Here is a 99,278-nt window from a genome sequence, read left to right as displayed (position 1 = left end):
AAGATCTGCTCGGCCGCCTCCCGATCCTCCCCCGACACCCCACGCGGCACCCGGTTCATCACCGCCGCCACCGCCCGCACATGATCCGCCGAAACCTCGCCCGCCGCCAAGACCTTCGCCGTCCACGGCAACTGCGGATCCAACGCGTCGCCGCCCATATCGTGGAACGTGCCCACCCACAGCGCCTGATGCACCCGCGACCCGGCATCCGCACTCGCCAGCCGCAGCGTCTCCATCAAAAACTTCTTCAACGACTTCGACCCGAACCGAGCAGGCAACGACCGCTCACTCGACTCCACCAGCAACCGATGCCGCACAGCCGTCAACACCCGCACCGACCGCTCCACCTCCCGCATCACCCCGACGACCTCGTCATCGGACAGCGGGGTAAGCGGCAGCTCCAACAGGGCGGCCACCGCGGAATGCAGCGGCTCGGTCGCCGACTCTCCCACCCCATTCGAAGACATGTTCGAATTCTATCCCGAATCGTATCCAGCCCACAGCCCAATCCGGAACTGAAATCCACCTCTTCACACTGGACGGACGATCCAAATCAACTGTCCAACACGGCATTTCGGTACCATGGCGGATCGGAATCACCGGCACCACTGAAGCGGGGAAGCCTCTGCCCGCTGCCCGGCTTCAGTCGTGGCGACATCCTCACCGAGAACGGCACTTCAGTGCTGTCGTAGTTATGGCGTGTCGCGTAGGAGGGTGGCGGCAGCGCCGTAGGCGTCGCATTCTCCGGCAGCGACTGCGGCGGCCAGGCGGTCCAGGTCCGCGTGGGTGCGCAGCCGGGTCTGCGCCAGGGAGAGGATTTGGGCGCGAGCCCGGGCCGATCGCCGCGCCGGGGTGTCCGCGCGGTGATGTGCCTCGATGGCCTCGACCAATTCTGCGACCCGTTCGCCGCGGGAGGCGATCAGCGTGAGGATCGGGACGTCGGATTCGGCGCGCAGGTCGCGCACGGTCTGTTCGGCGCCCTCGCGGTCGGCCTTGTTCACCACCAAAAGGTCGGCCACCTCGAGCAGGCCCGCCTTCGCGGCCTGAACGGCGTCTCCCGCACCGGGATTGAGGATCACGAGCGTCGGATCCGCGACGGCCGCGATCTCTATCTCGGACTGCCCGACGCCCACCGTCTCCAGCAGCACGACGTCGTAACCGAGCGCAGCGAGCAGGCGGATCGCGGCGGGCACCGCGGCCGACAGCCCGCCCAGATGGCCGCGGGTGGCCAGCGAGCGGATCAGCACACCGGGGTCATCGATGTGCTGGGCCATCCGGATCCGGTCCCCCAGCAGCGCGCCACCGCTATAGGGCGACGACGGATCGACCGCGAGCACCGCAACCCGCAGCCCGCGCTCCCGGTAGACGCGCACGAGCGCCGCGATGGTCGTCGACTTCCCGGCACCCGGCGGCCCGGTCACCCCGACCACCCGCACGGGAGGCTGCTCCCCCAACGCTGCCCCGACCTCGTCCCGCCGCTCCCCCTCGATCAGGCTCAGCAGCCGCCCCACCGCCCGGACCGATCCCGACCGCGCCTGCTCGAGCAACCCACCGACAGACGCGGTACGACCGACCGGCCCGCCATCCCCGGACGCGGCAGCCTCGGACCCACGCGGATCCGACTGCGCACCACCGGATTCGGCTACCGGCCACATCGAACCCGACTCGCCACTCATCACCGCACCTGCCCTGCTCTAGCCGACCCGCACCCGATCCAGCACCCACTGCCGCACCCGAACCACCACACACCCAGCATCGGCCGATGTGTCCGCCCCCGCGCGCAACGAGCTACTCACGCAGCCGGGACCTCGATGACGGTGGCCGAGCCCATGCCGCCGCCCGCGCACATGGCGGCGATGCCGAAACCGCCTCCGCGGCGGCGTAGTTCGTGCACCAGGGTGACGATCATGCGAGCGCCGGTCGCCGCCACCGGGTGGCCGAGCGAGCAGCCGCTGCCGTTCACGTTGACGAGGTCCGGGTCGAGGTCGAGGGCGCGGATGGCCGCGATCGGCACCGAGGCGAAGGCCTCGTTGATCTCGATCACGCGCGCCGAGGACAGCGAGATCCCCGCCCGCCGTGCGGCTTTGGTGATCGCCTCGATCGGCGCCAGCCCGGTCTCGGCCGGATCGACGCCGACCGTCGCCCACGACCGGATGTAGGCCAGCGCGGGCAGCCCCAGCCGTTCGCTGGCGACGGCGAGGGCGGCCGCGCCGTCGTTGGCGCCGCACGCGTTGCCCGCGGTGATGGAGAAGCCCTCGATCTCCGGATGCAGCACCTTCAGCGCGCCCAGCTTCTCCAAACTCGTTTCGCGGCGCGGATGTTCGTCGGTGTCGAACAACCCGTGCGGCGTCTCGACGGGCACGATCTCCTCCTTGAACCGGCCCTCGTCGATGGCGGCGATCGCGTTGCGGTGCGAGCGCAGCGCCCAGGCGTCGAGCTCCTCGCGCGACAGGCCCGCGCGCACCGCGGCGTTCCAGCCGACGGTGATCGACATGTCCATCGCCGGCGCATCCGGCCGGTCGGGGTGACTGGGCGACACCCACGGATCGATCCACTCGTCCTCCCCCACCCTGAACCGGGCCCGCGGCGCCGTGGAGTCGGAGTTCACCCCGCCCGCGATCACGAGTTCGTCCATCCCGGCACGGATTCCGGCCGCGGCGGTCTGCACCGCGGACATCCCCGCCGCGCAGTGCCGGTTCAGCGCCATCCCGGGGACGGCCGTCAGACCGGCGGTGACGGCCGCGTGGCGGGCAACCACACCGCCGCCATAGCGCCCCTCGCCCAGGAGGACATCGTCGACGGTCGTGGCGCCCAGCCCCTCGGCGGCCGCACCGACCACGTGACGGGCGAGGTCGAAGGCATTGGTATCGCGCAGCGTCCCCTTCCGGGCGGTGCCGATGGGGGTGCGCAGCGCGGACACGATGACGGCTTCAGGCATGTGGTGGCCTCCAGTTCGGCGACGGGTTCTCGGCGCGGACACTCGGGCGCTCGTCCGGAACACCGCGAGAATGTTATTTTCTCAATAGGAGAGTCACAGTTGCAAGATTGGATACCGCATGGATATCAAGGGAAGTTCCGCAGTGGTGGTCGGCGGTACCGGCGGATTGGGCGAGGCCACGGTGCGCCGCCTGCACGCCGCGGGCGCGCAGGTCGTGGTCGCCGATGTCGCGGACGACAAGGGCAAACAGCTGGAGGCCGAGCTGGGCATCCGGTACCAGCACACCGACGCCACCGACGAGGATTCGGTGCTGGCCGCCCTCGCGGTGGCGGAATCGATGGGCCCGCTGCGGATTTCGGTCGATACGCACGGCGGGCCCGCGAAGGGCGGCCGGCTGGTCGGCAAGGACGGCTCGCCGCTGCCGCTCGACGGGTTCCGCACGACGATCGAGTTCTATCTGACCGCGGTGTTCAACGTGCTGCGGCTGTCGGCGGCCGCGATCGCGAAGTCCGAACCGCTGGACGAGGGCGCCCGCGGCGTCATCGTGAACACCGCCTCGATCGCCGCGTTCGAGGGACAGACCGGGCAGATCCCCTACGCGGCGGCCAAGGGCGGCGTGGTCGGGATGACCCTGGTCGCCGCGCGGGATCTCTCGCCGCTGGGCATCCGCGTAGTGACGATCGCTCCGGGCACGGTGAACACGCCCGCCTACGGCCAGGCCGCCGATCAGCTCGAACAGCACTGGGGCCCGCAGGTGCCCTTCCCCAAGCGCATGGGCCGGTCCCACGAGTACGCCCAGCTGGCCACGTCGATCATCGAGAACGACTACCTCAACGGCGAGGTGATCCGGCTCGACGGAGCGCTGCGCTTCCCACCGAAGTAGGCGACGCGCCGCGCGTGGCCACGTTGCCCCCGCGTGACCACGCGCGGCGTTCGCGCCGATGTCAGCCCCGGTCGGCGAGCTTGGTGATCACCGCGCGGAAATCGTCGCTCTGAAACGTCAGGTCCTCCGCGGTCGTCGCGAAGTCCAGCGTCGCCAGCACCGCTCTCTCCAGCGACAAGTTCAACAGCCGCTTGGTGCTCTCGACCGCCTGGCGCGGCAGTTCCAGCAGGCGTTTCGCGCAGGCCAGCGCCTCGGTCACCGGATCGTCGACCACGTGGTTGACCAGGCCCATCTCGCGCGCCCGGGCGGCCGGGATCTTCGCTCCGGTGAGTGCGTACTCCTTGGCCAGCAGCAGGCTGGTGTGCAACGGCCAGGTCAGCGGGCCGCCGTCGGCGGCGACGAGCCCCACCTGGACGTGCGGGTCCTTCAGATAGGCCGTCTCGGCGATATAGGCGATATCGCTCAGCGCGACCAGGCTGCAGCCGAGGCCGACGGCGGGACCGTTCACCGCCGCGATCACCGGCACCCGGCAGCGCGCCATCCCGAGCACGATGTCGCGGCCGTGGGCGATCGTCTTCGCCCGCAGCTCCGCATCCCGCCCGAGTTCCGCGAGATACGCGAAATCGCCTCCGGCGGAGAAGGCCTTCCCCGCGCCGGTGAGCACGGCGACGCGGGCCGACCGGTCCTCCGAGAGCCGCGGCCAGAGCCGGGCGAGGCCGGTGTGCAGGTTGTCGTCGACGGCATTCAGCGCGTCCGGGCGGTTGAGCGTGATGATGCGAATCGGTCCGTCGGAGCGGACCTGGATCTCGTCCGGCAGGTCGTACATGGTCAGACTCCTAGTCCGAGGATGCGGGAGGCGATGATGTTCTTCTGGATCTGCGAGGTGCCGCCCATGACGCTCTGTGCGCGGCTGTAGAAGTAGCTGCCCAGCAGTTCGGGATCGCCCGTGCCGGTAACGGCGAGCGCCGCATGCCCGACGGCCTGGTCAACCCAGGTCATGAGCAGTTTGTCCAACGATCCGTCGGGTCCGTGCACCACACCGTCGAGCTGTTCGGACAGCCTGCGGCGCACGTGCAATCGCAGCATCTCGGTCTGCACCGCGGCCCAGGCGAGGTCGTCCGGAGCCGGGCCGTCGAGCCGGGAGGCCAACTGCCGCACCAGCTTTGCGTACCGGGCCGCGTAACCCAGTGTGGCGGGCTCACGTTCGTGCCCGACGACCGTCATGGCCAGCTTCCAGCCGTCGCCGGGCGCGCCCACCAGCTGCGCCGCGGGCACCCTCGCCCCGTCGAAGCGCACCTGCCCGAATTCGCGGGTGACGCCGCTGATCATCCGCAGCGGCCGCTGCTCGACACCGGGCTGCTTCATCGCGATGACGAACGCCGAAATACCTTTGTGCCGAGGCACATCCGGATCGGTCCGGGCCAGCAGCAGACACCAGTCGGCGACATCGGAGTAGCTGGTCCAGATCTTGTGGCCGTGCACGACGTAGTCGTCGCCGTCGCGGGTCGCGGTGGTCGTCAGCGAGGCCAGATCCGAACCGGCGCCCGGTTCGCTGAACCCCTGACACCAGCGTTCGGTGCCGTTGATCATGCCCGGCAGGAACCGTTGCTGCAGTTCCCTGCCGCCGTGGCGGCCCAGGCCCTGCACCAAGTAGCCCAGGCTGGGCCTGGGCGGGGCACCGGCGCGAGCCAGCTCCTCGTCCACGATCACGTCGTAGACCGGGGGCAGTTCGTGGCCGCCGAATTCCTTCGGCCAGGACGATCCGAAGAATCCGGCCGCGTACAGCGCCTGATGCCAGTCGCCCTGTCGTGCCCAGTATTCGTCGCCGGAGGTCGGGAACCGGTCCGCGTTCTCGGCCAGCCAGTCGCGCAGACGCGCCCGGAACTCGGCCTCCTGCGGGGAATCACGAAAGTCCAAGATCGATCTCCTGCAACGCGACGGGGAACAGTTCGGCCGAGACCAGCGCCCGGCGCAGAAAGACGTGCGCCAGGCAGTCCCAGGTGTTGCCGATACCGCCGTGGACCTGAATCGACGCCTCGCAGACGGTGCGGGCCACGCGGGCGGTGTAGACCTTGGCGATGCGCGCCGCCTCCAGCGCCGCGGCGGTCGGCAGTTCGTCGACCGCCCAGGCGGCGTGCCGGAGCACGCTGATCGCGCCCTCGATCAGCGCCTGATTCTCCGCCAGCAGATGCGCCACGGCCTGATAGGACCCGATGGTGCTGCCGTACTGTTCGCGCATCTTGGCGTAGTCGACAGCGAGATCCTGTGCGCCGCGGGCAGTTCCGAGCAGATCGGCGGTGGTCACGGTGACGGCGAGGGCACGCCAGCGCCCGGCCTCGTCCGGCGACAGCTCCCCCACCGGCTCGAATTCGCCTGTCAGCGCGGCTGTTTGGCGAGTCAGATCGGCGCCGGGCACGACCCAGCCGAGGGCCGCCGCCCGGATGCGCGCGCCGTCGACGATCAGCGCGCGACTGCTGCCACGGGCATCGATGGCGCGGTCGCCGATCCCGATCGTCCAGCCGCCGCCCTCGGGCCGTACCCGCAGGCCGTCGGCCAGCACCGGGCCGAGGAATGCGATATCGACCAGTCCGCGGCCGAATTCCTCGGCCACGATCGCGACTTCGACGCCGGAGGCGCCGTCGGTGCGCAATGTGCGCCAGCCCGCGGTGTCCACCGCGCGCTCCAGCCGGGCGCGACGGACCTCGTCGTCCAGGTCGGCGACCGAGCCGGGGCCCAGGTCGTCGGCCAGTTTGGCCGCGGCATCGCGCAGTTGCCGCTGTTCGCTGCTCAGGCGGACATCCATAGCGCTCCTCGCGGGCTCGGCGAACCGGTGCTCCAGAACATATTGAGAGATCCCGTCTCGTGAGTGAGAATGTAATTCTCATCTTACTAGAATCTGTCTACCAGGAGGATGCGGTTCATGGCGAGACCCTCGTTTTTCCAGCGGGCGACCGTGACCCGGATCGTGAAGGAGAGCGTCGACGCCCGCACGTTCGTGCTCGCGCCGCACGACGGTCCGATCGCCTACCGGGCCGGGCAGTTCTGCACGTTCCGGGTGCCGGTGGACGGCACCGCGCTGTTCCGCTCCTACTCGATGTCCAGCGCGCCGGAGACCGACGACGAGCTGATGACGACCGTCAAACGCGTTCCGGGAGGCAAGGTCTCGAACTGGCTGCTGGACAACCTCGCCGAGGGCGACGAGGTGCAGATGTCCGGCGCGGCGGGCCGGTTCTGCCTGCGGGAGGCCGAGGTGCCGCTGCTCATGTTCAGCGGCGGCAGCGGCATCACCCCCATCCTCTCGCTCACCAAGTGCGCGCTCGCCACCACGGGGCGGCGGATCCGGCTGCTGTGCGCGGACCGCGACGCCGATGCCGTGATTTTCGGGGCGGTGCTGGATGAGCTGGTCCGGGACCATCCGGACCGGCTGGAGGTGGTGCGGCACCTGGATTCCGACGGGGGCTTCCTCGATGCCGCGGCCGTGCGCGCGTTCATCGGCGCCGACGGCCATGCCGACCACTATGTCTGTGGCCCAGAGGCTTTCATGGAGATGGTGGAGCTGGCGGTGCCGGGCCCGGGACTGGTGTTCAGCGAGCGGTTCGGCGCTCCGGCGGCGCCGCGGTCCGACCAGGATGGGCTGGGAGACACTCCGGAGGCGGCGCCGGGGACGGTCACCATCATTCTGAATCGCAAGAAGAAGACGGTGCCGCGTAAGGAGGGCGAGACGCTGTTGGAGAGTGCGCGGCGGGCGGGGCTCACGCCGCCGTTCTCTTGCGAGCAGGGCAACTGCGCGACCTGCATCGCCAAGGTGACCGAGGGCAGCGCTTCGCTGCGGCAGAACAATGCCCTGACCGACGACGAGCTGGCGGACGGCTACGTCCTGACCTGCCAGGCCGTGCCGGATACGGCGTCGATCAGCGTCGACTACGAGTGAGCCGCCGCCCGCACCGCCGCGGCGGCGACGGCCGCGACCACCCCGCCGTCGACCAGGAGGTCGGTGCCGGTGACGAACGACGCGTCCGGGCCGAGCAGGTAGGCCGCCGCGGCGGCGATATCGTCCGGCGTGCCCGCCCGTCCCGTCGCCGACATGTCGATCATGGCGCGCATGCCCGCCCCGGACTCCGAGGCCAGCTCCTGGCGTCCCATCGGGGTGGAGATGATGCCGGGGCTGATCGAGTTGATCCGGGCGCCCCGCGCGCCCCAGGCCCCGCTGGCCGCGCGAACCTGCAGATGATTCGCGCGTTTGGCGAGGGCGTAGGCGAACCCCGGGTCGGTCACCGCGTCCGATGCCAGGAAGGGCAGGCCCAGCAGATCGTCGACCGCGGTTGTCGCCAAGGCCGTTTCGTGCTCGGCGGACAGGACGCCGAGGTAGCCGCCCATGCTCGCGATCACGACGCCCGCCCCGCCGCGCGCGACGATGCGGCCGAACTCCTCCAGCACCAGGCCGACGCCGACGAGATCCACCCGCAGAATCGCCGCCACCGGCGCCTGCGACGGGGAGAGCCCGGCGGTGTGCACGATCTGCGTGACCGACCCGAGGGAGGCCGCCTTCGCCGCCAGCTCCGCCACCGACTCGCGGGAGCCGACGTCCACGGGCGCGGTCGTGACGAGGTGCCCCTCGTCCTCCATAGTGCCCGCGAACTCCCGCAGCGCGGCCTCGTCGAAATCCGCGAGCAGCACATGCCGGCCGCCGCCCTGCCGCCGGGCGATCGCGCGCCCCATCCCACCGGTGCCGATCACTACCAGAACGTCGCGAACCACTGCCGACTCCTTGTCGCTACGAGGACATTTCAGCCACCATGCTCACCGAGCCGCGGGGGCGGCCGGTATTCGGGGCGGTACCCCGCGATCCGGATCGGGCTGCCGACCAGCCGATGGTCCCCCGCGCTGACGACAGCGTCCGGGCTGGTGTCCAGGGCCTCCGGAAGTTCGCGGACCGCCGCCGCCGGAATGCCGAGCGGGCGCAGCCGGGCCTCCCAGCCGGACGCGGTATCGGCGGCCAGCGCCGTGGTGACCGCCGCCAGGACCTCCTCGCGGCGCGCGACCCGGTCGGCCATCCGCTCGAATCCGGTGACACCGGCCTCGGCGGCGAAACTCTTCCAGAAACCGTCGTGGGTGATGAACAAGGCCAGGTGGCCGTGCGAGGTCGGAAAGATCTGCGCGGGAACGTAATACGAATGCGCGCCGAACGGCCTGCGCCGCGGTCGCTTGCCGTCGTTGAGGTAGGCGGCGGCGTGGTAGTTGAGTTGGGAGAGCATGACCTCGTAGAGCGAGACATCGATCTGCCCGCCGCGACCGGAGACGATCTGCGCCAGCAGGCCCAGCGCCGCGGTCAGTCCGGTCGAATTGTCCGCGGAGGAATAGCCCGGCAAGGTCGGCGGCCCGGTGGGATCGCCGGTGAGAGCGGCGATCCCAGCCGCCGCCTGGATCACGTAGTCGAAGGCCGGATCGTCGCCACCGTGCAGGCCGTAGCCGGTGATCGCCACGCACACGATCTTCTCGTTGAACTCCCGCAGCGCGTCGTAGGTGAGCCCGAGCCGCCGGATCGCGGACGGCTTCAGATTCACCAGCAGCGCATGGGACCGCGCGACCAGTTCACCGAGCCGTGCCCGGCCCGAATCCGTCCCCAGATCGATTCGGACACTGCGCTTTCCGCGATTGAGGCTGGCGAAATAGCTGTCACTCACCTGCCGGGAGATGTCCCCACCCGCAGGCTCCAGCTTGGTGACCTCGGCGCCGAGGTCGGCCAACATCATCGTCGCGTATGGCCCGGCCAGCATCGTGCCGACCTCGAGAATTCGAATCCCGGCCAGCGGCCCAGCCCTGTTCGCTGTCACCGCGACGCCCTGCCGTTAGCGGTTCGCGGCCAAAAGCATGCCGGGAAATCAAGTGGGGCTGCCGCGGCAAGAACCGCTGGGGTGGTGGGGGTAGGCATGGTGGTCAACGTAATTCGGTGGCCAGGCGGGCGATGGTGTCGCGGGTTCGGCGTTTGGAGGCGATCAGCTCGTCGCGGGTGTCGCCGATGGGGAGCAGGCGTACCGAGAGGTCGGTGGCGCCTGCTTCGGTGTAGCGGCGCAGGCCCGCGGCGATGGTCTCCTCGTCGCCCGCGAGGCAGAGGTCGCCGATGTCGCGGGAGTCGCCCTGCTCCAGCAGGCGCTGGTAGTTGGGGGATACCTCGGCCTCGCCGAGGATGCGGTTGGCCCGGGCCTTGGCCTCGTCGATTTCGCTTCGGGCACACAGACATACGGGCAGCCCGGCGACAATGCGCGGGGCGGGGCGACCGGCGTCGGCGGCCGCCTTGGTGATCTTCGGCGCGATATGCTCGGCGATGGCGCGCTCGTCGGCCATCCACAGCACGGTGCCGTCGGTCCGCTCCCCCGCGATCCGCAGCATGACCGGGCCGAGGGCGGCGACCAGCACCGGCACCGGCGCGACCGGGCCGAGCTCGAGCGGATTGTGCACCGTGAAGGTCTCGTTCTCCACGTCGACCGGCCCCGGGCCGCGCAGAGCCGTATTCAGCACATCGAGATAGTCGCGGGTGTAGGCGGCGGGACGGTCGTAGGGCAGGCCGAGCATGTCGCGGACGATCCAGTGGTGCGACGGCCCGACGCCCAGCGCCAGCCGCCCCCCGGCCGCCGCCTGCGCCGACAGCGCCTGGCGCGCCAGCGCGACGGGATGCTGCGCCTGCAACGGCACGACCGCGGTGCCCAGTTCGATGCGCGAGGTGCGCAACCCCATCGCCGCGATCGTGATCAACGCGTCGAAGTCGTTGGGCACCTGCGGAATCCACGCCATATCCAGTCCGGCCGATTCGGCCCACTCGATATCGCGCAGCATCCGCTCCAGCTTGCGCGCGGAGTCACCCTTCTCCGGCCCGATCATCACTCCGATGCGCACTGTCTCTCCCAACCGCGTGAATTCGAGACCCGGCACCGACAGCACTGTCCGCTGTCGTCGAGCGCGTGTTTCATACAGCCCTGGCCCCGGTCAGCTTGCGGATCTCCGCGACGAGCGTGTCCAGCGGCGTGCTCGTCGGAAAGACCGCGGCCGCACCGGCTTCCAGCAGGCGCGGCACGTCGGCCTGCGGGATGGTGCCGCCCACGACCACCGCGATATCGTCCGCGTCGGCGGCGCGCAGGGCGTCCACCACCCTCGTGGTGAGGGCGATATGCGCACCCGAGAGGATGCTCAGGCCCACCACCGCCACGTCCTCTTGCAGCGCGATCGACACGATGTCCTCCACGCGCTGCCGAATTCCGGTGTACACCACCTCGAATCCGGCATCGCGCAGCGTGCGGGCCACGATCTTGGCACCGCGATCGTGACCGTCGAGGCCGGGCTTGGCGACCAGCACGCGCGCGGGCGGCGGGGTGCTCATCAGAACACCACCGGTTGCCGGAATTCGCCCCACACGGATTTCAGCGTCGCGGTGATCTCGCCGACGGTGCAGTAGGCGTTGGCGCAATCGATCAGGCGGTGCATCAGATTCTCGTCTCCCTCCGCGGCGAACGACAGCGCGGTGAGGGTGTCACGCACCGCCGCGGAGTCGCGTTCGGCCTTCACCCGGGCCAGCCGCTTCAATTGCCGTTCGCGGCCGTCGGCATCCAGTTCGTAGGTGCCGATATCGGGTGCGGGCTCATCGGACACGAACCGGTTCACCCCCACCACCGGACGCTCGCCGGACTCCACCGCCTGGTGCACCCGATACGCCTCGTCGGCGATCAGTCCCTGCAGGTATCCGTCCTCGATGCACCGCACCATGCCGCCCTGCCGCTCCAGATCGTCCATGATCTCGACGATCCGGGCCTCGGTCGCGTCGGTGAGCGCCTCCACGAAATAGGAGCCGCCGAGCGGATCGGCCACCCGGGTCACCCCGGTCTCGTAGGCGAGGATCTGCTGCGTGCGCAGCGCCAGCGTCGCCGACTCCTCGCTCGGCAGTGCGAACGGCTCGTCCCACGCGGCGGTGAACATCGACTGCACGCCGCCGAGCACCGCGGCCAGCGACTCGTAGGCCACCCGCACCAGATTGTTCTGCGCCTGCGGCGCGTACAGCGACGCGCCGCCCGCCACACACCCGAACCGGAACATCGACGCCTTGTCGGTCGTCGCGCCGTACCGCTCGCGCACGATGGTGGCCCAGCGTCGCCGTCCCGCACGGTATTTCGCGACCTCCTCGAAGAAATCGCCGTGGGTGTAGAAGAAGAACGAGATCTGCGGCGCGAACTGGTCGACGGTCATGCGGCCGCGCGCGATCACGGTGTCGCAGTAGGTGACTCCGTCGGCGAGCGTGAACGCCATCTCCTGCACGGCATTCGCGCCGGCGTCGCGAAAATGCGCGCCCGCCACCGAGATCGCGTTGAACCGGGGCACCTCGGCGGCGCAGAATTCGATGGTGTCGGCGATCAGCCGCAGCGACGGTTCCGGCGGCCAGATCCAGGTGCCGCGCGAGGCGTACTCCTTGAGGATGTCGTTCTGGATTGTGCCGGTGAGCTTTTCGCGCGACACGCCCTTCTTCTCCGCCGCCGCGACGTAGAACGCCAGCAGGATGGCCGCGGTGCCGTTGATGGTGAAGCTGGTACTGATCCTGTCCAGCGGGATGCCGTCGAACAGCACCTCGGCGTCTGCGAGCGTGTCCACGGCGACGCCGACCCGGCCGACCTCCTCACCGACCTCGGGATCGTCTGAGTCGTAACCACATTGGGTGGGCAGGTCCAGCGCCACCGACAGTCCGGTACCGCCCTGCTCCAGCAGGTAGCGGTAGCGCTGATTGGACTCCTCGGCGGTGCCGAAGCCGGAGTACTGCCGGAACGTCCACAGCCGCCCCCGGTAGCCGGTCGAGTAGTTGCCGCGGGTGAACGGATAGGCACCCGGCGGGGGCGGATCACCACGCCGGTCGTCCGGCCCGTAGACCGGCTCCAGCGGGATTCCGGAGGAGGTGTGCACCTGATTGCTCATCATCGAATATGCTACTTCCGAAAATGGAGAATGCCAATACCGCTAATGGTGAACGCCTGCTCACACGCATGTTCCGGCCCGAGGAGTGTCATGTCCGACCAGCATCGACCGTTGACCGACCGCACGATGGTGATATCCGGCGCGAGCCGTGGCATCGGATTGGCGATCGCCGTCGCCGCGGCACGGCAGGGCGCCAACGTGGTCCTGCTCGCCAAGACCGCCGACCCGCATCCGCGGCTGCCGGGCACGGTGCACACCGCGGCGGCCGAGGTCGAGGCGGCGGGCGGCCGGGCGGCCGCGGTCGTCGGTGACGTCCGCGAGGAGGCGGATGTGCGGCGCGTGGTGGACACCGCGGTGGAGCGGTTCGGCGGTGTCGACCTGTGCGTGAACAATGCCGGCGCGATCGTCACCGAACCGACCGAGCAGCTGTCGGCCAAGAAGTTCGACCTGATGCAGGACATCAACATTCGCGGCACGTTCCTGCTGACCCGGGCGTGCCTGCCGCACCTGCGCGAGGCGGCCGACCCGCACGTGCTGACGATCTCGCCGCCGGTGAACATGAACCCGCGGTGGCTCGGCGCCCATCCCGCCTACACCCTCTCCAAGTACGGCATGACCCTGCTGTCCCAGGGCTGGTCGATCGAATTCGCCGATGCCGGAATAGCTTTCAACTGCCTGTGGCCGCAGACCTTCATCGCCACCTCGGCGGTGGCCCACCTGCCCGACGGCGAGCGGCAGCTCGCGGCGGCCCGCAGCCCCCAGATCATGGCCGACGCCGCGCTGGCCATCCTGACACAGCCCGCCAGGCGGGTCACCGGCAACTGTTTCCTCGACGCCGACGCCCTGTCGCACTACGCGGGGATCGATGATCTGTCGCCCTACGGCGGCGGCGAAAACCCAACGCCGGACCTGTTTCTCGACTGAGGACGCGGATGCGGCGTTTCCGGTCAGGCCGACGCCTCGGTCACGGGGAATTCGGGATGGATGGGGCGAGTCGTGGTGGAGAGCGACCGGGCCGAGCCGCCGCGTCGGACAGCGACGATTTCCGCGGCGATCGACACCGCCGTCTCCTCCGGCGTCTGCCCGCCCAGTTCGAGGCCGATCGGCGAATGCAGGCGCAGCAGCTCGGCATCGGTGAGACCGGCCGCGCGCAGCCGGAGGCGGCGTTCGCTGTCGGCGCGGCGCGAACCCATCGCACCCACGTAGGCCACGGGCAGGCGCAGAGCCTCGGTGAGGACCGGGATGTCGAACTTCGGGTCGTGCGTCAGCACGCAGATCACCGTGCGCGCATCGACCTCCGCGTGCCGCAGGTACCGGTGCGGCCACTGCCGGACCACCTCGTCGGCCTCCGGCATCCGCGCGTGGTCGGCGAAGGCGGGACGGGCCTCGCAGACGGTCACCCGGTAGCCCAGCAGGTTGCCGACGCGACACAGCGCGGTGGTGAAATCCGTTGCACCGCAGATGATCATGCGCGGCGCGGGAGCGAAGGATTCGACGAAGACCGACCGCTCTTCCTCCGCGCAGCCGACCACGCGCACTCCGCTGGCGCCGGCGTCGAGCATCGCCGCCGCCCGCCGGAGCACGGCGGTGTCGAACGCGGCGCCGACCACGCCGCCGGGACCCAGCGCGGCCATTCTCCCGGACTCCAGATCGCGTACGATCGCAACGGGACCCGACCCGAGCGCCGTCTCGACAACGGGATAGTCCTCCGCCGCGATCCGCTGCACGAAGACCTCGAGCTCACCACCGCAGGTCAGGCCCACGGCGAAGGCGTCGGCATCGCTGAAACCGAACCTCCGGCGGACCGGCTCCCCCGAGGCCAGCACCTCCCGGCACAGCTCGTACACCGCCCCCTCGACGCATCCGCCGGACAGGCTGCCCCGGACGTTGCCGGACTCGTCGACCGCCATCGCGGCCCCCGGCAGGCGCGGCGCACTCCCGGTCACGGACACGACGGTAGCGAGCGCATAGGCGGTATTCGCGGCGTGCCAGCGCCGCAGCTCCGCACCGAGTTCACGCACGGTGACCTCCGCAATCATCGACCGCGGGCCGGGCGGACCCGCTTCGCCGCCCGCCCCGGGACGGATTACACCCGGTGGAGGGCCCGTAGTCCTTCGAGGTAGTCGAAAGATCGTGCGACTCCCCACCACCCTTGGCGAGAATGTTATTCTCTTTCTATTCTAGCGTCATACTCATATTTGATATACATCATCATCTAGGTAGGCACAGCTCATGAGTTCGACCGCGACCGCCCCCGCCACCACCGTCGTCGGCACGCGGGTACCGCGACTCGAGGACGCCCGCCTGGTCACCGGCGCGGGCACCTTCGTCGACGACGTCACGCGCCCCGGTATGGCGCACGCCTGTTTCGTCCGCAGCCCGCTCGCCCGGGCCCGGATCGGCGACATCGACGTGTCCGCCGCGCTCGAAATGGACGGCGTGCTGGCCGTTTACACCGCCGCCGACCTGAATCCCGGCGCGCACGAGATCTCCTACGACCTGGACATGGCCGGTATGCCCCCGGTGCCGCGGCCGCCGCTGGCCGAGGAGGAGGTCCGGTTCGTCGGCGATCCCGTGGTCCTGGTCGTCGCCGCCGACCGCTATATCGCCGAGGACGCCGCCGAACAGGTCGTCATCGACTACGAGCCGCTGGATCCGGTGGTCGACTACACCACGGCACACGCGTCGCCGAACCTGGTACACGCCGGATTCGCGGGCAACTCCGCGGGCGAGATGGGCGGCCGCCCCGCCTCGGATCTGCAGCCGATCTTCGACTCGGCCGCACATGTGGTGCGCCAGAGCATCTTTCAGCAGGCCTACCTGCCGGTGCCGATGGAGACCCGCGGCCTCGTCGCGGAGTGGTCGGCGCCGACGGCGGAGATGACGGTCTGGAGTTCCACCCAGTCACCGCACGAGATCCGCGCGTTCTGCGCCCGGCTGGTCGGCGTCGACGAGCACCAGGTGCGTGTCATCGCCCGCGATACCGGCGGCGGCTTCGGGCTCAAGCAGCTGCCGCTGCGCGAGGAGACCTGCGTCCTGCTGGCCGCGCGCGCACTCGGATCCGCCGTGAAGTGGATCGAGGACCGCCAGGAGAACCTGATGGCGTCCGGCATGTCCCGGCACGAGCACGCCGAGGTCGGCATGGCGTTCGATGCCGACGGCACGATCCTGGCCGCGTCCATCGCGCACGTGCAGAACGTCGGGGCCTATCCGACGCCCTCGCCGATCGTCGGCGGCATTCCCGTCGGGATCCTGTTCCCGGGGCCCTACCGGATCACCGAGGCCTCCTTCAGCGCGAAGTTCGTGTACTCCAACACCGTCGGGCGGGTGGCCTATCGCGGGCCGTGGCAGTTCGAGTCGGTCGCCCGCGAGGTGCTGCTGGACCAGGCGGCGCGGCGGATCGGCATCGACCCGATCGACCTGCGGCGCCGGAACATGTTGCGCCGCGACGAGTTTCCGCATCCGAACCCGAACGGCATGACCTACGACAATGTCTCGCCGCTGGAGACGCTGGAGCAGGCGGTCGAGATGCTGGGCTACAACGCTTTTCGCGAGGACCAGCGCGTCGCGCGGGCCCAGGGACGCTATCTCGGCGTCGGCACCTGCACCTATCTGGAGCCGACCACCGGCGCCAGCCCGTTCCTCGCCACCGAGGGCGCCACCATCCGGATCGAGCCGTCGGGCAAGGTCAATGTCTACGTCGCCGGTGGCTCGGCGGGCAACAGCCTCGAGACCACCGTCGTGCAGCTGGCCGCCGACGCGCTCGGCGCGACCATGTCCGACGTGCGAACCATCCAGGGCGACACCGCGATCACACCGTTCGGCGGCGGCACCGGCGGCAGCCGGTCCGGCTCGATGACCGCGGGGGCGATCGAGCAGACCGCCTCGGTGCTGCGGGAGAAGATCCGTGCGATCGCGGCGCATCGGCTGAACACCGGTCCCGAGGAGATCGAGTTCTCCGGCAGCAGGGTCACCGTGCGCGGAACCCCCGATTCCGTTCTCACCCTGGCGGAGATCGCCGATATCGCCTACTTCCAGGCCGACTCCCTGCCGCCCGGGATGCAGCCGGGCCTCGAGGCGTCCGGGCGATACAAGACCCCCCAGATTGCCATCTGGGCCAACGCAACTCACGCATGCACCTGCGAGGTCGATATCGAGACCGGGCGAGTGACGCTGCTGCGCTACATCGTGAGCGAGGACTGCGGCCCGATGATCAACCCCAGCGTGGTGGAGGGACAGATCTACGGCGGGACCGTGCAGGGCATCGGCGGCGCGCTCTACGAGCATCTGCCCTACGACGAGGACGGCAATCCCGTGGCGACGACGTTCCTGGACTATCTGCTGCCGACGGCCTCGGAGGTGCCGACGATCGAGGTCGGGCACGTGGTGACGCCGAGCCCGGGTCCCGGGGATTTCAAGGGTGTCGGCGAGGGCGGCGCGATCGGGGCGACCCCGGCGGTGCTCAACGCGGTCGCCGACGCCCTCTCGCCGTTCGGCGTGGAGATCTCCGACCTGCCGCTGTCGCCCTCCCGCATCGTGGACATGATCGAACGGGCGCGGGTGTCCCGCGGAACAGGAGCCGGCGAATGAAACCCGCGGCCTTCGAATATCACGCCCCCGAATCCCCCGGCGAGGCAGTCGCATTGCTGGCCGAGTACGGCGACGAGGCCAAGCTCATCGCGGGCGGACAGAGCCTGGTGCCCATGCTCGCGCTGCGGCTCGCGGCCTTCGACCATCTCGTCGACGTGCGCCGCCTGAACGATTTGCGCGGCATCGAAACTCGGCCCGAGTCGGTGCGGATCGGCGCCGGGACGACGCACGCCGCCGTCGGCGGGTCCGATGAGATCCGCAGGGCCGTACCGCTGCTGTCGCGGGTGACCCCGCTCATCGGGCACTTCCAGATCCGCAACCGCGGCACGATCGGCGGCGCCATCGCGCACGCCGACGCCGCGGGCGAATATCCGGTGGTGGCGCTGACTCTCGACGCCGAGATCGAGGCGCTGTCCGCGCGCGGGCGGCGCACGATTCCCGCCGCGGACTTCTTCACCGGCCTCTGGACCACCGACCTGGCCGACGACGAGATGATCACCGCGATCGAATTTCCCGTGTGGCACGGGCGTTGCGGCTTCGCCGTCGAGGAATTCGCCCGCCGCAGCGGCGATTTCGCCATGGCGGGCGCGACCGTCGCGGTCCGGCTGGACGCGGATTCGCGCGTCGAGCGCTGTGCCGTCGGTCTTTTCGGATTGGCGCCCACCCCGGTGCGGGCGCGGGAGACCGAGGCCGAGATGACCGGACGCCCGGTCGACGCGGTGGCGGCCGAGCAGGTCGGGCGGAGCGCGACCGCCGGACTGGACTCGATCACATCCGATGTCCACGGGCCCGCCGAATACCGGCGCCGGGTCGGGGCGGCAATGGTGGCGCGCGCGTGGCGGCGCGCCGTACAGGAGGCGAGCGATGACTGACGTCGACATCGAGGTGCGCATCAACGGTGCGCCGCGCCGGGACCGGGTGCCGCCGCGGCTCACCCTGGCCGACTATCTCCGCGAACGGTGCGGGCTCACCGGCACCCACCTCGGCTGCGAACACGGGGTCTGCGGCGCGTGCACGGTCGAACTCGACGGCGCCGCCGTCCGCGCCTGCCTGATGTTCGCGGTGCAGGCCGACGGCTGCGAACTGACCACCGTCGAGGGCGTGGCCGGGGCCGACGGTGCGCTGTCGCCCGTCCAGGCGGCCTTCCGCGACGAGCACGGGCTGCAGTGCGGCTTCTGCACGCCCGGATTCATCGTGTCCGTCACGGCGTTCCTGCGCGAGAATCCCGATCCCACGGAGGACGAGATCCGTACGGCCGTCTCCGGAAATCTGTGCCGCTGCACCGGTTACCAGGGCATCGTCCGGGCGGTGCGAACCGCCGCCGAGTCGATCCGCGACGCCGCATCGGCCGACCCCCCGCAGTCCACCACGCAGCAGCGTGAGCACGCGAAGGACGTTTCATGAAACTCGACAACACGTTCACCATCCCCGTCCCGGCCGCGCAGGCCTGGCCGGTGCTGCTCGACCTGGAGCGCATCGCGCCGTGCGTGCCCGGCGCCACCATCACCGCGCGCGAGGGCGACGACTTCCACGGCAAGATCAAGGTCAAGCTCGGGCCGGTGGGGCTGAGCTACAGCGGCATCATCAAGGTCGTCTCGCAGGACGAGCGGGCCGGGATCGCGGTGCTCGAGGGCCGCGGCCGCGAGACCCGCGGAAACGGCACCGCGAAGGCCACCATCACCTGCAAACTCGTCGAATCCGACGGCGCCACCGACGTTTTCGTCGATACCGACCTGTCCATCACCGGGAAGCCCGCGCAGTTCGGGCGGGGCGCGCTGGCCGATGTCGCGGGCACGCTGATCGGCCGGTTCGCCGACAACCTCGCCGACGAGATCGCCGCTGTCACATCGCAATCGGCGACCGGCACAACCCCGGCCGGGAGGGTCTCCGCGTTTCCGAGTGCGGACATCACCGGCTCGCCTGCCCCTGTCGCCGCCACAGTCTCGACAGCGCGGCGGCCCGGCAAGCCCGCCGAGCCGATCGACCTGCTCGCGGCCGCCGGGACGAACAGTGCCGCGCGCTACGCCGGACCGGCCGTACTAGCGCTCGTCGCACTACTTTTCGCGCTGTTCCGACGCAGGCGGTCCGGCCGACCGCCGCGGTGAGGGCCGCCGGAGAAGACGCCATGCCGTTCAGTAACGGGGTTACCTCGGGCCGCGACATCCGGGGACCGGGCTCGGCCGCGCCGCGGCGCATCCGGCACATCCGCATCGAGACCGGCGCCTTCGCCCTGGATTACCAGGCCTGCGCCGAGCAGATCGCCGACATCGTCGCCGAACTCGGCGCGAACGCGGGCATCGTCGTCACCGTCGACGACGATGTCCGCCCGGACCTGCCACCGCTCCCCTGCGCCGCCCTCTGGGACTGACGGTGCGGCTCAGCCCACGGGGCTCAGGTCGGCCCCGATGGACGGGAATCCGGTCAGGCCGCTGCGGAATATCTCCGTCGCTCCCACGGGGGTGGTGGGGACCGCGGCGGCGGTGAGGGCCTGGGCCTTGAACGCCTGGGCGGCGACGCTCAGCCGGTGCAGCACCGGGTCGATCCGGTGCTCCGGCGGAGCCGTCCAGCCCTCGCCCCAGAGCACCACCTCGATTCCGCCGTCTCCCAAGGCTTTTCGCAGCCCCCGCTGGGCGCGCGGATCGAGTTCGCAGACCTCGCAGGCGACCGCCAGGGCATGCGGGCGCCGCCCCTGGCCGCCCGCCGCGAGCACGGTCTCCAGGTCCAGCACCTCCGCGCCCAGGATGCGCAGGGGGCGGGAGTCCGACAGGTCCGTGAGCAGGACAGTGACGTCCCAGCCGGCGACGGCGCGGTCGAACAGCCAGCCCCCGGCGTGCTCGACGACGTCGACGATGCTGGTCGCGACGACGTCCAGGCGGTATCTCATCGTTCCGCGTCCGGACGCAGGTCGCGCGCCAGCGACCGGGTGTACTCGTCGAACACCTCGGTCAGCGGGATCGAGTGATCGAGCAGCCATGACAGCTCCATTCCATTGATGAAAGCGACGATTTCGATGGCCCGGAGGTCGGGATCGACGTCGGGCCGATACCGTCCGATCTCCTGGTTGCGGCGGATGATGTCGGCGACGATGCCGACTGCGACCTTCCATCGGTCGAGCAGCCGGTCGTGCAGCGGAGCCTCGGGCAGCAGGTTCTCCACGAGCATGACCACGAACGTGCCCACCAGCTCGGGTGATTGTTCGATGCGGGCCGCCACCTTGCGGATCTCCGTGATCAGGTCCCCGTTCAGGTCGGATCCCGCGGCATCGGCCGCGTCCCGGGCGTCCAGCACCGCGTGCAGCAGTTGGTCCTTGGACTGGAAGTGGTGGAGCAGCCCGGCCGGGCTCACGCCCGCCTCCCGGGCGATCTGCGCCAAAGTGGTACTGCGCCAGCCGTTCCGGGTGAGCATCCGCTGAGCGACGCCCAGTATCCGCTGGCGGCGGTCTTCGCCCTTGGCGAGCAGGGAGGCGTAGGGACGAGGTGTGGTCACGAGAACCCCTCTTCGGCAAAACCTAGTGAACACACAGTAGGTTGGTTGCCTCGCTGTGACAAGGGTCTCACGGCACCGAATATCGGCCGTCATCGATTTTCTCGGTAATCGCATTCTCGCTGATGTATCACGCGCGACAGCGATGCCGTCCACATTTGACGTATACGGCACTCTCCCTCCGTGATAACGTCATTACCAAGACGCACAGCTCCAAGTGGAGGGTCAAGATGTCGGTTCCGACCAGCAGCGCTTCGTTGTACCCACCCGGCGGTTTCGGGCCGCCCAAGGACCGGCGCGGTCATGCGGGAGGATCCGTGGGCCTGCCCGCGGGCACCGAGGTGTTCTCCGCCGACAACCACATCTCGCTGGCCGAGGACATCTTCTTCGAGCGGTTCCCGGAGAGCATGAAGGATCGCGCCCCGCGCATCTGGTACGAGGACGGCGCCTACCAGATCGGCCGGAAGGGAAAGTCGTTCCTGCCCGGCGATTTCAGTAGCGTGCTGATGCAGTACGACCCGCTCGACGGCTCCGGCAGCAGCAATGTCGAGGCGCGCGCCGCGGATCTGCGCGCCGACGGCATCGCCAAGGAGCTCGCATTCCCGAATGCCTTGCTGGCGTTGCTGTTCTATCCGGACAAGGAGGTCCGGGAGCTGGCGTTCCGGGTGTACAACGAGTACATCGCGGATCTGCAGGAGCGCTCCGGTGGCACCTTCTACGGGGTCGGCCTGATCAACTGGTGGGATCCGGCCGGTACCCGCCGCACGCTCGAAGAGTTGAAGTCGCTGGGGCTCAGGACATTTCTGCTGCCCCTGTCGGCGGGCAAGGACGACGACGGCAAGGTCATCGACTACGGCAGCACCGCGATGATCCCGGTGTGGGACGCGATCGAGGAGTCCGGGGTGCCGGTCTCCCACCACATCGGCGAATCGCCGCTGTCGGCGCCGTGCGAGGTCAACAGCGTCGTGGTCGGCATGATGCACAATGTCGCGCCGTTCCGGGAGTTGTTCTCCAAGTACGTGTTCAGCGGCATCATCGACCGGCATCCGGGCCTGAGCATCGGCTGGTTCGAGGGCGGCATCAACTGGGTGCCGTCGGCGATCCAGGACGCCGAGCACATGCACGCGTCGTACAAGCACATGTACAACCGCCCGATCGACCACGACGTGCGGTACTACTGGGACAACCACATGCGCGCCTCGTTCATGGTGGATCCGCTGGGGCTGGCGCTCATAGACCACATCGGCCGCGACCGGGTGATGTGGTCGTCGGACTACCCGCACAACGAAAGCACCTGGGGCTACTCGGAGAAGTCCCTCGCGGGTGTGGTGCAGGCGGTCGGCCCCGAGGACGCCGCCAAGATCGTCAGCGGCAATATCACCGACTTCCTGGATCTGCGGCCATGACCTCCACCACCGGCGCCCCGGGCCTCGTGATTCCCGAGGTCCCCGATCGGGCGCGGCTCCGGCGCGAGACCGGGGCGCGGCTGCGCTCGGTCATGGCACAGCAGGGCGTCGACGCGCTCGTGCTGCTGAACAACAGCAATGTCGTGTATGCCACCGGCACCAACTGGCCGCTCGGCGACGCGGGCCTGTCGCATGTCGAGCGCCCGGTCGCGGTCGTGGTCGCGGGTGATCCGTGGCCACATCTGTTCCTGCCGTTCCGGGAGGGCATCTCCGAGGAATCCGACCTGCCCGCCGACCACCTGCACGGGCCGGTCTATCTCGAATTCGACGAGGGCGTAGCGGAATTCGCGCGGCTGCTCGGCGACCTGATCCCCTCGGGCTCCACGGTGGCGGTCGACGAATGCACCGGTGCCATGCGCCGGGCGCAGGCCGGGCTGTTCCCCGGCGGGCCGCCGTCCGACGCCGCGCTCGTGGTCGCCCCGGCCAAGCTGATCAAGACGCCCGACGAGATCGCCTGCATCCGCACCGCCGCTCGCATCACCGACCAGGCGATGGTCGAGGTGCAGGCGGCGCTGGCGCCCGGACGGCGGCAGATCGACCTGTCCGCGCGCTTCATCCGCCGGGCCTTCGAACTGGGCGCCACGGCCACCATGCTGGAGGCGATCTGGCAGGTCATGCCGGACACCAGGGCCGAGGGCGTGTGGACCACCCACGGCGATCTGGCGCTGCCGCTGCTGACCACCGAGCGCGAGCTGCGGGCCGGGGATGTGCTGTGGACCGATGTCAGCATCACCTACGGCGGGTACTGCTCCGATTTCGGCCGCACCTGGATCGTCGGCGAGCAGCCGAATGCGCGGCAGCACAAGCAGTTCGAGCGCTGGCACGAGATCCTCACCGCGGTCCTGGACGTCGCCCGCGCCGGGGCCACCGCGGCGGATCTGGCCCGTGCCGCGACGGCCGCCAACGACGGCGTCAAACCCTGGCTGCCGCATTTCTACCTGGGACACGGCATCGGGGTCAGCGCGGCCGAGACGCCCATGATCGGCACCGATCTCGGTCCCGAGTTCGACGAGAACTTCGTGTTCGAGCCGAACATGGTGCTGGTGCTGGAGCCGGTCGTCTGGGAGGACGGCACCGGCGGCTATCGAAGCGAGGAGATCATCGTGATCACCGAGGAGGGCTCGATCGCCCTCACCGACTACCCCTATGCGCCCTATGGCCACTGAGGTGATGCCCGACGATCGCGCCCTGCGGCATGGGCGGCGCGATCGCGCACTGGCACAGATGCAAGCCCATGACCTGGACATCCTCGTCCTCGGCCGCCAGGCCAATGCCCGCTATCTCGCGGGCGCGCCCCAGCTGTGGGTGGCGGGGACCCGGCCGTTCGGACCGGTGGCGACGGTGGTGCGCGAGACCGGCGCGGTGCACCTGCTCAGCACCTGGGACGAGGGGATACCCGAGGACATCCCGCACGATCACCTCTACGGCCTGGCGTGGAATCCGATGACCACCATCGCCGTCCTGCGCGATATCGCGGGCGCCGCCACCGCGAAAAGGGTTGGCACGGACGCACTGTCACCGAATTTCGCGAAGTTGCTGCCGCTGGCATTCCCGAACGCCGAACTCGTCGACGGCGAGGTGGCCATGCGCACGGCGCGGCGTGTGAAGACCGCGGAAGAGATCGCGGTGCTGCGCAATACGTTGCGGGTGGCCGAGGACGGGCTTGCGACGACGGTGGCGGAGCTGGCGCCCGGCCGCAGCGAGCAGGTGCTGATCGGCGTGCTGCTGGAGGCGATGACCGCGGGCGGTGTCAGTACTCCGGCATCGCAGGATTCGGTCTGGGTCACGTCCGAGGAGCATCCGTGGCGCCGGGCCGGGTCCGACCGGCTCGTGCGGGCCGGTGATCTGGTGGCGGTGTCCGCCGGTGTGCTCGGCGACGGGTATATCGGCGAGGTGGGGCGGACCTATCCGGTCGGTGCCGCGAGCGATGATGCCGCGAAACTGTACCGGCGTCGGGATACCTTGTGGGCCAGGCTGATCGACGCGTGCCGCCCGGGAGCGGCGGCCACCGAACTGCTCACCGCCTACGAGATCGCGGGCGAATCGCTGCCGCCGATGCCGGTCGCGCGGGGCCTGGGGATGGGTTTCGACCCGCCGGTCGTCTCGCCGCAGCTGCGAGCCACCGCCGACGCCGAGCGGCTGGAGCCGGGGATGGTGCTGTCGGTCACCGGCTACGTGTGGGAGTCCGGCGTGGGCGCCGTGTTCACCCGCGACGCGGTCCTGATCACCGACGACGGCCGCGAGGTGCTGACCGACGCACCGCATTGGGCGCACTGAGCGGCGACCCCTCGGCAAAGGAGCTTCCCATGTCCCGTTCCACACGACCGGCCGCGGGCACCGCGAGATCGGCAGCGGACCCCGAACAGTCGCAGCCTGCGGCGCACGAAATCATCCGCTACGCAAAGGATCCCGCGACTCGCATCGCGACCATCACCTTCGACCGGCCGGATCAGCTCAACGCGCCCACCATCGCGGCGCGGCTGCGCTACGCCGACCTGCTGCACCGCGCGAGCGTGGATGACGAGGTCAAGGTGCTGGTCGTCCGAGGAGCGGGCGACGATTTGGGCAGCGGCGCGGACCTTCCCGAGTTCATGGAGGTCCAGAAGTCGCCCTCGCAGGGACCGCGGCTGGCCGAATACAAGATCGGGCCGGACGAGGTGCGCTATCCGCCGAAGGAGTCCTTCCGGCACGGCGCCACCATCAGCCAGTGGTACGCCAACGCGCAGGCGGGGTGCCGCAGCCTGCAGGAGTTCAAGAAGATCAGCATCGTGGAGGTGAAGGGCTACTGCTACGGCTGGCACTTCTACCAGGCCGCCGACGCCGACCTGGTGATCTCCTCCGACGACGCTCTGTTCGGGCACCCGTCGTTCCGGTATTACGGCTGGGGGCCGCGCATGTGGACGTGGGCGCAGACGATGGGACTGCGCCGCTTTCAGGAGATGGTCTTCACCGGCCGGGCGTTCAGCGCGCAGGAGATGTACGAGTGCAATTTCCTGAACAAGGTCGTCTCGCGCGACGAGCTGGAGGCCGAGACCGAGAAGTACGCGCTGGCCTGCGCGCGCAACCGGCCGACGGATACGGTCTTCATGCAGAAGATCTTCTTCGAGGTGATGAAGCAGCACCAGGGCGAGTACATGGGCAGCCTGCTGAGCGGCTTCTTCGAGTCCATGGGCGGCCACATCCACGCCGACGACGACGAACTCATGCTGGACGACGCCTTCGACGGCGGGCTGAACAATTCGGTCAAGGACAACGACGCGCAGTTCCCCCCGGAGTTCCGGCTGAGCAAGTCGGGGCGGAAGAAGCAGGAGTAGCGAGCAACGAAAGCCGGTGGGACACATGGCATCGAGTAACTCCACACACGGCGGGCACCCCGTCGATCCGCCGCTGAGCGGGTGCACCGTCGCCGACCTGTCCACCGGGATCGCGGGCGCCTACTGCACCAAGCTACTCGGTGACGGCGGCGCCGAGGTGGTCAAACTCGAACCGCCCGAGGGTGATTCGCTGCGCCGGTGGTCGGCGTCGGGCGCCGAGATCGAAAACGACCGCGACGGTGCACTGTTCACGTTCCTGGCCGACGGGAAGGCGAGTGTGGCCGCCGATCCGGACGTCGACGCCGATCTGGAACTCGCCGACGCGATGCTGGCGTCGGCCGACATCGTGGTCTGGTCACCGGGTTCCCGGCTCACCGAGCATCCCCGGCTCGCACCCGCCGCGATCCGCCGCAGGCACCGGCACGCCGTGGTCGTCACGATCACACCGTTCGGCCTCCACGGTCCCTGGAAGGACCTTCCCGCAACGGAATTCACGCTGCAGGCGTGGTCCGGGGGCATAGTCGGCCTCGGGCGCGGCGCACCCGACCGGGCGCCGGTGCATGTCGGGGGCCGGATCGGTGAGTGGTTCGCGGGGGCCTACGCGTCGGCGGCGGCCATGGCCTCGCTGCTGCGCACGCGCGGCACCGGTGCGGGCGAGCTGGTCGACCTGTCGATGCTGGAGACCCAGATCCTGGGCCTCACCTACTTCCCGGTGTCGTTCTTCGACGCCCTCGGCCGCCCGTTCCGCACCGAGCGGCGGCTCACCGTGCCGGGCGTGGCGGCCGCCGCCGACGGCCTGGTGGCACTGGGCTGCGGCACGGCCCAGCAGTGGTTCGATCTGTGCGCGATGGTGGGGCATCCGGAATGGATCGACGAGGACACCGAGCTGTCGATCACCGAGCGCGCCAACCTCCATGCCTCCGAGATATTCGCGTGGCTGGCCGGACAGCCGTCCGAGGTGATCCGCGATCTCGCGACGGCATTCCGCATCCCCAACGGACCGATTGTCCACGGCGCCAACGCTACCGAGATGGATCAGCACGTGGCGCGCAAGGCCTTCACGGTCAATCCGCGCGAGGGGTTCCTGCAGCCCGGGCCGCCGTACCGCACCACGCCCGGCCTGCTGCGCGAGCCACGGCCCGCGCCGCGGCTCGGCGAGCACACCGAGCTGTATCGCGCCGCCCCGCCGAAGCGCCGGGATCCGCTGCCGAAGGTTGCCCCGGATCCGTTGCCGTTCCGGGAACTTCGCGTACTGGACCTGACCACCTATTGGGCCGGGCCGTCGTGCACCCACTTCCTCGCCATGCTCGGCGCCGAGGTCATCCATGTGGAGTCCGCCGGGCGGCCGGACGGCACCCGCCTGATCGCGGGTGTGCCCGTGTCGGAGGAGCAGTGGTGGGAGAAGTCGCCGATCTTCTCCGGGCTCAACACCAACAAGAAGGGCCTGACCCTCGACTTCCGGTCGGAGCGCGGACGAGATCTGTTGCGGCGGTTGGCCGCCACGTGCGATGTCGTCGTCGAGAACTACACGCCGCGGGTGCTGGAACAGATCGGCCTGGACTATTCGGTCGTGCGGTCACAGCGTCCGGACACGATCATGGTCCGGATGCCGGGATTCGGGTTGGACGGGCCCTGGCGCGACAATCCGGCGTTCGCCTACATCATCGAGGACACCTCGGGCCTGACGTGGCTCACCGGCCACCGGGATCGAAATCCCGTGGAGCCCTACTCGATCGGGGATCCCAACGCGGGAGCGCACGCACTCAACGGCCTGCTGCTGGCGCTGGAACACCGCCGCCGGACCGGCCGCGGCGCACTGGTCGAAGCCGCGATGGTCGACGCCGCGCTCAATGTGGCCGCCGAGCAGGTCATCGAGTACTCCGCCTACGGCGCGCTGCTGGAGCGCGACGGCAATCGCGGACCGGATGCCGCCCCGCAGAACCTGTATCGCGCCGCGGGCACGGACGAATTCGGCAGGCAGGACTGCTGGGTGGCGATTGCGGTCGCCACCGACGCGCAGTGGCGCAAGCTGCGCGCGGCGCTGGGCGACCCGTTCTGGGCCCTGACCCCCGACCTCTGCTCCGCCGCCGGCCGCCGCCGCCACCACGATCTGATCGATGAGCGGCTCGCGGAATGGTGCGGCGAACGGGACAGCGACGAGATCGTCCGAATCCTCTGGGACGCAGGCGTCCCCGTCGCCAAGGTGATGCAGCCGCACCGCCAGGGCGATCTCCCGCAACTGCGGTTCCGCCGCTTCTTCGAACCGGTGGACCACCCCGCAGCCGACACCGCCCGCCACAGCACGGTCCCCGCCCGCTTCTCCATGGGGCCCTTGCGTTTCCACCGCTCCCCCGCCCCGCTACTCGGCCAGCACAACACCGAGATCCTCACCGCTCTCGGACTCTCCGAATCCGACGTCCGGCAGTTCGAGGCCGACGGAATCATCGGCGGCACCCCCGCCGTCGTCCGCACGCCGGTGAAGTCCGAGTAGCCACCGACACGCGCGGACTCCGATCACGCGCACAGACCGACGAAAGGCTCGGTGCGAACACCGGATGGACCCGAATACCTTGCGGCAGCTCAACGCGATCGAGTCTCTCGAGGCGAGGTACTGCCGCGGCCTCGACACCAAGGAATGGCCCGCGCTGGACTCGGTACTGGCCGACGACATCGAAGTCGACCAGACGGCGCTGGGCGGTGACCGCATCGCAGGCGCCGCGAATTACGTTGCTGCGCTCCAGAATAACTACGGCAGGGCCGTGACCGTTCATCACGCACACATGCCCGAGATCGAGCTCACCTCCCCCACCACCGCCACCGGAACCTGGGCGATGCAGGTGCTCGTGGTCCGACCGGACGGCCACCGTGTGCTGGGATTCGGGCACGACTACGACACCTACGGCATCCGGAACGGCCGATGGGTGCTCACGGCCACGAAATCGACTCGGCTGCACCTGGATCGGTCATGACGCCGCCGAGGCATGCACGCCGCAGCTTCCTGATCGGTACCGGAGCTGTCACCCTCTCCGCGGCAATCGCTTTCGTGCCTTCACCGGCGGCCCGCTCGAACCCCGGTGACAAACAGGCACCCGACGACCTCGAGCCCGCTGCCGCCGTCGCGGCAGTCCACGCGATCAAACAACTCAAGGCGCGGTACTTCCGGGCGATCGACGGCAAGGACTGGGCGATGCTCAGGCAACAGCTCACCACCGATGTCGAGGTCGATACGTCCGCGTCGTTCGGGCCGATCACGACCGGCGCGGACGAATTCATCGACTTTCTTCGGCTGACGATCGGACCCGCCAGAACCGTCCACCACGGGCACATGCCCGAGATCGAGATCAGCTCACCGACCGCCGCGACGGGGGTTTGGGCGTTACAGGACCTGCTGATCTTCCCCGGCGACATCAGAGTCATCGGTTTCGGGCACTACCACGAGAGGTACGCCCTCGTCGGGGACCGATGGCTCATCAGCAGCAGCAAACTGACCCGCATCTACCTCGACCCCCTCGGAGAACGACAACTCTTCGGCGTGTGATCCACGGTGTCGAGCGTTGCCGGCCGCCGGGCTCAGGAAGTGAAGGCGGGCAGGGATTCCCAGCCTCGGACCGTGGAAGTGGGTGAGAGTTTGGCGTTGGTGAGGTCTACCTCCCACTCGGGGAATCGCGCCAGGATCTCCTCGAGGGCGATGCGGCCCTCCAGGCGGGCTAAGGCGGAGCCGAGGCAGTAGTGAGTGCCGACGCTGAAGGTCAGGTGCTGGCGGGTGTCGCGATGGATGTCGAACACGTCGCCGTCCGGGGGGAAGTGGCGGTGGTCGCGGTTGGCGGCGCCGACGAGCAGCATCATCACGCTGCCCTGCGGGACCGTGCGGCCGTGCCATTCGACGTCGCGGGTGACGTAGCGCGCGACATGCGGTGCGGGAGGCTCGAATCGGAGCAGTTCCTCCACGGCGTTCGGGATCAGCCGCGGGTTCTCCGCCAGTTCGCGGCGCTGGTCGGGATGTTCGGCGAGAACCTTTCCGGCCCAGCCGATCAGCCGCGTGGTGGTCTCGTTGCCCGCGCCGGACACGACATTCACGTACGTCAGCAGCTCGTCGCGGGTCAGCCGCCGCACGGTGCCGGTCTCGTCCTCGAATTCGACGTTGAGCAGCTCGGTCATGATGTCGTCGGACGGGTGCTCGGCCCGCCAGTCGATATAGGCGGCGAAGATGTCGCCGCTGACCATACCCTCGGAGGCGGCCTTCATCGGTTTGCCCTCCTCCGTGCGCATCTGCTCGTTGGCGAAGTCCCGGATGGCCTCCTGGTCCTCCTCGGGAATGCCCAGAAGCATGCCGATCGTCCGCATCGGCATCTGCGCGCCGATATCGGCGATGAAGTCCAGGCGTCCGGTGCCCACGTGCGGGTCCAGGCTGCGCACGCAGAACTCGCGGATCTTGTCCTCCAGCTCGCGGATCTTGCGCGGAGTGAACATGCGCGACAACAGCTTCCGGTGAATATCGTGGACCGGCGGGTCCTCGAAGATCAGCACGCCGGGCGGCATCGGGAAGTCGGCCTTGATCAGCTCGAGGATCGCGCCGCGGGCGGAGCTGTAGGTGCCGTGGTCGAGCAGCGCCGCGTTGACGTCGTCGAAGCGGCTGAGCGCGAAGAAATCGTGCTGCTCGTTGTAGTAGATCGGCAGCTGATCGCGCAGCCGCTTGAACATGGGGTAGGGGTCGGCATTGAGCCCGACATCGTACGGATCGTAATAGACGTCGCTGGTGGCACTGGTGGTCACAGAGATACCTCTCTCGAGTTTTGTCGTCATGCTGGGAGCCGCCTCTACCACGTGACAGGCAGTTCGTAGACGCCGAACGCGAGCCGGTCATGCTTGAACTCCACATCCTCGAACGGCACCGCCAGGCGCAGTGTGGGAATGCGGCGCACCAGGGTGTGGAAGACGATCTGCAGCTCGGCCCGGGCCAGCTGCTGGCCGACGCACTGATGCGGGCCGAATCCGAATCCGACGTGCTGGCCCGCGGGTCGGCGGAGATCCAGTTCGTCGGGCCGCTCCCACTGCCGCTCGTCCCAGTTGGCCGGGGCCAGGTCGAAGATCAGGCCGTCGCCCGCGCGGATCGTTTCCTCGCCGATCTCTATGTCCGCCACGGCAATCCGGCGCTGACCGTTCTGGATTATGCTGAGGTACCGCAGCAGTTCCTCGACCGCGTTGGCGACGATCTTCGGGTCATCGGTATCGCGCAGCAGTGTGAACTGCTCCGGATTCTCCAGCAGCGCAAGGGATCCGAGTGAGATCATGTTCGCACTCGTCTCGTGCCCCGCGATGAGCACGCCGGTGCCCAGCTGCGCGGCCTCGCGCATGTCGATCTCACCCGCCCGGACCCGTTCGGCGATATCGGACACCACGTCCTCGGCGGGCTCGTCGAGCTTCTTCTTCACCAGGTCGACCAGGTAGCGCGCCAACGTCGAGCGGCCTTCGGCGGCCTGTTCCTTGGTCGCGAAGCGGTCTACGTTGAGGGAGGCATGCTTCTGGAAGAACTCATGGTCCTCGTAGGGCACGCCCAGCATCTCGCTGATCATCAGCGTCGGCACCGGAAGGGCCAGTCCGGCAACGAGATCCGCGGGTTTCGGGCCCGCCAGCATGCGGTCGATATGCTCGTCGGTGATCTGCTGGATCACCGGCCGCAGCGCCTCGGTCCGCTTGAACGTGAACGGCTTGGTCAGCATGCGCCGGTACCGGCTGTGCTCCTCGCCGTCGGTGGTGAACAGCGATTTGGGCCTGCTGTCGACGATGGCCGCCATGCCCTCGTTCCAGTGCGGGAAGCCGGGCCGGTGGTCGTCCACGCTCACCCGCGGATCCGACATCAGCGTCTTGAACTCGGCGTACCCGGTGACGAGCCAGGGCGTGCTGCCGTCCCAGATCCGCACGCGGTGCAGCGGCCTGTCGCGGCCGAGCCGGATCGCCTCCGGCGGCGGGGCGAACGGACAGCCGTCGGAGCGGACCATCGGATAGTCGGGAACTCCCGCGGTCGCGGCGGTGGCATCGGTCAGTGTTTCGGACACGGTCACTCCTGATGGTCGGCTGCGGGGCGAACCGCAGGGTGTCGGTTCATTCCGCGACGTGAATGGCCATGGCGGGACACATGGTCGCCGCCTGGCGGACGTCGTCGGCGAGTTCGGCCGGCGGATTCTCCTCGAGCAGTTCGACGACACCGTCCTCGTCGCGCTGGTCGAACACGGCGGCCGCATGCATGACGCAATGACCGGCCGCGATGCATTTGTCCTGCTCGACGGTCACCTTCATCGGGAACCTCCTTCCTACGGTGCGTGCACCGGGGTCGTGTGTGCGTCCACCAGGTGCTGACGCTGCATCCGTGCCTGTTTGGGCATGTTCCAGCCGAGCACCGCGGTGACGGAACCTGCTCGCTCGTAACGGATTACGAATCGGTCGGTGGCCGGGTCGCCGTCCACGACGACAGCCTCGGCATCGGGCGTGATCGTCCCGTGCACCTGGATCTTGGTCGTGTACTGATCCGTCCAGAAGTACGGAATCGGCCGGTAGGGCCGCGCGGCGCCGAGAATATTGGCCGCCACCACGCCCGCCTGTTCCGCCGCGTGGGTGCGATTCTCGAGCCTGGTGGTCGCGTTCGTTCCGGGATCGCGCCAGCGCGCCACGTCACCGACGGCGTAGATGCCTTCTGCGGCACGGCATTCCGCATCGCAGACCACTCCGCGGTCCAGCGTCAGCCCACTGCCTGCGAGCCAGTCCGTCACGGGGACAGCGCCGATCGCCACGACGACGAGATCGGCGGGCAGCGTCTCACCGGACGCCAGGCAGACGCCGGTTACCGTGCCGACACGGTCGCTGAGGCCGGTGATCTCACCGCCATGATCGGGCAGGCCGGTCACCTCGTGACCACGACCGGGGAGGTTTGCTTCTTCGCCGCGATGGGGGGCGCCGGTCGGCTCGCCCTCCCGATCAGCGAGGCCGCTGACGCCAACGCCCAGGCGCAGCCGCACGCCGTTGGCGGTGTGCAAGTCGGCCAGGCGTTCGGCGGCGAGGTCGCCGAGTTGCGTCGCCATCGGCGCGTGCAGCAGACCGGTCATCGTGACCTCGTGCCCGGATTGCCGTGTGGTCGCGGCGATCTCGGCACCGAGCACGCCCTCGCCGACCACGACGACCGTCCAGCTCTTCGCGAGGTCGTCGCGCAATGCCAGGGCGTCGTCGAGGGTGCGCAGCACGTGCACGCCGCGCAGCCCCGGGGGTGCGGGCAGCCTGCGCGGGGTCGCCCCGGTGGCGATCACGACGGTATCGGCGCGGACCGGCCCGACCGCCGTGTGCACGGTGCGAGTCGCCACGTCCAGCCCGAGCGCGGGTTGCCCGAGCAGCAATTCGAGGTTCAGGTCCGCCAGCATGCGCGGCGGCCGCAGCAGCGTCCGTTCCGGCCGCCAGGCGCCGGACAGGATCTGTTTGGACAGCGGCGGCCGGTCGTACGGCAGATACGGCTCCGCACCGAGCAGCGTGATCTTTCCGTCGAAACCGTTGCGGCGCAGAGCTTCCGCGGTCGTCAGGCCCGACACCGAAGCGCCGACGATGAGCACGTCCGTCCGCCGGGTCATCGCACACCCGCCTCGGTCTTTTCCACCTTCCCGCGGGGCCTCAGCGGCTTGCCCGCGACCGTGCCGCCGTCGACCGGCAGGACCGTGCCGGTCACATACGCCGACAGGTCACTGCCGAAATACAGCACCGCCTCCGCCACGTCCTCCGGCGTGCCCTCGCGCGGCAGCGGCCGGTCCTCCTTCATCGACGCCCGGACCGACCGGGTGAAGCGCTCGATGCGCTCGGCCGACATCGTGGTGGCCGACGCCGCGAGGAACGGGGTGGGGACGTTGCCGGGGGCTATGCAGTTGACGCGAATGCCGTACTGCGCCAATTCGATCGCCGCAGACTTGGTGAAGTGGATCACCGCGGCCTTGGAGGCCCGGTAGGTCTGCACTCCCCCGCCCGCCTGGACGCCGCCGATCGAGGACAGGTTGACGATCGATCCGCCGCCGTGGTCCGCCATGTGCCGCGCGGCGAACTTGGTGCCCGCCATCACCCCGAGCAGGTTCACGCCGAGCACCCGGTGGAAATCAGCGAGGTCGTCGACCAGCAGGCTGGGATGCATCGTGCCCGGGATGCCCGCGTTGTTGCACATGACGTGCAGTCCGCCGAAGTGCTGTATCGCACGGTCGACGAGCCGCTCGAGCTGGTCGGGTTCCGCGACGTCGGTCTGCTGGAAGACCGCCGCGCCGCCGTAGCCGTCCACGGACGCCGCGCCGCGCTCGGAATCGAGGTCGCCGACGACCACCTGGGCGCCCGCGGCGACGAATCGCGCGACCGTTGCGCTGCCGATTCCGGAGGCACCACCGGTGACCACGGCGACCCTACCGGCCAATTCGTCAGCCATGCTTGTCCTTCCTCGCAGGAGCGGGGCGCCGCGTGGTTACGCCGCGCCGCCGGAACGCCTGACCGCTCATGCCGTGTCCTTTCGATTCGAGACGTCGTCGAGGAAGCCGAGCAGCAGGTCGTTCACGATGTCCGGCCGCTCGATCTGCGGGCAGTGCCCGGCCAGCGGCACGACCGCGTGCTCTGCTTCGGCGATTCGGCAGGCGATCTGCGCGGCCCATCCGGCGGGCAGCAGCTTGTCGCAGGCCCCCTCCACGACCAGGGTGGGGACCGAAATGCGTTTGTACGCACGGTCACTCGACGGTGCCGGCGGTGACGTGGCGCCCGGACGACGGAATCGCGCCGCCGCCAACGCCTCCCATGCGCCGGGCGCAATGCTCGCCTCGTACCGTCTGCGCACATAGGCTTCATCGGCCGGATACGCGGCGGCATGGAACAGGGCCGTCACGATGCGTCGCATCCCCTCGAAAGTCGCGTCGTAGTCGTAGAGCGCCCGCATGTGCTCGTTGTGCTGGATCTCCCCGCCGCCGCAGATCGCCACCAGGCTGCGTATCGGCAGCCGCGGCTGCTCGGAGGTGGCGTCGGCGAGCAGGTTGATCGCGCCCATCGAATTGCCTGCGAAATGCGCGGATTCGACGCCGAGCAGGTCGAGAAACCGTGCGATGTGCCGGATCCGCAGGCCGCGGCCGTCGGTGAAGTCGATCATCTTCGCCGATTCCCCGAACCCCAGCATGTCCGGGGCGAGCACGCGGTAGTGCCGCGCCAGCGCGTCTATGGTGTGCTCCCAGCCCAATTCGGCCCCGACGCCGAATTCGCCGCCGTGCAGCAGTACCACAGGCTCACCGGTCCCAGCCTCGAGATAGCTGGTCGCCGCCCCGTCCACGACCAGGGTCCGGCGCTGGGCGATCACGAGGCGCTCCCCAGCCGGGCGGCGCTGCCTCTTCCCGCCGCGCTGACTTCCGCCGCACCGGCTCCTTCTCGGCCAGGGCTCAGCGAGACTCGCTCCACTATGCGGACCTGCTCGGGGACGAACTGCTCCTCGCCGCCGTCGGACAGCAGCCGGATTTCGCGCAGGCCGAGTTGTTGCACGATGTCGTAGGCGGACAGCAGATCGCCGTGTTGCACGGGATGTCTTGTGGCAGCGGTGGTTTGCCATCCGACCGGGAGGGCGGGCGTCAGCATGCGCACGCCGCTGTCGCGGGATCGGATGTAGACCAGTACACCGCTGCCCGCCTGCACGATCCGGTTCAGCGCGCACCGCAGCTGCGACCGGCAGGCACAGCGCGCGGAGCCGAGTGCGTCGCCGAACAGGCATTCGGTCTGCACCCGCACCAGCGGCGCGGCGCTCGCGGCCGGGTCCCCGTGCACCAACGCGATATGGTCGCGGCCGAGCCCGTCGGTGAATCCGACGGCCCGGAACTCCCCCATCGGCAAGGGAATTCGCGCCGATCCGCACTGCCGTACCCGGCACAGGTCGCGCCTGCGATGAGCCACGAGATCATCGACCGACAGCACCGGCATCCCGTGGCGGCGGCCGAGTTCGAACAGTTCGGGCAGCCGGGCCAGTTCGCCGTCGGCGCCGCAAACCTCGCACAGCACACCGGCGGGCCACAACCCCGCCTGTTCGGCGAGGTCGACGGCGGCCTCGGGCGTTGCGGGCACCGACAGCACGCCCCCGGCCGCGCACCCGAGCGGGAAGATCTGTCCCGGGCGGGTGAAGTCATGCGGCTGACTACCGGGATCCGCCAGCGCGCGAACGGTTTTCGCCCGATGCGAGGCCCGGACGCCGGGGCCCTCGTCGCCCGCGAGCCCGACCGACACCCGGAACAGCTCGCGACCCGGCCCGGTGGCGGTCGGATCGGCGGGCGGAATCTCGAGGCGATCGAGCGACGCGGAGCGCATGGCTACCCGAATCGGCCCACACCCGAGGGTCGCCATCGCGTTGATCGTGTCGGCCGTAGCGCATTCGGCCGCCGCCATCAGATCGCCGCGGTACCCGGCGCCGCTGTCCGCGACGACCAGGACGATCCCCCCGTCACGCAGGGCGGCCGACGCCGCGGCGACAGGATTCGAGGGCAGCGCTCCCCTCACGGTCGCGCTCCAGTGGCCGGGGCGAAGGTGAGCACCTGGGTCGCGAGCACGTCGAGTTGCGCGGCGACGGTGTCATCTGTCAACCGGCCGTTCGCATCCCACACCGTCTCGGCGGAATTGATGGCCACGCCCAGCGGGGTCGGCCAGGCGCGCAGGGCGTGGCCGATGGATCGCAATTGGCCCAGGGTGCCGACGGCCGCCTGCCAGCCGTAGGCGCAGGTGATGCAGCCCCAGGGCTTGTTGTCCAGGTAGACCGTCGGGTCGCCGCGCAGGTCCTCGATGTAGTCCAGGGCGTTCTTCACCAGGCCAGAGATGCCGCCGTGGTAGCCGGGCGAGCCGATGATCACGGCGTCCGCGCGCCGCAGCGCCTCGATCAGCGCGAGCGCGCGCGGGGTGCGGTCCGGATCGTGCGGGTTGTACATGGGCAGCGTGATGTCCGCGCCGCAGAACAGCGTGGTGCGCCCGCCCCGGCGCTCGACCGCCGCCAGGCAGTGCCGCAGGGCGCGCTCGGTCGACGAGCCCGCGCGCAGCGTGCCGCCGATACCGACGACGAAAGGCTGTCCGCCGCTTGCCGTTTCGGCGTCGGACACACTGGTGGTGCTTGCGGTCATGGCCGGAACCTCCTGCATTGCTTACTTGATCGCGATCGGGTTGAGCGGGGAGCCGACCGCACCGATCACGCGCAGCGGCGGCGCGATCAGCTGGAAGTCGTAGACCCCGTCGGCGGCGCAGTCGGCGGCCAGCGCGGTGAAATCCCAGTACTCACCGAGCATCAGGCCCATATCCCGCAGGCAGAGCATGTGCATCGGCAGGAAGGTGCCGTCCACCCCGGACACCACGTCCTCGACCATGAGGTTGTCCGCCGCCACCGCCGCGACCTCGCGCTCGTGTAACCACTTGGCGCACAGCCAGTCCAGGCCCGAGTACGGTTCCGCGCCGTTGCCGGTCTCCTGGAACCGCGCCCACCAGCCGGTGCGGACGAGCACGATATCGCCGCGGCCCACCTCGACCCCCTGGACCCGCGCGACCTCGTCCAATTCGTCCGGGGTGACAGGGTTGCCGGGCTCCAGGAAGACGTCGGCGCCGCGATGACGGACGAGGTCCAGCAGCACGCCGCGGGTGGTGATGCCCTTGCCGTCGACCTTGTCGATACCGCAGTGGAAGGCGCCGGCGCTGGTGACCGAGCTCGCCGGGAAGCCGTTGTAGAGCCGGTCGTCGTAGTACACGTGGGACAGGGCGTCCCACTGCGTGGCCGCCTGCAGCGGCATGATGATCAGGTCGTCGTTGAACCGGAACGGATTGCCCGCACCCGCGAAGAAGCCGCCGAACTCCTGTCCGAACCCGTTGCCGCCCCACCTCAGCCCGTACTCGGCCATCGTCCGCGCGTCGCCGCCGTCGACGGTCATCACGTGCACCGGGTTCTGCCGGAACTTGAACGCGCCCTGTGGACCGGAGGAGTCGAAGTCGACGCCGAGCGGGAACACCCGTCCGTGCCGCACCAGCCGCGCCGCCTGGGCGACCTTGTCCGGGGTGATGAAGTTGAGCGTGCCGAGTTCGTCGGCGGCGCCCCAGCGGCCCCAGTTGCGCACCTGCTCGGCCACGCGCCGGAATTCGGTCAGACCGGCCACTATGCCTCTCCTTCAACGATTCTCGCGGCCACGTTGCCGCCGTCCACCCACAGCACCTGCCCGGTCACGTAGCTCGCTGCCCCGCTGTTGAGGAACACCAGGACGGCCGCCTGCTCGGCCGGATCGCTGACGCGGCCCAGCGGTTTGGGAATGGTGTCGAGATACTGCGGCCCGTACGCGGAGCGCAGCTGGTCCAGGATCGGTGTCTCGGTGACGCCCGGGCCCGTGCAGTTGATGCGGATACCGCGTGCTCCCAGCGGAACCGCCTGTCGCATCGTGTAATAGATGATCGCTTCCTTCGACAGGCGGTAGCCACCATCGGCCACGGCGTCGGGATTACCTCCGCACCAGGCGATTCCGTCCGCCATATCGACGGCGTCGAGCAGGCCGAGAGCCTGATCGCGATGGTCGAGGTACCCGGCCGCCGCGAGCGAGGAGACGCTCACAATCGCCGAACCCGGGCTCATCCCGGGCACGAGTGCCTCCGTGAACCGGCGCAGGCCCAGGAAGTTGATCGTGACCACCCGGACCGGATCGCCGATGCCCGAGGAGACCCCGGCGACATTGAACAGGGCATCGACCGTGCCGACGGCCTCGACGGCACGGTCGATGGCGGCAACCTCCGACATGTCCACCCGGTGGAACTCGTCGAGTTCGACTGTGGGCGTAGCGATATCGAGTCCCACGACCTCGCCGCCGAGTCCGCGGACCTGCTCCGCGACACACGCGCCGATACCGGACGCGCACCCGGTCACGGCGACCCGGCGGCCGTCGTACCGCCACATCTCCTCGATACCTCCCACGTCGGGCACCCCGGCCGCGGCTACTGCTCGTCCTTGGCGCGCTGCGCCGCCTGCACCCGGCCCTCGTTGATCTCGGCCATCGCCTCGGGGATCTCGCTCGCGGTGAACTTGCCGCCACGGCCGGTCGGCAGGCCGCCGAACGCATAGTCTTCGTCGAATACGGGGCTCGCCAACGGTTTCCGCCGCGCCTCGGCCTTCTCGAGGATCGGCTCGAGCCGCTTGGCCTTGGCCGCGACCGCCTTCTCGTCCCGCTCGATGAACTCCGGCAGCACATGCTTGCCCATGAGTTCGATGGATTCCATCGTGCCCTCGTGACTGCGCGGATTGAGCAGCAGGATGATCTCGTCCACGCCGCTCTCCTCGTAGCCGCGCAGGAATTCCCGCACGGTGTCGGGCGATCCGATGGCGCCGCGGCCCGGACCGTAGGCGAGCGTCTCGTCCTCCTTCACCGCGTCCAGGTACCGCTCCCACACCCCGGTGCGGCCGGGGGTGTGCTGGCCGGTCATGTAGTAGTGCATGATGCCGAAGGAGAAGAACCCGCCGCCGACATCGAGGCGCCGCAGGGCCTGTTCGTCGGTGGGCGCGACCATCATCGACAGGTCGCCGCCGATGGCCAGGATGTTCGGATTCATCTGCGGGATAGTGGGTTCCGCCTTGTCCTCGAATTCCTGGTAGTAACCGCGAACACGCTCGGCGAGCGGTCCGGGACCGGTGTAGGCGAAGCTCAGCGCGCCGATTCCCTTCTGCGCGGCCATCTGCACCGACGAGGGTCGGGTACAGGCCACCCAGACCGGCGGGTGCGGCAGCTGCTGCGGTTTGGGAATCACGTTGCGCGCGGGCATTTCGATGTGATTGCCCTTGAATCCGGTGAACGGCTCCTCGATCATGCAGCGGATGGCGACGTCCAGGGCCTCCTCCCACTGGCCGCGCTTGTCCGCCGGGTCGATGTTGAAGCCGCCGAGCTCGCCCACCGACGACGACTCGCCCGTGCCGAATTCCACACGGCCGCCGGAGATCCGGTCCAGGGTGGCGATGCGCTCGGCGACGCGGGCGGGATGGTTGATGGCGGGCGGCAGATGCATGACGCCGAAGCCGAGCCGAATGTCCCTGGTGCGCTGGCTCGCCGCGGCGAGGAACATCTCCGGCGCCGTGGAGTGGCAGTACTCCTCCAGGAAATGGTGTTCGGTGAGCCAGACGGTGGAGAATCCGGCCTTGTCGGCGGCCTCCACCTCGTCCAAGCCGTCGGAGAACATTTCCCGCTCGTCGTCGTGGGTCCACGGCCGCGGCAGCGCGAATTCGTAGAACAGTGAGATCTTCATCGACTTCCTCCATTGGAACGTGTGGTCGAAATGTGCTGGGCCGCCAGATATCCGAATGTCATCGCGGGCCCGATGGTCGCGCCCGCCCCGGCGTAGCTGCGGCCCATGACCGCCGCGGACGTATTGCCCGTCGCGTACAGGCCGGGGATCGGTGCGCCGTCCTCGCGCAGCACCCGGGCGTGCTCGTCGGTGCGCAGCCCGCCCGAGGTGCCCAGGTCGCCCGGGACCATCCGGAACGCGTAGTACGGCGGACCTCCGAGCGGCGCCAGGTTGGGGTTGGGCAGCGTCGGGTCGCCGTAGTAGTTGTCATAGACGCTGTCGCCGCGCAGGAAGTCGTCGTCGTGCCCTCTGCGGGCGAGTTCGTCGAAGCGTTCCGCGGTGGCGCGCAACCGATCCGGCGGCACGCCGATCTTCGTGGCCAGGTCCTCCCACGAGTCCGCGGCCACGACGACACCGGACTCCAGCCACGCCGCCGGGATCTTCCACCCGGTCGGCACGGGCGCGAACGGGATACGAGGCAGCGGAAGGTGCCCGGCCACCACGTATTTGCGCCACGACCGGGCGTCGGTGATCAGCCAGCTCGGGATGTGCGTGACCCCCGACTTCTGGCCCTCGATCATCGCGTGACCGAAGTCCATATAGGGCGCGGCCTCGTTGATGTACCGCTCCCCTGCGCCGTTGACGATGAACTGCGACGGCATCATGCGCTCGTTGAGCATGAACTGCATGCGGCCGTCGGGCCATTGGATGGCGGGAAACCACCACGCCTCGTCCAGCAGGTCCGCGGCGGCGCCGATCTGCTGCCCGGCGCGGATGCCGTCGCCGGTGGCGACCGGATTGCCGAAGCTCCAGTCCTGGTCGATGACCGGCTGATACTCCTTGCGCCAGGCCATATCGTGGTCGAAGCCGCCGGTCGCCAGGATCACGCCGTGCTCGGCGCGGAGGCGTAAAGTCTTGCCGTCGCGCTCGACCACCGCGCCCACCACCGTGCCGTCCGACCCGGTGATCAGCGAGGTCATGGGAGCATCCAGCCAGAGCGGAATGCCGTGCTCCCGCAGCGCCAATCGCAACCGGGCCACCAGCGACTGCCCGATGGCGGCGATGCGGTCGCCGAATACCCGGGCCCGGAACATCCGCCAGATCAGTTTCACCATGACGGCCTTGCCGCGCCAGGACTGGCGAACCTGGTAGAACAGGCGAAGATCCTTGGGCCCCAGCCAGATTCCCTTGGGCGCCAGCGCCAGCGGGCGCAGCAACAGGTCCTCGTCCGGGCCGAGTTCGCGCAGATCGATCGGCGGCACGTTGATGGTGCTGCCCTGCGGGGAGCCTCCGGGAAGCTCCGGATAGTAATCGGCATAGCCGGGCTTCCACACGAATTCCAGCCAGGAGCTGCTGCGCTCCAGGAACGCCATCATCTCCGGGGCCTTGTCGACGTACGCCCGCAGCCGCGCGTCCGTGACCAGACCCTCGGTGATCCTGCGCAGGTACTCGACGACCTCGTCCGGATCGAGCGAGAAGCCGTCGCGGCGCTGGGCCGGTGCGTTCGGCACCCAGATGCCGCCGCCCGACAGCGCGGTGGATCCGCCGTAGTGCGAGGCTTTTTCGACGACGAGGGTGGACAGGCCCGCGGCATCGGCGGCGAGTGCGGCGGTGAGTCCGCCGCCGCCCGAGCCGATGACGAGGACATCGACGGTCTCGTCGAAGGTTTCGGGAGCCGGTGTCACGGTTACCTCCTGCCGGCCGGGTCGATATCGGCGACCGCCGTGCGCACAGCGAATCCGGCGATGAGCGCGGGCGCGGGCCGGTAGTAGCGCACGGTGGTCCGGTACGAACCCTGGGTGGCGAGCGCCGCGAATGCCGCCACCCAGGTGCGGATCTCGTGCGCGGAATTGCCCGCCGTCTCGGTGATCCACTGATTCGCCCAGGCGTCCAATTCGCCGAGCCGTCCCTCGTCCACGATGTCGAGGAAGCGGCGATCCCAGTCCGGATCTAGCGGCCGCAATTCGCCCTTCCCGGAGGCGAATTCGCGTGCGGCGGCGATCACCTGCTCCTGCCTGGCGAGCCGCTGCTCGGCGCTCATCGCCCCGCCGTGCACGATCCGCTCGCGCACCCGGCCGGTCGCGGTGGCGAGCGCCGGGACGGGCGGATCGTGCGACAGCCCGCCGGATCCCACCACCAGCACCCGCTTGCCGAGCGTGCAGAGATGGGCGCCCACGGCGGCGCCGAGCGCTCGCGCCCGGCGCAGCGGCCCGAGCGGGACCGCCACCGAGTTGACGAAGATCGGCACCACCGGCCGCGCCGTGGCCGCGCCGAGCAGCCGCTGGATCGGCTGCACGGTGCCGTGGTCGACCGCCATGCTCATCGACAGGGATACGTCGACGCCCGCGCCCAGCACCGACTCGGCCAGGTCGCGCGCCAGATCGGCCGGAACGTCGAGGGCACCGCTATGGGTGCCGTAGTCGCCCACCCCCGTCGCCGCCGCGCCGATACAGAACGGCGGCATGAGGTTGTAGAAGAACCCGTTGTAGTGATCGGGCGAAAACGTCACCACCAGTTCGGGGTCGAAGTCGCGCACGAAACCGGCCGCCGCGTCGAGCGCGGCCTCGATATCGTCGCGCAGCTCCGGATCCGGCCCGGGGAGATCAAGCAGAGGGCTGTGCGAGACGCAGCACAGAGCCAGCGGCATCGGAACCTCCTCCCGGTTTCAGGGCGAGGGCGGCGAGCAGGTCCGCGCTCAGCTCGGGGGCCAGCTGCGCGATGGTCGCCCCCGCGACACACCGGTCCGGGCGCAGGAATACGACCGAATCGCGCTGGGCGTCGAACCAGCGTTTGAGCGCGCCGGTGCGGTCCCCGATCACCACGACGTCGGGATCGTCGTGCCCGGTCCACCGCAGCTGCGTGCGCGGGCGTAGCTCGAAGAACCTCGCCCCCAACGCTTTCCACTGCCCGAACGCCGTCTCCCCCAGTACGCGGCGGGGCTCGTTGTTCCAGCACAGCACGGCGAATCGAGGGCCGAGCACATCGTCGAGCAGGATGTCCGCGTGCTCGCGGGTGTCGACCCGCGGCTGCACGAACAGCGTGCCGACCGACGAGTTCGGCGAGCGGGACCAGCGGTGCACCACCGCACCGCGCTCGTAGCGGGGCATCGGCTTGAATCGCATGCCGAGCACGTAGCGCCGCACCGGCGGCACCGCGGCCGCCGCCCGGACCAGCGCGTTCCGGAGCGCCGCGACCGTGCGATCGGTCGGCGAGATCACCCGGCCGACCATCGTCGACAGGTCGATCATGGCCTGGGCGTGCTTGCGCCGCTCCGTGTCGTAGCTGTCGAGCAGCGCGTCCCCGGCGTGACCCTGCACCACCGCGGCCAGCTTCCAGCCGAGGTTCGCCGCGTCCCGGATGCCGCTGTTGTACCCCTGCCCCTGCCACACCGGCATCAGATGCGCGGCATCCCCGGCCAGCAGCAGGCGGCCGCGCCGGAACGCGCCCGCGATCCGCGAGTGGTGGGTGTAGACCCGCCGCCGGATGACCTCGAGCCGGTCGGGATGCGGGACGAACGGGGCCACCATGCGCGCCACGAACTCCGGATCCTCGGCGAGCTCGTCGGGCTCGTGGTCGTGGATCATGAATTCGAAGCGCCGGATGCCGTGCGCGATCGACACCGAGACATTCGGCCGGGCCGGATCGGCGCCGACCTCGATATTGGGGTGCCCCAACGGATCCGAGGCGAGATCGACCACCAGCCAGCGGGTCGGCGAGGTGGTCCCGTCGAACGACACCCCCATCTGCCGCCGGGTCGCGCTCCGCCCGCCGTCGCAGCCGACCACGTATCGCGCTGTCGCCGTGGATGTTCCGGTCGCGGAGGTCAACTCCACCGATACCCGGTCCCCGGACTCGGCGCAGGAGGTCATGGCCGCGTCCCAGACCACCTCGACGCTCGGGAACCGGTCCAGCCCGGCGAGGAGTTCGGCATCGACGAGCGGCTGCACGAAGCCGTTGCGCTTCGGCCAGCCGAATTGTGCGTCGGTGGGCGCGATCTCGGCGAGCAGCCGCCGCTCGGCGTCGACGAATCGCATGATCTGGTTCGGCGTGGTGTGCGGCAGGATCCGGTCGGCCAGGCCGATGGCCTGGAAGGTCCGCAGGGCCTCGTCGTCGAGGCCGACCCCGCGCGGGTAGTCGATCAGCGTCGGCCGCTCCTCGACCACCCGGGTGCGCACGCCGTACATGCCGAGCGCGTTCGCCAGCGTCAGCCCCACCGGGCCCGCGCCGACGACGAGCACGTCGACATCGGTCACGGGATGTGGTGCGGCGGAGGGGCTCTGCGTCGACATGTCAGCCACCCAGCAGGAAGTCGAGGTGCAGGGCGTCGAACGTCTTCGGGTCCTCGTACTGGGGCCAGTGCCCGCAGCCGGACAGCACCTCGAAGCGCGCGCCCGGAATCATCGAGGCGATGCGGCGGCCCTCCACGACGTCGGCGGTCGGGTCGTCGCTGGTCCACAGCACCAGCGTCGGCGCGGTGATGCTGCCGTACTCGGTGGGCCCCAGCAGGTTTCGCTGCCGGATCTGCGGATCCTGCAGGGCCATGATGTCGCGCATGGCGTCGACGAAGCCGCGCTGGCGGTAGATCGCCTGCCGGCTCGCCACGATATCGTCGTAGCCCTTCGACTTGTCGGCCATCAGCCATTTGATGCGGGCCTGCACCGTTTCCCAGGTGGGGTCGGTGACCGCCGCCATGGACAGCGTGACGATGCGCCGCATCACCTCCGGATCGGCCTGCGACCCGCCGGCGGTGTTGAGCACCAGGCGATCGACGCGGTCCGGGTGGTCGATCGCCATCCGCGCGGCCACCCAGCCGCCCAGCGATTCACCGCTGATGCTCGCCTTCCGCACACCGACCGCGTCGAGGAATCCGGCGAGATGGGCGACGTAGTGCTCGATCTCGAGCGGATGCCCCGGCCTGGCGGTGTAGCCGTGACCGAGCATGTCGATCACCCACGTGGAGAAGTGCTCGGCGTGCGTCGCCAGATTGCGGACATACGCCTCGGCGTGCCCGCCGGACCCGTGCAGCAGGACCAGCGCCGGCGCGTTCGTATCGCCCGCGTGCAGGTAGCGGGTGCGCACGCCGCCGACGTCCAGATAGCCCTGGGTGAAGGCAACGCCCTGGAGATCGCTCCAGATGCTCTCGTACTCCGACAACTCGTAACCTCCACTGCTGCCTAGGAATCCGCACCGGATATGCGCGGGTATCGCTCACCTCGGCCCGTTCGGTCGCCGACCGTGCCGACCAGATCTCGCGGAGCACGTCCTTGATGTCGGCGACCGGCCCGAGCATCCACCGATTCGCCGGTCGCGGCGGTGTGCCCGGCGCGGAAGCCCCACACCATGGCCGGGCCGATGGTGCCGCCCGCGCCGCCGTAGGCCCGGCCGGTGACACCGGCCATCGCATTGCCCGCGGCGAACAGGCCGGGGATCACGTCGCCGTCCACGTGCAGCACGCGACCGTCGCGGTCGGTGCGCGGGCCGCCCTTGGTGCCCATGGCGCCGACCGTCACCGGCACCGCGTAGTAGGGAGCGGTATCGATCGGGCCGAGGGTGCGGCCCGCCGGGGTGGTCGCGTGCTCGTCGCCCCACCAGCCGTCGTAGGCGCTCGAGCCGCGACCGAAGTCGGGGTCGGCGCCCGAGGCTACGTAGCCGTTCCACGCGCTCACCGTTGCGGCGATACCGGCCGGGTCGATACCTGTCTTGGCACCGAGTTCCGCGAGATCCGCTGATTCACAGAACCATTCGGGCACGGGCTCGCCCGGGGCCGTGCCGAGGAATCCGTACCGCCGCAGGTGCTCGGCATCGAAGACGATCCAGCCGGGATCGTTGACGTAACCGCCCTTGGGGTCGAGATAGTGGAAGGCGCCCGCCATCGAGTTGTACTCCGACGCCTCGTTGACGAACCGCCGCCCGGCCCGGTTGACCATGATGCTGCGCGGGCGGGTCCGCTCCAATCGCACGCTGCGGCTGCGGGGTTCGCCCTCGATGGTGTCGCCCGGGATGCGCACCACCGGCACCCACCACGCCTCGCTCATGGTGCCGAGATCCGCCCCGCGCGCCATCGCCATGCGCAGGCCGTCCCCGGTGTTGTTCGGCGGCGAGACCGGGCCGCGCATCGGGCCGCGCAGGTAGGCGCGGACCAGGACCGGATCCCATTCGAAGCCGCCGGTCGCGAGCACGACGCCGCTGCGGGCTCGGGCTGTGAATTCGCTTGTACCAGAAACGATCCGGACACCGGTGACCAAACGATCCTCGGCGAGCAGCTCGACCGCCCGCGACCCGGTGTACAGGGTGACACCGGCCGCGAGGACACCGGCGAGCAGGCCCCCGATCAGCGCGGTCCCGGCGACACAGAGATCGGCCGAATCGTCCGCCGTACCCGCGTGCAGCCGGGCGCGCGTCTCGGCGTCGAAGCCGACGTTGCTCCAATCCGCGGGGAAGGAGGTGATCCGGTCGCGCCATGCGCCGAGGCGGGCGAGGTCGAAGGCGACGGGGCTCAGCGAACGGCCGCCGGCCGGGCGGCCGCCGGGCAGCTCCGGCTTGTAATCCGGGAATCCGTCCGCGATCTCGAATCGCGTAGCACTGTGCGCCTCGACGAAGTCCACCATCGCCGCGCCGGTGCGCACGAACGTCTCGACCAGTTCGTCGTCCATCGAATCCAGGGATTGGGCGTGCAGATAACCGAGCGCGTCGGCGACCGTCAGCGGCCCGTCCGGAGACCTGTCGTGCGCCGGAATCCACGCGATACCACCGGATACCGCGCTGGTGCCGCCGACGGTGGCGGCCTTCTCGAATACGGCCACGGAGGCGCCGCGCACGGCCGCGGTGAGCGCGGCAGTCAGGCCCGCGGCACCACTGCCGAGGACGACGACGTCGACGGTGACTTCGCCGTCCCGCGAGTCGGCGTGCGGTACGCGAGCATTCATGAGACCTCCATTCGCGAATGACAAGAATCATATTCTTGTCAGATGGATGTGGCAATCCGCTCACGGATCAGATGTTTGCGGACCTTGCCGCTGGCGGTGCGCGGATAGTCCTCGACCTGGAACAATCGCTCCGGCCACTTCTGCCGCGCGACACCGGCGGCCGCGAAGCGCTCCCGCACCGTGTCCAGCAAGGGCAGGCGGTGTCCGGGCCGCAGACGCAGGACCGCACCGACGGCCTCGCCCAGCCGCGCGTCGGGCACCGCCACCACGACGGCCTCGGCCACCTCGGGCATGCCCGCGAGGACCTCCTCGACCTCGAGCGCGCTGACGTTCTCCCCGCCGCGAATGATGATGTCGGACTTGCGATCCGTGACCGTGAGGCAGCCCGCGGGGTCCAGGACGCCGATATCGCCGGTGTGATACCAGCCGTCGGCGTCGAAGGCCCGCGCGGTCAGCGCCTCGTCGGTGTAGCCGAGGCACAGATCCGGTCCGCGGCTGAGGATTTCGCCGTCGGCGGCCAGCCGGATCTCCACACCCGGCAGCGGCCTGCCGTCGGTCGACAGGCGCTCGAATTCCGGTGCGGTGTACCGCGACGCGGTGATCGAGGGGTGTTCGGTGCTCCCGTACGCCCGGAACGGGATCAGGCCCAGGCCCGCGAGCCTCCGGGTGACCGCGACGGACACCGCGGAACCGCCGAGCCCGACGTAGCGGAAGTGTTCGAGGTGCGCGGGGGTGAAGTCCGGGTGATCGAGCAGGCTGGTCACGAAGTACGGCGGACCACCGCCGATCGACAGCCCGTCGCTCTCGATCAGCGCCAGCGCGCGGCCCGGATCCCAGACGTCCAGCAGGTGCACCGGTTTGCCGCGCAGCACCGGTAGCAGGAACGCGCCGATCATGCCGATGAAATGGCCGACCGGGGTGGCGGTGAGATGCGTCCCCCGGTCGAGTGCGTTCTGCTCGGCGAGCTGGCGGGCCTCGCAGCCCAGCGTCTGATGGCTGTGCACGACGCCCTTCGGCACGCTGGTCGTTCCCGAGGTGAACGCGATCAGCGCGGGGGCCGCCGGATCCGCGGGCACCACCGCATCCAGGGGATCGTCCGCCAGCAGGTCGCCGAAGTTCACGCCGACCAGGCCGACGATCGGAACCTGCCGGCACACACCGGGATCGAAGGCCATCGCGCCGAAACGCTCGGCGGTGACGAAGACCGCGGGCCGCACGGTCTCGAGGATGTGCGCGACCTCCTTGCGGCCGTAGAAGTGCACGATCGGCACCACCACCGCACCGAGCAGCGACGCCGCCCAGAAGGTCGCGGCGGCCTCCATCCAGTTCGGCAGCTGGAAGGCGACGGCACTGCCGGGGCCCACGCCGCGCGCCCGCAGCCCCGCCGCCAGCCGGCGGGCCGTCCGCTCCACCTCGGCGAAGGTGCCCGACCACGGCCGGACCCTGGAATGGACGCGGAATTCGGCGCCCGGGGCCGCGGCGAGCCCGCGGGTCAGCAGGTCGCCGAGCGTTTCTCGGCGCCACCAGCCCGCACTCTCGTAGCGGGCGCGCAATTGTTCGGGGACGGTTCGCATCGGGGCTCTCCCTCGCTTCGGAAGCTGGGCGCTCTCCGCGTCCGCACCACCCGCCGTCGGCGGGCCGAACTCACCACCGGATGCACCCATAGCTGACACTGACGAAAATAGCGTTCTCACTCAAAGAGAGTCACAGATTCACCGAGGGCCTTCGGAGTCTCCGGTGGTCCAGTGGATTTATAGGAATCGAATCGGCGACGGGCACCCGGGCGGTCACGTGCCGAAAACCTTGCGGCACAGGATCTGCAAGAGTAACGTTCTCATCTACTGCAAGGAAAATTCTTGCAAGTGAACGGCCCGGTGACCCCTGTCGTGCGTACCCGCCGCCGCACCCTCGGGCGCGGCGGCGATCCACCGGGGGCACCGCCGTCGCGACCGGAGAGAACGAAAGGCTCAGCTGTGGGACGTGTCGAGGGCAAGGTCGCGTTCATCACCGGCGCCGCGCGTGGGCAGGGCCGCAGTCATGCGGTCCGCCTCGCCGAGGAGGGCGCCGACATCATCGCGATCGATCTGTGCGAGGACATCGCCACCATCGGATACCCGCTGGCGCGGCCCGAGGACCTCGAGGAAACCGCCAACCTGGTCGCCAAGACCGGGCGTCGCGCGGTGACCGCCAAGGCCGACGTGCGCAGCGCCGAACAGCTGCGGACGGCACTGGAGGACGGCATCCGCGAACTGGGGCGGCTCGATATCGTCGTCGCCCAGGCCGGGGTCGCCGGAATGAAGGGCCAGCCGCAGATGCAGGCGTGGGTCGATGTCATCAACACCAATCTGATCGGCACCATCAACGCCATCCAGGTGTCGCTGGAACATCTCTCCGAGGGCGCCTCGATCATCGCCACCGGCTCCACCGCCTCGCTGATCGATATCTCCAAGATCGACAACCCGGGCCAGGACCCGGGCGGCATGGCGTACGTGCACTCCAAGCGCGCGCTGACGGCCTATGTCTACGAGCTGGCCCGCCAGCTGTCGCCGCGGGGCATCCGCGCGAATGTCGTGCACCCCACCAACTGCAACACCCCGATGCTGCAGAGCGAGCCGATGTACCGCTCGTTCCGCCCCGACCTCGAACATCCGACCCGCGCGGACGCCGAGCCGGTCTTCGGTGTGCAGCAGGCGATGCGCATCCCGTACGTCGAGCCCGAGGACATCAGCAACGCCGTGGTCTACCTGGCCTCCGAGGAGTCCCGGTACGTCACCGGAATGCAGATGCGCGTCGACGGTGGTGGCTATCTGAAGTCGTACGACTACCACATCTGACCTGCGGGGAGCGGAGGGAAAGATATCGTGACCATCGACGAGACACTCGCCGACCCGGACCGCAAGCGGAACCGGTACCACTTCGACCGGCACACCCCCGAATACCGGCACCGGTTCGTGGAGATCACCCAGGACATGCAGGCCAGGTGCCCGGTCGCCTGGAGCGAGACCTACGACGGGCACTGGGTGGCCGCCGGGAGCGCCGCGGTCTTCGAACTCGCCCGCTGCCCGCACGTCTCCAACGACCACGATCTCAACGGGGAACGCAAGGGGTACAAGGGAATTTCGATCCCCACCGCGCAGCGTGTGCAGGCGGTGCGGGGCGGCATTCTGGAGATGGACGATCCCGAGCACCGGACCTACCGGCAGGCCCTCAACCCGTACCTGTCCCCCGCCGCGGTCAAGCGCTGGGAGCCGGTCGTCGACGAGATCGTGCGGGCCGCCCTCGACGAGAAGATCGAGAGCGGGCACATCGACTTCGTCGACGACCTCGCCAATGTGGTCCCGGCCGTGCTGACCCTCGCCATGCTCGGAATCCCGTTGCGGCAGTGGTCGATGTACAGCGAGCCGGTCCATGCGGCGGTGTACACCCCCGAGGATTCACCGGATATGCCGCGGGTCGCGGAGATGCACCGGGCCATGGGCCTGGATCTGCTGAACAACCTCATCGACGTCAAGGCGAATCCGCGCCCCGGATTGGTGAACGGCCTGCTCGAGCTGCGGATAGACGGCGAGCCCGCGCCGGATCTCGAGATCCTCGGCATGCTGGGCCTGATCATCGGCGGCGGCTTCGACACCACCACCGCGCTCACCGCGCATGCGCTGGAATGGCTGTCGGAGCATCCGGATCAGCGCCGCATGCTCAGCGACGAACGCGAGCACCTGCTCGATTCGGCGACCGAGGAGTTCCTGCGCTACTTCACCCCCGCCCCGGGCGACGGCCGCACCATCTCCGCCGACTTCGAGGCCGAGAACACGCGGTTCAAAGAGGGTGAGCGCCTGTGGTTGTCGTGGGCGATGGCGAACCGGGATCCGAAGGTCTTCCCCGATCCGAACGAGGTCGTCCTCGACCGGAAGGGCAACCGGCACTTCAGCTTCGGTCTCGGAATTCACCGCTGCATCGGATCGAACGTGGCGCGCACCGTGTTCAAGTCGATGCTCACCGCCGTCCTGGACCGGATGCCCGACTACCGCTGCGATCCCGAGGGGACCGTGCACTACGAGACCATCGGCGTCATCCAGGGCATGCGGAAACTGCCCGCGACCTTCACGCCGGGGCCGCGGCTGGGTCCCGGCCTCGAGGAGACCTTGGAGAAGTTGCAGAAGATCTGCGACACACAGGAACTCGCCGCACCCGTGACGGAGCGGCCCGATCGGGCGCGCATCGAATGAGGCAGCAGCCCTGCGGCAGTGCCGTTCCCGTCGTCGACGCCAGCGTGCACATCTTCTTCGGCTCGAACCGCGATATGCGCGGTTTCCTGCGCGAGCCGTTCGCCAGCCGCGGCATCCCGGACGTCGAAATGGATTGGTACGGCGCGCCGGGCGGGGAGTACGCGGAGGGCACGCGGGGGCCGAGTAAGCGGGGGCCGGGCAGGGGCTATCCGGGCTCGGATCCCGAATTCGTGGGCGAGCAGCTGTTTTCCGAGCGCGGCGTGGACGTGGCGGTGCTGCATCCGATGACCCGCGGCATCCTGCCGGACCGGCATCTGACCACCGCCGTGCTCGCCGCCCACAACGAGATGATGGTCTCGCGGTGGCTGGAGTCGAACCGGTTCGCGTCCCGGTACCGGGGCACGATCCGCGTCAACCCGGAGGACGTTCCCGGCGCGCTGCGCGAAATCGACAGGTGGGCAGGGCATCCCGGCGTGGTGCAGGTCGGCGTCCCGCTGCAGTCGCGCGAACTGTACGGCAAACCGCAGTTCTGGCCGGTGTGGGAGGCGGCGGCCGCGGCCGGGCTGCCGGTGGCCGCGCATATCGAGACCGGGGAGAGCATCGGGTTACCGCCCACGCCGTCCGGACACCCCCGGACCTACGAGCAGTACCTCGGCTTCATGTCGCTGAACTACGTGTATCACCTGATGAACATGATCGCCGAGGGCGTCTTCGAGCGGATACCGGAGCTGAAGTTCGTCTGGGCCGACGGGGCGGCGGATATGCTCACCCCCTTCATCTGGCGCATGGACACCTTCGGCCGGCCGCATCTGGAGCAGACGCCGTGGGCGCCGCGCATGCCCAGCGACTACCTGCCCGGTCACGTCTACTTCGTGCAGGGCGGCCTCGACGGGCCCGGCGACACCGAATTCGCCTCCGAGTGGCTGGAATTCACCGGCAAGGAGGACATGGTGATGTTCGGTTCCAGCTATCCGCACCGGCACTGCGGCGACGTCGCCGCGCTGCCGTCCGCGCTCACCGCCGAGCAGCGGGAAAAAGTGTTGTGGCGCAATGCGTCCCGGCTCTACGGGATCGATGTCCCCCGCGCCGCCGCCGCGCCGAGTCCATCCGGTCCGGACTAGGGAGACGACCATGACGCTGGCTCACGGGCAGCACCGCGCACCCGCACCCGAACAGGTCGCCGTCCGCGTGGTCGACTCGGACGTGCACCCGGTGCCGCGCCGCGGGGAACTCGTGGAGTACATCCCCGAACCGTTCCGGACCGATTTCTTCCTGAGCCATCGGGTCGGTGACACGATCATCTACGACGCCCCCGACTACGCGCACACCTACGCGATGCGGGCCGACGCCTTCCCCGAGGGCGGCGAATTTCCCGGCAGCGACCCGGAACTCGCGTTCCGGCAGCTCATCGTCGAGGCCGGATCGGATATCGCGATCCTGGAACCGACGGTCAAGGCGACGCGGCTGCCGGAGGCCACCCAGGCGATGGCGACGGGCGTCAACCACTGGCTGGCCAACCACTGGCTGGACCCGACGCACAACTGGCATCAGCGGTGGCGCGGGTCGATCTGCGCCGCGATCGATGATCCGCGGGGTGCGGTGCGGGAGATCGAGCACTGGGCCGGGCATCCGTACATGGCGCAGATCCTTATCAAGGCCGAGCCACGCCCGTCGTGGGGTGATCCGAGGTACGACCCGATCTGGGCGGCGGCCACCAAGCACGACCTCGTGGTGAGCTGCCATCTCGGCCGCGGCGCGTACGAGACGATGCCCATGCCGCCGGTCGGATTCCCCAGCTACAACCACGATTTCATGGTCACCTACTCGCTGCTGGCAGCGAATCAGATCATGAGCCTCATCTTCGACGGGGTGTTCGACCGCTTCCCCGCATTGCGCATCGTGTTCGTGGAGCACGCCTTCACCTGGATCCTGCCGCTCATGTGGCGGATGGACGCGATCTACGCGGCGCGCGGGTCCTTCACCGGGATCCGGCGCAAGCCTTCGGAATACGTGAAGGAGCACATCAAGTTCACCACCCAGCCGCTGGACTATCCGGACGACAAGACCGAACTGACCCGCGCCTTCGAGTGGATGTCGGCCGACCGGATCCTGCTGTACTCCTCGGACTACCCGCACTGGACCTTCGACGATCCGCGCTGGCTCGTGAAGCACCTGCCGGTGTCGGCCCGCGACAATGTCATGTACCGCAACGGTATTGCGACCTATCACCTTCCGGAGTCGGTGCCCGCCGTCGACGGGCAGCGGCGGGTGCTGTGATGACCGATCCGCAGCAGCCGCTCGCCCAGGGACGTGAGCACGTCGTGGCGACGGTCGACGAGATCCCGCCCGGCTCGTCCAAGGTGGTGCCGATCGGGCGGCACGGTGTGGGCGTCTACAACGTCCGCGGCACCTTCTACGCCATCGCGAACTACTGTCCGCACGAGGGCGGGCCGCTGTGTTCGGGGCGGGCCCGGGGCCGCACCGTCGTGGACGAATCCGTTCCCGGCGATCAGGTCATGGTGCGGGACCAGGAGTTCATCTACTGCCCGTGGCACCAGTGGGGTTTCGAGCTGGCGACCGGGACGACCGCGGTGAAGCCGGAGTGGAGTATTCGCACGTATCCGGTACGGGTCGTGGGCGACTCGGTGGTCGTGCTGGCCTGACGGTACGGGGCACGCACGGGCCGAGCGGAGGACCCGCAGCACGGGTTGTGTGCCGGGACAGGGCTGAGAGATCAGCATGCGGCACGGAAAGCGCACCGGGAGAGAGCGAGTCGAGGATCAGGAGGTCGGATGCCCACGGTGGTGGTGAACGGCGGCAAGGTCGTTTATGAAATCCTCGGCAACTCAGGCGATCTCGTGGTGCTGACGCCGGGCGGGCGGTTCGGGATGGACGTGGCCGGGCTGCGCCCGCTGGCCGAGGCGCTCGTCGCGGGCGGATACTCGGTACTGCTGTGGGATCGGCCCAACTGCGGCGCTTCCGATGTGCAGTTCCACGGGCAGTCCGAATCACATATGCGCGCAGAGACCCTCGATGGCCTCCTGGCCGCGCTGGATCTCGGACCGTGCGTGCTCGCCGGGGGCTCCGGCGGGGCGCGGGATTCGATGCTGACCGCCATGCTCTACCCCGAGCGGGTCACCGGGTTGGCGCTGTGGAACATCGTCGGCGGGGTGTACGGGCTGTTCAATCTCGGTGCGTACTACGTACTTCCGAGCCTGCAGGCCGTGCGCGGCGGCGGGATCGAGGCGCTGCTGCGAATGCGGGAGTGGCGCGAGCGCGTCGAGCAGAATCCGGACAACAAGCAGCGCCTGCTGGAGCTGGACCGGGACGAGTTCATCAAGCTGTCGCTGCGGTGGCTCAACGCCTACGTCCCCAAGCCCGGGCAGACCATCGCCGGGGTCGACGACGAGATGTTCGACCGAATTCGCGTGCCCACCCTCATCATTCGCGGCGGCGCGCACGATCTGGACCATCCCAAGCGCACGTCGCTCGAGGTGAGCTGCCTGATCGAGGGTTGCACGCTGATCGATCCGCCGTGGCCCGAGGACGCTTGGGAGCGCGCGGTCGAGGACCGCGGATCGGGAAAGGTGCGGCACTACAACCTCTTCGACACCTGGGTCCAGGCGGCTCCGGCGATCCTGTCTTTTCTGGACAGTTGATGGACGGTCATCCGCTACCAGGTCACGAGGCCCGTCCGCGCCGGTCACCGCGTCCGGATCCGGACCTCGCTGTTCAGCGACGCCTCCAGCGCGGTGTGAATGCGGCTCTCCCCCACCCGCGCCACGTCGGCCCGGGGCAGCGTCACGTACACGACGTCGACGCCGTCCTCCCCCGGCTCCCGCACGACGTCCCCGCTCATCCCGAATCCGGCGAGCACGCCGTGGGCGTCGTCGTCGGTTCCCCGGCTGACGAACGTCACCACCCCCGCAACCGGCTCGGTACCGAATGCCTTGGCGCACAACCGAACCGCCTCGCCGATGGCGGCATCGACATCCGCGGTGGTGACCAGCACCTGAATCTCCCGCCGGTGCGGCGCCTTCCCCGTCACATCATTGTCGAGCACCTCGGCCCCGAGCGTTCCGGCCGCCCCCCGCAGCACTCCCACACCGTGTGCGACCTGCTCGGTACTGAGCTCCCCCGCCGGGTCGACATCGATCCGCACCACAGCAGTTCTCATACCCGCCACCCTAACGCCGTCACGGCAGCCCCGGCCATCACCACGGCTCCCGGCGAAAAGCATGCCGGGAAAACGAGCGGCGACGCTTGCCAGGTACGAGCGGCGATATCGGTGTGCGTTTCTCATTCCCGGCACGGTCTTGGCCGGGAACCCCCTCCGGCTCTTCCCGATGACCGAGTTCCTATCCGAAGAGGTTTTCATGCCAGAGACTTTCGCGTCTGTCGGTGAGCTCACCGTGGCCGCGCTGCCGGGGTATGTACCGCGGCTGCTGCGGTCGGTCGACACGGAGGACTACGCCGAATACCGCGCCGACGGCGGGTACCGAACGCTGACTTCCCCGGACGCCTTGCTGGACGCGGTGCGGCGCAGCGGATTACGCGGGCGCGGTGGTGCGGCGTTTCCGCTCGCGGTCAAGCTGCGCACGGTCCACGATGCCCACCTGCGCGGCGACGCGACGGTCGTCGTGGCGAACGGGGAAGAGGGAGAACCGGCTTCGGTCAAGGACAAGTGGCTGATGCGTAAGCGGCCGCATCTGGTGCTCGACGGGTTGCGGTTGGCCGCCGCCGTGGCCGGGGCCCGTCGCGCGTACGTGTATGTGTCCGACGAGGAGTCCGCACGGCGCATCGACGCCGCGCTCACCGAGCTCGACGGGGCCGGCATCGCCGAGGTCGCCATCGAACTCGTCACTGTCGCACCGGGTTACGTCGCCGGCGAGGAGACGGCCGCGATTCGGGCGATCGACGGCGGCCCGGCGAAACCGTCGGACAAGCCACCGCGTCCGTTCGAGCGGGGCGTCGGCGGGGCACCGACGGCGGTGAGCAACGTCGAGACGCTCGCGCATCTGCCGTTCGTCCACCGGTACGGCGGCGCGGAGTTCCGCGCCCTCGGCACGGCCGACTCCCCCGGCACCTTCCTGGCCACGGTCACCGGTGCGGGCCGAACCCCGGCGCTGTACGAGCTGCCGCACGGGATACCGTTCACCGATCTGCTGGCCCTGCACGGGGTTTCGCCGGAGGTGGTGTCCGGCGCGCTCATGGGCGGCTACTTCGCCGGGCCGGCGGGCCGCGAAATACTCGGTGCCACTTTGGATCACACATCACTCGCCGCCCTCGGCAGCGGGCTCGGATGCGGTGCGATCGCACTGCTCACCTGCGAATGCCCGGTAGCTGTCGCCGCGGCGGTGCTGAGTTACTTCGACCGCGAGAACGCCGGGCAGTGCGGCTCCTGTTTCAACGGCACCGCCGCCATGGCCGCGGCCGCCTCGGCGCTGCGTGACGGCCGGGCCACCACGGCGGATGTCGACCGGCTGCGGCGCTGGTCGGTGGTCCTGCGCGGGCGCGGGGCCTGCGGCACCCTCGACGGCGCGGCCAATGTCGCGACATCGCTGGTCACGCGATTCGAGGCCGAGGTCCGCGCGCATCTCGCGGGCCGGTGCGCGACCTGCGCGGACGGTATCTACCTGGCCGACCGCCCCTTCGACGCCCAGGCGGTGACGATCCCGTGAGAATCCGACTGGACCGAACGCTCTGCGACGGCTTCGGCATCTGCGCCCGCCACGCACCCGCCCACTTCTCCCTCGACGACTGGGGCTACGCCACCCTCGAGGGCGACGGCACCATCCCCCCGCAAGACCGCGACCCCGCGCTCCGCGCCCTCCTGGACTGCCCGGCACACGCCATCACGCAGGACCCCGACGATGACGAGCCGGGTCAATGACCGTCCCCGGCAGCCTGCCCGGCACATCTCGATGAGCCCGCCCACCGAGTCCCGGTGACTCGGAAACCGGCGGACCCTGCCGGTCGGGTCAGTCGCTGGCCGGGAGGGGCTTGGCTTCCTTCAGTGCCAGCGGGGTGGCGCCGATGCTGAGGGTGCCGGTGCCCGCCTTGGTCACCAGGATCTCCGCGCCCGAGTCGTCGACGTATCGCTTGCCCAGCTGGTTCCCCTCGGCGAGGCTCGCGTCCAGTGCCGCGCCCGGGGCGGGGTGTTCCCCGAGCGGAATCATCGCCACACCGCCGGCGCACAGCCCGTCCAGGCTGTCCGTTGCCTTCACCACGATCACCTCGGTGTCACACACCTGGCTGCGTAGCCGAGTCCCGTTGTTGACCATCGTCATTCCTTCCCTGACGCACGACTACATGTTCGAGGCCGCGTCGATCGCGGGCCCGTACTCTTCGACGAGGTTGCGCCGCAACACCTTTCCGGTCGGCGTCACCGGCAGCGCGTCCCGGAACACGACCCGGTCCGGTGTGCGGGAGCCACGCAGTTCGGCGCGGACGTAGTCCCGCAACTCCGCGGAATCGGGTTCCGCGCCGTCCTCCGGCACCACCACCGCCACGATGATCTGCCCCCACTGCGCGTCCTCCACGCCGATCACCGCGACCTCGCGCACGGCCGGATGCTCCACCAGCACGTCCTCGATCTCGGCCGGTGCGATGTTCTCACCGCCGCGGATGATGGTGTCGTCGGAGCGGCCGCCGAGGAACAGGTAGCCGTCGGCGTCGAGCATCGCCACGTCCCTGGTCGGGAACCAGCCCTCGGCGTCGAGCACCGAGCCGATCCCGGTGTAGCGCCCGGAAACCTGCGGGCCGCGGACATACAGTTCGCCCGTCGCGCCCGCGGGCAGCACGCGTCCGCCCTCGTCCCGGATCTGAACCTCGATCCCGGGCACGGGCCGCCCGACCGAGCCGAGCCGCCGCGCCGCCGCGGGGTCGGTCGCCGCCCGCGCCGCACGGTGATCGTCGGGACCCAGTACCGCGATGGTGGAACTGGTCTCGGTCAGCCCGTAGGCGTTGACGAAACCGACCTCGGGCAGCAGGTCGATCGCCCTGCGCAGCAACGGAAGTGCGACCTTCGAGCCGCCGTAGGCCAGATTGCGCAGCGTGGGCAGCGTCGCGCCGGAACGCTCCAGTTCCGTCACGATCCGGTCGAGCATGGTCGGGACCACCGTCGCCGTCGTCACGGATTCGCTGCCGATCAGGGCGACCCAGCGGGCGGCGTCGAAGACCGGCAGGTAGACCATGCGCCGCCCGGCGTACAGATTCGACAGCGCCGCGCCGACACCGGCCACATGGTAGGGCGGCACGCAGATGAGCGCGGCGTCGGCGGGTGCGGCGGAGTCGAATTCGACCGTCCCGGTGATGTAGCTCAACAGGTTCTGATGCGACAGCTCGACCGCCTTCGGCGCCGAGGTGGTCCCCGAGGTGAACAGCACGACCGCGGGCTGGTCCGGATCCGGATCCACCGACGCCGGATCGGCCGACGCCGCCGCGGCGAGGAACTCCGACGAGGACATAGCCCGACCGTCGAATCCCGTTACGACGCCGAGATATTCGTCGTCACACACCAAGAGCGGGTCGTCGAGCCTGGCGACCAGGTCGCGCAGGGCGTCGGCGCTGAGCCGGTAGTTCAGCGGCGTCACGGGAACACCGGCACCGGCCGAGGCGAAGATCAGCAGCGGCAGCAGGTGCCCGCCGGTGCCGATGTAGGCCACACTGCGCGCGCCGGAGGCCGCGATCACCCCCGCGCCGCCCCGCGCGATCGCATGCAACTCGCTTGTGCTCCAACGAATCTCGTCGCAGACGACCGCCGTGCGATCGGGGTCGCCGGACAGCGCCATATCGAGCAGGAGCGAGACGGTCATCGCCGCGCTCCGCACGCCCGCGCGATTCGGTCATTCCGCTCGCTCATCGGCACCCTCTCCGCGACAGCCGACCGGCCCGTCGCCTCGCACGGACCCACTCCCGCAGTGCGCGGAGCTACCCGGCATATTTGTGATATCACCATTCTCCAGTAGCGAGAATATCATATTCATACCGGCGATCATCCGGCCAGGACCAGGTCCGCGCCACCCCACGGCCCGGTGAGCAGCAGCTCCCCACAGCGGAACGTCTCCACCTCGCCGATATCGCCCGCCGGTGCGCCCGCCGCTCGCAGCGCGGCGCCCTTGAATGCCCGCGCCGCGACGCTGAGCCGATGCCGGGCCGTGCCGAGCCTGCCGTCGAGCTCCCCGGGCAGTTCCCCGCCCCACAGCACGACCTCGATGAGATCGTGGTCCAGGCACTCCAGCACGCCGCGGCGCACCCGCGGATCGGAGACGAACAACTCCGGCGCCACCGCCACCACGTGCGGCCAGGTGTCGTGCACCGGTGTGGCCAGCGACGCCTCCAGGTCCAGCACCGTGGCGCCGAGGATCCGCAGCGGGCGCACCTCGGTGGCGTCGGCGAGCAGCACGGTCACCTCCCAGCCCGCCATCGTGCGATCACACAGCCAGCCACCCACTCGCCGCACCGCATCGACCGCGTTCGGTGCGACGATCGCGAGCCGGTACCGCAGCAGATGCTCGCGCGCGTGCGCCCGCCAGCCGGAGGTCGAGTGCACGGCGTGGAATTCCATCGCCGCGGGCGCACCCTGCCGTGGCCCCGTATTCACGCGCTCACCCCCGCGGCAGGCCGAGCACCCGCTCGGCGATGATGGTGCGCTGAATCTCCGAGGTTCCGCCCGCGATGGTGCCGGCGAAGCTGCGGACATAGCGCTCGAACCAGCCGGACGAGTAGTGGTCCAGATTCCACGGGCTCGGGTCGGAGCTCTTCGACGGATGTGTGAAGCCTTCCGCCCCAACGGAATCCAGCGCCGACTCCGATGCCGACTGGATCGCCTCCGACCCCAGCACCTTGAGGATGGACAGCGCCGGGACATCCTGTTCGCCGCGCGCCTCCCGCGACAGCGCCGCCGAACCCAGCAGCCGCAGCGCCTCGGTGTCCATCACGAGGCGGGCGTAGGCATCGCTGTCGATCGTGTCGCGCGGCCGGAAGTCGCGCAGCAGGTCGTCCAGGCGATCGGCGTAGCTCAGCCACAGCATCGTGCGCTCGTGGCCGAGCGACCCGTTGGCCACCGACCAGCCCTTGTTCAGCTCGCCGATCAGGTTCTCGGCCGGAACCCGGACTCCCTCGAAATAGACCTCGTTGAAGTCCAGGTCGTCCGGGGAGCACACGGAGGCGAACGGCCGCCGGGTCACGCCGGGCAGATCGGTCGGGATCAGCAGGACGCTGATGCCGCGATGCTTCGGCGCGTCCGGATCGGTGCGGACGAAGGTCAGCAGGACGTCGGCGTGGTGGGCGCCGGACGTCCAGACCTTCTGGCCGTCGACTACGAATTCGTCGCCGTCGCGCACCGCCCGGGTGCGCAGCGAGGCCAGGTCCGAGCCCGCGCCCGGTTCGCTCATGCCGAGCGACGCCGTGATCTCGGCGCGCAGGATCGGCACCGCCCACCGCCGCTGCTGCTCCGCGGTGCCGAACGACAGCAGCGAGGCGGCGACGATCCCGACGCCCTGCGGATTGAAGCTGTGGTAGATCCGCCGCTTGGACAGCTCCTCCAGATGCACGTACTGCTGCAGCACCGAGGCGTTGCGGCCGCCGAACTCCGGCGGGTTGGCGGGCAGCAGCCAGCCGTTGTCGAACAGCAGGCGCTGCCAGCGCCGGGCCCATTGCGGCACATCGGAACTCGACCGTGAGCGCTCGGCCGTCTCGGCGGCGGCGGGCAGGTGTTGGTCGAGGAAGGCGACGAACTCGGCGCGGAAGGCCTCGACGCCGGGATCAAAGCTGAGCTGCACGGTACTCCTCCGCGATCAGCGCCCGGTGCCGGGCCGCGCCGCCGAGCAGGAGCTCACCGGCCTTGGCCCGTTTGAGCGCGAACTGTAGGTCGTTCTCCCAGGTGAAACCCATGGCGCCGAACAGTTGCAGGCCGTGGCGGAACACCAGCGATTGGCACTCGCCCGCCGACGCCTTGGCCATCGATGCCGCCCGCCGCCGTCTCGGGTCGTCGGCCGCCAGGCACAGCGCCGCGAAATAGCCCAGGGCGCGGGCTCTTTCGATCGCGATGTGCATATCGGCCGCCTTGTGCTTGACCGCCTGGAACGATCCGATCGGGGCGTCGAACTGGCGGCGGGTGCGCACATGGTCGAGGGCCAGGTCCAGGATGCGCTGACAGGCACCGACGGTGGTGAGCGCGATGCCGGTGAGCGCGTGCTGGCGGGCGCGCTCCGGGTCGGTCTCGCGCCGGTCCCCGGTGCCGACCCGCACCCCGGCGAAGGTGACCTCGGCGAGGTGCAGCGCCGGATCGAACACCGCACTGCGCGTTGCCGCGACCGCCGCCGCGGGAACCACGAACACCCCGGCGTCGGTGACCACGGCCAGACGCTGCGCCCGGTCACCGTCGAGGACGTGCCGCGCGGTGCCGTCCAGCCGCCAGCCGTCTCCGTCCACGGTGGCCGTGACGCCGGAATACACTGCGGCGCCGGGTAGTTCGAGCCGACCCCGCTCCCCTGCCAGCGGGGCGAACTGTGACATGGTCGCCAGGAACGGGGTGGGGTCGGTGGCGCGCCCCAGGCCCTCGAGCACGATCGCCAGCTCGACGGCCAGCGCCGGATCGGACAGTTCCGTCCAGCCGACGTCGGCGTAGGTCTGCCACAGCGCGCCGGGTTCGGCGTCCTTGTCCACGACATCCCTGATCAGCGACGGCGGACAGGCGCGCGCGGTCACCTCGCGCACCGTATCGCGCAACATTCGCTGGTCGGCGTCGAACTCGAAGAGCATCGCGGCCTCCCTTCCTTCGCGCCTCGCGGGAGGCGGTATGAGAATGTAATTCTCTCACAGGGAGAGTATATTTTCGACCGATCAGCCCCGGACCGCGTCGGTATCGCCGACCCGATCGGTCGCGCGGGCGAGCGCGGCATTGACCTCGCGTACGAAGCCGACCAGAGCCGCCAGCGTCTCGTCGTCCTGCGGGAGGCTGTCACCGAGGGCGGCGAGCTCGCCGAACAGCGGCGCCAGCACTACCTCCGCGCGGACCGCGACCAGTTCGACCCGCACCCGCCGCCGATCGGCCGAATCCCGGCTCCGGCGCACGTAACCCGCGCGCTCCAGGCGGTCGACCACGGTCGTGACGGCGCCGCCGCGCGCGATCCCGAGCTGGTCGGCCAGTTGCCCGGGCGTCAGCGGTCCGCGCATGCGTAACAGGTTCAGGCAGGTCAGATCGGTGACGGTAATGCCGAGGCGGCCGGCGACCGCGGAGTGGAACACCACCGTGCGAGTGGCCTGCACGCGCAGCTCCTCCCGCAGTGCGGCCACGTGATCGGCGCGCGTACTTCCCGACGGCATCGGCGGCCTCCTTCCCTCCGGGCATTGCCACCTATCGAGTAGGAGAATATCATTCTCGTAGCGAACAAAGGAGCGTTCCATGCACGCGCGGACGCCGTGGCCGGTGGCGCCCCGGTCAGTGCCGGCGCAAGCGGCCGCGGCAACACAAGACCCGTTGCGGTGGTCCCCCTGATCCGCTGTCGGCCGCCTCGTGCAAACCCGGCGGTCCGGCAGCAGGGGGACATCGCGACAGGGCGCGCACGGGATCCGGGCACCCGCAACCCGGATCCCGTGCCGGCGCCGTCGTCCGGAACAGAAAGTAGCCGCATGAGCGATATCACCGGCCTGGATCTCGGCTCCGACGGGCGGCCCGGCACACCGCTGATCGTCCTCGAGCCGCGGCCGCACGAGCTGTCCACGACGGACGCCGTCCGGCTGGCGGGGGCCATGGATCGTGCCGTCCCGCTGGTGGTTACGGTGCTGCGGGAGCCACCGCCACCGCACGTGCGGCCGGTTCTCAGCGCCGCCACCGTGACACTCACCGAACATGCGGTGCCGGATCGGTGGCAGCAGATCGTCCGGGTACCCGATGTCGACGCGGCGGTCGATGCGCTGCGGCGCGCCGTCGCACACGCTCCCCGGGCCGCGGTGGCCTGCGGTCAGTTACTGCGCGAGACCTCCCGGCTGCCGACCACGCCCGCGCTGGCCGCCGAGGCCGCCGTCTATTCGATGCTGCTGGGGGGCAACGAGTTCGCGGCCTGGCTCGCCGAGCGCGGCCCGGCCCGGGCGATCCCGGAGCCTGATCGCGATCCGGTGTTGTTGCGACGCAGCGGGAATCGGCTGTCGATCACATTGGACCAGCCGGGCCGCCGGAATGCGCTCGGTGCGCGGATGCGCGAGGAGTTACTGGCGGCGCTGCGGCTGGCGGAGGCGGATCCGGACATCGAGTCGATCGAGCTGACCGGCAGCGGTCCGGCGTTCTGCAGCGGTGGTGATCTGGACGAATTCGGCACGGCCACAGACCTGGTGGCCGCCTACCTGGTGCGACTGGATCGCGCGCCGTGGGCGCTCATGGACCGCCTCGCAGGACGGCTCACCACCCGTGTTCACGGCCCCTGCATCGGGGCGGGCGCCGAGATCGCCGCCTTCGCGGGCACAGTGGTCGCCGCCCCCGGCACCAGTTTCCGATTCCCGGAACTGCGCATGGGGCTGGTCCCCGGCGCGGGCGGCACCGTCGCCGTGCCCCGGCGCATCGGCCGGTGGCGCGCCGCCTGGCTGATGCTCACGGGCGATCCGCTCGACGCCCACCAGGCCCTGAAGTGGGGCCTGGTCGACCGTCTCAGCCGAACGCCGGGCAGCTACTCGGCGGCCGAGGTCGCTGCTTCCTCCGCAGGTTCACCGAGGGGCTGACTCTGTGCCAACCGGGAGCCTTCGGGCCATAAGTATCGAGCCTCGCAATCCGAGTGGACGGCGATTGCACGTCGGGAGCTGTCGATGCGAGGGGGCGGAGGCAGATAATCTGCGCCGTGATCAGGTCCTCCTGAAACGATTGCGACACAGTATATTTCGGACGACTGCCCAGTGTGAAGATACTGATATCAGATGTTGCTGGACCTGCCCGGCGGGCGCTGCATGCGATAGGATTCGCACATGAGTTCGATGGGGGCGGTACTCGGGGAGCGGGCTGCAGGACCGCTGCATGCGGCTATAGCCGACCTGCTCGAACTCCCCTTGACGCCCCTGTCGGATGACGAGGTCGTCGAGATGATGCGGGATGTGGAGCGCTGCGCGCGCATGCTGGCAACGGCGCGGCACCGGCTGCTGATCGAGGCCGGGGAGCGCTCGCTGCCCGCCCGGTTCGGGACGAAATCGCTGAAGAAGTTCCTGATGGAGACGCTACGACTGGCGGGCGCCGATGCCGGTGCCCGGGTCCACCAGGCAGCGCAGGTCGGCACCTTCCGCGACATGACCGGCGAACAGACCGAGCCGCTCCTCCCGCATACCGCGAAAGCACTCGGCGCTGGGGATATCTCACCCGACCATGCCCGGGGCATCGCGATCGTCATGAACCGCGTCCCGCACGGTGTCACCGCTGACGACCGAGCGGCCGCCGAACAGATCCTGGCCGAATTCGCGCGCTCCGGATCACCCGACGACATCGGCAAGATCGGGGATCGGATTCTGGCGCACCTGGATCCGGACGGCCGCTTGACCACCGATACAGACCGCGCTCGCGTACGCGGACTGACGGTGGGACGCCAGCGTCCGGACGGGATGAGTCCGGTGCGCGGTGAGATCGACCCGGTGCTGCGAGCGCTACTGGACCCGTTGCTGGCCAAGTACGCCCGGCCCGGCGTGTGTAACCCCGACGACCCGGACAGCCCGTCGGTGGATCTCGATCACGCCGATCCCCGGGTGCTGGCCGAGGCCGGCCGGCGGGATCTACGGTCGGCTGCCCAGCGCAACCACGACGCAGTGAAGACGCTGCTGTCCGCCGGGGTTATCACCAGCGAACTGGGCACTCACCGCGGACTACCGGTCACGACGATTCTGACGATGAAAGTGGAGGACGTCGAACAGAATTCCGGTGTCGCGACCACGGCGACCGGCGGAACCGTCCCGCTCGGCGACGCCCTGAAGCTCGCGGAGCGGTCGCAGCCGTTTCTCGCGGTGTTCGACCATGCGGGGCTGCCGCTGCACCTGGGCCGGATGAAACGCCTCGCGACCCGCGCGCAACGACTGGCGCTGATCGCTGCCCTGCGCGGATGTTCGCGACCGGGCTGTGATGCTCCCGCTAGCCTGTGCGCGGCGCACCATGTGCTGGACTACCACAAGGGCGGGCGCAGCGACCTCGGCAATCTCACCCTGGCGTGCGATGCGTGCCACGCGCTCATCCACGACGGCCCGGACGGATGGAAAACCGTTGTCGAGGGGCCGGATTCACCGCATGCGGGGCGCACGGCCTGGATCGCACCGGCGCATATCGATCCGGCGCGAGTACCGCGCCTGAACCACCGCCATCACACCGACCAGCTACTTGCGGAGGTCGTGGCTCGTATCCACCTCCGTAACGAGCAGGTGCGCGAATATCATCCGCGGCGCCGACGAGAATGGGTGCGCAGCGAAGCACACCACACCGATGCCCGCCGTGGGCGGTCGCGCCCGAGGCGGAGCCATGCCCGGCATCCGTCTGCGGCGCCCGGAGCGCCGCCGCCCGAAAGACCGGAGACCGTGTGCCGTTCAAAGCGTGAGACAGAGCAGCCGAACGGAGTCGGCGGTGATCCGTTCGCCGACAGACCCGCGGACGACCTCGCAGAACGATCGGAATCCGTCGAATGAGTGGGCGAGGCGGGAACGACTGTGCCGCAGGCATTACGCGGGGATGGCTGCGATCGCTTGGAACTCTCTGTGCCCCAATGGAATCAGAGAACCGTTGCGCCGCGCTAGGGTGGGCCGCGTCCGGTGCCATGGAAATCACCGGGTTCGCGGACGGCCCGCCCGTCTTGTCGCCCGCGCCCGCGTTCGGTCTGTTGACCGAGGTCGCACGGGAGTTCGGTGCCGTGACCGAGCGGATCGGTGCACGCGTCGATCCGGATGCTGCCGAGGTGTTGTCCCGCCGCACGGACGGCGACCAGCACACAGCCGGCGAGCGGCGAGGGCGTCGGGGCCAGCGGTCCGTGGGTGGGAGCAGTCGGCTGCTGCGGAGCGTGGACGGCTGGTGTGCTGTGACGCTGAGCCGGGTCGAGGATAGGGAGGCCGTGCCCGCCATCACCGGTGATGCGGGCGGCGGCGATCCGTGGGCGCTGCTCGAGGCGGCGACTGCACGGTGGCCGGCGGCGGAGCTGGCCGATCGCGCCCAGCTGCTGGGGGTTCCGGCCGCCGCGCTGCCGACCAGCCCGCGCCGTGGGATGCCCTGGCGCAGTGAACGAATCGCCGACCCGGTGGCGGGACGCGGCCTCGGTGACTGCGTGGTGGTGGATCTGTCGTCGCTGTGGGCGGGGCCGCTGTGCGCGCAGTTGCTGGGGCGGGCCGGGGCCCGAATAGTCAAGGTGGAGAGCGTTCATCGGCCCGATGCGGCGCGCGCCGTACCGGATTTCTTCGACTATCTGCACGCCGGACACGAATTCGTATCGGTCGACTTCCGCACCGACGAGGGCCGCCGCGAGCTGGGGGCAATGATCGACGCGGCCGACATCGTCCTCGAGGCATCCCGGCCGAGGGCACTGAACCAGCTCGGTCTGGGACTCGACGATCGCCCGCACCGGCCCGGGCAGGTGTGGTTGAGCATCACCGGTTACGGCCGAAGGCACCCCATGCGCGTCGCGTTCGGGGACGACGCCGCCGTGGCGGGCGGACTGGTCGGCTATCACCGGGGCGAACCGGTCTTCTGCGCCGACGCCATCGCCGATCCGCTGTCCGGAATGTGCGCGGCCCTGGCCGCCGCCGCGGCAATCGAAGCGGGCGGCGGCCTGCTGCTGGACCTGTCGATGCGTGATACGGCGGCCGCCTTCGCGACCGCACCCGCCCTCTCACACGGACCGCACCGAGTCTTCCGCCACGACCCCGACACCTGGTTCGTCACCTGCGACCACCTCGGCCGCACGCAACAGGTATTCCCCCAGCCGGTTCCGTTGCGACCGGCCTCGTCCAGGCGCGGCCCCCGATGACCGCCCGACCTTCCCGGTTCGCATCCGGCCCACCACCTTCCCGGCACACACCCGGCTCACCACCTTCCCGGCACGCACCCGGCCCACCACCTTCCCGGCACGCACCCGGCCCACCACTTTCCCGGCACGCACCCGGCCCACCACTTTCCCGGCACGCATCCCGGCCCATCATTTTCCCGGCACGCTTTTGGCCGGGATCCACGTCAGCGCTGGGCGGTGACCGGCGTTGCTGATACGGAACGCGGAGGTCTTCGGGAGGGCGGACACCGACGTGCGGTGGGTAGGTGAGCGCATTGCCGAGTGTGGGCGCGGCCTGCGCGCCAAGGTGGGTGAGGACGAGATCGATGCGGGCGGTGGGTGGTTGATCCCCGGGTTGCACGATCATCACACGCATCTGCGTGCCACGGCGGCGCTCGCGGAATCGATCCGGCTCGATGCTCCCCCGGTCCGGACAGGGGAGCAGCTGACCGAGCGGCTGCGGCAAGCCGACCGGGACTTGCCCGCAGGAGCGTGGATTCGTGGAGTCGGCTACCACGACGGCATGACTGGGATGCTCGATGACAACACTGCCGGGGTACTCGACCGGCGGACGCTGGACCGAATACTGCGCGATCGTCCGGTACGGATCCAGCATCGCTCCGGGGCGCTGTGGATTCTCAATTCCCGGGCGTGCGAAATGCTGGATGTGGACCGCTGCCCCCTCCCCGGAGTCGAACGGGATGCGGACGGGCGCGCCACCGGGCGGCTGTGGCGGATGGATTCCTGGCTGGCCGAGCACGTGGGCGGTACGGCACCCGATCCGGCACAGGTGAGCGCCGCGGCGGCCGCGCTGGGTATCACCGGATTCACCGATGCGACACCGGGATTGAGCCAATCGGACATCGATCGGTACGCCGACTGGCTCGCCGACGGGCTCATTCTGCAGCGGGTGCACTGCATGGCCCCGCCGGGGCGCACCGATCCGCGCACGCCTCGATTCACGCTGGGCCCCACCAAGTTCCTGCTCGACGACACTGCGCTGCCGCCACTCGACGAATTCATCGCGGCCGTACAGAGCACCCACGCGGCGGGCAGATCGGTTGCGGTGCATTGCGTTACCCGGGTCCAGCTGATCCTGACCATGGCCGCCCTCGACGCCGCGGGAGTGCGGCGCGGCGACCGCATCGAGCACGGTGCGATCATCCCGGCCGACTCGATACCGTGGCTGCGCGAGCACGGGGTGCCGGTGATCACGCAGCCGCACTTCCCGGTGGAGCGCGCCGATCAGTACGCGCGCGAGGTCCCCGCCGATGAGCAGCCCGACCTGTGGCGGCTACGGTCGCTGCTCGCCGGAGGCGTCGGTGTGGCCGCGGGAACCGACGCCCCGTTCGGCGACGCCGATCCCTGGGGAGTGGTCCGGGCGGCGGTGCACCGGACCACCGATTCGCCTGGGCCCGAATCCGTTTCGCTCACCACTGCCGTCGCGCTGTTCAGCGGCGAGCCGCAACTCCCGGCACACCGCCGCGCTATCGAGCCCGGCGCACCCGCCGACCTCACCTTGCTGCACCCACCCCCGAACGAGGTCCTCACCACTCCCCCGGCAGATCTGATAGCCGCCACCTTCGTGGATGGGAATGCCACATACCTCGCCTGATTCGCCGGCAACGTCGCGAGGTAGCCACCCTTGTCATGCTGACGGGCGCTCGCCGGGACACATCGCCGCATTGCCGAGACAGGCCCAGTGGCTTCCGGCCGGAAGCGCGCCGGAAATCGGTGCAGGAGTGAGGGAGTCAGTGCATGCCAGGCGGCTCTGTCATCGTTCGCACTACCGACTCGCCGAACTCGGCAAGTGTGGTGGGCGGGGCGAAATCGGCGAACCAGACGTAGAAACGCTCCACGCCGAGGCGGGCCAGGCCGGTGAAATGCCCGATCAGTTCCTCCGCATCCCCGCAGCGCAGACCGTCGCCGAGATAGCCGAAGCGGCGCAGGCTGCGCTCACGCACCTCCACCGCCGACCTGCCGGATCCGACGAAACCGACCATCTGCTGGACAGAGACGCGAGCCCCGCCGGTGGACGGCGACAACTCCGGGAGACGGGCGACCTCCGTGGCCGGGAGATTCCACCAGGTCGCGTGCTCGCGGACGAGCTCCAGCGTCGTCGGGCCGACACCACCGATGACCAGCGGTATCGGTGTACTCGGTTGCGGCACGAGAGCATCGGCGTCGTCCGGATTCCAGTATCGGGCGAGCGCTCGCAGTGTCTGCCCGAGCCGGTCCTGCCGCGCGGCCGCGCGCTCCTCGGTCACACCGAACCTGACCAGCTCCCGAGGGACCGAGCCCGACCCGAGGCCCAGTTCGAACCGGCCGCCGGACGCCTCCTGCAGTGTCACAGCCTGTTTCGCGAGCACCGCGGGATGCCGGAAGGCGTCGCACAGCACCAGGTGGCCGATTCGCAGGCGGTTCGTCCGGGCCGCGACCCAGCTCGCGACGGTCATCGCCTCCCAGAGGGGCTGGCGTTCCGCGCCGGGCGCCTGCAGGTGATCGATGAACGCGATGCCGTCGAAGCCGACCGCCTCCGCCGCCTGCGCGCGCTCGACGATATCGGCCACCGGCATCCGCACCTGGGGCAGAAACAGAAAGAACTCGACCATTCGCGCCTCGTCTCAGTATCGAACCACTTGCGTCGGCCGCACCGTTCCGATGCCGCGAATCTCGGTGTCCGGCAGCGGAATCAGGCGGAACCCGGAATACGAGGCCAGCGCCTCCGCCACCGCGGGCGCCGCCAGCACCGTGCCGGGCTCGGCCAGCGCGGTCAGGCGACTGGCCAGATTGACGGTGTTTCCGAAGATGTCGCCCAGGTACCGGATCACCGGTCCCCACGCCACGCCGACCCGCAGCCCGGGAATATCCGGGTCCCCGCCGAACTGGGCGATCAGCCGGGTGGCGATATCCGCCACGGCGGCGGGATCATCGGCGGTGAACAGCACCTCGTCGCCCAGCATCTTGACCACGCCGCCGCCGGATTCGAAAATCACCTGCGTCGACCGGAATTCGAAGCGGCCGACGATGCGAGTCAGCTCACCCTCCGAGCGCCGGCGGCTCAGTTCCGTGAAATCGACGATATCGGCGAATCCGACGGCCACCGGGCCGGGCTCGGCACTCTCCTCGAAACCGCGTATGGCCCCGGCCAATTGGCGCACCCAGATCTGGCCCAGGACCCGCTGCACCTCCGGCATCCGCTGCCTCATCTGATGCACCACGTCGATACCCCCGGCCCGCGCCCGCGCCTGCTGGCTGGCCAGGATCTCCACCTGCAGATGCGCCAGATGCGCGATCGCCCGCGTGAGGACGCGGGTCAGGCGCAGGGTATCCGCCTCGGTCATCACGCCTTCGGACACATAGCCGCTGATCGTGCGGAGCAACTGCACGTCCGACGCGCCGAACGCCACCGCATCCTCGACGGTCGGCGGGTAGCCGAGTGCCCGCCAGTACTGCCGGGCCTGCAGCAGTGAGATGCCCACGGCGGCCGCCGCTTCCCGCGCCGTATAGCGCAGCGGCTCACCGAATCCGGGCAGCAGGGGCGGCCCGTCGACCCTGTCGCGGGGCGCGGACATGACCGCGGCTTCAGCGTGAGTCGGCGCCGAGTGCGCGTTGAAAGCCGGGGGGTAAGACCACGTCGCCGCGCCCGAGGTCGTGAATCGAGCTGTGCCCCAACGCCGTCAGCGTCGAATCGATGCTGCCGCGCAGGATGTCGAGCACGTTCTCGACCCCGGCCTGCCCTTCGGCCGCCAGCCCCCACAGGTACGCGCGGCCGATCATCACCGCGCGGGCGCCCAGGGCCACCGCCTTCACGACATCGCTGCCGCGCCGGATGCCCCCGTCGAGCAGCACCTCGATCTGGCCGCCGACCGCGTCGGCGATGGCGGGCAGGGCGCGGATGGTGGCGGGGGTGCCGTCGAGGTTGTTGCCGCCGTGATTGGACACCGAGATCGCGTCGACGCCCGCATCCACGGCGCGCCGCGCCTCGTCCACCCGTATCACGCCCTTCACCAGCAGCGGTCCGTCCCACTGGTCCCGCAGCCAGCGCACATCGTCCCAGGTGGGTTTCGGCGAGTTCATCCACTGCCCATATGCGCCGAAGAAGGTCGGAATGTCGCCGTCCTCCGCCATATTCGGCACGGTGAGGTCCGGCAGGCCGCGCGAACGCAGGTAGGCCAGCAGCCAGCGCGGCTTGCGCACGGTCTGCGGGGCGAACCGCAGGGCCTCACGCGGGGTCAACCGCTCCGGAATGTGGGGGCTCCCCCAGTCCCGGCCGTAGGAGAACGACCAGTCCAAAGTGAGGATCAGGCCCGCGACCCCGGCCGCCCGGGCCCGTTCCAGGCGGCGCAGCACGTCGTCGCGGCCGCCGATCCAGTAGATCTGGAAGAACGTCTTGTCGTTCGCCGCCACCACCTGCTCCACCGGCTTGCTCGCGAACGAGCTCAGGCCCATCGCCGTGCCGCGGGCCGCGGCGGCGCGGGCCACGGCCACCTCGCCGTCGGGGTGCACCGCCTGCACGCCGGTGGGCGATATCAGCACCGGCAGCGAAATATGCTGTCCCAGCACGGTTGTCGCGAGGTCACGCTTCTCCGACATCCCGGCCGTGCGCGGAGCCAGCGCGATCTCGTCGAAGGCGTCGACGTTGTCGCGCAAGGTCACACCCTTCTCCGATCCGGCCAGCAGTGCGCTGTACACCGACGACGGCAGGCGTTTGCGGGCGCGCCGCTGCGCCTCGGCAACGGTCTCGAACCAGCTCGCGGCCATGGAAACTCCTTGTCAGTCTTTCGGGGATACCTCGCGCCCGGAACGTCGGGCCAGGGTCAGTCGCGGACGCAGCGGGACGACGGTGCGATGCCGGAGGCACCCGACCCACACCCCGCACCCGTAGGCGATGTCGTCGGCGATCTCGCGCATCGGATTGTGCACCCGCCCATCGGTGGCGGAGACAACGGCCGGACCGAGCAGCAATGCACCGATCGCGAGCCTGCGGCCGGTTCGCGGCCCGCGGCCGGTGACGGCGAGCGCGAGCAGCAGCGGGCCACAATATTTCGTGCTGTAGCGGCCGATCGCCAACCCCGTATGCCAGAGGCTCGCGACCGCGTATCGCACTGCCTGCCGCGGCGGTGCACCCAGCCGACGCAGTGTCGCACCGTTGCTCAGCAGGGATGCCGTGAATGCGGCGGCCGCCGGTAGCGGCCGCCCGCCGAGCAGGGCCACCACCGTGGCCGCGGACCAGAACGGAACCGCCAGCGGCGGCAGCGAATCCGGATGCCGTTCGGCCAGCGGCGCGGCCGACGTCCCGTAGCGGAACCGTCGGGCAAGCACCCGGCCCACCGACGACGGTTCCTCGTGCGCGACCACCGCGCCGGGGTCGTAGCGCACCCGCCAGCCCGCCTCGTGCAGCCGCCACACCAGGTCGACATCCTCACCGAACCGCAGTCCGGGATCGAATACCGCGGTATGCCGGGCGATGTCGACCAGTGCCCCGCGCCGGGCCAGCAGTGCCGCGGTGGGAACGAATGCCACCGGCGTGTTCGGGACCACCCGCGCCGCGCGGTCACCGAGATCCAGCCCGCACGGGCCGGGGCCCAGGGCGGTGATGCGCGGGGCGACGGCGGCGACCAGCGGATCGTCGAAATGCCCTGCGAGCCGGGCGATCCAGTCGCCGCCGGGCACACAGTCGCTGTCGACGAAGGCGACGAGTTCGGTCCGCACCCGGCGCAGCGCGGTATTGCGGGCCGCGGCGGGCCCGCGGTTGCGGTCGTGCCGCAGCAGGGTCGCCCCGTGGTGTGCGGCCACGGCGGCGACGCTCGCGGGATCGGCCGAGCCGTCGTCCACGACGATCACCGGATAGCGGTCGCCGAGCGCGGTCAGGCACCGCGCCAGCGGCACGGGTCGATCCCGGACCGGCACGACCACGGTGAGATCGGCCGACCGCCTCGGACGGGGTCGGGGATGCGCGAAGCCCGAGTCGGTCAGTCGCCGCGCCAATACCGCCGCGGCGCCGCCCCGGACGGGAGCGATCCGAAGTTGTTGCCAGGCAGCGTATCCGGCCGGGGTCAGCCGTAGCAGGCGGGCGGGCGAACCACCCCACCACAGGTGCGGTTCGATCATGCGGACGCCCGGATCCAGGGTCACCCGCACGCCCTCGGGGAGCGGCGCACTCGGGCCCGGTGGGTCGCCGCTCCCGGTCCGTTTCCCGTCCGTCACAGCGCCAGCCCGCCGTCCACCGGGATGACCGCACCGGTCATCGCGCTGTTGTCGGCTCCGGCCAAAAAGGCCAGCACCGCGGCGATCTCGGCAGGCTGCAGCAGGCGGCCCACCGGCTGCTGACCGCCGAAGCGCGCGGCGTCCGGGAGGCCGTAGATCCGAGCCGTCTCGTCCAGGATCGCGGTGTCGGTGGAGCCGGGGCTGACCGCGTTCGCGGTGACGCCGGTGCCGCCGAGCTCCGCGCCCAGGGCCCGAATCAGCCCCGCCACACCGGCTTTCGCGGCGCAGTAGGCCGCCAGCATCGGCAGGCCCTTCGTCGCGGCGGCCGAGGCGATGGCCAGGAAGCGGCCGGACCGCGGCTCGGGACGCTCCAAGAGCGCGGGAACGGCCGCGCGGGCCAGGTTGACCACCCCGCCGAGGCAGACGTCCATCACCGCCCGCTCCTGCTCGATCGGCATGTCCCACAGCGGAACCCCGCCCGCGATCACGCCCGCGGCGCCGATGGCGGCATCCAGGCCGCCCCAGGTGTCCACCGCCTCGGCCACCGCCGCCCGCAGCGCCCCGGGATCGCGGACGTCGGCCACGAACGGCCGCACCGCGCCCACCCGGTTGACCCGCCCGCCCGCCTCGGTGGCGACCGCGAGCAGCTCCTGTTTCGTGCCCATCGGATACGGCAGCACCGCATCGTCGTCGGCCACATCGACGGCCAGTACCGACCACCCACGGTCGGCCAGCGCCAGCACGGTCGCGGCGCCGATACCCCGCGCCGCACCGGTAACCACCGCAACCCGCCGATGCCCGCTGCCGCTCACCACGTTTCGAGGTCGCGCCACAGCACACCTCCTCCCCCCGATCCCGAATCCCACCGCAGCCCAACCGAATTTCCGGCGTGCTCTCGGCCGGGATCCGCCTCCGGCAGCTGGAGATTCCGGCCGAAAGCATGCCGGAATGACGGATGTGGGGACCGGCAGAGCGACAGATGGGAGGCCCCGCTGCGCGACGGACGAGAGGCACCGCAGCGCCACAGATGTGAAGCACGTTGCGATGGTGGGCGGGCGGCGGGCAGCTTGGCGCGGGACAGTGGCTTGTTTGCCGGGTGCATCAGGCGGCCTCCGTCGTGTGCCATTGGTCGACCTGGCGTGCCAAGGCTTTTGAAAGGACTTCGATGAGGGTGCCGCCTTCGGTGGCCGTCGCGCCCGCCGGGTCGCCGAGGATGCCGGTCGGGCTGACGGCGCGGACACCGCAGGTACGGAGCTGCGGCAGCAGTTCCCGTAGTGGGCGGGTGTTTCCGGCGACCGCGCGGTAGGAGCGGACGGCCAGCGGGCGGATGGCCAGCATCAGAGCGGTCTCGGTGCGGCCCGCGTGGGGGTCGCCGTTCCAGGACGGGGCGAAGGCGCGTACGTCGCGTGACTCCGCGCGCAGGCGGTCGACCGCCCTCGTCACCGGATCGGCATTGCCGCCGTGGGTCGAGACGAACAGCAGCCGCCCGAAGGTTTCGCAGGCGCTGCGGCCCAGCTCGGTGAGCAGTAGTTCGGTGGCGGCCCGGCCGATCGACAGGGTGCCCGCGAAACCCGCGTGCTCGCCGCTGGATCCGTAGGCCACCGGCGGCGCGACCAGCACGTCGGGCCGCGACTGCGCCAGCCGCTCGCACAGCGTGACCGCGATATCCGTGTCGGTGGACAGCGGCAGATGCGGCCCGTGCTGTTCGGTGGCGCCGACCGGGACCGCGAGCAGCGCACCCGCCGCCGCCCGGTCACGAATATCCGGCCATGCCAGATCGGCCAGCCGGTACGGCGGCCTCACGGCGCACCCCGCTGCCCCGGACCGGCGAAGCCCGCCAGCGGACTCTCGTCACAGGCCCGCTGCGGCATGCCCGGCATGCCGATCGTGACGCGGCGGACGCGGTGTGAATGGTCCTCCGATGGCTTGGGCACCGCGGTTCGGTCGACCGTTGCCAGTGCCGAATCGCCGTAGCCGCGCACGCATTCCGGGTCCGGGCCGTCCAACGGCAGGCCGGTGAAGAACTTTGCCGCCATGCAGCCGCCGCGGCAGGCATCATAGGCAGCGCAGGCGGTGCAGGCGCCGCCGGTCTGCGGGTGGCGCAGCTCGGTGAACAGTTCCGAATCCCGCCATACGGTCTCGAATCCCCCTGCGGTGCGGACGTTTCCGGCGCGGAACCGATCGTGGATCGCGAACGGGCACGCGTAGACGTCGCCCACCGGATCGATCAGGCACACCACCCGACCGGCGCCGCACAGGTTCAGGCCGGGCAGCGATTCGCCGTACCCGGACAGGTGGAAGAACGAGTCCCCGGTGAGCACCGATTCGCCGTGGTCGCGCAGCCAGTCGTACAGGTCCCGCTGCTGTTGCGCGGTCGGATGCAGCTCGTCCCAGGTATCGGCGCCGCGGCCGGACGGGCGCAGCCGGGTCAGCCGCAGCTGGGCGCCGAACAGGTCCGCGATCGCCCGGAAGGCGTCCAGCTGGCCCGCGTTCTGGCGGGTCACCACGACCGACAGCTTGAAGTCGTACACGCCGGCCGACGCCAGCCGCTCCATGGCGGTGACGGCGGTCCGGTACGACCCCGCGCCGCGCACCGCGTCGTTCACGGCCTCGGTGGCGCCGTCGAGCGATATCTGCACGTCCACATAGCCGCTGGCCGCGATCCGGCGCGCGGCGTCGGGGGTGATTCGAATTCCGTTGGTGGAGAACTTGACTCCGACGTGGTGGCCGGTGGCGTAGTCGACCAGCTCCCAGAAGTCCGGGCGCACGGTCGGCTCGCCGCCGCCGATATTGACGTAGAAGACCTGCATCCGCTCGAATTCGTCGATCAGGCCCAGACATTCGGCGGTCGTCAGCTCCCGCGGGTCGCGGCGGCCCGAGCTGGACAGGCAGTGCACGCACGACAGGTTGCAGGCGTAGGTCAGTTCCCAGGTCAGGCAGATCGGTGCGTCCAGGCCGTACTGGAACTGCTCGACCAGTGGCAGCGGTGCGCTCATTACGGGGTCCTTTCCCGGATCATGTCGGAGGCCGCCAGGGCGGCCAGGGCCGTCCGGTAGGCGGGCAACTGGGTCTCCGGCACGCCCGCCGCGAGGCAGGCCCGCCGCGCCGACCCGGCATCGGACAGACCGGTCACGACGTGAAACAGCGTGCGGCTCTTGAGAAACGACAGCCGCCGGGTGCCGAAGTGGTACAGCAGCGCCCCGAACCGCTCGGGCCGCACCGAGACCTGCTCCGCCAGCGCCCAGCGGCCGTCGAGATCGAACGGCCGCGGATCAGTAGACACCGCACATGCCATCGATCGACACCTCTTCGACCAGCGTCTCGTCCGCGATCAGCGCGTCCACGAACTCGATGTCGTTGTCCATCATGAGAACTCCCGGGAGCCGAGCTTCCGTCACGGTGTGACGAAATGGAAATATCGTTCTCCTAGTACGGTAATGTCACTTCGTGCCAGAAACAAGAGCGGGCCGTCCCCGGGGCACCAGCCGCCGCGAACTCGAGCTCATCGCCCTGGAGCTGTTCACCGCCCAGGGCTTCGAGGAGACGACCGTGGAGCAGATCGCCGCCACCGCCGGGGTCAGCGCGCGCACCTTCTTCCGATACTTCGAGTCGAAGGCCGCGGTGCTGTGGTACCGGTTCGACGGCGAGGTCCGCGCGATCCGCACACTGCTCGACGAGACCCCGTCGGGGCTGGGCACCATGCCCGGCATCCGCCGGGCGGTGCTGGCGGCCAACGACTACCGCGCGGCCGACATCCCGGAACTGCGCATGCGAATGAGCCTGCTCAGCACCGTTCCCGACCTGATCGCCAGCGCCGCGGTGCACTACGACGCGTGGGAGCGGGCAATCAGCGAATTCGCCGCGCGCCGCACCGGCGCCGCCCCGGATTCGCTGTATCCGCTCGCCGTCGGGCGGGCGACGCTGGCCGTGTGCCGCGCCGCCTACGACAGCTGGGTGCAGTGCGCCGACGCCGACCTGACGACATATCTCGACGCCGCGCTGCGGGCGTTCGCGGCCGGTTTCCCCGACAGCGCATCCGGGCCCGAAATCTGAGTGTATCGTCTACCCCAATGGCGAGAGTATGATTCTCACAAGTGGAGATTATTGATCTCGCACACGCTCGGGGTCGACCCGTCCGAACTAGCACGAGCAGCGAGGAGTCCCGTGAACATCGACGACATGATCCTGGTAAGCATCGACGACCACGTGGTCGAGCCGATCCACATGTTCGACGGCCACGTGCCGAAGAAGTGGGCGGACCTCGCGCCCAAGGTCGTCGTCGACGACAAGGGCATCGACCGGTGGGTGTACCGGGACCGGCCCACCGGCGTCACCGGTCTCAACGCCGTCGTCTCCTGGCCGCCGGAGGAGTGGGGCTACGACCCCGCGGGCTACGCGGAGATGCGTCCCGGGGTGTACGACGTGCACGAGCGCATCCGCGATATGAACGCCAACGGCATCCTGGCCTCGATGTGCTTCCCCACCTTCGCCGGATTCAGCGCCGGGCACCTGGCGTACTTCAAGGACGAGATCACCGTCGCGATGATTCAGGCGTACAACGACTGGCACATCGAGGACTGGGCGGGCGCCTATCCGGGCCGGTTCATTCCGCTGTCGATCCTGCCGCTGTGGGATCCGAAGCTGGCGATTGCCGAGATCGCGCGGGTGGCGGCGAAGGGCTGCCATTCGGTGTCGATGCCGGAGCTGCCGCATCTCGACGGGCTGCCCAGCTATCACGACATGGAGTACTGGGGGCCGGTGTTCGCCGCGCTGTCCGAACACGGCACGGTGATGAATCTGCATATCGGACAGGGCTTCCGAGTGCTGAACCTGGCGCCGAACTCGCCGATCGACAATCTGATGGTGCTGGCCCCGAGCGTTTCGCTGATCGCGGCCCAGGATCTGCTGTGGGGACCGGCATTTCGCACCTACCCGAAGCTCAAGGTCGCGTTCTCCGAGGGCGGCGTCGGCTGGATCCCGTTCTTCCTGGACCGCTCCGACCGGCACTACACCAACCAGAAGTGGCTGCGCCGCGACTTCGGCGGCAAGCTGCCCAGCGAGGTGTTCCGGGAGCACACGGTCTCCTGCTACGTCACCGACAAGACCTCGCTGAAGATGCGCCACGACATCGGTATCGAGAACATCGCCTGGGAGTGCGACTACCCGCACTCCGATTCGATCTGGCCGAACGCGCCGGAATTCGTCCTCGAGGAACTCGAGGCCGCCGGGGCCGACGACTCCGACATCGACAAGATCACCTGGCAGAACGCCTGCCGCTTCCTGGATTGGGATCCGTTCGCGCACATCCCGAAGGAGCAGGCGACGGTCGGCGCGCTGCGCGAGCAGGCCAAGGATGTCGACACCTCGACGACGTCGCGCAAGCAGTACGCCGAGGCCTACGCCGCGAGGGCGAGCTGACGGTGGCGGCGGGGCCAGAGGCCGCGGGCCCGCCTCGCATGACCGGCCCGGACACCCCTGACGCAGCCTCCCCGATGCCGTGGACCCAGCGGGAACTGCAGCGCCTGCTGGATGTCCGGCCGGACGGCGCGGGGCGCTACATCGCCCCCGCCCACGGCCCGACGGAGCGAAACGTGGTCGAGGCCGGGCAGTTGCTCGGGGCCGCCGTGGCGGCCGCCGCGAAAGAGGTGCCCGGACAGCGGGTCACCTCGGCGTCGATGATCTTCTCGCGCGTCGCCGAACACGAGGCGCCGCTGGAGATCGCGACCGAGACGCTGCGGTCGGGGCGTACCTTCACGACCGCGCAGATCCGAATCGGCCAGCACGGCGAGATGTGCTGCGCCGGAATGGTTCTGCTCGATGCCGGAGCGGCCGACCTGGTCCGCGCGGCGGAGCCGATACCGCACGTCACTCCCCCGGAACGGCTGCGGCCCATGGCGATTCCCGGCACCGAGGTGGACGGACGCGACATCCGGGTGGTCGACGACGCCTACGACCCCGACCCGCAGCGCACCGGACCGCCCGAACTGTACGTGTGGACCCGGTTCCGGGATGCTCCCGAGCACGACCACCTGCACGCGGCGCTGCTCACCCAGTCGATCACGCACTGGACGGTCGCCGCCGCGCTGCGCCCGCACCCGGGCTTCGGCGAGGCCATGGCGCACCGGTCGATCTCGACCGGAATCACCATGGCCACCATCACCTTTCACGACGACGCCGACGTGACGGACTGGTTGCTGTACGCCACCCGGGCCACCTACACCGGCCGCGGCCACGCCCAGGGCGAGGGCCGCGTGCACACCCGCGACGGCAGATTGGCCGCCTCCTACACCGTGCACGCGATGCTGCGCGGATTCCGAACACCCGGCGCCGCGGCCTCGGCCACCGCGCTCTGACTCCGAGGAGACGAGACCATGCCGCCATCAGGCTACGCCGACCGGCCGGACTACCGGGTCGACGTGCACCGCGTCCGCAACCTGATCCGGGTCACCTACGGCGGCCACGTCGTCGCGGAAACGACCGCCGCGCTGCTCGTCACCGAACAGGATCACGGAATCGCCTTCTATCTGCCGGAACCCGATGTCCGAGTGGGCCTTCTGGTTCGCGACGAGACAACCACGCGGTGCCCGTTCAAGGGCACAGCGCACTACTGGCGCGCATCCGACAACCCCGCCCCGATCGCCTGGGCATACGCCGAACCGTACCCGGAGGTGGCGCTCCTGCGCGGCCACATCGCCTTCTACCAGGACCGGGTGCGGCTGGAGGTCGGGGTGGCGGTCCCGGCGGTCAGCGCGCCGTACCCGCGGGACCGCGGACGGGGTGCTGCCGTGTCGGGCCGCGTCCGCCGGGGCCTCCACCCGACGAACTGATTCAGACCGCCGGGAGGAGCACACCGATGCAGATTCTTGCCGAGGCCGAAGACCTGCCCGCGGCGGCGCATGTCCGCACCCAGTTGGTCTGCCTCTGGACGGCGCCGGTGGTCGCGGTGATTCTGCTGATCGCGTTCGTGGCATTTCCGGGATTCCGGCCGCCGCTGTCGCCCGAACTCACCGGCGGCCAGGTCGCGGAGTTCTACCGGGACAACACCGCGTGGATCCGGTTCAGCATGGTCACCTACAACCTGTGCGGGATCATGCTGGTGCCGTTCTTCATGGTGATCGTCGTGCAGATGAAGCGGATGGCGACGCAGAGCCACGTCTTCGCCTACTGCTATCTGACGGCCGCGGTCAGCGGGGCGACGATCTTCGCGCTGTCGGACATCTTCTTCCTGGTGGCGGCGTTCCGGCCGGACCGAGATCCGGCATTGATCATGGTGCTCAACGATCTGGCCTGGATAGTGTTCGTCGCGCCGGTCGGAATGGTCGTCGCCCAGAATCTCCTGCTGGCGCTGGCCGTCTATTTCGACAGCGGGCCCGCGCCCGTGTTCCCGCGCTGGGTCGGGCATTATTCGCTGGCGACCGCGCTGGCGATGGTGCCCGCGGCCGGGGCGGCGGTCGTCAAGTCCGGGCCACTGGCCTGGGACGGCGTGCTCTCGTTCTGGTTGCGCACCATAGCTTTCGGGCTGTTCCTCGTCGTCATGTTCTTCGTCCTGCGCAAGGCACTGCACCGCCAAGCGGTCGAGGAGGGGGTGGGCCGGTGAGCGCCCTCGCCTCCACAACGGTCGGTCGTGAGACACAGAACGAGCGCCCCGGGAAACGGGACGTCTGGGTCATCTATTGGATCTTCCCCGCGTTCTACGCCGCGTTCGGCGTGGTCTTCTGCCTGCTGGCCAGGGTGACGCCGCCGCCACGCCCGGACGTGACCGCCGATCAGATGGCGGACTTCTTTCACGGCCATGCCACCACGATTCAGCTCGGATTCTGCGTCCTGCTGGTGATCGTCGGCGGGGCGGCAGTGACCAACGGGATCATCGTCTACCACATGAAACGCATGTCGGTCGGGTCCGTCCTCGCCTACGGATATCTCGGGGGGATGGCCGTCGGCGCCCTGCCGGGGTGCCTGCTCGTCGCCGCCTGCTTCCTGACCGCAACCTTCCGCGCCGATCGCGATCCGCAGATCCTGGCCATGCTCTACGACCTGGGCATGCTGTCCTACAACGGCTCGCTGGGCTGCTTCAGCGCGGCCTACTTCGCGCTCGCGGTCGCCATCCTCTACGACAAGAATCAGATATTTCCCAAATGGTTTGCCTACGTGAATATCTGGCAGATCGTCACCGAGGTGATCGCCACGCAGATGTTCGTATCGACGGCGGGGCCGTTCGCCTGGAACGGCTCGATCGCCTTCTGGCTGGCGGTGGTCGTATTCGCTGTGTGGCTGGGTTGTCTGATCGTGCTTCTGAAGATCGCCACCGCGCTCGAACCCGCTGATGCTCCCCCCTTGGACTGACTCCCGGAGGTCTTCAATGACGAACTCCGAACCATCGACGGCGCCGCCACCCCGAATGCCGGCCGACGGCCACATGTGGGTGATGGTGTTCGGTGACCTGGTCATCTTCGGCGGTTACTTCGTCATCTTCATGATCTACCGCGCCATGACGCCGGACGACTTTCTGCTGTCGCAGCAGCGCCTCGACTTGACCGCCGGTGTCGCCAATACCGTTGTGCTGCTGACCAGTTCCTGGTTCATCGCCCGCAGCGTCGCCGCCGCGCGCACCGGGGAGCACCCGCGCGCGATCCGCCTGACCTGTGCCGCCGGTCTCTGCGGTGCGCTGTTCATCCTGGTCAAGGCCTACGAATGGGCGACGCGTATCGCGCACGGCGACACCAACTCCACCCTGTTCTTCAGCTTCTACTACGTGCTCACCGGCGTGCACCTGCTGCACGTCGCGCTGGGCCTGCTGATCATGGGAATCGTCGTCCGCGAACTCCGCAACCCGCGCCGCCGCCGCATGGTCCTGGTCGAATCCGGCGCCGTCTTCTGGCACATGGTCGACCTGCTCTGGATCGTGATCTTCGCCCTGTTCTACCTGATGAGGTGAGCCGATGACCGTCACCGCGACGAAACGAGCCGGGACCGCCGCGCGCGCCGTCACCTACGTCTGGATCGGGCTGTGCGCCATCACCGTAGGCTCCTGGTGGCTGGGCCCCGGCCACTCCGGCGGCAGCACCGCGGCCAGCATCCCCATCACCGTCGCCGTGGTGGCCCTCGGATACCTCAAGTGCCGCTTGATAATCCGTCACTTCATGGAGGTCCGGACCGGCCCCGCCCGGCTGCGCCACGCCACCGACGCCTGGCTGGCCGCACTCTGGCTCGCCGTCCTGGCCCTCTACCTCGTCGGCGTTCTCGCCGAGACGGGTCATTGAGACCGCGCCTGATCTGCGTGATCTGGTGGCGGCGGAGGTCTCGTGGCGATCAATGTCCGGGTCGAGAGGTGCGACGCTGACGGCGTCCCTGGACATGACCTACGGCAATTCGACCTCGGAGGCCAGCCAGCGACCGTCGACGCGGTCCATGGTCATCAGGATGCGGTTGCGGTCTATGCGAGGCTCGGGGTTGGTGACGTTGGTGATCTCGGCGTCCACGAAAAGCATGACCACGGCCTGGTTTTCGGACGCCGACCGGACGCCGGCGGCCACGACGCGGCCCTTGCTGACCGACTTCGCCTGCAGCAGCATCGGTTTGAGCTGGCCGGAGGATTGGCTGTACATGTCCTTGAATCGGCCCGTCGCGCCGTTCAGGACCGTCGCGAAATCGGCGTCGATACGGGAGGCGTCGATGCTGGTGAGCGCGACGGCGTAGTCCTGGGCGGCGGCGAGTGCCGCGCGACCCGCCTCGTTGCGATCGTTGCGGTCCTCCAGCTTCCAGCCGAAGACCACGGCGAGTACTACTGCCACCGCCAGCAGCATGGTCAGCACCGCCGTCAACGGCCGCGGCAGCCACCGGCGCCACGATCGGCCGTGCCGCACGGCGATATCACTCCCGGCCGGCGTCAGATCGCCGACACTCGCCCCGCCGGTTTCCGCATCGCCCCCGGCACCGGTCCGCACGGCCGCTTCGCCGGAGTCGCCCACCGTTTCATCGGCGGCCTCCCCCCGGGTATCGGGCGGCACCGAGCCGCCTTCCTGATCCGGTGTCACCACCGACGTCTTCTTCATTGCCGTCTCCAATCACTCTCGCGCGCAGTCGATTCCCGCGCGCTAGCCGCCCGGCACGAACGGGCCGCCGTAGCCGGGGGGAATCGTGTACGCCCCGGGCGGCGTCGGGTCCGCGCGCTGCAGCGGGTCCGCACCGGGCGGGGCGGTGGCGGTGTTGTCGCCGGGCGGGCGCGGTGCGTTGGCCGCGCCACGCGGCAGGATCGACGGATCCGGGTTCGTGCAGCGCGCGTGCAGGAACGGCTCCGGGTAGTCGGGAACAGACCCCGGATCGCGGGGCAGGTCGTAGTCGCACGCGTACCGCGGGTACGGGCTCACGATCGCCCACACCGCCCCGTCGTGGAAGGCCGAATGGATGGCGTCGAGCGTCGAACCGGTGCGCTGCTGCGGCCAGAAGAATTCGCGCAGCGCCGGGATGTGCAGGTAGGCCATCTGCGCCGTGGTGGTCAGATTGCCCAGTAGCTGCACCATGGTCGGCGAGTTGTCGGCGATGATCGCGTCGGCCGCGGCCAACGCATCCGGCGCATTGTCGACCAGTGCCCCGTAACCGCCCGTCATCGAGCCGACACCGGCCGCCGTCCGCGCCAGATTCCCGGCGGTCTCCCGCAGTCCCGGCGCCACGTCGCCCAGCGTGGTGAGCACCGCCTTGCTGTTGTGCAGCAGCGAAACCGTCTGCGGCAGCACCGAATCCAGTGTCGACAGCAGGAACATCCCACCGTCGACGAGGGCGGCCAGCCTCTGCGGACCGTCGGACCCCGCGCCGATCTCGCGCACGATGGCCTCGATCTGGGCCGGGTCGATCTGCGTCAGGGTGCCACTCATACTGCCGAGCGCCTGGGCCATGGTGACCGGCGTCGAGGTGCGGTCGGGAGTGACGACGGCGCCGTTGGCCAGATACGGGCCGCCGCCGCCGGCGGGGAGGAAGTCCAGGAACTGCTCCCCCACCGCGGACAGCGACGAGACCCGCACGTCCCCGTTCCGCGGGATCCGCACGCCGGAGTCGATGGCGGCGACGGCGACCACCTTGTCGCCGTCCACCTCGACCGACCGCACGCGGCCCACCCGCACGCCGCGCAGCGTCACGTCCTGGTCGGGCAGCAGGCCGCCGGACTGCGCGAGTTCGACGCGCACCCGATACTGCGATTGGAGGGGGTTGACCTGCAACGATCCCAGCAGCAGGTACCCGATCCCGAGGACCAGCACGAGCAGCAGGCCCAGGCACGAGGTCAGCACGCGATGGCGCGACAGCAGCCGCGCCGAGAAGACCAGCGCCCGCGCGGGCGGTTCCAGGATCACGTTTCCCACGGCTGACTTCATCGGCCCGGCTCGACTCTGTCCTTCAGACGGTTGAGGGTGTACGACAGCGATCCGACGAAGTTCACCCAGTCGGTGGCGTCCGGTGGCCTGGCGCCGGAGTCGACGGGGGTGTTCGGATCGGGCACCGTGCCGAAAGCGAGCTTGGCGATATCGACGTTCACGTGCGCGGACGACGCGTTCGTCACCTTCATGATCAGGGGAATCAGCGCCAGTAGCCCGTTGAGATTCGCCGACGGGGTGTTCGACGCGGTGTTCAGGCCCTCGGCCACCTTGTTCACCGACTCGATCAGGCTGCGGTCGTTGGTGCCCTGAATCGACGGAAACTTCGCCAGCTGCCCGGTGATCCGGTGCACCTGCCCGACGAGATCCACGATGTTCCGGGTGTTGTCGCCGATCGCCTGCAGTGCGGGCCCGGCCGCGGCGATCGCATCGGTCACGTCCGATCGCTGTCCGGCCAGGGTCGTACTCAGATCGCCTGTGCTCACGAGGATTTCGCGGATGCGGTCGGACCGGGCCGCGAGATTGTGCACGAGGTCGCGGGTCTCGCGGATCATGGTGGCGAGCCGGTCGCCGCGGCCCCCGACCGCCTCGCCGAGGCTGTTCGCCAGGCTCGTCATGTTCTCGATGGCGCCGCCGTTGACCAGCAGGGCGGCCCGGGTGAGCACCTCCTCGATGGTCGCCGCCGCGGCGGTCGACTGCAGCGGAATGCTCGCGCCGTCACCGAGATTCGGGGCGGCGGGGTCGGGGCGAGCAGGTGGCGTCAGCGCGACGAAGACGTCGCCCATCGGTGTCGCGGAGCGCAGTTCGGCGGTGGTGCCCGCGAGCAGCGGCACGCCGGACTGAATGCGCATGGTCACCACGGCCGTGTAGTCCCGGGCCCGCATCGATTCGACCTGGCCGATATCGGCGCCGTTGAGCCGGACCTTCGCCTTGGTCGGAAGGTTGAGCGCGTTGGCGAAAGTGGCTGTGAGCGAATAGCCCTCGACGCCCGGCGCGGGCAACGGCAGCCGGTCCAGGCTCACCGAGCATCCGGTGGCCGATACCGCCACCGCCGCAACGGTTCCGAGGAGAAGATGCCGTGATCCGAATCTCGTTCTCATACTTCGTCATCCCTGCTATTTCGGCGGTGCGCCCGCGATCACGGCGAGCATCTGGCCGATTCCGAAATCCGGGCCCATATCGCGCGCGGTCCCGGTCGCGCAGCCGAGTTCCCGCAGGCCCAGCAGATTGCACACCGACTTCAGCATCTGCCCGTCCAGCAGGAACTTGTCCAGGCTGACGGTGCCGCGCAGTGCGCGGGTGTTCGGATCGATGGCGTTGTAGGCGTTGTCGGTCACGAGCGGGAAGACGTCGAGGAATTCGGCGAGATTGTCGTCGTAGTCCGCCATCGACTTCGTCATGGTATTCGCATTGCCCGACAGGTGCTGCAGGGTGCCCCGGTTGCGTTCCAGCAGCTCGGTCATCTGCGTGACGATCTGGTTGAGCTTCGCGCCGGTGTCACCGCCGCCCAGGTTCTGGTCGGCCAGGATGTCGCTGAGCGTGTGGACGCCGGAACCGAAGTCGCGCAACGCCTGATCGTTGCGGGCCGCGGCGGCGGTGAGGGCATCGAGATTCCCGACGATCTTCGTCACGGCGGCGCGGGTGGCCTCCCCGTTGTCCGGGCCGAGTTGCAGCGCCCGCGACAGTTCGGTCATCGCCTCGCGCAGGGTGTTGCCGTTACCGGCGGCGATCTGCGATCCCACATCGAGCAGTCCGGCGACCGGCCCCTGTCCGTTGCCGGTGGCGCCCAACGAGTTCGAGAGCTGGTCGGCCATCGCGAGCAGGCTGTCGAACTCCACCGGGGTCCGGGTGCGGTCCAGGCCCAGGACGGCGTGATCGGGCAGCACCGGGCCGCCGCGGTAGACCGGGGTGAATTCGATGTGCCGATCGGTCAGCACCGAATCCGAGACCGTGACCGCCTGGGCGTCGGCCGGAATCGCGACCCACTTGTCGACGTCCATGGTCACGTCCACGTGCGAGCCCCGCGGCCGGATCTCGGTGACCTTGCCGATCCGCATGCCCAGCACCGACACCGGATTGCCGGCGTAGAGGCCGTTGGCGTTCCGGAACTGCGCGGTCACGGTGTGGGTGGTATCGGTGAGGCCGCCGAGCGGGCCGCCGGAACATCCGGCCACGACCGCGCCCAGCAGCGCGAGGGCCACCAGCTTCACCCCGCGGATCACGCCACTCATTTGCAGTCCTGAAAGTACGTGGGCCGGTTCACCTGCTGCGCGTATCCGCTCAGCGCGCACATGAAGGAGTCGATGAACGCGCCGTCGGGCCCGTTGCCGACCAGCTCCTGGCCGGTGCCGGTGGCGTTCGCGAACAGCCGCCACGGCACCGGCAGGATCTGCAGGATGTTGCGCAGCAGATCGTCGTGACCGGCGATCATCCCCGTCATCTGCGCCAGATTGTCGAGCAGCTGCTGTATTTCGGGCTGGTCGTCCACCGCGATCGGCTGCAGCTGCTGCACCAGGCCGGTCGCGGCGTCGAGCAGTCCCACCACGGCCTGCTGCCGGGAGATGAGCTCCTGCAGCACATTCCGGCCCTGGACAACCATCCCCGCCAACTCGTCCTGCTGTTCGCGCAGCAGCGTGGTCACCTGATCGGTGCTGGTCAGCAGCTGACCGAGCTGCGCGCGGCGGTCGCCGATCACCGCCGCGAGCGTCTTCATATCGCGCAGCGTCTCGGGCACCAGCGCCGGGGCGCCGCGCAGCTGATCGGTCAGCGCGGTCATCGTCTGCGCGACCCGGTCGGCGTCGATGCTGCTGAAGGTCGTCGTCGCGTTCTGCAGCGCGGTCTCGAGGTCGTAGGGCACCTCGGTGCGCGCGAGGGCGATCGAATTGTCGTGCAGGCGGCCCGAACCCGCGGGACGGAGTTCGACGTAGCGCGAACCCAGCAGCGTCGTCAGTTTGATCGCCGCCCCGGTGTCCGCACCCAGCGGCAGGTCGCGCTGCAGCTTCATGGTCACCACGACGTGGTCCCCGGCCAGCTTGGTTCCGGTAACGGTGCCGACCTGGATGCCCGCGAGGGTGACGCCGTCGCCCGCACCCAGCCCGGCGGCCTGCGCGAAGTCCGCCCGGTAGGTCTCGTCGCCGACGTGCAGCGAGTTGACGAACACCGTCACCGCCACGACCACCGCCAGCACGGTGACCGCGACAAGGCCGATCCGTAGTTTGCTCATCTCCTCGAGGGGCCGCCTACGGTCGTGCGGTCGAATTCGCCCGGGTAGCTTCACCATTGCCGCCTCACCTGCAGATCCCCGAGTTCTCGGAATGGCCGCTGGGCGTTGTCATCCCGAGGATCGCCGCCATCAACGGGTCGATCCCCGGGATCATGCTCACCGTGACGTCACACACGTAGGCGTCGAGGTAGGCGCCGTTACCGGTGATGCGGGCCAGGCCCTTCAACATGTACGGCAGGTTGAAACCCACGGTCCCGAACTTGTCCTTGTTGTCGATGAAGTGCTGGGCGAAACCCGGTTCGCGATCGACGAACTGGTTCAGCGCCGGGCTCGCGCCGCGCACCACCTCCGCGGCCCGGCCCAGCGTTCCGGAGATCGCGTCGATCTGCCCGAACAGCTGATCGCGCTGCTGCGCCAGGCCGTCGAAGATCCGGCGGGTCTGCTGCAGCACCGTTCTCAGGTTGCCGCTCTGCCGCATCAGGTCCCCGACCACGCCGCTGAGATTGTCGATGACCTGCCCCAGGATCTGATCCGGACCCGCGAAAGCCTGTGCCAGCGAGGCGGTTTCGGCGATCAGGGTGGTGATCGCGCCGTCGTCGCCCTGCAGCGCCCGGACCACCGCCGTGCTGATGTTGTCGACCTGCTGCGGGTCGAGCACGCTGAACAGCGGCTCGAATCCGTTGAGCAGCTTGGAGATATCGAACGAGGGCTCGGTGTGCTCCAGCGGGATCCGGCCGCCCGGCCGCAGCGCCTGCGGATCGCCGAAGTCGCGCAGCGACAGTCCGAGATAGCGCTGCCCGATGAGATTCTGATAGGTGACCGATGCCGCCGTATTCCCGTACAGCGGCTGTCCGCGCTGGACCTCGAAGGTCACCCTCGCGCGGACGCCGTCGAGGTCGACGGATTCCACCCGGCCCACCCGAACCCCGGCCATGCGCACGTCGTCGCCCGCATGCAGTCCGGACACATCGGTGAATATCGCGGAGTAGCTGTCGGTTTCGCCGCTCACGCTGCGCGACAGCGTGACATACATCGTCCAGGTCAGCCCGATCGAGACCACCAGGAAAAGGATCAGCCCGGCCAGCGGCTTGCGGTAGCTCATCGCGGTACCCCCGGCAGTGCGGGCAGTCCCGGAGGCGGCACGACGGCCGGCGGCGGCGGTGGATCGCCCAGTGCCGGAGACACTTTCGCGTCGTTACCGCGCAGCAGCGGCCCGAACAGGATGTCGGCCGCGGCATTGGGCTGCCCGCCGAGGATCGCGGCGATCCGCGCCTGCTCCTGCGGGCTGCCGGTGGCGCCGACGTTCCCGCCGATCAGCATAGGAGCGTCCACCGGCGCCGCAGTGGGACCGATGATGGTGGTGTCGCCGGGCGGCCCGGTGCGGCAGCTGGGCGCCTCCAGGTCGCCGTAGCGCGGGCAGTCGGCGCGCGTGTACTGCCGGTGCGGCGTGAGTTCCAGGATGATCTTCGCCGTCATGTTCTGGTCCCCCTCGTCCCAGAGCTTGATGAAGGTGTAGGCCATCTGGGTCTGCGAGGTGGCCATCTGCGTGAAGTTCGGGCTCCCGTCGGCGATGGTGCCGAGCACCGGGCCGAGTTTGCCGGTGACGTCGGTGATGGTCCCGGTGCGATTCTCGAGCCCGGTCGCCACGGTTGCGGAGGTGGTCAGCCCGCCGGTCAGCAGCGTGGCCAGCTGATCGCGGCGCTCCGCCACCGCGCGCATCGGCGCGACCGCGTTGTGCACGGCGCCGAGCAGATCCGGTGCCGAGGTGCGCAGCCCGGCGAGGGCCTGCGACAGCGCGTCGAGCGTCGAACCCGTCCCGTCCGGAGCCATCGAGGCGTTCAGCGCCTGGGAGATCCGGGTCAGTTCGGCGCCCGCCCGGACCGCCTGCTCCCCGTGCCCGGCCGTGGCCCGCTCGACGACGGCCAGGATGCCCAGCGCCGGTTCGGAGCCGGAACGCCCCGCGGCGGCGGCGATCCGGCTCAGTGCCGTGAGTGAGGTCTGCAGCCGGACCGTCTCCTGGCTGTGGTCCTCGGCGATGCGCCCGCCCGCGGCCAGGGGTGCCCCGCGGCCGTTGTAGACCAGCTGGATCGACGGCACGGCGAAGACATTGCTCGGGACGACGCGGGCGGTCACGGTGGCCGGAATGCCCTGCAGGTAACCGGGTTTCAGGTCGATGTGTACGTGGTTGGGCCCGCCGTCGGTGGACGGGGTGACGCTGTCGACCTGGCCGACCAGCACGCCCTGATACTTCACATCCGATTTCGCGGGCAGGCCGTCACCCACATTCACCAGTTCCGCCGTGACGCGCACGGTTTCGCGGAACGCACCCTGGGATCTGGCCAGCATCAGCCCGCCGACGACGCTTGCGACCGCCAGGAACACTATCCCCCGCAGCAGCAGGTTCCAGTTGGGCAACACCTTGCCGTCCGATTCGAACGCAATCGACATCTGTTGTCACCCACTGATTCTCGCGCCGGAATCGAAGCCCCACAGGGTCATCGTCATGAGCAGGTTCACGAAGATCATCACGGTGATGCTGGCGCGCATCGCGCGCCCGGCCGCCACGCCGACGCCCTGGGGGCCGCCGGAGGCGTAGAAACCGAAGTAGCACTGGATCGTCGTGGTGAGGATGACGAAGACGACCGCCTTCGACAGGGAATAGAGGATGTCCGTGCCGCTGAGCACGAGCCGGAAGTAGTGCTCGTACGTGCCCGGCGACTGCCCGCCCGACAGGCCGACGACGATCTCGACCGCCAGGTAGCTGAACGCCAGGCAGGCCAGATACAGCGGCACCATCGCCACGATCGAGGCCAGCATCCGCGTGGTGACCAGGTACGGGATCGGGCGGATGGCGATCGCGTCGAGCGCGTCGATCTCCTCGGCGATGCGCATGGAACCGAGCTGCGCGGTGAACCGGCAGCCCGCCTGCGCGGCGAAGGCGATCGACGCCATGATCGGGGCCAGTTCGCGGGTGGCGGCCGTGGAGGCGATCATGCCGGTGGCGGGCGCCATGCCGAGCAGTTTCAGCGCGCTGAAGCCCTCGATTCCGACGATGGCGCCGGCCGCCGCGCCGAGCACCAGGATGACCTGCCCGGTGCCGCCGCCGACGACGATGGAGCCGTTTCCCCACGTGACGTTCGACAGCATCTTCAGGAATTCGGCGCGATAGTGCCGCAGCACCACGGGGATGCCGCCCAGCACGCGAAGGAAGAAGGTGGCCATATACCCCAGGCGCGCAATGGGATTCGACACCGCGGCCGCGGCGACCGCGACCGGCCGGATCCCCGGTGGGTAGTAGCGCGAGGCCATCACAGCGTCGTCCTCGGGAACAGGATCGTGTACAGCTCGGTGAAACCCGCGTTCACCAGCATCAGCATGATGATCGAGGCGACCACGGCCGCGTTGACGGAGTTGGCGACGCCGCCCGGGCCGCCCTTGGCGTTCAGCCCCTTCTCGCACGAGACGACGGTGACGATCACGCCGAACACCACGGCCTTCACCATCGCCAGGTACAGGTCGCCCACCCTGGCGAACGACGAGAACGTGGCCAGATAGCTGCCCGGCGTGCCGTCCTGGATGTAGACGTTGAACAGATATCCGGCGAGGAAGCCGACGAAGGAGCTCAGGCCCGTCAGCCCGATGGCGACGACGACCCCGGCCGCCAGCCGCGGCACCACGAGCGCACGCAGCGCCGAGACGCCCATCACCTCCATGGCGTCGATCTCCTCGCGGATCTTGCGCGCGCCGAGATCCGAGCAGATGGCCGAGCCCACGGCGGCCGCCAGCAGGATGGCCGTGACCAGCGGTGCGGCCTGCCGGATCACCGCCAGGCCGCCGGCGGCGCCGGCCAGCGACGTCGCCCCGACCTGACCGGCCAGCAGCCCGAACTGGATCGACATGGTCGCGCTGATCGGCAGCGCCACCGCGATGGTCGGGATGTAGGCGGTCTTGGCCATGAACACGGCCTGCTGGACGAACTCGCGGAACGGGAACCGGCCCCGGGCGATGTCGACGAACAGGTACTGGATGGCACGAACACCCAGAACGAATTGCCCCCCAACGGTTTCCAGCGACGCACCGGGGTGGCGGCGCAGATACCCGCCCGCCCAGTTCTTGATCTCACGGGCCGCGGAGCGACCAGCCTCCCCCGCCACAGGCTCCGCAGCGTCGATCATCGCTACCTCCGTGATGCCGATGGACGCGGGTGATGCGACCACCCCGCCTCCTCGTCGAGTCGGAAAGTTTCATTCTCGCTATCGGAGAATGATACATTCGCCACGGGAGGACGTTAGCAAAATTCCGGCCCCGGCAACACCCTCGGCAGCGGATCGATCGGGCGGGCCCGCGACCCCGCTGAAGCCTCGGGATGACCCCTTACCCTGCACTAGATCGAACTGAAAGTATCGTTCTCCAGATTGCAATTACGATTCTTGACTCCGGCACGCACTCATGGAAATCTAGTGGTTAGAAATTGAGAATGTGATTCTCTCGAGAGGAGGGCGGATGCGCGTCCCCCCGCTTCCGGCCGATCAGTGGGACGACCGGACCCGTGCGGCACTGCGGTCGCTGCTCCCCCGCGAACGCCGGCACCCGGACGGCGCCGGACCTGCGATGTCGGCGCTCGTCCGGCATCCGGATCTCACCGAGGCGTTCCTGAGTTTCGGTGTCTACCTGCTGTTCCGATCCAGCCTGCCGCCGCGGGTGCGGGAGCTGGCGGTGCTGCGGGTGGCGCACCTCAGCGGCTGCGCCTACGAGTGGGCGAGTCACGTCGAGATCGCGCCGCGGGCCGGACTGACCGACGACGATATCGACGGCGTGCGGCGCGGCACCCTCGCCGACCCCTTCGAGCAGACGGTGCTCGACGCGGTACGCGAACTGCGCGAGCACTCGCAGCTGTCGGACCCGGTGTGGGCCGCGCTCGGCGAGCGGCTCGACGAGCAGCAGCGCATGGATCTGATCTTCACCATCGGCGGCTACGGCCTGATGGCCATGGCCTTCAACACCTTCGGCGTGCAGCCGAAGACGGGCATGCACGAGGCCGCGCCCGCGAACGACACCCACACCGACCGAGAGCAGGTGGTCTGAATGCCCAAGGGCTACATCATCCTTACCGAAGCCATCACCGACCCCGAGGGCATGAAGGCCTATGCGAAGGCCGCCGGTCCGGCGATCCGCGGCGTACGCGTGGTCGCCGTGGACTCGCACCCGGAGGTCCTGGAGGGTGACTGGCACGGCGATCAGACCGTCATCCTCGAGTTCGACTCGGTCGAGGCCGCCCGCGACTGGTACAACTCCGACGCCTACGAGACGGCCAAACTGCTGCGACACAGGGCGGCCGACACGAATGCCGCGATCGTTTCCGGTCTGGGCTGACCAGGTGTCGCCGATCATGCACTCCCCCAATGGATGTGAACCATGCTGACCCTTCGAGCGGCGGGGCTGCTGGACGTCGACGCGGGTGAGATCGTCCGGCCCGGCGTCCTGCGCATCGACGGCGACCGGATCGCGGGTGTCGGCGGCGCGGCCCGCGCGGCCGGCGACGAGGTCATCGATCTCGGCGACGCGATCCTGCTGCCCGGCCTGATGGATATGGAGGTCAACCTCCTGATGGGCGGCCGCGGCGAAACCGGCCTGCCCTCCAGCGTGAAGGACGATCCGGCATTGCGCGTGCTGCGCGCGGTCGGCAATGCCCGCCGCACGCTGCGCGCCGGATTCACCACTGTCCGCAATCTCGGCCTGTTCGTCAAGACCGGCGGCTATCTCCTGGATGTCGCGCTGGGCAAGGCGATCGACCAGGGCTGGATCGAGGGCCCGCGCATCGTCCCCGCGGGGCATGCCATCACGCCGACCGGCGGTCACCTGGACCCGACCATGTTCTCCGCCTTCGCCCCCGACGTGCTGAAGCTGACCCTCGAGGAGGGCATCGCCAACGGCGTCGACGAGGTGCGCAAGGCGGTGCGCTACCAGATCAAGCACGGCGCCCAGCTGATCAAGATCTGCGTCTCCGGAGGAGTCATGTCGCTCACCGGAGCCCCTGGGGCGCAACACTATTCCGACGAGGAGCTGCGCGCGATCGTCGACGAGGCGCACCGGCGCGGGCTGAAGGTCGCCGCGCACACGCACGGTGCCGACGCGGTGAAACACGCCGTGGCCGCGGGCATCGACTGCATCGAGCACGGCTTCCTCATCGACGACGAGACCATCGAGCTGATGGTCGCGGCGAACACCTGGCTGGTGCCGACCACCCGGCTGGCCGACGCCATGGACATGTCCAAGGCCGACGAGGCGCTGAAAGCCAAAGCGGCGGAGATGTTCCCGAAGGCGCGCGCCTCGGTCCGGGCGGCGTACGAGGCGGGGGTGCGGATCGCCGTGGGCACCGATGCCCCGGCAATTCCACACGGCCGCAACGCCGATGAGCTGGTGGCGCTGGTCGAACGCGGACTCGAACCGGCCGACGTACTGCGGGCGGCGACGATCAACGCGGCCGACCTCATCGACGCTCCCGATCGCGGCCGCCTGGCCGAGGGACTGCTCGCCGACGTGATCGCGGTGCCCGGAGATCCCCTGCGGGACATCGCCGTCACGCAGGACGTGCGATTCGTGATGAAAGGCGGCAAAGTCGTGAAAGGCGGAACAGCCCATGTCGGCCAGCGATGACCTGCTCGAGCTCCAGCAGCTACTCGCCCGGTACGCGGTGACCATCACCAAGGGCGATATCGACGGCGTGGTCGCGGTGTTCACCCCCGACGGCACCTACAGCGCCTTCGGCGACACCTACACCCTGGACCTGTTCCCGGACCTGGTCGCCGCCGCGCCCAAGGGCCTGTTCCTCACCGGCACACCGGTTCTCGACGTCGACGGCGACAGCGCCACCGGCACCCAGCCGCTGTGCTTCATCGACCACGCCACCCACGACATGCGGATCGGCTACTACACCGACACCTATGCCCGCACCGCGGACGGCTGGCGCATCGCGACCCGGCGGATGACCTTCATCCGCCGCAACGGCGACCACGACTCCGGCATCCCGCACGCCTTCGAGCGCACCCGCGGCTGAAAAGCGTTGCCGCGGGACAAGGCTCGAGCGCTGCCGCGGGCCAAGGGCTCGAGCGCTGCCGCGGGACAGGGGCTCGAGCGCTGCCGCGGGACATAGGCTCGGCAGGAACTCAGCGATTCACAGAAATACGGAGGACACCCGATGGCGAAGGCACTGGCGCCGGAGGTCTCGACCTGGCCCGCGGCGAACCCGCAGTTGATCGGCAGCCGCTGCGGCGCCTGCGCCGCGACCACCTGGCCCCGCCAGACCCGCTGCCCGCGATGCAGCGAGGCCGACATGTCCGACCTGTTGCTGCCGCGGCGCGGCACGCTGGTGGCCTGGACGACACAGGGATTCGTCCCGAAACTGCCCTACGCGGGCAAGGAGAACGCCGACAGTTTCGAGGCGTTCGGGATCGGGCTGATCCAGCTCGGCGACGAGGTGCGCGTCGAGACCCGTCTCACCACCGCGGACCCGCAGGTCCTGCGCTTCGGTATGGATGTCGAGCTGACATTCGTCCCGCTGTACCTGGACGACGCGGGGGACGAAGTCCTCACGTGCGCGTTCGCGCCGCTTGAAAATATTCTGCCGTAGGAGATTTCCGATGCACGACGTTGCCATAATCGGCGTGGGCCTGCACCCGTTCGGCCGGTTCCCGAAGACCGCCATCGAGATGGGCGCCGAGGCGATCCAGCTCGCGCTGTCCGACGCGGGTGTCCGATGGCAGGACATCCAGTTCGGCTTCGGCGGCAGCTACGAGGTGAGCAATCCGGACGCCGTCACCCGGCTGGTCGGCCTGACCGGGATCCCGTTCACCAATGTGTTCAATGCCTGTGCGACGGCGGCGAGTTCGATCGAGCAGACCGCCGAGGCGATCCGGTCGGGCCGCTACGACATCGGCATCGCCGTCGGCATGGACAAGCACCCGCGCGGGGCGTTCACCGACGATCCGGCCAAGCTCGGCCTGCCCGCCTGGTATGCGGAGAACGGCCAGTTCGTGACCACGAAATTCTTCGGGATCAAGGCGAATCGCTATATCCACCAGCACCATATCTCGCAGCGCACGCTCGCCAAGGTGGCCGCCAAGAACTTCCGCAACGGCGCGCTCAACCCGAATGCGTTCCGCCGCAAGCCGATCTCGGAGGACGACATCCTCGCCTCCACGGTGCTCAACTACCCGCTGACGCAGTACATGTTCTGCGCGCCCGACGAGGGCGCCGCGGCCGTGATCATGTGCCGCGGGGAGCTCGCCGCCCGGTACACCACCAAGCCGGTCTACCTGCGCTCCACCGCGATTCGCACGCGCCGCTACGGCGCCTACGAGGTGCACAGCACCTGGGCCGCGGTCGACGAGGACGCCTCGCCGACGGTGTACGCCTCGCGCGCCGCCTACGAGGCGGCCGGGATCGGGCCCGAGGACGTCGGCGTGGCCCAGCTCCAGGACACCGATGCGGGCTCGGAGGTGATCCATATGGCGGAGAACGGATTCTGCGCCGACGGCGAGCAGGAAAAGCTGCTCGCGGAGGGCGCGACCGAGATCGGCGGCCGGATTCCGGTCAACACCGACGGCGGGCTGATCGCCAACGGCGAGCCCATCGGAGCCTCCGGCATCCGGCAGGTGTACGAGCTCGTGCGGCAGTTGCGCGGCCAGGCGGGCGACCGGCAGGTTCCCGGGAAACCCACGGTGGGCTACGCCCAGGTGTACGGGGCGCCCGGCACCGCCGCCGCGTCCGTGCTGAGTATCTGAGCGATGCTGAGTGTCTGAGCGATGCCGAGTACCTGAGCATCACCGAACCCACCTCCTGAAGAGGCCCGCAGGAAATGTAATTCTCAGGATTTAATAATACAGCTCTCTCGAATATTGGTGGACACGCGACCTGGACACCGGGTATCACGTCATTCTCCGGTACAGTGCATTCATGTTCTCTTCACGCGACCGGGGACCGTGGCGCCCGTGACCAGCCCGAGCGAAGAGCCGGCCTGGAAGCAGCGGGCCGTCGAGCGTTCGCTGCGCACCGCGAAGCGGCGCGCCGAGCAGCGGGTACAGAAATTCCTCGACGCCGCGCAGGCCATCATCACCGAGAAGGGCACCACCGACTTCACGGTGCAGGAGGTGGTGGACCGCTCGCGACAGTCGTTGCGCAGCTTCTACCTGCAGTTCGACGGTAAGCACGAGCTGCTGCTGGCACTGTTCGAGGATGCCCTCAGCCGCACCGCCGAACAACTGCGCGCCGCGGCCGACAGCAAGAAGAAGCCGCTGGACAAGCTGCAGGTCACCGTCGAGCTGCTGTTCGAGCTCTGCCGGCCCGATCCGGCCGCGCAGCGTCCGCTGTTCACCGACTTCGCCCCGCAGCTGCTGGTATCGCATCCGGCCCAGGTGAAGGTCGCGCACACGCCGCTGATCGCGCTGTTCACCGAGCTCATGGAGCAGGCGGCGGCGGCCGGTCAGCTGCGCTCCGGCGTCGATCCGCACCGGGCGGCCGCGATGGTGATGCAGACCGTCATGTTCACCGCCCAGTCCACCGGCAGCACCGACGAGCAGACCCAGAACCCGCTTACCGCCGGTGAAGTCTGGGACTTCTGTGCGCGCGGATTCACCGGTAAGTGAGAATCTTATTCTCTAGGTGAGAGAGTTCGATTAAACTCCGATTATGGATCGGAGTGGGCCGCACCGGCCCTATCGGGTGGTGCAGTGGGCGACCGGGAATATCGGCGCCCGCGCACTGCGCGGCATCATCGAACACCCGGATATGACGCTCGCCGGGCTCTACGTCCACTCGCCCGCCAAGGCCGGGCGCGACGCCGGTGAGCTGTGCGGGACGGCGGCGACCGGAGTCCTCGCCACCTGCGCGGTCGACGAGATCGCCGAGCTGGGCGCGGACTGCGTGCTCTATATGCCGCGGGCCTTCGACCCCGACACCGTCACCCGGCTGCTGGCGTCGGGGGCGAACGTGGTGACCACCTGCGGCCACTTCCACCATCCGCCGAGCATGGATTCGGCCCTGCGCCGACGGATCGAGACCGCCTGCGCGCGGGGCGGCACCTCGATCCACAGCACCGGCAGCAGTCCCGGTTTCATCACCGAGGCCCTCCCGCTGGCGCTGTCGTCGATCCAGCGCCGCCTCGACCGGCTCGCGATCGACGAGTACGCGGACCTCTCGCACCGCGATTCCCCGGGAATCCTGTTCGATGTCATGGGGTTCGGGCGACCGCCCGCGGAATTCGATCAGCGCCGGGCCGATCACGTCGGCGCGAGCTTCGGGCCGTCGCTGCGCCAGCTCGCCGACGCGCTCGGGCTCGGCATCGATGCGGTGACAGCGAGCGGCGAGGTCGCCACCGCACGGGACACCACCGTCATCGCCGCCGGCACGATCGAATCCGGAACGGTTGCCGCGCAACGCATCACGGTATCGGCGCGATCCGACGGCCGAGCGGTGCTGAGCTTCCGCGCCACCTGGTACTGCACCACCGGCCTGTCCGCGGACTGGGAGCTGCGCGAAACCGGCTGGCATGTCGCGGTCGACGGCGACGCACCGCTGGACATCGACATCCGATTCTCGATCCCCCTGTCCCGCATGGCCGAATCCTCACCCGCGTACACCGCCAACCGCGCCGTGAACGCCGTGCCGGTGGTCTGTGCCGCCACACCCGGCATCCGCACCACGGTGGAGCTGCCGCCCGTCGTCCCCGTCCTGAGCTGAGATCTGTTCCGGCGCAGCGGCGGGACTCACCGCGCGTGGCTCTCCGCGAGCACCCGGCGCAGCACCTTCCCGGACGGCAGGCGCGGGATCTCCGGGACGAACACCACCCGGCGCGGCCGCTTGTAGCTCGCCAGCCGCTCGCCGACCAGGGCGATGAGTTCCGCGCCGGCCACGGGACCGTCCGCCACCACCGCGGCGACCAGCGCCTCGCCGTCGTCCGGATCGGCGATTCCGAAGACCGCGCAGTCCACCACGTCCGGATGCCCGTGCAGGACGGCCTCGATCTCGGCGGGCGCCACCTGAAATCCCCGCACCTTCACCATTTCCTTGACCCGGTCGGTGAGGCGGATCCACCCGTCGGCATCGATGCGGCCGACGTCGCCGGTCCGGTACCAGCCGTCATCGAACGCGGAGGCGGTCGCCTCGTCCGGAAGGTACCCGGCCATCAGGGAATCCGAGCGGGCCTGCAACTCGCCGACCTCTCCGGGCCCGACCGGTTTCCCGGTCCGCAGCGACACCACCCGCAGGGTCACGCCCGGCGCCGCGCGGCCGACGCTGTCCAGCCGGGCGCCTTCGATCGGATTGGCGGCGATGACCGGAAGTTCGGTGGCGCCGTAGGCGGGCAGCCACGCGACTCCGGTTCGGCG

General features: G+C 69.4%; 99 protein-coding genes and 1 pseudogene. 43 read left to right on the top strand and 57 right to left on the bottom strand.

All coding sequences use genetic code 11. The features are described 5' to 3' along the window. The 3 genes from NM1_RS13915 to NM1_RS13905 form a co-directional block, all read right to left on the bottom strand. Positions 1-467: DUF222 domain-containing protein (locus NM1_RS13915; RefSeq protein WP_157123909.1), on the bottom strand; the 467-nt coding region annotated here is incomplete at its 3' end. Between the two features lie 225 nt (positions 468-692). Beyond that, a complete protein-coding gene (meaB, locus tag NM1_RS13910; protein WP_246011602.1) occupies positions 693-1,676 on the bottom strand; it encodes a methylmalonyl Co-A mutase-associated GTPase MeaB in 984 nt (327 codons plus the stop codon). Positions 1,677-1,792: 116 nt separating this feature from the next. Next, positions 1,793-2,938 carry a thiolase family protein gene (locus NM1_RS13905; protein ID WP_068019345.1) on the bottom strand — a complete coding sequence of 382 codons (1,146 nt, stop codon included), beginning with the start codon at positions 2,936-2,938 and terminating at the stop codon, positions 1,793-1,795. Positions 2,939-3,056: 118 nt separating this feature from the next. On the opposite strand from NM1_RS13905, the gene NM1_RS13900 reads away from it, so the two are divergent. After that, a complete protein-coding gene (locus NM1_RS13900; protein WP_068019342.1) occupies positions 3,057-3,821 on the top strand; it encodes an SDR family NAD(P)-dependent oxidoreductase in 765 nt (254 codons plus the stop codon). A 61-nt stretch (positions 3,822-3,882) separates the two neighbouring features. On the opposite strand, the gene NM1_RS13895 is transcribed toward NM1_RS13900, so the two are convergent. Genes NM1_RS13895 through NM1_RS13885 form a run of 3 tightly spaced genes read right to left on the bottom strand, consistent with a single transcriptional unit; the run spans position 3,883 to position 6,624 of the window. Beyond that, positions 3,883-4,647 carry an enoyl-CoA hydratase/isomerase family protein gene (locus NM1_RS13895; RefSeq protein ID WP_068019338.1) on the bottom strand — a complete coding sequence of 255 codons (765 nt, stop codon included), beginning with the start codon at positions 4,645-4,647 and terminating at the stop codon, positions 3,883-3,885. Between the two features lie 2 nt (positions 4,648-4,649). After that, positions 4,650-5,738 (bottom strand): acyl-CoA dehydrogenase family protein, encoded by a 1,089-nt coding sequence (locus NM1_RS13890; RefSeq protein WP_068019336.1) that lies wholly within the window; start codon positions 5,736-5,738, stop codon positions 4,650-4,652. After that, positions 5,725-6,624 carry an acyl-CoA dehydrogenase family protein gene (locus tag NM1_RS13885; protein WP_068019332.1) on the bottom strand — a complete coding sequence of 300 codons (900 nt, stop codon included), beginning with the start codon at positions 6,622-6,624 and terminating at the stop codon, positions 5,725-5,727. Before NM1_RS13885 ends, NM1_RS13890 begins: the two co-directional genes overlap by 14 nt. A 117-nt stretch (positions 6,625-6,741) precedes the next feature. On the opposite strand from NM1_RS13885, the gene NM1_RS13880 reads away from it, so the two are divergent. Further along, the gene (locus tag NM1_RS13880) at positions 6,742-7,752 is read left to right on the top strand and encodes a ferredoxin--NADP reductase (RefSeq protein WP_068019329.1); all 1,011 of its coding nucleotides are present in this window, start codon (positions 6,742-6,744) and stop codon (positions 7,750-7,752) included. Here the strand turns inward: NM1_RS13880 and NM1_RS13875 are convergent. The 5 genes from NM1_RS13875 to NM1_RS13855 all read right to left on the bottom strand — a co-directional run bounded on the left by NM1_RS13875 (position 7,743) and on the right by NM1_RS13855 (position 12,773). Next, positions 7,743-8,579, bottom strand: coding sequence for an SDR family oxidoreductase (locus NM1_RS13875; protein WP_068019326.1), 837 nt, complete (start codon positions 8,577-8,579; stop codon positions 7,743-7,745). The genes NM1_RS13880 and NM1_RS13875 overlap by 10 nt on opposite strands. A 29-nt stretch (positions 8,580-8,608) precedes the next feature. Continuing rightward, the gene (locus NM1_RS13870) at positions 8,609-9,655 is read right to left on the bottom strand and encodes a CaiB/BaiF CoA transferase family protein (RefSeq protein ID WP_068019323.1); all 1,047 of its coding nucleotides are present in this window, start codon (positions 9,653-9,655) and stop codon (positions 8,609-8,611) included. Between the two features lie 103 nt (positions 9,656-9,758). Further along, complete coding sequence (locus NM1_RS13865; protein WP_068019393.1) at positions 9,759-10,715, bottom strand: LLM class F420-dependent oxidoreductase; 957 nt, start codon at positions 10,713-10,715, stop codon at positions 9,759-9,761. Between the two features lie 70 nt (positions 10,716-10,785). After that, complete coding sequence (locus NM1_RS13860; RefSeq protein WP_068019320.1) at positions 10,786-11,196, bottom strand: cobalamin-dependent protein; 411 nt, start codon at positions 11,194-11,196, stop codon at positions 10,786-10,788. Continuing rightward, entirely contained in the window at positions 11,196-12,773 is a 1,578-nt protein-coding gene (locus NM1_RS13855) for a methylmalonyl-CoA mutase family protein (protein WP_068019317.1), read from the bottom strand. The genes NM1_RS13860 and NM1_RS13855 overlap by 1 nt, the downstream gene beginning before the upstream one ends. Positions 12,774-12,863: 90 nt before the next feature. Here NM1_RS13855 and NM1_RS13850 point away from each other — a divergent pair, with 90 nt between their 5' ends. Then, entirely contained in the window at positions 12,864-13,697 is an 834-nt protein-coding gene (locus tag NM1_RS13850; protein WP_068019314.1) for an SDR family oxidoreductase, read from the top strand. A 23-nt stretch (positions 13,698-13,720) separates the two neighbouring features. Here the strand turns inward: NM1_RS13850 and NM1_RS13845 are convergent, their stop codons facing one another. Next, entirely contained in the window at positions 13,721-14,794 is a 1,074-nt protein-coding gene (locus tag NM1_RS13845) for an XdhC family protein (RefSeq protein ID WP_068019390.1), read from the bottom strand. 211 nt (positions 14,795-15,005) lie between these two features. On the opposite strand from NM1_RS13845, the gene NM1_RS13840 reads away from it, so the two are divergent. The 5 genes from NM1_RS13840 to NM1_RS13820 are packed head-to-tail and all read left to right on the top strand — an operon-like array spanning position 15,006 to position 19,731. After that, positions 15,006-17,363: a xanthine dehydrogenase family protein molybdopterin-binding subunit gene (locus NM1_RS13840; protein WP_068019311.1), complete on the top strand. Its 2,358-nt coding sequence runs from the start codon at positions 15,006-15,008 to the stop codon at positions 17,361-17,363. Beyond that, complete coding sequence (locus NM1_RS13835; protein ID WP_068019308.1) at positions 17,360-18,235, top strand: FAD binding domain-containing protein; 876 nt, start codon at positions 17,360-17,362, stop codon at positions 18,233-18,235. Before NM1_RS13840 ends, NM1_RS13835 begins: the two co-directional genes overlap by 4 nt. Beyond that, positions 18,228-18,767 carry a (2Fe-2S)-binding protein gene (locus NM1_RS13830; protein WP_084519594.1) on the top strand — a complete coding sequence of 180 codons (540 nt, stop codon included), beginning with the start codon at positions 18,228-18,230 and terminating at the stop codon, positions 18,765-18,767. The genes NM1_RS13835 and NM1_RS13830 overlap by 8 nt, the downstream gene beginning before the upstream one ends. Further along, positions 18,764-19,468: an SRPBCC family protein gene (locus NM1_RS13825; protein WP_068019304.1), complete on the top strand. Its 705-nt coding sequence runs from the start codon at positions 18,764-18,766 to the stop codon at positions 19,466-19,468. Before NM1_RS13830 ends, NM1_RS13825 begins: the two co-directional genes overlap by 4 nt. Positions 19,469-19,488: 20 nt before the next feature. Next, positions 19,489-19,731, top strand: coding sequence for a hypothetical protein (locus NM1_RS13820; RefSeq protein WP_068019302.1), 243 nt, complete (start codon positions 19,489-19,491; stop codon positions 19,729-19,731). Positions 19,732-19,740: 9 nt separating this feature from the next. On the opposite strand, the gene NM1_RS13815 is transcribed toward NM1_RS13820, so the two are convergent. Both NM1_RS13815 and NM1_RS13810 read right to left on the bottom strand, forming a co-directional pair. Further along, positions 19,741-20,247 carry a hypothetical protein gene (locus tag NM1_RS13815; RefSeq protein ID WP_068019299.1) on the bottom strand — a complete coding sequence of 169 codons (507 nt, stop codon included), beginning with the start codon at positions 20,245-20,247 and terminating at the stop codon, positions 19,741-19,743. After that, positions 20,244-20,849, bottom strand: coding sequence for a TetR/AcrR family transcriptional regulator (locus NM1_RS13810; protein ID WP_068019296.1), 606 nt, complete (start codon positions 20,847-20,849; stop codon positions 20,244-20,246). The genes NM1_RS13815 and NM1_RS13810 overlap by 4 nt, the downstream gene beginning before the upstream one ends. Positions 20,850-21,076: 227 nt before the next feature. On the opposite strand from NM1_RS13810, the gene NM1_RS13805 reads away from it, so the two are divergent. The 7 genes from NM1_RS13805 (at position 21,077) to NM1_RS13775 (ending at position 29,164) form a co-directional block, all read left to right on the top strand. Then, a complete protein-coding gene (locus tag NM1_RS13805; RefSeq protein WP_068019293.1) occupies positions 21,077-22,252 on the top strand; it encodes an amidohydrolase family protein in 1,176 nt (391 codons plus the stop codon). Further along, positions 22,249-23,478 (top strand): M24 family metallopeptidase, encoded by a 1,230-nt coding sequence (locus tag NM1_RS13800; protein ID WP_068019290.1) that lies wholly within the window; start codon positions 22,249-22,251, stop codon positions 23,476-23,478. The genes NM1_RS13805 and NM1_RS13800 overlap by 4 nt, the downstream gene beginning before the upstream one ends. Continuing rightward, positions 23,468-24,589, top strand: coding sequence for a M24 family metallopeptidase (locus tag NM1_RS13795; protein ID WP_068019287.1), 1,122 nt, complete (start codon positions 23,468-23,470; stop codon positions 24,587-24,589). The genes NM1_RS13800 and NM1_RS13795 overlap by 11 nt, the downstream gene beginning before the upstream one ends. A gap of 29 nt (positions 24,590-24,618) precedes the next feature. Next, positions 24,619-25,626, top strand: coding sequence for an enoyl-CoA hydratase/isomerase family protein (locus tag NM1_RS13790; protein ID WP_068019284.1), 1,008 nt, complete (start codon positions 24,619-24,621; stop codon positions 25,624-25,626). A gap of 25 nt (positions 25,627-25,651) precedes the next feature. Continuing rightward, positions 25,652-28,117, top strand: coding sequence for a CaiB/BaiF CoA-transferase family protein (locus NM1_RS13785; RefSeq protein WP_068019281.1), 2,466 nt, complete (start codon positions 25,652-25,654; stop codon positions 28,115-28,117). 64 nt (positions 28,118-28,181) lie between these two features. Continuing rightward, positions 28,182-28,595, top strand: coding sequence for a nuclear transport factor 2 family protein (locus NM1_RS13780; RefSeq protein ID WP_068019278.1), 414 nt, complete (start codon positions 28,182-28,184; stop codon positions 28,593-28,595). Between the two features lie 74 nt (positions 28,596-28,669). Next, on the top strand, positions 28,670-29,164 hold the full coding sequence (locus NM1_RS13775; protein WP_211339509.1) for a nuclear transport factor 2 family protein: 495 nt from the start codon (positions 28,670-28,672) through the stop codon (positions 29,162-29,164). 32 nt (positions 29,165-29,196) lie between these two features. Here NM1_RS13775 and NM1_RS13770 read toward each other — a convergent pair whose 3' ends face one another. The 17 genes and pseudogenes from NM1_RS13770 to NM1_RS13690 all read right to left on the bottom strand — a co-directional run bounded on the left by NM1_RS13770 (position 29,197) and on the right by NM1_RS13690 (position 48,448). Then, on the bottom strand, positions 29,197-30,399 hold the full coding sequence (locus NM1_RS13770; protein WP_068019276.1) for a cytochrome P450: 1,203 nt from the start codon (positions 30,397-30,399) through the stop codon (positions 29,197-29,199). Between the two features lie 44 nt (positions 30,400-30,443). Next, a complete protein-coding gene (locus NM1_RS13765; protein ID WP_068019381.1) occupies positions 30,444-31,682 on the bottom strand; it encodes a cytochrome P450 in 1,239 nt (412 codons plus the stop codon). A gap of 46 nt (positions 31,683-31,728) precedes the next feature. Continuing rightward, positions 31,729-31,923 carry a ferredoxin gene (locus tag NM1_RS13760; protein ID WP_068019273.1) on the bottom strand — a complete coding sequence of 65 codons (195 nt, stop codon included), beginning with the start codon at positions 31,921-31,923 and terminating at the stop codon, positions 31,729-31,731. A 14-nt stretch (positions 31,924-31,937) separates the two neighbouring features. Then, positions 31,938-33,239: an NAD(P)/FAD-dependent oxidoreductase gene (locus tag NM1_RS13755; protein ID WP_068019270.1), complete on the bottom strand. Its 1,302-nt coding sequence runs from the start codon at positions 33,237-33,239 to the stop codon at positions 31,938-31,940. Next, complete coding sequence (locus tag NM1_RS13750; RefSeq protein WP_068019267.1) at positions 33,236-34,069, bottom strand: SDR family NAD(P)-dependent oxidoreductase; 834 nt, start codon at positions 34,067-34,069, stop codon at positions 33,236-33,238. The genes NM1_RS13755 and NM1_RS13750 overlap by 4 nt, the downstream gene beginning before the upstream one ends. Positions 34,070-34,135: 66 nt before the next feature. After that, positions 34,136-34,978, bottom strand: a complete 843-nt coding sequence (locus NM1_RS13745; RefSeq protein WP_068019264.1) for an alpha/beta fold hydrolase — start codon at positions 34,976-34,978, stop codon at positions 34,136-34,138. Further along, complete coding sequence (locus NM1_RS13740; protein ID WP_068019262.1) at positions 34,975-36,159, bottom strand: 3,4-dihydroxy-2-butanone-4-phosphate synthase; 1,185 nt, start codon at positions 36,157-36,159, stop codon at positions 34,975-34,977. The genes NM1_RS13745 and NM1_RS13740 overlap by 4 nt, the downstream gene beginning before the upstream one ends. Then, entirely contained in the window at positions 36,156-36,770 is a 615-nt protein-coding gene (locus NM1_RS13735; RefSeq protein WP_068019378.1) for an NADPH-dependent FMN reductase, read from the bottom strand. The genes NM1_RS13740 and NM1_RS13735 overlap by 4 nt, the downstream gene beginning before the upstream one ends. Before the next feature lie 21 nt (positions 36,771-36,791). Continuing rightward, positions 36,792-37,787 (bottom strand): cyclase family protein, encoded by a 996-nt coding sequence (locus NM1_RS13730; RefSeq protein WP_068019259.1) that lies wholly within the window; start codon positions 37,785-37,787, stop codon positions 36,792-36,794. Next, positions 37,787-38,590 carry a coniferyl-alcohol dehydrogenase gene (locus NM1_RS13725; protein ID WP_114699779.1) on the bottom strand — a complete coding sequence of 268 codons (804 nt, stop codon included), beginning with the start codon at positions 38,588-38,590 and terminating at the stop codon, positions 37,787-37,789. Before NM1_RS13725 ends, NM1_RS13730 begins: the two co-directional genes overlap by 1 nt. Before the next feature lie 20 nt (positions 38,591-38,610). Then, complete coding sequence (locus NM1_RS13720) at positions 38,611-39,909, bottom strand: LLM class flavin-dependent oxidoreductase (RefSeq protein WP_068019254.1); 1,299 nt, start codon at positions 39,907-39,909, stop codon at positions 38,611-38,613. Then, the gene (locus NM1_RS13715; RefSeq protein ID WP_068019251.1) at positions 39,906-41,633 is read right to left on the bottom strand and encodes an FAD-binding protein; all 1,728 of its coding nucleotides are present in this window, start codon (positions 41,631-41,633) and stop codon (positions 39,906-39,908) included. Before NM1_RS13715 ends, NM1_RS13720 begins: the two co-directional genes overlap by 4 nt. A 2-nt stretch (positions 41,634-41,635) precedes the next feature. Then, positions 41,636-42,595: a 3-carboxyethylcatechol 2,3-dioxygenase gene (locus NM1_RS13710; RefSeq protein WP_068019248.1), complete on the bottom strand. Its 960-nt coding sequence runs from the start codon at positions 42,593-42,595 to the stop codon at positions 41,636-41,638. After that, positions 42,552-44,237: a bifunctional 3-(3-hydroxy-phenyl)propionate/3-hydroxycinnamic acid hydroxylase gene (locus NM1_RS13705; protein ID WP_068019246.1), complete on the bottom strand. Its 1,686-nt coding sequence runs from the start codon at positions 44,235-44,237 to the stop codon at positions 42,552-42,554. The genes NM1_RS13710 and NM1_RS13705 overlap by 44 nt, the downstream gene beginning before the upstream one ends. A 1-nt stretch (position 44,238) precedes the next feature. After that, on the bottom strand, positions 44,239-45,102 hold the full coding sequence (locus NM1_RS13700; RefSeq protein ID WP_068019244.1) for an alpha/beta fold hydrolase: 864 nt from the start codon (positions 45,100-45,102) through the stop codon (positions 44,239-44,241). A 134-nt stretch (positions 45,103-45,236) separates the two neighbouring features. Then, positions 45,237-46,874, bottom strand: a pseudogene (locus NM1_RS13695) (FAD-dependent oxidoreductase); the annotation flags it as partial. 38 nt (positions 46,875-46,912) lie between these two features. Beyond that, positions 46,913-48,448 (bottom strand): AMP-binding protein, encoded by a 1,536-nt coding sequence (locus NM1_RS13690; RefSeq protein ID WP_068019241.1) that lies wholly within the window; start codon positions 48,446-48,448, stop codon positions 46,913-46,915. A 399-nt stretch (positions 48,449-48,847) separates the two neighbouring features. Here NM1_RS13690 and NM1_RS13685 point away from each other — a divergent pair, with 399 nt between their 5' ends. The 6 genes from NM1_RS13685 (at position 48,848) to NM1_RS13660 (ending at position 54,759) form a co-directional block, all read left to right on the top strand. Further along, positions 48,848-49,708, top strand: a complete 861-nt coding sequence (locus NM1_RS13685) for a mycofactocin-coupled SDR family oxidoreductase (RefSeq protein WP_068019238.1) — start codon at positions 48,848-48,850, stop codon at positions 49,706-49,708. Between the two features lie 27 nt (positions 49,709-49,735). Continuing rightward, entirely contained in the window at positions 49,736-51,100 is a 1,365-nt protein-coding gene (locus NM1_RS13680; protein ID WP_068019235.1) for a cytochrome P450, read from the top strand. Continuing rightward, positions 51,097-52,221: an amidohydrolase family protein gene (locus NM1_RS13675; RefSeq protein ID WP_068019232.1), complete on the top strand. Its 1,125-nt coding sequence runs from the start codon at positions 51,097-51,099 to the stop codon at positions 52,219-52,221. Before NM1_RS13680 ends, NM1_RS13675 begins: the two co-directional genes overlap by 4 nt. A 10-nt stretch (positions 52,222-52,231) precedes the next feature. Continuing rightward, positions 52,232-53,377 (top strand): amidohydrolase family protein, encoded by a 1,146-nt coding sequence (locus NM1_RS13670; RefSeq protein WP_068019229.1) that lies wholly within the window; start codon positions 52,232-52,234, stop codon positions 53,375-53,377. Then, positions 53,377-53,763: a Rieske (2Fe-2S) protein gene (locus NM1_RS13665; RefSeq protein ID WP_068019226.1), complete on the top strand. Its 387-nt coding sequence runs from the start codon at positions 53,377-53,379 to the stop codon at positions 53,761-53,763. The genes NM1_RS13670 and NM1_RS13665 overlap by 1 nt, the downstream gene beginning before the upstream one ends. 129 nt (positions 53,764-53,892) lie before the next feature. Next, positions 53,893-54,759: an alpha/beta fold hydrolase gene (locus NM1_RS13660; RefSeq protein WP_068019223.1), complete on the top strand. Its 867-nt coding sequence runs from the start codon at positions 53,893-53,895 to the stop codon at positions 54,757-54,759. Positions 54,760-54,803: 44 nt separating this feature from the next. On the opposite strand, the gene NM1_RS13655 is transcribed toward NM1_RS13660, so the two are convergent. Next, on the bottom strand, positions 54,804-55,277 hold the full coding sequence (locus tag NM1_RS13655) for a hypothetical protein (RefSeq protein ID WP_068019219.1): 474 nt from the start codon (positions 55,275-55,277) through the stop codon (positions 54,804-54,806). 199 nt (positions 55,278-55,476) lie between these two features. Here NM1_RS13655 and NM1_RS13650 point away from each other — a divergent pair, with 199 nt between their 5' ends. After that, complete coding sequence (locus tag NM1_RS13650) at positions 55,477-56,781, top strand: NADH-ubiquinone oxidoreductase-F iron-sulfur binding region domain-containing protein (protein ID WP_068019376.1); 1,305 nt, start codon at positions 55,477-55,479, stop codon at positions 56,779-56,781. Then, the gene (locus tag NM1_RS13645) at positions 56,778-56,993 is read left to right on the top strand and encodes a ferredoxin (RefSeq protein ID WP_068019216.1); all 216 of its coding nucleotides are present in this window, start codon (positions 56,778-56,780) and stop codon (positions 56,991-56,993) included. Before NM1_RS13650 ends, NM1_RS13645 begins: the two co-directional genes overlap by 4 nt. An 88-nt stretch (positions 56,994-57,081) precedes the next feature. Here NM1_RS13645 and NM1_RS13640 read toward each other — a convergent pair whose 3' ends face one another. The 6 genes from NM1_RS13640 to NM1_RS13615 form a co-directional block, all read right to left on the bottom strand. Then, on the bottom strand, positions 57,082-57,384 hold the full coding sequence (locus NM1_RS13640; protein WP_068019374.1) for a hypothetical protein: 303 nt from the start codon (positions 57,382-57,384) through the stop codon (positions 57,082-57,084). A gap of 24 nt (positions 57,385-57,408) precedes the next feature. Continuing rightward, positions 57,409-58,917 carry a class I adenylate-forming enzyme family protein gene (locus NM1_RS13635; RefSeq protein ID WP_068019213.1) on the bottom strand — a complete coding sequence of 503 codons (1,509 nt, stop codon included), beginning with the start codon at positions 58,915-58,917 and terminating at the stop codon, positions 57,409-57,411. Between the two features lie 179 nt (positions 58,918-59,096). Then, entirely contained in the window at positions 59,097-59,609 is a 513-nt protein-coding gene (locus NM1_RS13630; protein ID WP_068019371.1) for a hypothetical protein, read from the bottom strand. Between the two features lie 100 nt (positions 59,610-59,709). Beyond that, on the bottom strand, positions 59,710-60,885 hold the full coding sequence (locus NM1_RS13625) for an acyl-CoA dehydrogenase family protein (RefSeq protein WP_068019210.1): 1,176 nt from the start codon (positions 60,883-60,885) through the stop codon (positions 59,710-59,712). Continuing rightward, positions 60,869-61,867: an acyl-CoA dehydrogenase family protein gene (locus tag NM1_RS13620; RefSeq protein ID WP_068019206.1), complete on the bottom strand. Its 999-nt coding sequence runs from the start codon at positions 61,865-61,867 to the stop codon at positions 60,869-60,871. The genes NM1_RS13625 and NM1_RS13620 overlap by 17 nt, the downstream gene beginning before the upstream one ends. Positions 61,868-61,948: 81 nt before the next feature. Beyond that, a complete protein-coding gene (locus tag NM1_RS13615; RefSeq protein WP_068019202.1) occupies positions 61,949-62,431 on the bottom strand; it encodes a MarR family transcriptional regulator in 483 nt (160 codons plus the stop codon). Between the two features lie 306 nt (positions 62,432-62,737). Between NM1_RS13615 and NM1_RS13610 the strand changes: the two genes are divergently transcribed. The 4 genes from NM1_RS13610 to NM1_RS13595 all read left to right on the top strand — a co-directional run bounded on the left by NM1_RS13610 (position 62,738) and on the right by NM1_RS13595 (position 68,710). Next, positions 62,738-63,820: an enoyl-CoA hydratase/isomerase family protein gene (locus NM1_RS13610; RefSeq protein WP_068019199.1), complete on the top strand. Its 1,083-nt coding sequence runs from the start codon at positions 62,738-62,740 to the stop codon at positions 63,818-63,820. A 240-nt stretch (positions 63,821-64,060) separates the two neighbouring features. After that, positions 64,061-65,749, top strand: coding sequence for an HNH endonuclease signature motif containing protein (locus NM1_RS13605; RefSeq protein ID WP_084519584.1), 1,689 nt, complete (start codon positions 64,061-64,063; stop codon positions 65,747-65,749). A 128-nt stretch (positions 65,750-65,877) separates the two neighbouring features. Then, positions 65,878-67,077: a CoA transferase gene (locus tag NM1_RS13600; protein WP_068019193.1), complete on the top strand. Its 1,200-nt coding sequence runs from the start codon at positions 65,878-65,880 to the stop codon at positions 67,075-67,077. Between the two features lie 226 nt (positions 67,078-67,303). Then, complete coding sequence (locus NM1_RS13595; protein ID WP_068019190.1) at positions 67,304-68,710, top strand: amidohydrolase family protein; 1,407 nt, start codon at positions 67,304-67,306, stop codon at positions 68,708-68,710. Between the two features lie 136 nt (positions 68,711-68,846). On the opposite strand, the gene NM1_RS13590 is transcribed toward NM1_RS13595, so the two are convergent. From NM1_RS13590 to mftA, 9 genes are all read right to left on the bottom strand, one after another. Then, positions 68,847-69,707, bottom strand: coding sequence for an LLM class flavin-dependent oxidoreductase (locus NM1_RS13590; RefSeq protein ID WP_068019186.1), 861 nt, complete (start codon positions 69,705-69,707; stop codon positions 68,847-68,849). Positions 69,708-69,719: 12 nt separating this feature from the next. Then, entirely contained in the window at positions 69,720-70,670 is a 951-nt protein-coding gene (locus tag NM1_RS13585; protein ID WP_068019182.1) for an adenylate/guanylate cyclase domain-containing protein, read from the bottom strand. 10 nt (positions 70,671-70,680) lie between these two features. After that, the gene (gene mftD / locus NM1_RS13580) at positions 70,681-71,859 is read right to left on the bottom strand and encodes a pre-mycofactocin synthase MftD (protein ID WP_068019178.1); all 1,179 of its coding nucleotides are present in this window, start codon (positions 71,857-71,859) and stop codon (positions 70,681-70,683) included. A gap of 12 nt (positions 71,860-71,871) precedes the next feature. Then, positions 71,872-73,305, bottom strand: coding sequence for a mycofactocin biosynthesis glycosyltransferase MftF (gene mftF, locus NM1_RS13575; protein WP_068019175.1), 1,434 nt, complete (start codon positions 73,303-73,305; stop codon positions 71,872-71,874). Then, positions 73,302-74,138: a mycofactocin-coupled SDR family oxidoreductase gene (locus tag NM1_RS13570; protein WP_246011601.1), complete on the bottom strand. Its 837-nt coding sequence runs from the start codon at positions 74,136-74,138 to the stop codon at positions 73,302-73,304. Before NM1_RS13570 ends, mftF begins: the two co-directional genes overlap by 4 nt. A 268-nt stretch (positions 74,139-74,406) precedes the next feature. Continuing rightward, positions 74,407-75,108 carry a mycofactocin biosynthesis peptidyl-dipeptidase MftE gene (gene mftE / locus NM1_RS13565; RefSeq protein ID WP_068019173.1) on the bottom strand — a complete coding sequence of 234 codons (702 nt, stop codon included), beginning with the start codon at positions 75,106-75,108 and terminating at the stop codon, positions 74,407-74,409. Further along, entirely contained in the window at positions 75,105-76,301 is a 1,197-nt protein-coding gene (gene mftC / locus NM1_RS13560; RefSeq protein WP_068019171.1) for a mycofactocin radical SAM maturase, read from the bottom strand. Before mftC ends, mftE begins: the two co-directional genes overlap by 4 nt. After that, positions 76,301-76,588 carry a mycofactocin biosynthesis chaperone MftB gene (gene mftB, locus NM1_RS13555; protein ID WP_068019169.1) on the bottom strand — a complete coding sequence of 96 codons (288 nt, stop codon included), beginning with the start codon at positions 76,586-76,588 and terminating at the stop codon, positions 76,301-76,303. The genes mftC and mftB overlap by 1 nt, the downstream gene beginning before the upstream one ends. After that, a complete protein-coding gene (mftA, locus tag NM1_RS13550; protein ID WP_114699776.1) occupies positions 76,578-76,670 on the bottom strand; it encodes a mycofactocin precursor MftA in 93 nt (30 codons plus the stop codon). Before mftA ends, mftB begins: the two co-directional genes overlap by 11 nt. A gap of 82 nt (positions 76,671-76,752) precedes the next feature. On the opposite strand from mftA, the gene mftR reads away from it, so the two are divergent. The 8 genes from mftR (at position 76,753) to NM1_RS13510 (ending at position 82,565) form a co-directional block, all read left to right on the top strand. After that, on the top strand, positions 76,753-77,358 hold the full coding sequence (mftR, locus tag NM1_RS13545) for a mycofactocin system transcriptional regulator MftR (RefSeq protein ID WP_068019163.1): 606 nt from the start codon (positions 76,753-76,755) through the stop codon (positions 77,356-77,358). Between the two features lie 111 nt (positions 77,359-77,469). Continuing rightward, positions 77,470-78,723, top strand: a complete 1,254-nt coding sequence (locus NM1_RS13540) for an amidohydrolase family protein (RefSeq protein ID WP_084519582.1) — start codon at positions 77,470-77,472, stop codon at positions 78,721-78,723. 74 nt (positions 78,724-78,797) lie between these two features. Continuing rightward, positions 78,798-79,658 carry an acyl-CoA thioesterase gene (locus NM1_RS13535; RefSeq protein ID WP_068019160.1) on the top strand — a complete coding sequence of 287 codons (861 nt, stop codon included), beginning with the start codon at positions 78,798-78,800 and terminating at the stop codon, positions 79,656-79,658. A gap of 18 nt (positions 79,659-79,676) precedes the next feature. Beyond that, on the top strand, positions 79,677-80,132 hold the full coding sequence (locus NM1_RS13530) for a DUF427 domain-containing protein (RefSeq protein WP_068019157.1): 456 nt from the start codon (positions 79,677-79,679) through the stop codon (positions 80,130-80,132). Between the two features lie 26 nt (positions 80,133-80,158). Next, positions 80,159-80,902 (top strand): hypothetical protein, encoded by a 744-nt coding sequence (locus NM1_RS13525; protein WP_068019154.1) that lies wholly within the window; start codon positions 80,159-80,161, stop codon positions 80,900-80,902. Then, on the top strand, positions 80,899-81,648 hold the full coding sequence (locus NM1_RS13520) for a hypothetical protein (protein WP_068019151.1): 750 nt from the start codon (positions 80,899-80,901) through the stop codon (positions 81,646-81,648). The genes NM1_RS13525 and NM1_RS13520 overlap by 4 nt, the downstream gene beginning before the upstream one ends. Positions 81,649-81,664: 16 nt before the next feature. Further along, positions 81,665-82,240, top strand: coding sequence for a cytochrome c oxidase subunit 3 (locus tag NM1_RS13515; protein ID WP_068019147.1), 576 nt, complete (start codon positions 81,665-81,667; stop codon positions 82,238-82,240). A 4-nt stretch (positions 82,241-82,244) separates the two neighbouring features. Continuing rightward, complete coding sequence (locus NM1_RS13510) at positions 82,245-82,565, top strand: cytochrome C oxidase subunit IV family protein (RefSeq protein WP_068019143.1); 321 nt, start codon at positions 82,245-82,247, stop codon at positions 82,563-82,565. Between the two features lie 99 nt (positions 82,566-82,664). Here the strand turns inward: NM1_RS13510 and NM1_RS13505 are convergent, their stop codons facing one another. The 9 genes from NM1_RS13505 to NM1_RS13465 form a co-directional block, all read right to left on the bottom strand. Further along, a complete protein-coding gene (locus NM1_RS13505; protein WP_068019139.1) occupies positions 82,665-83,357 on the bottom strand; it encodes an Rv1363c family protein in 693 nt (230 codons plus the stop codon). Between the two features lie 42 nt (positions 83,358-83,399). Then, positions 83,400-84,671 (bottom strand): MlaD family protein, encoded by a 1,272-nt coding sequence (locus NM1_RS13500; protein WP_068019137.1) that lies wholly within the window; start codon positions 84,669-84,671, stop codon positions 83,400-83,402. Further along, positions 84,668-85,771 carry an MlaD family protein gene (locus NM1_RS13495; RefSeq protein WP_068019133.1) on the bottom strand — a complete coding sequence of 368 codons (1,104 nt, stop codon included), beginning with the start codon at positions 85,769-85,771 and terminating at the stop codon, positions 84,668-84,670. The genes NM1_RS13500 and NM1_RS13495 overlap by 4 nt, the downstream gene beginning before the upstream one ends. 15 nt (positions 85,772-85,786) lie before the next feature. Next, positions 85,787-86,902 carry an MCE family protein gene (locus NM1_RS13490; protein ID WP_174556870.1) on the bottom strand — a complete coding sequence of 372 codons (1,116 nt, stop codon included), beginning with the start codon at positions 86,900-86,902 and terminating at the stop codon, positions 85,787-85,789. Next, positions 86,899-87,894, bottom strand: coding sequence for an MCE family protein (locus NM1_RS13485; RefSeq protein WP_169814256.1), 996 nt, complete (start codon positions 87,892-87,894; stop codon positions 86,899-86,901). Before NM1_RS13485 ends, NM1_RS13490 begins: the two co-directional genes overlap by 4 nt. Before the next feature lie 64 nt (positions 87,895-87,958). Next, positions 87,959-88,996, bottom strand: a complete 1,038-nt coding sequence (locus tag NM1_RS13480; RefSeq protein WP_068019129.1) for an MCE family protein — start codon at positions 88,994-88,996, stop codon at positions 87,959-87,961. Then, on the bottom strand, positions 88,993-90,342 hold the full coding sequence (locus tag NM1_RS13475) for an MlaD family protein (protein ID WP_068019126.1): 1,350 nt from the start codon (positions 90,340-90,342) through the stop codon (positions 88,993-88,995). Before NM1_RS13475 ends, NM1_RS13480 begins: the two co-directional genes overlap by 4 nt. 6 nt (positions 90,343-90,348) lie before the next feature. After that, positions 90,349-91,203, bottom strand: coding sequence for an ABC transporter permease (locus NM1_RS13470; RefSeq protein WP_068019351.1), 855 nt, complete (start codon positions 91,201-91,203; stop codon positions 90,349-90,351). Further along, complete coding sequence (locus NM1_RS13465) at positions 91,203-92,069, bottom strand: MlaE family ABC transporter permease (protein ID WP_068019360.1); 867 nt, start codon at positions 92,067-92,069, stop codon at positions 91,203-91,205. Before NM1_RS13465 ends, NM1_RS13470 begins: the two co-directional genes overlap by 1 nt. 328 nt (positions 92,070-92,397) lie before the next feature. Between NM1_RS13465 and NM1_RS13460 the strand changes: the two genes are divergently transcribed. From NM1_RS13460 to NM1_RS13425, 8 genes are all read left to right on the top strand, one after another. Continuing rightward, a complete protein-coding gene (locus tag NM1_RS13460) occupies positions 92,398-92,979 on the top strand; it encodes a carboxymuconolactone decarboxylase family protein (RefSeq protein WP_068019123.1) in 582 nt (193 codons plus the stop codon). Beyond that, complete coding sequence (locus NM1_RS13455) at positions 92,980-93,267, top strand: DUF1330 domain-containing protein (protein ID WP_068019121.1); 288 nt, start codon at positions 92,980-92,982, stop codon at positions 93,265-93,267. Positions 93,268-93,309: 42 nt separating this feature from the next. Further along, a complete protein-coding gene (locus tag NM1_RS13450; RefSeq protein WP_068019118.1) occupies positions 93,310-94,551 on the top strand; it encodes a metal-dependent hydrolase family protein in 1,242 nt (413 codons plus the stop codon). Then, entirely contained in the window at positions 94,535-94,951 is a 417-nt protein-coding gene (locus tag NM1_RS13445; RefSeq protein WP_068019115.1) for a nuclear transport factor 2 family protein, read from the top strand. The genes NM1_RS13450 and NM1_RS13445 overlap by 17 nt, the downstream gene beginning before the upstream one ends. Positions 94,952-95,092: 141 nt before the next feature. Beyond that, positions 95,093-95,524, top strand: coding sequence for a Zn-ribbon domain-containing OB-fold protein (locus tag NM1_RS13440; protein ID WP_068019113.1), 432 nt, complete (start codon positions 95,093-95,095; stop codon positions 95,522-95,524). Between the two features lie 10 nt (positions 95,525-95,534). Beyond that, on the top strand, positions 95,535-96,677 hold the full coding sequence (locus NM1_RS13435) for a thiolase family protein (RefSeq protein WP_068019110.1): 1,143 nt from the start codon (positions 95,535-95,537) through the stop codon (positions 96,675-96,677). 207 nt (positions 96,678-96,884) lie between these two features. After that, positions 96,885-97,538 carry a TetR/AcrR family transcriptional regulator gene (locus NM1_RS13430; RefSeq protein WP_068019107.1) on the top strand — a complete coding sequence of 218 codons (654 nt, stop codon included), beginning with the start codon at positions 96,885-96,887 and terminating at the stop codon, positions 97,536-97,538. Between the two features lie 43 nt (positions 97,539-97,581). Next, complete coding sequence (locus NM1_RS13425) at positions 97,582-98,631, top strand: NAD(P)H-dependent amine dehydrogenase family protein (protein ID WP_068019106.1); 1,050 nt, start codon at positions 97,582-97,584, stop codon at positions 98,629-98,631. Between the two features lie 26 nt (positions 98,632-98,657). Here the strand turns inward: NM1_RS13425 and NM1_RS13420 are convergent. Beyond that, a partial coding sequence (locus tag NM1_RS13420; protein WP_157123908.1) for a class I adenylate-forming enzyme family protein occupies positions 98,658-99,278 on the bottom strand: 621 nt, incomplete at its 5' end.

The sequence above is a fragment of the Nocardia mexicana NBRC 108244 genome (assembly GCF_001613165.1).
GTDB lineage: Bacteria > Actinomycetota > Actinomycetes > Mycobacteriales > Mycobacteriaceae > Nocardia > Nocardia mexicana.
Note: the sequence above shows the minus strand (reverse complement) of the source record. Positions and strands in the feature narration are given on the sequence as shown.

Bases quoted from the DNA above. Each gene is read 5' to 3' on its own strand.
- meaB (WP_246011602.1), bottom strand. From the start codon at position 1,676: ATGAGTGGCGAGTCGGGTTCGATGTGGCCGGTAGCCGAATCCGGTGGT.
- NM1_RS13905 (WP_068019345.1), bottom strand. From the start codon at position 2,938: ATGCCTGAAGCCGTCATCGTGTCCGCGCTGCGCACCCCCATCGGCACC.
- NM1_RS13900 (WP_068019342.1), top strand. From the start codon at position 3,057: ATGGATATCAAGGGAAGTTCCGCAGTGGTGGTCGGCGGTACCGGCGGA.
- NM1_RS13895 (WP_068019338.1), bottom strand. From the start codon at position 4,647: ATGTACGACCTGCCGGACGAGATCCAGGTCCGCTCCGACGGACCGATT.
- NM1_RS13885 (WP_068019332.1), bottom strand. From the start codon at position 6,624: ATGGATGTCCGCCTGAGCAGCGAACAGCGGCAACTGCGCGATGCCGCG.
- NM1_RS13880 (WP_068019329.1), top strand. From the start codon at position 6,742: ATGGCGAGACCCTCGTTTTTCCAGCGGGCGACCGTGACCCGGATCGTG.
- NM1_RS13860 (WP_068019320.1), bottom strand. From the start codon at position 11,196: ATGAGCACCCCGCCGCCCGCGCGCGTGCTGGTCGCCAAGCCCGGCCTC.
- NM1_RS13855 (WP_068019317.1), bottom strand. From the start codon at position 12,773: ATGAGCAATCAGGTGCACACCTCCTCCGGAATCCCGCTGGAGCCGGTC.
- NM1_RS13850 (WP_068019314.1), top strand. From the start codon at position 12,864: ATGTCCGACCAGCATCGACCGTTGACCGACCGCACGATGGTGATATCC.
- NM1_RS13840 (WP_068019311.1), top strand. From the start codon at position 15,006: ATGAGTTCGACCGCGACCGCCCCCGCCACCACCGTCGTCGGCACGCGG.
- NM1_RS13835 (WP_068019308.1), top strand. From the start codon at position 17,360: ATGAAACCCGCGGCCTTCGAATATCACGCCCCCGAATCCCCCGGCGAG.
- NM1_RS13830 (WP_084519594.1), top strand. From the start codon at position 18,228: ATGACTGACGTCGACATCGAGGTGCGCATCAACGGTGCGCCGCGCCGG.
- NM1_RS13825 (WP_068019304.1), top strand. From the start codon at position 18,764: ATGAAACTCGACAACACGTTCACCATCCCCGTCCCGGCCGCGCAGGCC.
- NM1_RS13820 (WP_068019302.1), top strand. From the start codon at position 19,489: ATGCCGTTCAGTAACGGGGTTACCTCGGGCCGCGACATCCGGGGACCG.
- NM1_RS13815 (WP_068019299.1), bottom strand. From the start codon at position 20,247: ATGAGATACCGCCTGGACGTCGTCGCGACCAGCATCGTCGACGTCGTC.
- NM1_RS13805 (WP_068019293.1), top strand. From the start codon at position 21,077: ATGTCGGTTCCGACCAGCAGCGCTTCGTTGTACCCACCCGGCGGTTTC.
- NM1_RS13800 (WP_068019290.1), top strand. From the start codon at position 22,249: ATGACCTCCACCACCGGCGCCCCGGGCCTCGTGATTCCCGAGGTCCCC.
- NM1_RS13795 (WP_068019287.1), top strand. From the start codon at position 23,468: ATGGCCACTGAGGTGATGCCCGACGATCGCGCCCTGCGGCATGGGCGG.
- NM1_RS13790 (WP_068019284.1), top strand. From the start codon at position 24,619: ATGTCCCGTTCCACACGACCGGCCGCGGGCACCGCGAGATCGGCAGCG.
- NM1_RS13785 (WP_068019281.1), top strand. From the start codon at position 25,652: ATGGCATCGAGTAACTCCACACACGGCGGGCACCCCGTCGATCCGCCG.
- NM1_RS13780 (WP_068019278.1), top strand. From the start codon at position 28,182: ATGGACCCGAATACCTTGCGGCAGCTCAACGCGATCGAGTCTCTCGAG.
- NM1_RS13760 (WP_068019273.1), bottom strand. From the start codon at position 31,923: ATGAAGGTGACCGTCGAGCAGGACAAATGCATCGCGGCCGGTCATTGC.
- NM1_RS13755 (WP_068019270.1), bottom strand. From the start codon at position 33,239: ATGACCCGGCGGACGGACGTGCTCATCGTCGGCGCTTCGGTGTCGGGC.
- NM1_RS13750 (WP_068019267.1), bottom strand. From the start codon at position 34,069: ATGGCTGACGAATTGGCCGGTAGGGTCGCCGTGGTCACCGGTGGTGCC.
- NM1_RS13735 (WP_068019378.1), bottom strand. From the start codon at position 36,770: ATGACCGCAAGCACCACCAGTGTGTCCGACGCCGAAACGGCAAGCGGC.
- NM1_RS13720 (WP_068019254.1), bottom strand. From the start codon at position 39,909: ATGAAGATCTCACTGTTCTACGAATTCGCGCTGCCGCGGCCGTGGACC.
- NM1_RS13710 (WP_068019248.1), bottom strand. From the start codon at position 42,595: ATGCCGCTGGCTCTGTGCTGCGTCTCGCACAGCCCTCTGCTTGATCTC.
- NM1_RS13705 (WP_068019246.1), bottom strand. From the start codon at position 44,237: ATGTCGACGCAGAGCCCCTCCGCCGCACCACATCCCGTGACCGATGTC.
- NM1_RS13690 (WP_068019241.1), bottom strand. From the start codon at position 48,448: ATGCGAACCGTCCCCGAACAATTGCGCGCCCGCTACGAGAGTGCGGGC.
- NM1_RS13675 (WP_068019232.1), top strand. From the start codon at position 51,097: ATGAGGCAGCAGCCCTGCGGCAGTGCCGTTCCCGTCGTCGACGCCAGC.
- NM1_RS13670 (WP_068019229.1), top strand. From the start codon at position 52,232: ATGACGCTGGCTCACGGGCAGCACCGCGCACCCGCACCCGAACAGGTC.
- NM1_RS13665 (WP_068019226.1), top strand. From the start codon at position 53,377: ATGACCGATCCGCAGCAGCCGCTCGCCCAGGGACGTGAGCACGTCGTG.
- NM1_RS13660 (WP_068019223.1), top strand. From the start codon at position 53,893: ATGCCCACGGTGGTGGTGAACGGCGGCAAGGTCGTTTATGAAATCCTC.
- NM1_RS13655 (WP_068019219.1), bottom strand. From the start codon at position 55,277: ATGAGAACTGCTGTGGTGCGGATCGATGTCGACCCGGCGGGGGAGCTC.
- NM1_RS13650 (WP_068019376.1), top strand. From the start codon at position 55,477: ATGCCAGAGACTTTCGCGTCTGTCGGTGAGCTCACCGTGGCCGCGCTG.
- NM1_RS13640 (WP_068019374.1), bottom strand. From the start codon at position 57,384: ATGGTCAACAACGGGACTCGGCTACGCAGCCAGGTGTGTGACACCGAG.
- NM1_RS13635 (WP_068019213.1), bottom strand. From the start codon at position 58,917: ATGACCGTCTCGCTCCTGCTCGATATGGCGCTGTCCGGCGACCCCGAT.
- NM1_RS13620 (WP_068019206.1), bottom strand. From the start codon at position 61,867: ATGCTCTTCGAGTTCGACGCCGACCAGCGAATGTTGCGCGATACGGTG.
- NM1_RS13615 (WP_068019202.1), bottom strand. From the start codon at position 62,431: ATGCCGTCGGGAAGTACGCGCGCCGATCACGTGGCCGCACTGCGGGAG.
- NM1_RS13610 (WP_068019199.1), top strand. From the start codon at position 62,738: ATGAGCGATATCACCGGCCTGGATCTCGGCTCCGACGGGCGGCCCGGC.
- NM1_RS13605 (WP_084519584.1), top strand. From the start codon at position 64,061: ATGAGTTCGATGGGGGCGGTACTCGGGGAGCGGGCTGCAGGACCGCTG.
- NM1_RS13600 (WP_068019193.1), top strand. From the start codon at position 65,878: ATGGAAATCACCGGGTTCGCGGACGGCCCGCCCGTCTTGTCGCCCGCG.
- NM1_RS13590 (WP_068019186.1), bottom strand. From the start codon at position 69,707: ATGGTCGAGTTCTTTCTGTTTCTGCCCCAGGTGCGGATGCCGGTGGCC.
- NM1_RS13585 (WP_068019182.1), bottom strand. From the start codon at position 70,670: ATGTCCGCGCCCCGCGACAGGGTCGACGGGCCGCCCCTGCTGCCCGGA.
- mftD (WP_068019178.1), bottom strand. From the start codon at position 71,859: ATGGCCGCGAGCTGGTTCGAGACCGTTGCCGAGGCGCAGCGGCGCGCC.
- mftC (WP_068019171.1), bottom strand. From the start codon at position 76,301: ATGAGCGCACCGCTGCCACTGGTCGAGCAGTTCCAGTACGGCCTGGAC.
- mftA (WP_114699776.1), bottom strand. From the start codon at position 76,670: ATGGACAACGACATCGAGTTCGTGGACGCGCTGATCGCGGACGAGACG.
- NM1_RS13535 (WP_068019160.1), top strand. From the start codon at position 78,798: ATGCCGTGGACCCAGCGGGAACTGCAGCGCCTGCTGGATGTCCGGCCG.
- NM1_RS13530 (WP_068019157.1), top strand. From the start codon at position 79,677: ATGCCGCCATCAGGCTACGCCGACCGGCCGGACTACCGGGTCGACGTG.
- NM1_RS13525 (WP_068019154.1), top strand. From the start codon at position 80,159: ATGCAGATTCTTGCCGAGGCCGAAGACCTGCCCGCGGCGGCGCATGTC.
- NM1_RS13515 (WP_068019147.1), top strand. From the start codon at position 81,665: ATGACGAACTCCGAACCATCGACGGCGCCGCCACCCCGAATGCCGGCC.
- NM1_RS13510 (WP_068019143.1), top strand. From the start codon at position 82,245: ATGACCGTCACCGCGACGAAACGAGCCGGGACCGCCGCGCGCGCCGTC.
- NM1_RS13505 (WP_068019139.1), bottom strand. From the start codon at position 83,357: ATGAAGAAGACGTCGGTGGTGACACCGGATCAGGAAGGCGGCTCGGTG.
- NM1_RS13500 (WP_068019137.1), bottom strand. From the start codon at position 84,671: ATGAAGTCAGCCGTGGGAAACGTGATCCTGGAACCGCCCGCGCGGGCG.
- NM1_RS13495 (WP_068019133.1), bottom strand. From the start codon at position 85,771: ATGAGAACGAGATTCGGATCACGGCATCTTCTCCTCGGAACCGTTGCG.
- NM1_RS13490 (WP_174556870.1), bottom strand. From the start codon at position 86,902: ATGAGTGGCGTGATCCGCGGGGTGAAGCTGGTGGCCCTCGCGCTGCTG.
- NM1_RS13485 (WP_169814256.1), bottom strand. From the start codon at position 87,894: ATGAGCAAACTACGGATCGGCCTTGTCGCGGTCACCGTGCTGGCGGTG.
- NM1_RS13480 (WP_068019129.1), bottom strand. From the start codon at position 88,996: ATGAGCTACCGCAAGCCGCTGGCCGGGCTGATCCTTTTCCTGGTGGTC.
- NM1_RS13475 (WP_068019126.1), bottom strand. From the start codon at position 90,342: ATGTCGATTGCGTTCGAATCGGACGGCAAGGTGTTGCCCAACTGGAAC.
- NM1_RS13470 (WP_068019351.1), bottom strand. From the start codon at position 91,203: ATGGCCTCGCGCTACTACCCACCGGGGATCCGGCCGGTCGCGGTCGCC.
- NM1_RS13465 (WP_068019360.1), bottom strand. From the start codon at position 92,069: ATGATCGACGCTGCGGAGCCTGTGGCGGGGGAGGCTGGTCGCTCCGCG.
- NM1_RS13460 (WP_068019123.1), top strand. From the start codon at position 92,398: ATGCGCGTCCCCCCGCTTCCGGCCGATCAGTGGGACGACCGGACCCGT.
- NM1_RS13455 (WP_068019121.1), top strand. From the start codon at position 92,980: ATGCCCAAGGGCTACATCATCCTTACCGAAGCCATCACCGACCCCGAG.
- NM1_RS13450 (WP_068019118.1), top strand. From the start codon at position 93,310: ATGCTGACCCTTCGAGCGGCGGGGCTGCTGGACGTCGACGCGGGTGAG.
- NM1_RS13445 (WP_068019115.1), top strand. From the start codon at position 94,535: ATGTCGGCCAGCGATGACCTGCTCGAGCTCCAGCAGCTACTCGCCCGG.
- NM1_RS13440 (WP_068019113.1), top strand. From the start codon at position 95,093: ATGGCGAAGGCACTGGCGCCGGAGGTCTCGACCTGGCCCGCGGCGAAC.
- NM1_RS13435 (WP_068019110.1), top strand. From the start codon at position 95,535: ATGCACGACGTTGCCATAATCGGCGTGGGCCTGCACCCGTTCGGCCGG.
- NM1_RS13425 (WP_068019106.1), top strand. From the start codon at position 97,582: ATGGATCGGAGTGGGCCGCACCGGCCCTATCGGGTGGTGCAGTGGGCG.